At 61.8% G+C, this 115,343-nt stretch carries 114 protein-coding genes and 4 tRNA genes (2 of these 118 cut by a window edge); 46 read left to right on the top strand and 72 right to left on the bottom strand.

Annotated features, from left to right (window positions below; genetic code table 11):
- The 3 genes in view from ABX74_RS10480 to ABX74_RS10470 are tightly spaced (at most 41 nt apart) and all read left to right on the top strand, a layout consistent with a single transcriptional unit that may run on beyond the window.
- A protein-coding gene (locus tag ABX74_RS10480; protein WP_047888792.1) for an adenylyltransferase/cytidyltransferase family protein crosses the window boundary here: on the top strand, nt 1-191 show its 3' end. It extends 253 nt beyond the left edge of the window; the window shows 191 of its 444 coding nt (coding positions 254-444); its start codon lies beyond the left edge, outside the window; the stop codon is at nt 189-191.
- A gap of 41 nt (nt 192-232) precedes the next feature.
- Complete coding sequence (locus ABX74_RS29690) at nt 233-820, top strand: hypothetical protein (protein ID WP_144419570.1); 588 nt, start codon at nt 233-235, stop codon at nt 818-820.
- 11 nt (nt 821-831) lie between these two features.
- On the top strand, nt 832-2,307 hold the full coding sequence (locus ABX74_RS10470) for a glycerophosphodiester phosphodiesterase (protein WP_047888791.1): 1,476 nt from the start codon (nt 832-834) through the stop codon (nt 2,305-2,307).
- A 68-nt stretch (nt 2,308-2,375) separates the two neighbouring features.
- On the opposite strand, the gene ABX74_RS10465 is transcribed toward ABX74_RS10470, so the two are convergent.
- Together ABX74_RS10465 and ABX74_RS10460 are read right to left on the bottom strand one after the other, a co-directional pair.
- A complete protein-coding gene (locus ABX74_RS10465; RefSeq protein ID WP_053062010.1) occupies nt 2,376-5,660 on the bottom strand; it encodes a LamG-like jellyroll fold domain-containing protein in 3,285 nt (1,094 codons plus the stop codon).
- 94 nt (nt 5,661-5,754) lie between these two features.
- Nucleotides 5,755-6,771, bottom strand: a complete 1,017-nt coding sequence (locus tag ABX74_RS10460) for a hypothetical protein (RefSeq protein ID WP_144419569.1) — start codon at nt 6,769-6,771, stop codon at nt 5,755-5,757.
- Between the two features lie 21 nt (nt 6,772-6,792).
- Here ABX74_RS10460 and ABX74_RS10455 point away from each other — a divergent pair, with 21 nt between their 5' ends.
- Together ABX74_RS10455 and ABX74_RS10450 are read left to right on the top strand one after the other, a co-directional pair.
- Nucleotides 6,793-7,716, top strand: coding sequence for a glycosyltransferase family 2 protein (locus ABX74_RS10455; protein ID WP_047888789.1), 924 nt, complete (start codon nt 6,793-6,795; stop codon nt 7,714-7,716).
- A gap of 6 nt (nt 7,717-7,722) precedes the next feature.
- Nucleotides 7,723-9,903 carry an oligosaccharide flippase family protein gene (locus ABX74_RS10450; protein WP_053062009.1) on the top strand — a complete coding sequence of 727 codons (2,181 nt, stop codon included), beginning with the start codon at nt 7,723-7,725 and terminating at the stop codon, nt 9,901-9,903.
- Here the strand turns inward: ABX74_RS10450 and ABX74_RS10445 are convergent.
- On the bottom strand, nt 9,892-11,151 hold the full coding sequence (locus ABX74_RS10445) for an O-antigen ligase family protein (protein WP_144419568.1): 1,260 nt from the start codon (nt 11,149-11,151) through the stop codon (nt 9,892-9,894). The two genes, ABX74_RS10450 and ABX74_RS10445, sit on opposite strands and share 12 nt — an antisense overlap.
- 72 nt (nt 11,152-11,223) lie before the next feature.
- Between ABX74_RS10445 and ABX74_RS10440 the strand changes: the two genes are divergently transcribed.
- Nucleotides 11,224-12,282 carry a glycosyltransferase gene (locus tag ABX74_RS10440; protein WP_047888787.1) on the top strand — a complete coding sequence of 353 codons (1,059 nt, stop codon included), beginning with the start codon at nt 11,224-11,226 and terminating at the stop codon, nt 12,280-12,282.
- On the opposite strand, the gene ABX74_RS10435 is transcribed toward ABX74_RS10440, so the two are convergent.
- On the bottom strand, nt 12,264-13,607 hold the full coding sequence (locus ABX74_RS10435) for a hypothetical protein (RefSeq protein WP_047888786.1): 1,344 nt from the start codon (nt 13,605-13,607) through the stop codon (nt 12,264-12,266). The genes ABX74_RS10440 and ABX74_RS10435 overlap by 19 nt on opposite strands.
- Nucleotides 13,608-13,756: 149 nt before the next feature.
- On the opposite strand from ABX74_RS10435, the gene ABX74_RS10430 reads away from it, so the two are divergent.
- The 3 genes from ABX74_RS10430 to ABX74_RS10420 all read left to right on the top strand — a co-directional run bounded on the left by ABX74_RS10430 (nt 13,757) and on the right by ABX74_RS10420 (nt 17,081).
- Complete coding sequence (locus ABX74_RS10430) at nt 13,757-14,923, top strand: glycosyltransferase family 4 protein (protein ID WP_082148484.1); 1,167 nt, start codon at nt 13,757-13,759, stop codon at nt 14,921-14,923.
- A complete protein-coding gene (locus tag ABX74_RS10425; RefSeq protein ID WP_047888785.1) occupies nt 14,920-15,678 on the top strand; it encodes a CDP-alcohol phosphatidyltransferase family protein in 759 nt (252 codons plus the stop codon). Before ABX74_RS10430 ends, ABX74_RS10425 begins: the two co-directional genes overlap by 4 nt.
- A 230-nt stretch (nt 15,679-15,908) precedes the next feature.
- On the top strand, nt 15,909-17,081 hold the full coding sequence (locus tag ABX74_RS10420) for a DUF1972 domain-containing protein (protein ID WP_047888784.1): 1,173 nt from the start codon (nt 15,909-15,911) through the stop codon (nt 17,079-17,081).
- Between the two features lie 45 nt (nt 17,082-17,126).
- On the opposite strand, the gene ABX74_RS10415 is transcribed toward ABX74_RS10420, so the two are convergent.
- The 4 genes from ABX74_RS10415 to ABX74_RS10400 form a co-directional block, all read right to left on the bottom strand.
- The gene (locus ABX74_RS10415; protein ID WP_047888783.1) at nt 17,127-19,058 is read right to left on the bottom strand and encodes an ABC transporter ATP-binding protein; all 1,932 of its coding nucleotides are present in this window, start codon (nt 19,056-19,058) and stop codon (nt 17,127-17,129) included.
- Entirely contained in the window at nt 19,055-20,788 is a 1,734-nt protein-coding gene (locus tag ABX74_RS10410) for an ABC transporter ATP-binding protein (RefSeq protein ID WP_021332868.1), read from the bottom strand. Before ABX74_RS10410 ends, ABX74_RS10415 begins: the two co-directional genes overlap by 4 nt.
- Nucleotides 20,789-20,902: 114 nt before the next feature.
- Nucleotides 20,903-23,257 (bottom strand): MMPL family transporter, encoded by a 2,355-nt coding sequence (locus tag ABX74_RS10405; RefSeq protein WP_019746493.1) that lies wholly within the window; start codon nt 23,255-23,257, stop codon nt 20,903-20,905.
- A 71-nt stretch (nt 23,258-23,328) separates the two neighbouring features.
- Entirely contained in the window at nt 23,329-23,958 is a 630-nt protein-coding gene (locus ABX74_RS10400) for a TetR/AcrR family transcriptional regulator (RefSeq protein WP_047888782.1), read from the bottom strand.
- A gap of 250 nt (nt 23,959-24,208) precedes the next feature.
- On the opposite strand from ABX74_RS10400, the gene ABX74_RS10395 reads away from it, so the two are divergent.
- Nucleotides 24,209-25,318 carry a GGDEF domain-containing protein gene (locus ABX74_RS10395; RefSeq protein WP_019746491.1) on the top strand — a complete coding sequence of 370 codons (1,110 nt, stop codon included), beginning with the start codon at nt 24,209-24,211 and terminating at the stop codon, nt 25,316-25,318.
- Between the two features lie 12 nt (nt 25,319-25,330).
- On the opposite strand, the gene ABX74_RS10390 is transcribed toward ABX74_RS10395, so the two are convergent.
- Entirely contained in the window at nt 25,331-25,786 is a 456-nt protein-coding gene (locus ABX74_RS10390) for an RrF2 family transcriptional regulator (RefSeq protein ID WP_003943908.1), read from the bottom strand.
- Nucleotides 25,787-25,914: 128 nt separating this feature from the next.
- Between ABX74_RS10390 and ABX74_RS10385 the strand changes: the two genes are divergently transcribed.
- Nucleotides 25,915-26,856 (top strand): sterol desaturase family protein, encoded by a 942-nt coding sequence (locus ABX74_RS10385; RefSeq protein ID WP_020905867.1) that lies wholly within the window; start codon nt 25,915-25,917, stop codon nt 26,854-26,856.
- On the opposite strand, the gene ABX74_RS10380 is transcribed toward ABX74_RS10385, so the two are convergent.
- From ABX74_RS10380 to ABX74_RS10370, 3 genes are all read right to left on the bottom strand, one after another.
- Nucleotides 26,822-27,160, bottom strand: coding sequence for a DUF202 domain-containing protein (locus tag ABX74_RS10380; RefSeq protein WP_041814532.1), 339 nt, complete (start codon nt 27,158-27,160; stop codon nt 26,822-26,824). The genes ABX74_RS10385 and ABX74_RS10380 overlap by 35 nt on opposite strands.
- Nucleotides 27,161-27,511, bottom strand: a complete 351-nt coding sequence (locus ABX74_RS10375) for a YidH family protein (protein ID WP_029537421.1) — start codon at nt 27,509-27,511, stop codon at nt 27,161-27,163.
- Nucleotides 27,512-27,634: 123 nt separating this feature from the next.
- Nucleotides 27,635-28,318, bottom strand: a complete 684-nt coding sequence (locus ABX74_RS10370; protein ID WP_047888781.1) for a YceI family protein — start codon at nt 28,316-28,318, stop codon at nt 27,635-27,637.
- A gap of 243 nt (nt 28,319-28,561) precedes the next feature.
- Between ABX74_RS10370 and ABX74_RS30370 the strand changes: the two genes are divergently transcribed.
- Complete coding sequence (locus ABX74_RS30370) at nt 28,562-28,735, top strand: hypothetical protein (protein WP_003943953.1); 174 nt, start codon at nt 28,562-28,564, stop codon at nt 28,733-28,735.
- A gap of 226 nt (nt 28,736-28,961) precedes the next feature.
- Here the strand turns inward: ABX74_RS30370 and ABX74_RS10360 are convergent.
- From ABX74_RS10360 to ABX74_RS10345, 4 genes are all read right to left on the bottom strand, one after another.
- Nucleotides 28,962-29,052 (bottom strand) — tRNA-Ser (locus ABX74_RS10360).
- A 56-nt stretch (nt 29,053-29,108) separates the two neighbouring features.
- Nucleotides 29,109-29,300 (bottom strand): CsbD family protein, encoded by a 192-nt coding sequence (locus ABX74_RS10355; protein WP_003943869.1) that lies wholly within the window; start codon nt 29,298-29,300, stop codon nt 29,109-29,111.
- Nucleotides 29,301-29,439: 139 nt separating this feature from the next.
- Nucleotides 29,440-29,901, bottom strand: coding sequence for a nucleoside deaminase (locus ABX74_RS10350; protein WP_047271540.1), 462 nt, complete (start codon nt 29,899-29,901; stop codon nt 29,440-29,442).
- The gene (locus ABX74_RS10345; RefSeq protein WP_047888780.1) at nt 29,902-30,441 is read right to left on the bottom strand and encodes a tRNA adenosine deaminase-associated protein; all 540 of its coding nucleotides are present in this window, start codon (nt 30,439-30,441) and stop codon (nt 29,902-29,904) included.
- A gap of 48 nt (nt 30,442-30,489) precedes the next feature.
- Here ABX74_RS10345 and ABX74_RS10340 point away from each other — a divergent pair, with 48 nt between their 5' ends.
- Complete coding sequence (locus ABX74_RS10340; protein ID WP_047888779.1) at nt 30,490-31,464, top strand: prephenate dehydrogenase; 975 nt, start codon at nt 30,490-30,492, stop codon at nt 31,462-31,464.
- An 11-nt stretch (nt 31,465-31,475) separates the two neighbouring features.
- Here ABX74_RS10340 and ABX74_RS10335 read toward each other — a convergent pair whose 3' ends face one another.
- Nucleotides 31,476-32,063 carry a putative glycolipid-binding domain-containing protein gene (locus ABX74_RS10335; RefSeq protein ID WP_019746484.1) on the bottom strand — a complete coding sequence of 196 codons (588 nt, stop codon included), beginning with the start codon at nt 32,061-32,063 and terminating at the stop codon, nt 31,476-31,478.
- 238 nt (nt 32,064-32,301) lie between these two features.
- Between ABX74_RS10335 and ABX74_RS10330 the strand changes: the two genes are divergently transcribed.
- The 5 genes from ABX74_RS10330 (at nt 32,302) to ABX74_RS10310 (ending at nt 36,758) form a co-directional block, all read left to right on the top strand.
- Complete coding sequence (locus ABX74_RS10330; RefSeq protein ID WP_174531793.1) at nt 32,302-33,447, top strand: DNA cytosine methyltransferase; 1,146 nt, start codon at nt 32,302-32,304, stop codon at nt 33,445-33,447.
- Nucleotides 33,444-34,319, top strand: a complete 876-nt coding sequence (locus ABX74_RS10325; RefSeq protein ID WP_019746482.1) for a hypothetical protein — start codon at nt 33,444-33,446, stop codon at nt 34,317-34,319. Before ABX74_RS10330 ends, ABX74_RS10325 begins: the two co-directional genes overlap by 4 nt.
- A gap of 10 nt (nt 34,320-34,329) precedes the next feature.
- On the top strand, nt 34,330-34,734 hold the full coding sequence (locus tag ABX74_RS10320; RefSeq protein WP_020905859.1) for a very short patch repair endonuclease: 405 nt from the start codon (nt 34,330-34,332) through the stop codon (nt 34,732-34,734).
- 10 nt (nt 34,735-34,744) lie between these two features.
- Nucleotides 34,745-35,434, top strand: a complete 690-nt coding sequence (locus ABX74_RS10315; protein ID WP_029254264.1) for a DUF998 domain-containing protein — start codon at nt 34,745-34,747, stop codon at nt 35,432-35,434.
- Between the two features lie 79 nt (nt 35,435-35,513).
- Nucleotides 35,514-36,758 carry an alpha/beta hydrolase family protein gene (locus ABX74_RS10310; RefSeq protein ID WP_047888778.1) on the top strand — a complete coding sequence of 415 codons (1,245 nt, stop codon included), beginning with the start codon at nt 35,514-35,516 and terminating at the stop codon, nt 36,756-36,758.
- Nucleotide 36,759: 1 nt separating this feature from the next.
- Here ABX74_RS10310 and ABX74_RS10305 read toward each other — a convergent pair whose 3' ends face one another.
- The 10 genes from ABX74_RS10305 to ABX74_RS10260 form a co-directional block, all read right to left on the bottom strand.
- A complete protein-coding gene (locus tag ABX74_RS10305) occupies nt 36,760-37,938 on the bottom strand; it encodes a cation:proton antiporter (RefSeq protein ID WP_019746478.1) in 1,179 nt (392 codons plus the stop codon).
- A 34-nt stretch (nt 37,939-37,972) separates the two neighbouring features.
- On the bottom strand, nt 37,973-38,602 hold the full coding sequence (locus ABX74_RS10300; RefSeq protein WP_047888777.1) for a pyridoxamine 5'-phosphate oxidase family protein: 630 nt from the start codon (nt 38,600-38,602) through the stop codon (nt 37,973-37,975).
- Nucleotides 38,599-39,414 carry an ABC transporter ATP-binding protein gene (locus tag ABX74_RS10295; RefSeq protein WP_047888776.1) on the bottom strand — a complete coding sequence of 272 codons (816 nt, stop codon included), beginning with the start codon at nt 39,412-39,414 and terminating at the stop codon, nt 38,599-38,601. The genes ABX74_RS10300 and ABX74_RS10295 overlap by 4 nt, the downstream gene beginning before the upstream one ends.
- Nucleotides 39,411-40,463: a FecCD family ABC transporter permease gene (locus ABX74_RS10290; protein ID WP_047888775.1), complete on the bottom strand. Its 1,053-nt coding sequence runs from the start codon at nt 40,461-40,463 to the stop codon at nt 39,411-39,413. Before ABX74_RS10290 ends, ABX74_RS10295 begins: the two co-directional genes overlap by 4 nt.
- A complete protein-coding gene (locus ABX74_RS10285; protein WP_020968171.1) occupies nt 40,460-41,503 on the bottom strand; it encodes a FecCD family ABC transporter permease in 1,044 nt (347 codons plus the stop codon). Before ABX74_RS10285 ends, ABX74_RS10290 begins: the two co-directional genes overlap by 4 nt.
- Complete coding sequence (locus ABX74_RS10280) at nt 41,500-42,534, bottom strand: iron-siderophore ABC transporter substrate-binding protein (RefSeq protein ID WP_029254259.1); 1,035 nt, start codon at nt 42,532-42,534, stop codon at nt 41,500-41,502. Before ABX74_RS10280 ends, ABX74_RS10285 begins: the two co-directional genes overlap by 4 nt.
- 156 nt (nt 42,535-42,690) lie before the next feature.
- Nucleotides 42,691-43,467 (bottom strand): helix-turn-helix domain-containing protein, encoded by a 777-nt coding sequence (locus ABX74_RS10275; protein ID WP_029537413.1) that lies wholly within the window; start codon nt 43,465-43,467, stop codon nt 42,691-42,693.
- A gap of 187 nt (nt 43,468-43,654) precedes the next feature.
- A tRNA-Arg gene (locus ABX74_RS10270) sits at nt 43,655-43,727 on the bottom strand.
- 82 nt (nt 43,728-43,809) lie between these two features.
- Nucleotides 43,810-43,901, bottom strand: a tRNA-Ser gene (locus ABX74_RS10265).
- A 96-nt stretch (nt 43,902-43,997) separates the two neighbouring features.
- Nucleotides 43,998-44,717, bottom strand: a complete 720-nt coding sequence (locus tag ABX74_RS10260) for a dienelactone hydrolase family protein (protein ID WP_046377765.1) — start codon at nt 44,715-44,717, stop codon at nt 43,998-44,000.
- Nucleotides 44,718-44,778: 61 nt separating this feature from the next.
- Between ABX74_RS10260 and hisC the strand changes: the two genes are divergently transcribed.
- From hisC to ABX74_RS10245, 3 genes are all read left to right on the top strand, one after another.
- The gene (gene hisC, locus ABX74_RS10255) at nt 44,779-45,855 is read left to right on the top strand and encodes a histidinol-phosphate transaminase (RefSeq protein WP_046377764.1); all 1,077 of its coding nucleotides are present in this window, start codon (nt 44,779-44,781) and stop codon (nt 45,853-45,855) included.
- Between the two features lie 100 nt (nt 45,856-45,955).
- On the top strand, nt 45,956-47,650 hold the full coding sequence (locus tag ABX74_RS10250; RefSeq protein ID WP_029254255.1) for a bifunctional metallophosphatase/5'-nucleotidase: 1,695 nt from the start codon (nt 45,956-45,958) through the stop codon (nt 47,648-47,650).
- Between the two features lie 37 nt (nt 47,651-47,687).
- Nucleotides 47,688-48,557 carry an MYG1 family protein gene (locus ABX74_RS10245; RefSeq protein WP_019746470.1) on the top strand — a complete coding sequence of 290 codons (870 nt, stop codon included), beginning with the start codon at nt 47,688-47,690 and terminating at the stop codon, nt 48,555-48,557.
- 20 nt (nt 48,558-48,577) lie between these two features.
- Here ABX74_RS10245 and ABX74_RS10240 read toward each other — a convergent pair whose 3' ends face one another.
- Entirely contained in the window at nt 48,578-49,588 is a 1,011-nt protein-coding gene (locus tag ABX74_RS10240) for an alpha/beta hydrolase (protein WP_047888774.1), read from the bottom strand.
- Nucleotides 49,589-49,987: 399 nt separating this feature from the next.
- On the opposite strand from ABX74_RS10240, the gene ABX74_RS10235 reads away from it, so the two are divergent.
- The 4 genes from ABX74_RS10235 to ABX74_RS10220 all read left to right on the top strand — a co-directional run bounded on the left by ABX74_RS10235 (nt 49,988) and on the right by ABX74_RS10220 (nt 53,101).
- A complete protein-coding gene (locus ABX74_RS10235) occupies nt 49,988-50,608 on the top strand; it encodes a LysE family translocator (protein WP_046377763.1) in 621 nt (206 codons plus the stop codon).
- 25 nt (nt 50,609-50,633) lie between these two features.
- Nucleotides 50,634-51,038, top strand: a complete 405-nt coding sequence (locus ABX74_RS10230) for a DUF4259 domain-containing protein (RefSeq protein WP_047888773.1) — start codon at nt 50,634-50,636, stop codon at nt 51,036-51,038.
- Nucleotides 51,039-51,198: 160 nt separating this feature from the next.
- Entirely contained in the window at nt 51,199-52,407 is a 1,209-nt protein-coding gene (locus ABX74_RS10225; protein ID WP_042950382.1) for an aspartate transaminase, read from the top strand.
- A gap of 25 nt (nt 52,408-52,432) precedes the next feature.
- Nucleotides 52,433-53,101, top strand: coding sequence for a 4-carboxy-4-hydroxy-2-oxoadipate aldolase/oxaloacetate decarboxylase (locus ABX74_RS10220; RefSeq protein WP_020905845.1), 669 nt, complete (start codon nt 52,433-52,435; stop codon nt 53,099-53,101).
- A 59-nt stretch (nt 53,102-53,160) separates the two neighbouring features.
- On the opposite strand, the gene ABX74_RS10215 is transcribed toward ABX74_RS10220, so the two are convergent.
- The 6 genes from ABX74_RS10215 to ABX74_RS10190 all read right to left on the bottom strand — a co-directional run bounded on the left by ABX74_RS10215 (nt 53,161) and on the right by ABX74_RS10190 (nt 58,972).
- A complete protein-coding gene (locus tag ABX74_RS10215) occupies nt 53,161-54,204 on the bottom strand; it encodes an L-idonate 5-dehydrogenase (RefSeq protein WP_047888772.1) in 1,044 nt (347 codons plus the stop codon).
- 11 nt (nt 54,205-54,215) lie between these two features.
- Complete coding sequence (locus tag ABX74_RS10210) at nt 54,216-54,971, bottom strand: SDR family oxidoreductase (RefSeq protein WP_042950374.1); 756 nt, start codon at nt 54,969-54,971, stop codon at nt 54,216-54,218.
- A gap of 96 nt (nt 54,972-55,067) precedes the next feature.
- The gene (locus ABX74_RS10205) at nt 55,068-56,402 is read right to left on the bottom strand and encodes an MFS transporter (protein ID WP_020905842.1); all 1,335 of its coding nucleotides are present in this window, start codon (nt 56,400-56,402) and stop codon (nt 55,068-55,070) included.
- Entirely contained in the window at nt 56,399-57,472 is a 1,074-nt protein-coding gene (locus tag ABX74_RS10200) for a biotin-dependent carboxyltransferase family protein (protein ID WP_047888771.1), read from the bottom strand. Before ABX74_RS10200 ends, ABX74_RS10205 begins: the two co-directional genes overlap by 4 nt.
- Nucleotides 57,465-58,172, bottom strand: coding sequence for a 5-oxoprolinase subunit B family protein (locus ABX74_RS10195; protein ID WP_223257878.1), 708 nt, complete (start codon nt 58,170-58,172; stop codon nt 57,465-57,467). Before ABX74_RS10195 ends, ABX74_RS10200 begins: the two co-directional genes overlap by 8 nt.
- Nucleotides 58,169-58,972 carry a LamB/YcsF family protein gene (locus ABX74_RS10190; protein WP_020905839.1) on the bottom strand — a complete coding sequence of 268 codons (804 nt, stop codon included), beginning with the start codon at nt 58,970-58,972 and terminating at the stop codon, nt 58,169-58,171. Before ABX74_RS10190 ends, ABX74_RS10195 begins: the two co-directional genes overlap by 4 nt.
- Before the next feature lie 191 nt (nt 58,973-59,163).
- On the opposite strand from ABX74_RS10190, the gene nac reads away from it, so the two are divergent.
- Nucleotides 59,164-60,087, top strand: a complete 924-nt coding sequence (nac, locus tag ABX74_RS10185) for a nitrogen assimilation transcriptional regulator NAC (protein ID WP_047888770.1) — start codon at nt 59,164-59,166, stop codon at nt 60,085-60,087.
- Here nac and ABX74_RS10180 read toward each other — a convergent pair.
- The 3 genes from ABX74_RS10180 to ABX74_RS10170 are packed head-to-tail and all read right to left on the bottom strand — an operon-like array spanning nt 60,081 to nt 62,353.
- A complete protein-coding gene (locus tag ABX74_RS10180) occupies nt 60,081-61,007 on the bottom strand; it encodes a D-isomer specific 2-hydroxyacid dehydrogenase family protein (protein ID WP_042950370.1) in 927 nt (308 codons plus the stop codon). The two genes, nac and ABX74_RS10180, sit on opposite strands and share 7 nt — an antisense overlap.
- A 45-nt stretch (nt 61,008-61,052) precedes the next feature.
- Nucleotides 61,053-61,835 (bottom strand): SDR family oxidoreductase, encoded by a 783-nt coding sequence (locus ABX74_RS10175; protein WP_020905836.1) that lies wholly within the window; start codon nt 61,833-61,835, stop codon nt 61,053-61,055.
- Nucleotides 61,832-62,353, bottom strand: a complete 522-nt coding sequence (locus tag ABX74_RS10170; RefSeq protein WP_020905835.1) for a gluconokinase — start codon at nt 62,351-62,353, stop codon at nt 61,832-61,834. The genes ABX74_RS10175 and ABX74_RS10170 overlap by 4 nt, the downstream gene beginning before the upstream one ends.
- Before the next feature lie 196 nt (nt 62,354-62,549).
- On the opposite strand from ABX74_RS10170, the gene ABX74_RS10165 reads away from it, so the two are divergent.
- A complete protein-coding gene (locus ABX74_RS10165) occupies nt 62,550-63,128 on the top strand; it encodes a hypothetical protein (RefSeq protein WP_024488167.1) in 579 nt (192 codons plus the stop codon).
- A gap of 11 nt (nt 63,129-63,139) precedes the next feature.
- On the opposite strand, the gene yut is transcribed toward ABX74_RS10165, so the two are convergent.
- The 20 genes from yut to ABX74_RS10065 all read right to left on the bottom strand — a co-directional run bounded on the left by yut (nt 63,140) and on the right by ABX74_RS10065 (nt 83,666).
- A complete protein-coding gene (gene yut / locus ABX74_RS10160) occupies nt 63,140-64,183 on the bottom strand; it encodes an urea transporter (protein ID WP_019746465.1) in 1,044 nt (347 codons plus the stop codon).
- A 34-nt stretch (nt 64,184-64,217) separates the two neighbouring features.
- Nucleotides 64,218-65,165: an urease accessory protein UreD gene (locus ABX74_RS10155; protein WP_047888769.1), complete on the bottom strand. Its 948-nt coding sequence runs from the start codon at nt 65,163-65,165 to the stop codon at nt 64,218-64,220.
- Nucleotides 65,162-65,803, bottom strand: coding sequence for an urease accessory protein UreG (ureG, locus tag ABX74_RS10150; protein WP_019746463.1), 642 nt, complete (start codon nt 65,801-65,803; stop codon nt 65,162-65,164). Before ureG ends, ABX74_RS10155 begins: the two co-directional genes overlap by 4 nt.
- Nucleotides 65,804-65,813: 10 nt before the next feature.
- Nucleotides 65,814-66,527 carry an urease accessory protein UreF gene (locus tag ABX74_RS10145; RefSeq protein WP_019746462.1) on the bottom strand — a complete coding sequence of 238 codons (714 nt, stop codon included), beginning with the start codon at nt 66,525-66,527 and terminating at the stop codon, nt 65,814-65,816.
- The gene (gene ureE, locus ABX74_RS10140) at nt 66,511-67,158 is read right to left on the bottom strand and encodes an urease accessory protein UreE (protein ID WP_019746461.1); all 648 of its coding nucleotides are present in this window, start codon (nt 67,156-67,158) and stop codon (nt 66,511-66,513) included. The genes ABX74_RS10145 and ureE overlap by 17 nt, the downstream gene beginning before the upstream one ends.
- Nucleotides 67,159-67,167: 9 nt before the next feature.
- On the bottom strand, nt 67,168-68,886 hold the full coding sequence (locus ABX74_RS10135; RefSeq protein ID WP_003943847.1) for an urease subunit alpha: 1,719 nt from the start codon (nt 68,884-68,886) through the stop codon (nt 67,168-67,170).
- A gap of 35 nt (nt 68,887-68,921) precedes the next feature.
- On the bottom strand, nt 68,922-69,359 hold the full coding sequence (locus ABX74_RS10130; protein WP_003943812.1) for an urease subunit beta: 438 nt from the start codon (nt 69,357-69,359) through the stop codon (nt 68,922-68,924).
- A 29-nt stretch (nt 69,360-69,388) separates the two neighbouring features.
- Entirely contained in the window at nt 69,389-69,691 is a 303-nt protein-coding gene (locus ABX74_RS10125; protein WP_003943837.1) for an urease subunit gamma, read from the bottom strand.
- A 51-nt stretch (nt 69,692-69,742) separates the two neighbouring features.
- Complete coding sequence (amt, locus tag ABX74_RS10120; protein WP_007731720.1) at nt 69,743-71,428, bottom strand: ammonium transporter; 1,686 nt, start codon at nt 71,426-71,428, stop codon at nt 69,743-69,745.
- A gap of 569 nt (nt 71,429-71,997) precedes the next feature.
- Nucleotides 71,998-72,993, bottom strand: a complete 996-nt coding sequence (locus ABX74_RS10115) for a squalene cyclase (protein WP_047888768.1) — start codon at nt 72,991-72,993, stop codon at nt 71,998-72,000.
- 92 nt (nt 72,994-73,085) lie between these two features.
- Complete coding sequence (locus ABX74_RS10110; RefSeq protein ID WP_223257877.1) at nt 73,086-73,589, bottom strand: hypothetical protein; 504 nt, start codon at nt 73,587-73,589, stop codon at nt 73,086-73,088.
- A gap of 279 nt (nt 73,590-73,868) precedes the next feature.
- A complete protein-coding gene (locus ABX74_RS30905) occupies nt 73,869-74,564 on the bottom strand; it encodes an Imm52 family immunity protein (RefSeq protein WP_326839284.1) in 696 nt (231 codons plus the stop codon).
- A 531-nt stretch (nt 74,565-75,095) separates the two neighbouring features.
- Nucleotides 75,096-75,869 carry a hypothetical protein gene (locus tag ABX74_RS10100; RefSeq protein WP_223257875.1) on the bottom strand — a complete coding sequence of 258 codons (774 nt, stop codon included), beginning with the start codon at nt 75,867-75,869 and terminating at the stop codon, nt 75,096-75,098.
- A 247-nt stretch (nt 75,870-76,116) separates the two neighbouring features.
- Nucleotides 76,117-76,812, bottom strand: a complete 696-nt coding sequence (locus ABX74_RS10095) for a hypothetical protein (protein WP_223257881.1) — start codon at nt 76,810-76,812, stop codon at nt 76,117-76,119.
- 42 nt (nt 76,813-76,854) lie between these two features.
- Nucleotides 76,855-77,571, bottom strand: a complete 717-nt coding sequence (locus ABX74_RS10090) for an Imm52 family immunity protein (RefSeq protein ID WP_223257874.1) — start codon at nt 77,569-77,571, stop codon at nt 76,855-76,857.
- Entirely contained in the window at nt 77,547-80,654 is a 3,108-nt protein-coding gene (locus tag ABX74_RS10085) for a hypothetical protein (RefSeq protein ID WP_047888766.1), read from the bottom strand. The genes ABX74_RS10090 and ABX74_RS10085 overlap by 25 nt, the downstream gene beginning before the upstream one ends.
- On the bottom strand, nt 80,651-80,989 hold the full coding sequence (locus tag ABX74_RS10080) for a hypothetical protein (RefSeq protein WP_019746453.1): 339 nt from the start codon (nt 80,987-80,989) through the stop codon (nt 80,651-80,653). Before ABX74_RS10080 ends, ABX74_RS10085 begins: the two co-directional genes overlap by 4 nt.
- Nucleotides 80,990-81,051: 62 nt before the next feature.
- Entirely contained in the window at nt 81,052-81,450 is a 399-nt protein-coding gene (locus ABX74_RS10075) for a hypothetical protein (RefSeq protein ID WP_047888804.1), read from the bottom strand.
- A gap of 90 nt (nt 81,451-81,540) precedes the next feature.
- Nucleotides 81,541-82,224 carry an MspA family porin gene (locus ABX74_RS10070; protein WP_047888803.1) on the bottom strand — a complete coding sequence of 228 codons (684 nt, stop codon included), beginning with the start codon at nt 82,222-82,224 and terminating at the stop codon, nt 81,541-81,543.
- A gap of 590 nt (nt 82,225-82,814) precedes the next feature.
- Entirely contained in the window at nt 82,815-83,666 is an 852-nt protein-coding gene (locus ABX74_RS10065; RefSeq protein ID WP_223257880.1) for a glycoside hydrolase family 43 protein, read from the bottom strand.
- A gap of 250 nt (nt 83,667-83,916) precedes the next feature.
- Between ABX74_RS10065 and ABX74_RS10060 the strand changes: the two genes are divergently transcribed.
- Both ABX74_RS10060 and ABX74_RS10055 read left to right on the top strand, forming a co-directional pair.
- Complete coding sequence (locus ABX74_RS10060) at nt 83,917-84,411, top strand: DUF1877 family protein (protein ID WP_020905815.1); 495 nt, start codon at nt 83,917-83,919, stop codon at nt 84,409-84,411.
- A 402-nt stretch (nt 84,412-84,813) separates the two neighbouring features.
- Nucleotides 84,814-85,194: a hypothetical protein gene (locus tag ABX74_RS10055; RefSeq protein ID WP_020968146.1), complete on the top strand. Its 381-nt coding sequence runs from the start codon at nt 84,814-84,816 to the stop codon at nt 85,192-85,194.
- Between the two features lie 435 nt (nt 85,195-85,629).
- On the opposite strand, the gene ABX74_RS10050 is transcribed toward ABX74_RS10055, so the two are convergent.
- The gene (locus ABX74_RS10050) at nt 85,630-85,902 is read right to left on the bottom strand and encodes a hypothetical protein (RefSeq protein WP_029254238.1); all 273 of its coding nucleotides are present in this window, start codon (nt 85,900-85,902) and stop codon (nt 85,630-85,632) included.
- Nucleotides 85,903-86,434: 532 nt separating this feature from the next.
- On the bottom strand, nt 86,435-86,836 hold the full coding sequence (locus ABX74_RS10045; RefSeq protein ID WP_020905813.1) for a hypothetical protein: 402 nt from the start codon (nt 86,834-86,836) through the stop codon (nt 86,435-86,437).
- A gap of 35 nt (nt 86,837-86,871) precedes the next feature.
- On the opposite strand from ABX74_RS10045, the gene ABX74_RS30365 reads away from it, so the two are divergent.
- On the top strand, nt 86,872-87,030 hold the full coding sequence (locus tag ABX74_RS30365) for a hypothetical protein (protein ID WP_189637326.1): 159 nt from the start codon (nt 86,872-86,874) through the stop codon (nt 87,028-87,030).
- A gap of 136 nt (nt 87,031-87,166) precedes the next feature.
- On the opposite strand, the gene ABX74_RS10040 is transcribed toward ABX74_RS30365, so the two are convergent.
- The 8 genes from ABX74_RS10040 to ABX74_RS10005 all read right to left on the bottom strand — a co-directional run bounded on the left by ABX74_RS10040 (nt 87,167) and on the right by ABX74_RS10005 (nt 94,073).
- Nucleotides 87,167-87,439, bottom strand: a complete 273-nt coding sequence (locus ABX74_RS10040; protein WP_020968145.1) for a hypothetical protein — start codon at nt 87,437-87,439, stop codon at nt 87,167-87,169.
- Nucleotides 87,440-87,444: 5 nt separating this feature from the next.
- Nucleotides 87,445-89,811 (bottom strand): hypothetical protein, encoded by a 2,367-nt coding sequence (locus ABX74_RS30590; protein ID WP_223257873.1) that lies wholly within the window; start codon nt 89,809-89,811, stop codon nt 87,445-87,447.
- The gene (locus ABX74_RS30585; RefSeq protein WP_020905810.1) at nt 89,808-90,017 is read right to left on the bottom strand and encodes a hypothetical protein; all 210 of its coding nucleotides are present in this window, start codon (nt 90,015-90,017) and stop codon (nt 89,808-89,810) included. Before ABX74_RS30585 ends, ABX74_RS30590 begins: the two co-directional genes overlap by 4 nt.
- Nucleotides 90,018-90,233: 216 nt before the next feature.
- Complete coding sequence (locus tag ABX74_RS10025; protein ID WP_020905809.1) at nt 90,234-90,629, bottom strand: hypothetical protein; 396 nt, start codon at nt 90,627-90,629, stop codon at nt 90,234-90,236.
- A gap of 129 nt (nt 90,630-90,758) precedes the next feature.
- Nucleotides 90,759-91,442, bottom strand: a complete 684-nt coding sequence (locus tag ABX74_RS10020; protein ID WP_047888765.1) for an MspA family porin — start codon at nt 91,440-91,442, stop codon at nt 90,759-90,761.
- A gap of 697 nt (nt 91,443-92,139) precedes the next feature.
- Nucleotides 92,140-92,229: transfer RNA gene (locus ABX74_RS10015), tRNA-Ser, on the bottom strand.
- 51 nt (nt 92,230-92,280) lie between these two features.
- Nucleotides 92,281-92,706, bottom strand: coding sequence for a MarR family winged helix-turn-helix transcriptional regulator (locus ABX74_RS10010; RefSeq protein ID WP_020968140.1), 426 nt, complete (start codon nt 92,704-92,706; stop codon nt 92,281-92,283).
- A gap of 128 nt (nt 92,707-92,834) precedes the next feature.
- A complete protein-coding gene (locus tag ABX74_RS10005; protein ID WP_047888801.1) occupies nt 92,835-94,073 on the bottom strand; it encodes a lactate 2-monooxygenase in 1,239 nt (412 codons plus the stop codon).
- Between ABX74_RS10005 and ABX74_RS10000 the strand changes: the two genes are divergently transcribed.
- Nucleotides 94,072-95,061 (top strand): NAD(P)H-quinone oxidoreductase, encoded by a 990-nt coding sequence (locus ABX74_RS10000; RefSeq protein WP_007731765.1) that lies wholly within the window; start codon nt 94,072-94,074, stop codon nt 95,059-95,061. The two genes, ABX74_RS10005 and ABX74_RS10000, sit on opposite strands and share 2 nt — an antisense overlap.
- Before the next feature lie 15 nt (nt 95,062-95,076).
- On the opposite strand, the gene ABX74_RS09995 is transcribed toward ABX74_RS10000, so the two are convergent.
- Nucleotides 95,077-96,279 (bottom strand): cysteine desulfurase-like protein, encoded by a 1,203-nt coding sequence (locus ABX74_RS09995; RefSeq protein WP_007731767.1) that lies wholly within the window; start codon nt 96,277-96,279, stop codon nt 95,077-95,079.
- A 132-nt stretch (nt 96,280-96,411) separates the two neighbouring features.
- Here ABX74_RS09995 and ABX74_RS09990 point away from each other — a divergent pair, with 132 nt between their 5' ends.
- The 6 genes from ABX74_RS09990 to ABX74_RS09965 all read left to right on the top strand — a co-directional run bounded on the left by ABX74_RS09990 (nt 96,412) and on the right by ABX74_RS09965 (nt 101,744).
- On the top strand, nt 96,412-96,981 hold the full coding sequence (locus ABX74_RS09990; RefSeq protein ID WP_007731772.1) for a bacterial proteasome activator family protein: 570 nt from the start codon (nt 96,412-96,414) through the stop codon (nt 96,979-96,981).
- Nucleotides 96,982-97,045: 64 nt separating this feature from the next.
- Nucleotides 97,046-97,918, top strand: a complete 873-nt coding sequence (locus ABX74_RS09985) for an ABC transporter permease (protein ID WP_020905804.1) — start codon at nt 97,046-97,048, stop codon at nt 97,916-97,918.
- A gap of 10 nt (nt 97,919-97,928) precedes the next feature.
- Nucleotides 97,929-98,735 carry an ABC transporter ATP-binding protein gene (locus ABX74_RS09980; protein WP_020905803.1) on the top strand — a complete coding sequence of 269 codons (807 nt, stop codon included), beginning with the start codon at nt 97,929-97,931 and terminating at the stop codon, nt 98,733-98,735.
- Nucleotides 98,732-99,628 (top strand): glycosyltransferase, encoded by an 897-nt coding sequence (locus tag ABX74_RS09975; RefSeq protein WP_020905802.1) that lies wholly within the window; start codon nt 98,732-98,734, stop codon nt 99,626-99,628. The genes ABX74_RS09980 and ABX74_RS09975 overlap by 4 nt, the downstream gene beginning before the upstream one ends.
- A gap of 155 nt (nt 99,629-99,783) precedes the next feature.
- On the top strand, nt 99,784-100,869 hold the full coding sequence (gene rsgA, locus ABX74_RS09970; protein ID WP_020905801.1) for a ribosome small subunit-dependent GTPase A: 1,086 nt from the start codon (nt 99,784-99,786) through the stop codon (nt 100,867-100,869).
- Nucleotides 100,870-100,916: 47 nt separating this feature from the next.
- Nucleotides 100,917-101,744 carry a TylF/MycF/NovP-related O-methyltransferase gene (locus ABX74_RS09965; RefSeq protein WP_047888764.1) on the top strand — a complete coding sequence of 276 codons (828 nt, stop codon included), beginning with the start codon at nt 100,917-100,919 and terminating at the stop codon, nt 101,742-101,744.
- 3 nt (nt 101,745-101,747) lie between these two features.
- Here the strand turns inward: ABX74_RS09965 and ABX74_RS09960 are convergent, their stop codons facing one another.
- Nucleotides 101,748-103,601, bottom strand: coding sequence for a glycosyltransferase (locus ABX74_RS09960; RefSeq protein ID WP_047888763.1), 1,854 nt, complete (start codon nt 103,599-103,601; stop codon nt 101,748-101,750).
- A 135-nt stretch (nt 103,602-103,736) separates the two neighbouring features.
- Here ABX74_RS09960 and ABX74_RS09955 point away from each other — a divergent pair, with 135 nt between their 5' ends.
- Nucleotides 103,737-105,956 (top strand): hypothetical protein, encoded by a 2,220-nt coding sequence (locus tag ABX74_RS09955; protein WP_047888800.1) that lies wholly within the window; start codon nt 103,737-103,739, stop codon nt 105,954-105,956.
- Here ABX74_RS09955 and ABX74_RS09950 read toward each other — a convergent pair.
- Complete coding sequence (locus ABX74_RS09950) at nt 105,911-106,591, bottom strand: class I SAM-dependent methyltransferase (RefSeq protein ID WP_082148483.1); 681 nt, start codon at nt 106,589-106,591, stop codon at nt 105,911-105,913. The two genes, ABX74_RS09955 and ABX74_RS09950, sit on opposite strands and share 46 nt — an antisense overlap.
- A gap of 108 nt (nt 106,592-106,699) precedes the next feature.
- Between ABX74_RS09950 and ABX74_RS09945 the strand changes: the two genes are divergently transcribed.
- Nucleotides 106,700-107,728 (top strand): glycosyltransferase, encoded by a 1,029-nt coding sequence (locus tag ABX74_RS09945; RefSeq protein ID WP_223257872.1) that lies wholly within the window; start codon nt 106,700-106,702, stop codon nt 107,726-107,728.
- A 2-nt stretch (nt 107,729-107,730) separates the two neighbouring features.
- On the top strand, nt 107,731-108,657 hold the full coding sequence (locus ABX74_RS09940) for an NAD-dependent epimerase/dehydratase family protein (protein ID WP_020905795.1): 927 nt from the start codon (nt 107,731-107,733) through the stop codon (nt 108,655-108,657).
- On the opposite strand, the gene rfbB is transcribed toward ABX74_RS09940, so the two are convergent.
- Nucleotides 108,654-109,661 (bottom strand): dTDP-glucose 4,6-dehydratase, encoded by a 1,008-nt coding sequence (gene rfbB / locus ABX74_RS09935; RefSeq protein ID WP_024488303.1) that lies wholly within the window; start codon nt 109,659-109,661, stop codon nt 108,654-108,656. The genes ABX74_RS09940 and rfbB overlap by 4 nt on opposite strands.
- A gap of 107 nt (nt 109,662-109,768) precedes the next feature.
- Between rfbB and rfbA the strand changes: the two genes are divergently transcribed.
- The 6 genes from rfbA (at nt 109,769) to ABX74_RS09905 (ending at nt 114,610) form a co-directional block, all read left to right on the top strand.
- A complete protein-coding gene (gene rfbA / locus ABX74_RS09930) occupies nt 109,769-110,644 on the top strand; it encodes a glucose-1-phosphate thymidylyltransferase RfbA (RefSeq protein WP_020905793.1) in 876 nt (291 codons plus the stop codon).
- Between the two features lies 1 nt (nt 110,645).
- Nucleotides 110,646-111,257 (top strand): dTDP-4-dehydrorhamnose 3,5-epimerase family protein, encoded by a 612-nt coding sequence (locus tag ABX74_RS09925; protein ID WP_223257871.1) that lies wholly within the window; start codon nt 110,646-110,648, stop codon nt 111,255-111,257.
- A complete protein-coding gene (locus tag ABX74_RS09920) occupies nt 111,257-111,727 on the top strand; it encodes a GtrA family protein (protein ID WP_047888762.1) in 471 nt (156 codons plus the stop codon). The genes ABX74_RS09925 and ABX74_RS09920 overlap by 1 nt, the downstream gene beginning before the upstream one ends.
- Complete coding sequence (locus ABX74_RS09915) at nt 111,724-112,554, top strand: glycosyltransferase family 2 protein (RefSeq protein ID WP_046377751.1); 831 nt, start codon at nt 111,724-111,726, stop codon at nt 112,552-112,554. The genes ABX74_RS09920 and ABX74_RS09915 overlap by 4 nt, the downstream gene beginning before the upstream one ends.
- Nucleotides 112,555-112,623: 69 nt before the next feature.
- Nucleotides 112,624-113,715, top strand: a complete 1,092-nt coding sequence (locus tag ABX74_RS09910) for a S1C family serine protease (protein ID WP_046379739.1) — start codon at nt 112,624-112,626, stop codon at nt 113,713-113,715.
- 34 nt (nt 113,716-113,749) lie between these two features.
- Nucleotides 113,750-114,610, top strand: a complete 861-nt coding sequence (locus ABX74_RS09905; protein WP_047888761.1) for a RimK family alpha-L-glutamate ligase — start codon at nt 113,750-113,752, stop codon at nt 114,608-114,610.
- Here ABX74_RS09905 and ABX74_RS09900 read toward each other — a convergent pair.
- Nucleotides 114,599-115,343: the 3' portion of an AMP-binding protein gene (locus ABX74_RS09900; RefSeq protein WP_052740904.1), read on the bottom strand. It continues 803 nt past the right edge of the window; 745 of the gene's 1,548 nt are visible here — the last part of the coding sequence; the start codon falls outside the window, past its right edge — the gene reads right to left on this strand; it ends in the stop codon at nt 114,599-114,601. The two genes, ABX74_RS09905 and ABX74_RS09900, sit on opposite strands and share 12 nt — an antisense overlap.

Raw genomic sequence — 115,343 nt, 5'->3', positions numbered from 1 at the left:
ACGTGGGATTCGATGCGATCTTCAAGGGGGATGACTGGCGAGGAACACCGAAAGGCCTTGCGCTGGAGCAGGAATTTGCCGCAGTCGGCGTCGAGGTGGTCTATTTCCCCTACACGCTCGACACCTCCAGCACCCTGCTGCGCGCAGCTCTGGAAAAGTCCGTCAAATCGCGACCAACCGGGACTCGGTAGCGCATGAATCACAGAAAACAGCACGAAGCAGGCAGCAATCGATGAGAACAGCACATGTGATTCACAAATCCGCCTCGGCGCCTCGGATGGTCGGAGTGTCAGCACTGCTGGTGATAGCTGCGCTGACGGGGTGTTCCAGCCCAGCTTCCGATACATCGAACGGTGACAGCGTCACGCCGCCAGGCGTCACCGTGGGCACGCCCCCGCCGCCGGGTATCACCGAAGACCGCGCCGAGAACATCTCCACGCTGCCACCAGTGCCGGTCGACCACCCGAGCCCACTGGCCAACGGTCTAGAGGTCACCGCGGTGACTACCGAACCGCTCGAACTCACGGCCAACGGTCCAGGTGAGATCGCGGGCAGCGGCTTGAGCGTGACGCTCGACTTCGCGAACAAGTCCACCACGGACATTTCGCTGGACAGTCTGACCGTCAACGCCTACTACGGCAACCGACTGCCGGCGGCACCCGGCGCGACCGACACAGCCACGCCGGTCAGCGGACTGCTTCCTCCTGGCGACCACCAACAGGGTGTCTACGTGTTCCAGGTACCGGAGGACGGGATCGACACCGCCGTATTCGAAGTGGGCCACAGCGATTCCCAGAACGTCATCGCCGTCGCTCGTTGACGGCGGCCGAGGTGGTCGCGCAAACCTCGCTGTCCAGGCGCAGCGTGTTCCGTGCTGCGACACTTCTCGGATTGGGCCTTGCGGGCGGATCGGCGACGAGTGCCTGCAGTAATTCCAGCATCTCGGCCCAATCGCCGGCTCACCAATTCCTCTCCCGCGGTAGGTATTTCATCGCGCAACGGGGGGCAAGCGACGAGGCACCCGAGCACACGCTCGCCGCATATTCGCGAATCGCCGACCGCGGCGCCGAGGCAATCAGCGTCGCCGTCCACCGCACCAGAGACGGAATCCTCGTCTGTCATGAGGACCCGACGTTGAGCCGAACAAGCGGTCAGAACATCGCAATTGCGGACGTCACTCACGACGAACTGAGCAATCATCCCGTCGATCTCACCCGCTGGGTAGGTCCGGACTGGGGGATGCACCCGATTCCCACATTCTCAGAGGTGCTCGAAAGACTCGGCAAGCGGGCTGTTCTGTTTGTCGAATCCAAGGACACGGAAGCCACCACCGACGTGATCGGCGCTGTCACCGCGAAACAGCTGGGCGGCACCACCGTCTTCACACAACCGTTCACTGCCAGAGAAGGCGAGTCCGCTGCGCGCAAAGCAGGGCTGACCATCTGCACCTATTTCAGCTCACATGCAACCGGTGCCGAAATCGACGAGGCCGCAGGCGGATCAGACGCAATCGGAATCTTCGCAGGCGTCCGCAGGGAGAACGAGCGGCAACAAACTTCGATCCAGGGCGCCGTGGCGACAGGCAAACCGGTAATCGCATGGTCGGTAAACCGCCGCTCCCAACTCCCCTACCTTGCTGAGGCTGGGGTCCGAGGGTTCATGTCCTCATCGTGGAGTTATGTGGCCGGGCCCTCCGAACCTAGTCCGCACGACACCTTTTCCACCGGGCGGATCGCACCAGGCGACCTGGCGGGTAACAATTCATCGTCTGCGGCACCTGAATGGGGGCCGAACGGTTCGATTCTGTTGGCAACCGGCGCATCACCCCAATCCATATCCATGGGATCGATGTGCCCGGTGCGCGCTGCCCCGTACGTCATCACCGTCGAAGCGCAGTTCGGCGCGGCGCCTCCGCTCGCCTCCGATCATCTGGCAGTCGTCATCGGACGCGACGACGATTCCGCCTATCGACTCGGCGCGGTCTCGCCCGGAACCACCCAAGGTCAGCTCGTCGTCCTGCGGTCCACCGGTGACCTGGAATTGCGCAGCATTCCGGAGGGCAACGCACTCTCCATTTTGCAGTCGTCCGTGGCCGGGAACAAACCAGTCGTCGGTCAATGGCTGACGCTACGGATCATCGTGAAACCAGATTCCGTTACTGCAGAGTGTGATTCAGGACAGGAGCCGGAGCCGACAACGGTCAGCGCGCCTCGCACAGCTTTCGGGGGTTACTTCACATTGGCACGCAACTATTCCGGTGCCAACGCCCAGGCGTCATTTCGCAACATCAGCGTCGCATATCGCTGACAAACTCCCCGAAGTACAACACCGCGCGCCTCCTGGCAGTACAGGGGCGCGCGGTGTTGTATGCACGTCTACTCCGGTCGAGCGACCTCGAAGTTGTCGAACCGGGCCACTACCGGCTCGGTGGACGATCCCGAAATGTACACCGCCAACCCCGTCGAACCCAGAGCTTGCAGTTCCGGAGTGGAATCGGTGACGGATCTGGTCCACTGCACCGGCTCTGGCATTTCCTCGTCCCACACCTTTACCTGCAGGGTAGACGGTGACGCACCGAGAACCTGGGCACGGACCCGCAGATGCTTACCTGCCGTGTACGTCAGGCCGGGCAACGTCACGACCGAACCGAGTACCGTTTCGGTACCCGCCACCACTTTGGTCAACGACACCTGTACCGAACCGTCAGCGAGAATCCTTACCCGCGAACGGTAATCGCCGGAAGCCCCACTCCGCAGCACGGTCGACAGATACGCGCCGCCGCCGGTCGGCATCGCTTCGAGCCACATCGAATGCGACACGTCTACATCACCGGACGCTACCGCGGGCAACAACATAGTCGCCGAACGGCCAGCGGGTACTGTAACTTTGGCCGAACCCGACTCGACTGAAGCTTTGGCTCCACCACCGGTCACCGACCAGACGCCACCGACCTCTGCTTCGCCGAGACCCGAGACCGTTTCCCTGTCGAAATTGTCCTTGGCTACCTCGCCGTCAGCCGGAACAACCGCGTCCTTGACGGTAACCGGATGTGTTGCAGTGCTTTTCGCGCCGGAATTGTCCACGACGGTCAAGGTCACGGCGTACGTACCGGCGACAGCATAACTATGGTCGATCTTCGCGTCGGCACCTGTAATAGTGGCACCTGTCGCGTCGTCACCGAAGTTCCACTCGTACGAAACGATTGTCCCGTCCGGATCTGCCGAAGTGCTGCCGTCGAAGGCGACTGCCAGATCCGTCACGGTTTCCGTGAACGCCGCGACCGGCGGCTGATTCGCTACCACGCCCTGGCCACGTTGCCAATGCGCCTGCACTGCATCCGAACTCAATGCCGAGTTGTAGACCGCGACCTCGTCGAGCGCGCCTGAAAAGTTGGAACTGAGAGGTGCCGAGGGCCAACCTCCCAGACTGTCGCCGCCGACCCGCCAATATCCCGCGGTGCGGTACTCGGCTTGAACGGTGTCGGCACGTTCTGCCACCTGCTCACCGTCGACATACAGGCGCATCCCGGTCGATCCCAGTACACCGACGACGTGATGCCACTTGCCGTCGTTGTATGACCGTGGACTAGCCACCGTCCGGAATCCGTTCGCGTTCGCACCGAGTAACAGCTGACCCGAATTGCTCATGTACACATGACGATCGCTGGAGGCGCTGTTGTTGGTGTTCACGCTGCCGAAACCGATGATCTTCCCTCCCCAACGGGTGGTCGTGTTGAACCACGCCTCGGCGCTGAACGACTGAGGCCCGAACTGTGCGGACCCACCCGTCTTCGATCCGGCCGTGAACGACGTGGAAGGGTTCGGATCACCGACGATCGCACCACCGACATTGCGCTGGGCTGATTTGAGAGTCAGATCGGCATCACCGGCCCAATCCGACGCGAGAGTCCCCGATGCCTCCCCCAGACGCCAGTAATGGACGGCGCCGTCGCGGGCAACCAACTCCTGGTACGCACTTGGCGGCGACGCGATTCCGGCCGGCACTGTGGCTGTCGCCGTCGGCCCGACCATGGTGTTGCCGAATGCGTCCGTGACCCGAACCCGGTACGTCTGGGTCGATCCCGGCGGCGCCGAGGTATCCGTGGCACCCATCCGGCCCCGGTTCCACCACTGCGCATCGTTGGCGGTCGTAGCCGCCACCGTCGCAGTCGAAAGTTGGGCACCTCGAAGCAATTCGTAGGTCAAGTGACTGTTGTCGCGGTCCCAAGCCGCCGTCCACGTCGCGCGGACCGCACCAGGACCGACTCCGGTCATCGCAGGCAACAACTCGTTGTAACCGTTCGGCGCTTCCTTGTTCGGCGCCTGATCCTTGATCGCGAACCGAACAAGCCCCTCCTGCGGCACACCGTTGACCTTCGGAAACTCGCCACCGAGGACGATGTAGCGATCGTTTCCGGCGATCGACCAACCCGCCTGCTTCTGGCCCGTGAACGTTCCGGGAGCCAATGTCGGCAACCAGTGCAACAACTCCGGTGCCGGTTTGCCGAGGAAGTTGCCACTCGAATTGATCGGGCCGGACGCATTCGTACGAAATGCCAACGACCACTGGTAACTCCACGGTTCGGTCTGCGGAAGGCCGCCGATTTGACTGCAGTCGTGTGGATGTCCGGCTACGTACATCACGTCGCCGATCGTGACGTTGGAATACGTGTCGCCTCGGCAGCCGCTGACCCAGCGTAGATTTCCGGTCGCGACATCGGAAGCGAAAACGCTCTCCAGGTTTCCCGACCCGTACGAATAGCCGGTCCCGTACACGGTGCCGGCATCGCTGCTGAGGCTGTAAATCGCGGAGTTGATACCGGAATTCCGCACAACTGTGTTGGTAGGAAACGAGATAGTGGCGCCAGATGTGGCATCGAGAGAGCCGACGCCGACGTTGTTCGCACCGTTGAGCGTCGTGAAGCGACCGCCGACCACTACCTTGTTGCTACCTGGTGGTGCCGTGATGGCCATTACCTCGGCGTTGGCCTTCGGCGCCCACGGCAAAGCTGCACCGGTTGCGACATTGAATGCCGCCAGCCGCTGACGCGCTTGTCCTCCAACGGTATTGAAGATTCCGCCGGCGTACAGCGTGTCGCCTTGGACTTCGAGAGCGCGCACACCCGCGTCAAGTGCCGCAGTGAAGATGTTGAGCACCGTGCCGTTATCCGCGTCAACAGCAGCGAGACGATACCGGTTGACACCACTGACATTGGTGAAATCCCCACCAACGAAGACGGTTTTGCCGTCAGCGGACGCTTCGAGGGCGCGCCCCTGACCGTTGAGTGCCGGAGCCCACGGCTTCAGTTCGCCGGTATCGAGGTCGTATGCCAGCGCGTTCGACCTCGGAACGAGATTGGTACCCGGAGCCGCACCAGCAGGCCTGGCGTTGGCGAATTTCCCCGTCACGTACACCGTGTTGCCTACGACGATCTGCGCCCAAACGACCCCGTCCACCTGAACGGTGGGTAATGCATCCGCGGACACCGTCCGCGGAATTGTGGGGACAGTCGGCGCGGTATCGGCAGTTGCTGTACCGATGCCCAGCGATCCCACCACCGCTAGAACTGTCCCCACCGAAACGAACGCGTTGACCAAACCGCGCCACTTCTTCCGGTGATCCTGATATCCGTCGGCGCGCATACCGGCGATGTCGATCATTCGTACTCCTGGTTGCAATAAGGAACGCACCCGGAATCTTCCCCCCCGTTATGCGCTGAGTTCACCGACGAACCCGCTGTCAGCAATCCACAGGCTACTTCGTTTTTCGGGGATTGCGAACCCGTACGAGAGCGCCGGTGGAAAGCCACACATTCCGCGGCCAGTCACCAACGGACGTTTTGGGCGCGAGGATCGCACAATCTCGGATTCCCGACGTCCCGAACCTGTTGTTCTTGATCGTCAGACCGATCGCGCCCTTCCCCTTTTCATCGACATTGATCGTGCATTGACCACCGGACAGAATGTTGTCGTTGATCTGGATGTTCACACCCCGCGCATAGTTCTGCGTGATCATCGCCGCGGCGTTGTACGCACCCTCCAAACGACTGTTGTGCACGGAGATATTGCTGCCACCCTCGATTTGCACATTGTCGTCGTGGGTTTGGTTGTCCCACTGCTTAGGCCAGGGCGAATAGTGCAAATTGTCGTGTAACCAGCTGTAACCGAAATCGACGTTGTCCCCGAAAATCACCACCGAGTCGACAACGCCCGAGATGTCGAGTCGCCTGGCGTAAAAGTTTCGACCCTTGATTCCGTCGACGTACGGTGACAGCGTCGACGGCCGCAGTGTCGTGTCCTCGATCCTGAAATTTCGATGGTCTCCGTAAGCCGCGATCAATGATTCATTGATTTGCCCCGGATTACGTCCGCGGATGATGGACCGGCGGATCGTCACATTACTGGCCTCGATCCGGACAAAACCACGGATATCCAGATTTTCGATCACCGTGCCCGGTGTCCGAATCGTCAGGTCCCCGTTGTGCACTCGTAGCGGTGTTCCTGCAGGTAATCCGAATGTCGTCGGCACCGCAGCCTCGACTTCCGCCGGCAAACCTATGTTCAAACCACCGGCCGCAAGCAGTGCGGCAAAAGCAAGACCCATTGCACGAAGGGACCGTTTAGGGCGAGCACTCCACAACATTGAAGAACTTCCATTCTCCCCCAGCGTTGCGCCATTGACGCGTTTCAGCAAACATGTAGCGCTATCATATTCCTGGTGATCAGCAGTGAACGTAACAATTCGACCATTGATTCTGTTTCCGGAAATCACGCGTCCAACCTATCGGCTGTTGTGGCCGTTTTGACATACCGACGCCCCGATGACCTGATGGAGTTGCTTCCCGAATTGCTGCACCATTGCCATCAAGCATCCGTCGGGTACGGTATTCGACCACCAACCGTGCTTGTCGTCGACAACGATCCGGCTGGTGGTGCGCGTGAGACCGCAAACCGGTTCGGCACCGGCGTCACCTACGTACACGAACCGACTCCCGGTATCGCTGCCGCCCGCAACCGCGCTCTCGCCGAATCAGTCGACGTCGATCTCCTCGTGTTCATCGACGACGACGAACGTCCCACATCCGACTGGCTGACAGCACTGCTCGAAACCCGCATACGCACCGGTGCCGGCGGAGTTGTCGGCCCGGTCGTGTCGGCATTTGCGGCACCACTCGACCCCTGGATCGCCGACGGCGGTTTCTTCGATCGCCGACGCCTACCCACCGGCACCGAAGTGCGTGTGGCCGCGACAAACAACCTGCTCCTCGATCTGCGTCTGGTCCGCTCGATTTCGTTGCAGTTCGACGAAAGATTCAGCGCAAGCGGCGGATCCGACAGCTTGTTCACGCGCCGATACACCGGAGCCGGTTTCACGCTGGTGTGGTGTGACGAGGCAGTGGTGACCGATGTCGTTCCAGCAGAACGGGCCACCCTCGACTGGGTAATACGTCGACGCTATCGAATCGGAAACTCTTGGGCTCGTACGGAACTGGCACTCATTTCGGGCAGTGCGCAGACCGTTCGGTTACGCGGAGCGCTGCTACTGGCCGGGGCGACCCGAGTGGCGGGCGGAACCGCTCGCGCGACGCTCGGCGTGTTGGGTCGCAGCCCCCGTAATCGCGCACACGGTATCCGAATCGCCGCTCGGGGCGCGGGAATCGTCGCGGGCGCCTTCGGCCGGACCTACCTCGAGTACCGCCGTCCGATCGGCGCCTGAGTACCAATGAACCTCGCGGACAAGGCCGCAAGGGGCGGCGGCGTCACGCTTGCGTTCCAGGCGGTGAAATTCATCGTTCAGACCGCGTCGTTGATCCTGTTGGCCCGGCTGCTGACGCCGGAAGACTTCGGTATCGTCGCGATGGTCGTCGCCATTACGGGCGCTGCAGATCTGATCCGCGACTTCGGCCTCTCACTCGCCGCCGTGCAGGCCAAGCAGTTGAGCGACGCTGAACGGACCAACCTGTTCTGGGCTAATACCGGCATCGGGTTCGTCTGTTGCGTGGTCGTCTCGGCCGCGGCGCCACTGATCGTATGGATCTACGACAAGCCCGAGCTCCTACCTATCGTCTTTGCCGTTGCCGGCGTATTCATCGTCAGCGGCGCGGCCACCCAGTTCCGCGCTGAACTCATGCGCAGTCTGCGCTTCACAGCACTGTCCACCACTGATGTTCTGGCAAATGCCATCGGAGTCGGCACAGCAGTGGTGCTTGCGCTTTCGGGCGCCGGATACTGGGCGATTGTCGCGCAGTTGATCATGGTTGCTGTTGCCACGCTGTTTCTCAGTGCCGTGATCTGTCGGTGGCGCCCGGGGCTTCCACGCCGAGGCGTATCGATCAAACGGTTCTTCCGTTTCGGTGGCGGGCTACTCGGCACCCAACTGCTCGGGTATGCCACCAAGAACATCGACAGCATTGCCATCGGCGCGATGTACGGGCCAACTACGCTCGGGTTGTACAACCGCGCATACCAACTGCTGATGACTCCGCTCAACCAGATCAACGCCCCACTCACCAACGTCGCACTCCCCATCCTGTCCAAAGTTCAGGACAACCCGGTGATCTACGGGCGGTACCTGGCCAGAGCACAATTGATCGGCGGGTACTTCACCGCTTCGGTTCTCGCGGTCAGCGCCGGCGTCGCAGAGCCGCTGATCACCGTCGCCTTCGGTGAACAGTGGCCTGCCGTTGCCCCGATCTTCGCGCTCCTTGCAATCGGTGGCGTATTCCGCTCGGTCGCCCAAATCTGTTACTGGGTCTATCTGTCTCATGGACTGACCGGCGCGCAGTTGCGCCTGTATCTGTTTCTCCGACCTGCGGTCATCGTGATCACGCTTGCCGGTCTCCCGTGGGGCGCCGTCGGAGTCGCGGCAGCATCGTCGATCGGCTTTCTCGTGGACTGGCTGGTCACCCTGTGGCACGTGCACCGCGTGGCCGGTGTCGACAGCATGATGTTGCTGCGGAACTCCTTGCGCGCGATCCTCCTGTTCGGCGCACCGGCCGGACTGCTCGCATTTGTCGGATCTCACCTGTTTGTCGCACCATCCGCGTCCTTGGCAGCCGGCATATTCTCCGCCCTGGTCGGAGCTACCCTCTCCGCAACGCTCTTTCCCACTGTCCGAAGCGATTTGACCACCATGCTCGACTTCGCGAGAAGAGCCGTTGGCCGTCCTCCTCGTCCTCCGAAGGAACCTGTCGACCGAAATTCACCGCTCGGCTCTGGCGGACGAGACGACCGCAGGCTCGTGTCCACAGATTCGGCGAGCACTATGACGCTGTGGAACTACCTGACTATCGTCAAGAACCGATGGCGCATTTTCATGACGGTATTGGTGATGACACTGGCTGTCGCCTTTTCCACGATAGCCTTGACGCCACACACCTACATCGCCAGATCTGAGGCAGCCCTGCAACTCGGCGTCGTCGGCACTCCGCGCCAGATAAGTGATCGCTATCCCCAAGCGCTGTCGCTCACCCGTTCCTTTGCCGCACTCGCCACGTCCACCGCCGTCCTCGAACCGGTGATCGGGCGCCTAGGGCTCGACACCTCCGCCGAATCCCTGGCCCGCGACATCGAAGTCACCATCCCGACCGATACCGTCACCATGCAATTCACAGTCCGGGCAAACACGGCCGACGGCTCGGCACAGATCGCCGACGCCGTCGCCGAGCAGCTGGCCGATCTCACCGGGCGGATGATTCAAATAGAACAGCCGGACATGCTGGGGCTCACCGTCACGCGGGCACCCGTACCTGAATTCGCGTCTACGCCGCGCCGCGGCTTGATCCTGCTGACCGGCGCCGCGACCGGGCTGATGCTCGCGGTGATCGCCGCCGTCTCGTGGGATTGGCAATTGAGTCGCCGACACACCGGCACTGACCGGCGGCGTGCACAACTAGGCGGTTGACTCCACCCGCGGCTTCGTGTGCCCACGCCGCGAACCATGCTCGGGGAGAGGGGCAAACACGGCGAACATCAACGGAAGTACGGTCACAGCAAGAAGAAATGCTCGGTCGACGAACCCGAACGAAACTTCCAATGTGGATGAAGCGAATAGAGCCACCAACAGCGTTGCCGGTTGGAAAATGCCACGCGCACTCCATTGCGATGCCGCCCATGCGATCGTCACGAACATCGCCGCCACGAGGAACAGGAAGATCAATCCGCCCGTTGCGAGTGTGTGTACGAACTGGTTGTGCCCGTGGAACGCAAAGCCGCCGAGGCTCCCGACGTGTTGCGGCAGAACTGAATACCAATTCGATCCGGAACCGAACCAGGGCGTGTTCCCCCAGGCATCGAGACTGTGACGCCAGATTGCACCGCGGTTGGTCAACGCATCGTCTGCCGGAGTGGACAGCGGCCACCAAATCATCACCGCCCCGGTCGCTCCCACCAGCCCCCAGGACATTGGTCTGCGCAGCACAGACGGTGTGACCGTCATCAGCACCCACATGCCGCATGCGAGGGCAGCCGCGGCCAACGACGATCGCGAGGACGTCCACACGATCGCAAACAGGACTACGGCGACGCCCGCCGCACGCACCACGCGACGTGGAATCAGCATCACTGACGGCAGACCGAGAACCAGGTACTGCCCGAGATTGTTACCGTCGGTGAAAATTCCGATCAAAATACCGAGCGGCAAAATCTCCTTCGTCGGTGCCACTGCGGTACCTGCACTCGAAATGAAAATTCCACTTTCCGGCAGGAAGACCCCCAACGCAATGCACATCACTGCCGTCAGGACAACGAGGTACCCGAGCACGGCGAGCTTCCTCAATTGTGGCCGCAGGATCCAGATCGCGACCACCAGTACCGGATAGAGCATTCCGCCGCGCGTCGGGACATGATCGATGTACAGATCTCTGACCACCACGTACACCCATGGGGCAAGCATTAGGACCAACGGCATGCGCCTATCGGTAGGCAACGCCGCTGTGCCACGGAGAATGACGTACGCACACAGTGCAAATACGAGCAGCAGTAGCAGCACTTCCAGCTTGACTGCCAACGGGTTCATCGGCAACGCGTCACCCACCGTCGCCCGCCGTTTCACCCCTATCAGCGACTGCACCAGCCGTGGCATCGTGTACATCGCCCACACGAGAACGATCAGCGTGACCGTGACGTCCGGCCGAAAATGCCTGGAGGTCACGAGCACTCCCGAATTTGTTTGCAGCGAACCACCAGTGCACCCAGGGATTCACTAGGTTTAGGATACGGTCGCATGACACCTCGAATCGGCAACGACGGCCAGTCCGGCGAAGACGCGTTGAGAGTCTTGCTGTCCACTCGCGGGCCATTCAAGACGACCAACCCATACGTCGTACAACTGGCCGACTCGATTCGAACTTGCGGCGCAAGTGTCCGGTATTTCAGTTGGCAAACAGCTCTTTTCGGCAGTTACGACATCTTGCACATCCATTGGCCCGAAGTAATGATCCGCCGTGACGGCGCCCTCGCGCGGGCGGCCGCCCAAGTCCGATTCATCCTGTTGATGCTGCGCCTGCGGCTCACCGGTACACCTATCGTCCGTACGGCACACAATGTTCGTGCACACGAAACCGGTAGCCGCACGGAGACCGCGCTCTTGCGGTGGTGCGATCGACAGACCCGAACCTGGATCGTGCTCAACGAATTGTCCACTGTACCAACAGGAACCGAACGGGTACTCATTCCTCACGGCGACTACGCCGACTGGTTTGCGGGATACCTGAAATCTGAACCCATTGCCGGCCGGGTCATTTCGTTCGGATTGATCCGACCATACAAAGGAACCGAGTCGCTGCTCGAGTCCTTCGCCCACGTCACCACTACCGGCGCAAGGCTGCGTATCGTCGGCAAGCCGAGCACCGACGAACTCCGTGCCGTCGTAGAATCTGCGGCGCGCAAAAGCAGCCGAATCACTGCTGCCCTCGACTATGTCGAGGACAGCACCTTGGCGCTGGAAATCACAGCAGCGCAATTGGTTGTCCTCCCGTATCAAAACATGCACAACTCGGGCGCACTGCTGCTCGCGCTTTCACTCGAACGCCCCGTGCTCGTTCCGGATACCGAAATAACCCGGGCACTGGCCGACGAGGTCGGGCCCGGCTGGATCCACCTCTATCAGGGCCCCCTCACCACGGCGACACTTGATACCGCGCTCGCCGCCCCGTCGCCTGCCGAATCCCCTGACCTGTCCGCCAGGAAATGGCCGCAACTCGGCCGCGCGCATATCCGCGCCTACCGAGACGCCGGCCGAAGAACTCATCCGCCGTACGGCGATCAACGTCTACCGTCCTGAAGTCGTTTCCTACTCCGCATCAGAACTCGCGCAAGTCCCGAGCGCCGTTGTACAAGAACAACGCCGGCGAGAATTCCTCCCGCCGATGACAGCCTGTCGACCGCCGCAGCGAGGTCACGACGCGTGGTCTGCCCACGCCGCGCCACCAAAACCGTGACCTCGGCAGCGGCGGCCAATGTTGCACCGTCCGCTACGGGTATTGCTGCACCACCAACCGCAAGGAGCATCTTGTAGCGCATCGACTCGACCTTGAGAAAGGGTTTCAGTCGCGTACTCACCAACAACTCCGCGGCATTTCCCTCAGCTCTGCCTGCGGCGACAAAATCCAACCCGGACCTCACCTGGAGCGTCTGACCGAAGTCTGCTGACCCCACCAGGATCTCCGCGAGGCCAGGAGCCGATTCGGCGCCGAGCATGCCCGCTACGGAGGCCGATCGTAAATCGCCGTCGACCAACAGAATTCGATCCCGTGCCCGAGCCATGACCAACGCGAGGTCGACGGCGACTGCCCGCGCGTCGTCGCTCGCAGTCACCGGAACTACGGCGACTGACTTCACGCCCCCTCGTTTCCCACACGCCGCTGCGATGTTGGTGTGCAGCACCAAGGTCCCGGCAGCACTCTCCGATCCACGAGGGTCGACGGGTGCCACCGACCGTTTACCGTCGAATGTGATGGCTGCAAGTACCGGAGTCGACGACACGTTTTCAACGTCGGACACCGACCGAACAGGTCTGGTCACCGATTCCCAGATTCCCACGATCGCCACTGCCACAAGCAAACCGCCCAGCGCGCCGAGCAATTCGAATATCGCCCGATTTACGGTCGACTGCTTCTCTGAGGCAACCGCGGGAGATACCGACGACATTCTCATTGCGGGGTTGTCCTCTTCACCGCGGGGCGAGAGTGTGCGGACCGCTTCGTCAAGGCGTCGGATCACCGCATTGGCCGTCATCGCCGCGCGCAGACTGGACGTGTCTGTGACTGTCACGTTCATCACCGTGGTATTCGACGGCACGTCCACCTGGATCCGGCCGGCAAGGTTCCGGGCCGTTGTCTGGAGGTCAAGTTCCTCGATCACCGGATCGAGAACGATCGGTGACTTCACGATCTGAGCGAACGAAGGCATGACGCTCTGCGCGAACGAGCTTCCCGCCGTGTAGTCGCTCGCCGTCTTGGCACGGTCGACAGCAAAATAGACGACTGCAGTCGAGCGGTGATCAACCGTGATCGTTCCCGAGTAGACCGCACCACCGATCGCCCCGAGCAATACACCCGCAATCAGCAGCAGCCATCTCGCACGAGCGAGATTCCATACGCTTTCCACTCATTCTTCTCTTTCTTCCGAGTTTCGGAGACCAAGTGGACATTGCCTCACGATGAAGACTAGCCTTTCCGCAACTATATGGTTACATCCGCTTTCGCGGCAGATGGCACCGACGGTCGACTCTGAGTTGGACATTCCGGGGGGAATACTTGGCTTACATCGGGGCGCCAGCCCACCGCGCGCTCGTAGCTCATCCGGGTGCCGAACTGTACGGCTCGGACCGAATAGTGCTGGAATCGGTAACTGCCCTGACAACTACGGGCTGGGACGTGACCGTGATGCTGGGGTCCCCTGGACCGTTGGCAGCACGTGTGGAGGAAGCCGGCGCCGACGCCGTGATCATGCCGATACCAGTTCTGCGCAAGTCGAAGATGTCGCCGACCGGCCTGCTCTCGCTTGCTGTGGAGGCAGCCCGCTCGACGCCGTCCATCGTGCGGACGCTGCGACGCTTCTCGCCCGACGTCGTGTACGTCAGCACTGTGACCATCCCCTGGCTGGCCGTGGTCGCGAAGCTCCTCGGCTACCCAGTGATCTTCCATGTGCACGAAGCTGAAGACACTGCATCCAAGCCGATCCGAATGGGGCTGAGCGCCCAACTGTTGTTGTCGCAGCGGGTCATCGCGAACAGCAATGCCTGCCGTGAACTGATCCTGAGTGACATCCCGACGCTGGGGCGCCGGATTCGCGTGATCTACAACGGCGTCGCCGGCCCGAGTACCGAGCCGACTGCCCCCAGGCTGAGCCTGACCGGGCCGATTCGACTCGTTTTGGTCGGGCGCATCGCCCCACGCAAGGGCACAGACGTTGCGGTCGAAGCACTCGCAATCCTCGTTCGACGCGGGGTGGATGTGACACTCGATCTGGTCGGAGGCGTCTTTGCCGGCTACGAGTGGTTCGAAGACGATCTCAGCCGTATCGCTGCTGCCTCGGATGTCAGCGACCGCATCCGATACCTCGGCGTGGTCGAACAGGTATGGGAAACAATGGATTCCGCAGATATTGCCCTGGTGCCGTCGAGAGCCGAACCGTTCGGCAATGTTGCGGTCGAAGCCCAGCTTTTTGCAAGACCTGTGTTGGCCTCTGCAGTTCAGGGCCTCACCGAGATCATCGAAGACGGCAGAAATGGTCGCCTTGTCGAGCCAGGAAACGCTGTTGCGTTGGCGGACGCAATCCAATCGACGATCGAGAGTTGGGGCAGCACGCGCGAGCAGGCAATCGGTGCGCGCACCGAAGCCTTGACCAGATTCTCGCCGGAACGGTACCGCGCCGACATCGCCGAGGCCTTTACTGCGACAATCAGGAGCAATCGAAAATGACCGTCCACCAAAATAGTTCACTACCGGAGGAGTCGTTCACCGATACCGTGCGACGACTGGCAGGAGCGCAGAAGCCACCCGCCAAGGGGTCGCCCGCATATTCCCGGTTCGTCAACAGAAAGATCGGACGCGTCATCGCAGCAGCCGCGTACCAAGTCGGCCTGACACCTAACAAAGTGACGTTCATCAGCGCCGGTTTCAGTGCCGCCACTATCGCGGCTATCGCACTGGCACAGCCACATTGGTGGGTCGGCATCCTCATCGCCATTGGACTGCTGGTCGGTTACGCATTCGATTCGGCAGACGGTCAACTCGCACGCCTGCGCGGGGGCGGCACGCCTGCTGGTGAGTGGCTCGATCATGTGGTCGACAGCATCAAGACCACCGCACTGCATCTCGCGGTGTTGATCGGTTGGTATCGCCACTACGACGTCACAGATGTCAGATTGTTGTTGATTCCCATCGGTTTCACACTGGTGGCATCCGTCTTTTTCTTTGTCCAGATCCTGACCGACCAGTTGCGACGCGCACACCCGGATCGCGCACCTGCACCGGCAGATACCAGCACCAGTGCCACCCTCCGATCAATTCTGGTCATCCCCACCGACTACGGCGTCCTGTGCGGCATCTTCGTTCTCTTCGCCTGGCAGTCGATCTTCGCCATTTCGTACGCCTTACTCCTGATCGGCACGGCCCTGTTTCTGTGCGCCGCGCTGCCCAAGTGGTACCGGGAGATTCGGAATTTTCGAGATTAGACAGACTATTCGCTTATGAATAACCATTTGTCTCAATTCTTGTGAATAGTACTATTTAACTGCACTAAAATATTTGCTGAAGGTTGTCTGTTACTTGGATAAGGTTTCGATTTTTGATAGCCTTTTCCAAATCTCGGGATCCTCGGACTATTCAGCGCACGACATGACACGTGCATCGGACGCCGCATCCGACAATTCCCGAGCACAAACAAACAAGGGGGGGTTCGCTCATGCGAATCGCAATGATCGGGACACGGGGAGTGCCCGCACGCTACGGCGGATTCGAAACGGCTGTCGAGGAGATCGGCTCACGACTTGTCGAAGGTGGCCACGAAGTAGTGGTCTACTGCCGCGGCAAAAACAGATCACCGAGCTACCGCGGGATGGAAAGGGTACCGCTACCCGCTTTGAAACACCCCATCCTGGAGACCTTGAGCCACACAGCACTATCAGTCGGGCATCTCCTTCGTCACCGGTGCGATGCGGCGATCGTTTTCAACGCTGCCAATGCACCACTGCTACCCGCAATCCGCGCAGCTCGCATCCCGGTAGCCGTGCACGTCGACGGGTTGGAATGGAAGCGCGGAAAGTGGGGCCCTGTCGGCCGCCGGTACTACCTGGTAAATGAGCGTGTATCCGTCTGGCTTGCTGACGAATTGATCTCCGATGCCGAGGGAATTGCGGACTATTATCGCGAGCGATATGACACCCCGAGCATGTTCCTGCCTTACGGAGCACCAATCCGTGACTCCACCGATCTGAGTCGTCTGTCGGAGCTCGATCTGACCGAGCACGGCTACCATCTGGTCGTTGCCCGCCTCGAGCCCGAGAATCAAGTGGACAGGATCATCGAGGGTTATCTACAAAGCGACGCACAGTTGCCCTTGATCGTTGTCGGCTCCGTTCCGTACGAAAGTGAACACGAGAAACGAGTCAACGAGCTCGCCGCGTCGGATTCCCGCATACGCCAACTGGGCGGCGTCTGGGATCAGGACCTCCTCGACACGCTGTACGCGGGAGCTGCAAGTTACCTACACGGGCACACGGTCGGCGGCACCAATCCGTCACTACTGCGAGCAATGGGGGCCGGTGCGAATGTCATCGCCTGGGACGTCAACTTCAACCGTGAAGTGCTGGGAGACAACGGAGTCTTCTTCAACGGACTGACCCAACTCAGCGCAGCACTCGAGGAAACTGAATCCGATCCGACCGCCGCCGCAGAACGCGGTCTCCGGGCACGCGCACATGCGGCTGCCACATACAGGTGGGACGAAGTAACCAAGGGTTACGAACAGCTCTGCGAAGAGATGCGCGCTGGAACCCGAAGCCGCAAGCTACGCAAACAGGCCCACGGATCCCAACAGTCCCTTCGCTCCACCGCCCGAGTACCACAAACTCGGTAAGTCTCTCTCCACCTGAAGGTCAATCTCAGGGACTGGAACGAGGAACTAGATCTCCGCGCCCACGAATTGGCTGTTGTACAGACGGAAGTACGCGCCGCGGGATTCGAGCAGGGCGTCATGGCTCCCCTGCTCCACGATCCGGCCTTCCTCCATCACCACGATCAGGTTCGCATCACGAATTGTCGAAAGACGGTGCGCGATGACAAAACTGGTGCGGTCACTGCGCAAAACCGCGGTGGCGCTCTGGACCAGTAGTTCGGTGCGTGTGTCCACCGAACTGGTCGCCTCGTCGAGGATCAGAATAGACGGCTGCGAGATGAAGGCGCGGGCGATGGTGATGAGCTGCTTCTCGCCGGCACTGACGTTGCTGCCTTCCTCGTCGATGACCGTGTCGTAACCCTCAGGCAGAGAGTGCACGAACTTGTCGACGTAACTCATCTCGGCCGCGCGACGAATCTCCTCGTCGGTGGCACCGGGCTTGCCGTACGCGATGTTCTCGCGGATGGTTCCACCGAACAGCCACGCGTCCTGCAGAACCATACCGATGCGTGAACGTAGATCGTCTCGCGTCATGTCGGCGATATCGATACCGTCCAAAGTGATTCGGCCCGAATTGAGTTCGTAGAACCGCAGGATGAGGTTGACGAGGGTGGTCTTGCCTGCCCCGGTGGGGCCGACGATCGCAACCATCTGGCCGGGCTCGGCGGTCAGGGACAAGTCCTCGATCAGCGGCTGTTCCGGCTTGTAACTGAAGGTGACGTTCTCGAACTTGACGCGGCCCTTGTCAACCGTGGGCGACTTCGCGCCCTTCGGGTCCTCCGACTGCTCGTCTTGGTCGAGCAGCGCAAAAACACGCTCGGCCGAAGCGACACCGGACTGCAGCAGATTTGTCATCGACGCGATCTGCGTGAGCGGCTGGGTGAACTGACGCGAGTACTGGATGAACGCCTGCACGTCGCCGAGCGTCATCGTTCCGGATGCGACGCGCATACCACCCACCACTGCGATGGCAACGTAATTGAGGTTGCCGAGGAACATCACGGCCGGCATGACCAGACCGGAGATGAACTGCGCCTTGAAGCTCGACTCGTACAGATCCTCGTTCTGCTTGCGGAAGCGCTCCTCGACCTCGTGCTGGCGGCCGAACACCTTGACCAACTCGTGACCGCTGAATGCTTCCTCGACCTGTGCATTGATTCCGCCGGTGCTCTTCCACTGCGCGACGAAGTGCTTCTGCGAACGTTTCGTGATGAACGCCGTGACCATGATCGACAGCGGAACAGTTGCCACTGCAATCAGGGCGAGCAACGGTGAGATCCACAGCATCATCACCAGAATGCCCAGGACGGTCATCACCGACATGACCAACTGGCTGAGCGTCTGCTGCAAGCTCTGCGCGACATTGTCGATGTCATTGGTCACGCGCGAGAGTACGTCACCGCGGGCATGGGTATCGAAGTACCGCAAGGGAAGTCGATGAATCTTCTGTTCGACGTCCTCACGCAGCCGGCGAACGGTCCGTTGCACAACGATGTTGAGCAGATACGCCTGCAGCCAACTGAACAGCGACGCGCAGACGAACAGCAGCAGCACGATCATCAAGACCTTGCCGACCGCGTCGAAATCGATTCCGGTTCCGGGCACAACGGCCATGCCGGACACCATGTCGGCGAGTTGACCCTGCCCCGAAGCGCGCAATCCTTCGACAGCCTGTTCCTTTGTCGTCCCCGGCTGGAGTTGCTTACTGACGATGCCGTCGAAGATCAGATTGGTGGCGTTTCCCAGGATCTTCGGCGCGATCGAGGAAAGTACGACGCTTGCCGTCACCAAAGCGAAGATCAGGATGACGATCGGCTTGTCCGGGCTCAAGCGACCGAGGAGACGCTTGAGCGAAGGGCCGAAGTTCATGGCCTTCTTGGTGGGATCGCCGCCGCCGGGCGGGCCGATGGGAGGCGAGGAAGTCGGTCGATTACTCATGATGCGTCCTGTACGGCTAGCTGAGAGGCGACGATTTCGCCGTAGGTGGGACAACTGACCACGAGTTCGTCGTGCGTGCCGATCCCCACGATGGCGCCGTCGTCGAGCACGATGATCTGATCGGCCTCGACGATAGTGGAGATACGCTGCGCGACAACGACTATGCAGGCGTCTTGCGTGACCGGCCGGAGCGCCGCACGCAGCCGTGCATCAGTAGTGAGGTCGAGTGCCGAGAAGGAATCGTCGAACAGATAGATCTGTGGCTTACGCACCAACGCTCTGGCGATGGCGAGTCTCTGACGCTGACCGCCCGATACCGTCGTACCGCCTTGTGCCACCGGTGTGTCCAGGCCTTCTGGCATGGCGCGGACGAAGTCGGCAGCTTGGGCGATCTCGAGGCACTCCCACAGCCATTCGTCGGTAGCTTCGGGGTTTCCGTAGCGGAGATTGGTGGCGACAGTGCCGGAGAACAGATACGGCTTCTGCGGGACCAGACCGATCACCGAGCAGAGCAGCTCAGTGTCGATGTCGCGGACGTCGACGCCGCCCACCGATACCGATCCGGAGGTGGAGTCGATCAAACGTGGAATCAGGTTGAGCAGAGTGGTCTTTCCCGATCCGGTGCCGCCGATGATCGCCGTCGTCTTGCCGGGTTCGGCGCGGAAGGTGATGTCGCGCAACACTGGCTCCTCGGCTCCGGGGAACTGGAACTGAGCTCCACGAAGTTCGACGACGCCCGGGTCCTTCAACTCCAGGACAGGATTCTCGGGCGGAATCACCGAGGAATCGGTGTCGAGTACCTCGGAGATACGTTCGGCGCACACCGACGCACGCGGCAGCATCACCGCCATGAAGGTGGCCATCATGACTGCCATCAGGATCTGCATGATGTAACTGAGCATCGCGGTGAGCGAGCCGATCTGCATCGAGCCCTCGTTGATCTGATGGCCACCGAACCAGATGACCGCGACGCTGGTGACATTGCTGATCAGCATCACGAGCGGGAACATCAGTGCCATGAGGCGGCCGACGCCGAGTGCAGTCTCCGTCAGTTCGCGGTTGGCGTCGCCGAAACGCTCTACCTCGTACGGTTCCCGTACAAACGCTCGGACGACGCGGATGCCCGTGATCTGTTCGCGAAGAACACGGTTGACGGCGTCGAGGCGGCCCTGCATGACCCGGAATCCGGGGACCATCCGGGCAATCAGGAAACCCATCGAGACTACGAGGAGCGGGACGCTGATCCCGAGGATCCAGGAAAGATTCAGGTCCTGGCGCAGAGCCATGATGATGCCGCCGATACACATGATCGGCGCCATGACGAGGATGGTGCAACTCATCACGACCATCATCTGCACTTGCTGGACGTCGTTGGTGTTGCGGGTGATCAGCGAAGGCGCACCGAAGTGCCCGACCTCCCTGGCCGAGAACGTCCCGACCTGATGCAACACCGACGCTCGGAGATCGCGCCCGACACCCATGGCGACTCGCGCTCCGAAGAAGACGGCACCCACCGAGCACAGGATCTGCGTCAGCGTGACCATCAGCATCATCCCGCCGGTGGAGAGGATGTAGCCGGTGTCGCCTTTGGTCACGCCGTTGTCGATGATGTCGGCGTTGAGACTCGGAAGGTAAAGGGCCGCCATAGTCGAAATAAACTGCAGGACGACAACGCCCGTGAGTTCACCCCGGTACGGCGTCAGATAAGTGCGCAGCAGCCTGATCAGCATAGTGAGCGAAGGTTACCAATCCTGGCCGACATGTGCCGCTGGATATTTCGATACGCAAAAACAGCTGTGCGCCTTTATTAACCGCGGGGGGTTAATAAAGGCGCACAGCAGAGATCAAGCAGATGCGGACTGCAGTTCCGCTTCCTTCTCGTCACGGAGGGCCTTGCTGAGCTTCTCACCCTCGATGTCGACGTTCGGCAGAATCTTGTCCAGCCACTTCGGCAGCCACCACGCCTTGTCGCCGAGCAGTGCCATGACGGACGGGATGATCACCATGCGCACGATGAAGGCGTCGAAGAACACCGCCGCGGCGAGCGCGAATCCGATCGACTTGATGAACGAGTTCGGTTCTGCGATGAAGGCACCGAACACGGAGATCATGATGACCGCGGCCGCACTGACCACGCGGGCACCGTGGTTGAAGCCGATTGTCACGGCCTCCTTCGCGCTCGCACCGTGGACGTACTCCTCACGCATACGCGTCACGAGGAACACCTGGTAGTCCATCGCCAACCCGAACACCACGCCGATCAGGAAGATCGGCATGAAACTCACGAGCGGTTGCGGGTTCGAGATGATGCCCAACCAACCGTGCTGGAAGATCGCCACCGTCGCACCGAATGTCGCGAGCACGCTGAGCAGGAAGCCGAGCGTCGCGGTCAGCGGAACCAGGATCGAACGGAACACCAAGAGCAACAGAATGAATGCAAGGCCGACCACTACGGCAAGGTAGGGCACCAATGCATCCTTCAGCGTGTCCGAGACGTCGCCTTCGAGTGCGGTCTGACCGGTGATGCCGTAGCTGACGCCGATCGAATCATTGAGTCCCGCTTCTGCTCCGCGGAGGCTGCCCACCAGATCCATCGTGGCCGGATCGGTCGGTCCGCTCTTCGGAGTGATCAGTACCTGCGCGGTGTTGCCGGCCTCGTTGACTCCGACGACCTGTGCGTTCTGGACGTCACCGAAGCTCGAGATGGTCGAGACGACCTCCGCAAAGGCCTCCCCGGCGGGGACGCTGGCATCCTTGGCGTCGACAACGGCGATCAGCGGTCCGTTGCGGCCGTCGCCGAAGCCCTCGTCGATCAGGTCGTACGCCTGACGCGCACTGGTCGCCGGGTCACCGGTGGCCTCCGACGGCAATGCCAGGCTCAATCCCGTTGCGGGCAGAGCCAATGCGCCCAGAAGAACTACTCCACCGATCAGCGGCACGAGTGGACGACGAACGACGGCGGTGATGAAGCGCAGAGCCAGCTTCGGCTTGCCTGAATCATCGTTTTCGGACTCCTCCGCACGCTTGCTGAGGAAGGGAATCTTGCCGGCAAAAGCCTTGCGCCCGAACATACCCAGGATTGCGGGCAGCAAGGTCAATGCGATCAGGACCGCGATCAGCACCGTGAAGGCCGCTGCCGCACCCATGTCCGAGAGGAACGGGATACCGACGACACGCAAGGCAACGAGCGCGATGATGACTGTCAAACCGGCGAATACCACTGCGGAACCGGCGGTTCCGACGGCGCGACCTGCTGCTTCGGCACGGTTGTCGGTGAGGGTGAGCTCATGCCTGAACCTGGACATGATGAACAGCGAGTAGTCGATCGCCACGGCCAGACCGATCATGATCGCCAGCGTCGGAGTCATCGAACTGAGATCCATGAATCCGGTGGCAACCGTGATTCCAAGGCTGCCGATAGCGATACCGATGATCGCGGTGAGGAGCGGAAGCCCCGCGGCCACAAGCGAACCGAACGTGATGGCCAGAACGACAGCGGCAACGGCGATACCGATCAGCTCGGTGACACCACCGGGCATCTCCGCTTCCTGAGCAGCAGAACCACTGACCTGGACGTTGAGCCCCTCGGCCCGACCGACATCGGCTGCGGAGTTGATCGAATCACGCAACGCCTGATCGAGATCGGCGAAGTCACCGCTGAACGGAACCTCGACGTACCCGACCGTGCCGTCGGCACTGAGCGGCGACAACGCGCGCGCGTCGTCCACGGCCTGCGTCTCGGAAGTTCCAGCCGCAGCAGCCTTTTCCTTGAACATCGCAACCATGGAGTCGTTGCCGGTAACCGGATTGACCAACGCCTTCGCGGCCTGTTCCGGAGTGGCAGTCGCCGGGTCCACCTTGGCGGAGTCGGCGACCTTGTCGATGCCACGAATACTCGCGAGCATGTCGTCCATGGCCTTGACGTTCGCCGGATCGGCCAGCGTCGTGCCCGCCGGAGCTTGCACTACGTATCGCGCGCTCAGCGAATCCATCGGGTTGGGCGCGTCGGGAAAACGCTCCGCCATCAGGTCTTGCGCCTGCTGTGCCGGGGTTCCCGGAATGGAGAACGAATCCTTGGTGGGGCCGGACAGAGTGGCTGCCCCGACGCCCATCAGGACCAGGATTATCAGCCAAACGCTGAGGACCGCGCCTTTTCGCCGGTAGGCGAACTTGCCGATCCGATAAAGATAGGTGGCCACGACGGGCTCCTTGCTGTTTCGGTGCGTGTACGTGGACAGGTATTACGTATGGGGCTCAGAGACGGGACATCTCAGGGACGCGACACCTCAGGGACGGGCGTCGGCGCGGGCAATCCGGCACGAATCTGCCGAAAAGCGTCGTGAACCAACTCTTCCGGACTGGAAGCCTCCGACTTTCCGCCAGTCCAGACGTCGATCACCGATTTAGCGGCTCCTCCCACCGCTCCGAGGAGGAGCGTCGGGTACAGGTCCTTCTCGGCGTCGGTACCGGTGCGTTCCGCCAATGCCTGAACGACTGCACGGTTGATCCGCTGATGCATGTCTGCGGCATCCCGGTAGAGCGCGGGACTCGAATCCGACAGCAGCCAGATACTTGCCTTCTCACTCCCACTCGGACCTGAGTCGTTCACGATTTCGACCACAAGTTCTTCGAGGACGTCGAGAATTGGTTCGTCCGCGGGCCGCGACGCAAGCGCCTCGATCCACAGGTTCACCGATTCCTCGAAACTGGCGAGCACTGCCTCCTCCTTGCTGGAGAAGTAGTTGTGGAACGTCCTCGTCGACACTCCGGCCTCGGAGGCGATCGCGTCAGCGGTGACGCATTCGATCCCCAGCGCACGAGCGAGCCGTGCTGCCGCGCCACTGAGTGCGGCACGGGTTGCTGCCTTCTTGCGGTCGCGAAGGCCTTGTTCGATGATCACTCCAACACGGTACCCAACTTGCAGAGCTCTGCAACTTTGCAGAGCTCTGCAATATTGTGCGATCGAACACACAACGCGGAAACTCGAGGCGTACCTCACACTCACGCACGGCAAATGCCTGAACAGCACGACAGAGAGAGTTGTGAGCAGCTCCACGGCGTGACGCCCACTGCCAAGCTGACGCGTGAATCAACATGGCCTGACATACTTTGCGGTGAATTAACCGCAATGTGCTCGGCGAAGGAATCTGATGGACCCGCTCCTGCATACCTGGCCGGTTTCGTCCACGGTAATGCTGTGGGGATCGAAGTCCGGACGAGGCTCCGTACTACGTCTCGTCCGTCTCACCATCGGATTCTGCTCACTCAATTTCTCGATCGTGGCGTTCCTGTTTCTCCTCAGCGGAGAGGGACCGGACGGACCGTTTGCGCGCAGTTGGCTCGTCGGCATTGCGACCGTCAACCTGATCCCCACGATTCTCTGGTTTGTCGGCCGAATCAGAGGTTCACGCATGCTCAAGCTCTACGGTCTGTGGGCGGATCTCGGAACTGCCTCGATTCTCATCACCTTCACCAGCCATAACGCCGCCCTTTTCGGCGCGGCACTCTTTGTCGCCACCGGCGCCTACTTCACCTATTTTCTCGACCGCCGCTGGCTGGCATTCCACCTCGCCTTTGCCACGACGTTTGTCATCGCCCTGACCGTGCTCGGCCTGACGAACGGCGACTACTCGGCAACCAGCGTGATTGCACGCACCGACGTCGTACTGTGTGCCGTGATCTTCATTCCGGCCACCATTCAATTCACCTGGCGGCAATTACTCTCGCGCGCAACGGGATCCAAGGTGGATGCACTCACCGGACTGCTGAACCGGCGAGGGCTGTGGGACATGTCGGAGCGCATCTGGTCGGTCGCGTCGGCAAATCGTGCCGACATTGCTGTTGCCGTCGTCGACATCGACAAGTTCAAGGCTGTGAACGACACCTTCGGTCACGAAGTCGGTGACGCCGTCATCATCCGGACCGGAACGCGCCTGCAGGAGCATGTGAACGGTTTCGGCTACGCCGCGCGCACCGGCGGCGAGGAGTTCACCGTTGTGATGATCGGCACCCCGTACGGACTTCGCAAAAGAATCGCGACACTGCCCAAAGCCGTCGTGAACGCTTCCGACGACCCCTTGGCCACGGTCAGCGTCGGAGCAGCGACGCTACCTTTCATCCCGCATCAGGAAGAGTTCGACTACAACGAGTTCTCCCGAGCAATCGTTGCGGCCGATCATCTGATGTACGACGCAAAATCCGCGGGAGGCAACACTGCGAACACTGCTCCTATGACTGTTCCACGTCGACGGGCACACTGAAACCGGGCTGTATCAGCGCCGATTCCACGCCTCGGGATCTGCCGTCAGTTCGTGAATGAACTCGGGCAACTCTCCACCTGCAACATCGGTGAGTGTGACATTTTCGAGCACAGCACGGAGGTTGACGCGCACTGCAATCCACACCTCCTTGAGGGGCGTCGCCGGCCCCCCGTAGTCGACGTCTTCCGGTCGCTGACCCCGAATCGAAGCAAGCGGTCCTTCGACGGCTCGTATGACGTCTGCAATCGTGATCTCGTCCGCGGACCGAGCGAGCCAGTATCCCCCGTCCGGGCCTCGACGGCTGTTGACCAAGCCGCCGCGCCGCAGGTCCGAGAGCACCGCTTCCAGGAACTTGTGGGGTATGACCTGGGATTTGGCGAGAAACTCGGCCTTGGCCGGGTCAGGACCAACTGCCGCGAGCTCGACCAGAGTCCGCACGGCGTAGTCCACCTTCGCGGTGATATGCACCGGCAATTCCTACCATCGTTCTATGAATAGTCGCAACAAACCTGCGAGTTCTTCGCCGCAAAGGGTTCCGTGACGTTACATTTTGATGCATGATGTAACGATCGAAGCTAGAGAACAGGACAAATCGCGTGTGGGAAACCCTTCTCGAATCATGGAAGTCACTTCTCGAACCGCTCCATGATCCAGTCACGCTCGCAATCCCCGCGTTTGTCATCTTCCTGGCAATCGAATGGTTCGCGGCCCGCGCTCTCGAGGATCATCCCGACGACGCCGACGGACGCGCACGACCCGCGGAAGGCGGCTACCGAAGCGTCGACGCCAGAACCAGCGTTCTGCTCGGACTCGTGTCGATCGCAACGAGCACCTTCTGGAAAGTGCTGGCGCTGATCGGCTATTCCGCAATATGGGTGTACCTCGCTCCGTGGCACCTCTCGCCGACGGCCTGGTACACCTGGGTGATCCTGCTGCTCGGAATCGACGTCCTCTATTACGCGTATCACCGCATCGCGCACCGAGTTCGGGTCATCTGGGCCACACACCAGGCTCACCATTCGAGTGAGTACTTCAACTTCAGCACCGCACTGCGGCAGAAGTGGAACAACAGCGGTGAGATCATCATGTGGTTGCCGTTGCCGTTCCTCGGGATTCCGCCGTGGATGGTGTTCGTCGGCTTCTCCGTCAGCCTCGTCTACCAGTTCTTCGTCCACACCGAACGTGTCGGAAAACTTTGGCGGCCCATCGAATTCATCTTCAACACGCCGTCACACCATCGCGTCCACCACGGCTCCGACGCCGAGTACCTCGACCGCAACTACGCCGGAATCCTCATCATCTGGGACCGGATGTTCGGAACATTCGCAGCCGAAACCCACCGGCCCACCTACGGACTCACGACGCCGGTCGGAACGTACAACATCTGGAAGCTCCAAACACGCGAATACGCTGCCATCGCTCGCGACTGGAAAGCGTCGAAGTCGTGGCGCCAGCGCGCAGGCTACGTGTTCGGCCCACCCGGCTGGGCACCGAAAGCCGAGGTCACGTCAGCAGAATCCACAGCCCCGTCGCACTGAGCAGGAGCAGGGCGACCGCGAGAGCAGCACCCATACCCAAAGCAGGCGTTGCCTTTTCGGCTGAGAACTGGGCCAACCGCCTGGGCCGCGACCGACGTTCGTAGACCGTCACCGCGACGACAAGCACGGCAGCGAGGGACGGGCCGATCAGTGCTACCGAACCGAACGGCGGCAACCATCTCAAACAGGCGGCAGACAAGCCGAGGATCGACAGACTCGTCCGTACGAACGAGAGCGATGTGCGCTCGGACTGCAAGCCCTTGTCCGGAGGCTTGACACCTTCCGACGGTTCCAGCGCGGTCAATCAGTTCACGACCTCGACCACCAAGACGGTCGCGCAGATCACCAGCACGATGCCGACCACCGGCGCCATCAGCGGTACCGGCAACGAGCGCTCAGCACGCAGTGCTCGCTCGGCGCTGATCCAGTGAACAAAAGAAGTGATGGCGATCAGAGCGCCGCCGACGAGTAACAACGCGGCCAAGCCGGCACGAACCGTCGGGTTGAGAATGTCGCCGCCGAACGCTTCGAGTCCGACGCCCGACGCGACAAAGGCCGTCGCCGTGCGGATCCAGGCCAGATACGTCCGCTCATTGGCGAGAGTGAACCGTGGATCGGGGTCTTCGCCCGTTCGGAACGGTCTCCACCGGGGCATCACCTGTTCATTCCGTCCGGGCAGAAATCGCGCACTGCCTTCGGAACGGACAACGAGAAAAAAAGGTCATGTCCTTAATCTTCCCTGCCCGCCCCGAAGCAGCGCGAATCGGGTGGACGTAATTCAGCTCGCGGCGAGTGAGACGAGGAAGTCCACCGAGCCACTGCCGTCGACGGTGACAAAACCGAGGGACGGGGGTTCAACTCCGAAATCGGTCCAGGTAACTGGAATCGAGCCCGATGCAATCAGCGAATCACCCGAATGCAGCACGGTCATGTCGACCGACACCGGCTTGGACTGACCTTTGAGAGTCAAGGTGCCAGACACCGTGACCGTCGCAGTTGTGCCATCTGTCGGTACAGCACCCAAGTCCACCGGCGAGTCGATCGTGAACGTCGCCGTCGGATACGTGCTGGTATCCATCACATTGCCCGTGAACTGGCCGTCGCGCCGATCCGAGTCGGTCTTGATGCTTGCCACCTGCACCGTCACTTCGCCTGACGTGAGCTTTTCACCCTCGACAACCGCGTTTCCGCTCACCTCGCCGGTGGTTCCGACGACGGTCACACTCGATCCGTTGAGAATCTCGTGCACGGTGTATCCCGCTGCCGTCTGGTTGTCCCCCTGCCCGGCGACGACGGTCCACTGCCCGTCGATCGATCCGGACGCCGCTTCTGCACCCTGAGTAGATACCACGGCCGCCGGCGCATCGTCTTCAGCGATGAATTTCCCGTACGCCCACGGCCCCACAAGCAGGGCGAGTACGACCACAACTACTGCTCCGCCGATCCACCAGATCTTTTTCATGGGTTCGACGATAGTTGCAGCTTCAACGATTGTCAGGACTTACGACCTGGGAGAACCCTGTGAAAGCGCTCCACGAACACCGAAAGCGGGCACACCCGCAGCCATTAGTAATCATTTGGTAAAGTGGTTTTGCATTCCGGCCCCCAGCCTGGAGTGCCTGGGCCGTGCGCATCGAATCATGCATCGATCCCGATGCGCACGGTCTGCCCGAAACACGAATCACACCGATCGGGGGAGCTCGCAATGGCGGACCTGACGCTCCTGACCGACGACGAGTTACGCGAGCGTCGGATCGCCCTCAGTCGATCCCTCACTACCGCAGCAGATTTGATCCCCACCCCGCCACCCTCGTTCTTCGAGAAGCTGAAGCAGGACATCGATGCCGCCGCTGCAGAGTGGATCGCTCGCCGCTCCTGAACTTCGTCAACCTGTGAATGTCCACCGGAGGACGGCCCCTCCCCCATAAGACTTAGTGCGGCTTCCGATCTCCTCCAAAGTCCATCGCTGCCCTCGTCCGAATGGCGGACTGGCCGGTCGTCCGATGGTCCAGTCGGAGCGTGTCCGTCCTGACGGTCGGCAGCGCTCGCACGCCAGGTTTATCACACAAAAAAGCTCCCCACCTGTGTGAACAGGTGGGGAGCTTTGGCGGTGGCGGAGGGATTTGAACCCTCGGACGGGGGTTACCCGTCACACGCTTTCGAGGCGTGCTCCTTAGGCCGCTCGGACACGCCACCGTTGGTGACTTTACCGGATGGAGTGCCCGTGGCCGAAATCGCCAGGTGGAGCGGTATTACGTGAGCTTGTCCTTGATGCTGGATGCGGCGTCCTTGACCTTCTCGCCGGCGTCCTTGACGGCCGATTTCACCTGGTCGCCTTTACCTTCGTTTTCGAGGTCCCGGTCACCGGTAGCGCTGCCAGCAGCTTCCTTGGCCTTGCCCCCGAGGTCTTCGGCCTTGTTCTGAGCCTTGTCTGCGATTCCCATGAGTACTCCTCTGTGAACGCGAACGAATCACCTTCCGGCGATTCGCCGATACCCTGACGGCATCTGATCTCCACCATGCCCGTGATTACCGGTTCCGGCTACCCGAGTGTGCGATCACTCTCGATGGGGAATACCGATTTCAGGCCCGCTGCTCGCGGAAGAAATCTTCCAAAAGCCCAGCGCATTCGTCCTCGAGGACCCCGCCGCGCACCTGCGGCCGATAGGTCAATCTTTTATCTCGAACTACGTCCCATAATGATCCGACGGCTCCGGTTTTCGGCTCCCACGCCCCGAAAACGACCCGAGAAACCCGGGCGAGGACCAGAGCGCCCGCACACATCGTGCATGGCTCAAGGGTGACGGCCAGCGTCGCACCTTCCAGGCGCCAGCCGTCGCCGTAGATTTTTGCGGCAGCACGCAACGCGAGGATTTCGGCGTGCGCGGTCGGATCGGACGACGCTTCCCTTGCATTGGAGGCCCGAGCAACTTCGACGCCGTCTGCGTCGAACACCACTGCCCCGACCGGGACGTCTGCGTCGGAGGCGGAACGTGCGGCCACGATGGCCGCACGGATCATGCGCTGATCGTCAGCGAGAGTCATCTAGCGCGGGAGCTTGTCGAGCGCTACGCCGAACTCGGATGCGAACCCGAGTCGCTGCGCGATCATCCCCAACTGCTCGTCCGGATAAAGATCGGTCTCGGCCGCGATGACGGCGAGCACGGGTTCCGGCAGGCCCAGATCGGCCAGCACGGACAGATCGCCCTCTTCCCAGGGTTCGACGTCGTCGAGGTCGTCCGGATCGATGTCGGGGATCTCGATGTGCAAGGCGTCGAGGACGTCAGCTGCGATGTCGTAGTCGATGGCGGCGGTCGCGTCGGAAATCAGCAACTGCGTGCCGGACGGCGCCGGACGCAACACGATGAAGAACTCGTCGTCGACGTCGAGAAGACCGAAGACGGCACCCGAACTTCGCAGCTCACGCAGCTGCGTTTCGGCGGCCGAGAGCGAGGTCAACGCGTCGGGCGTCAATGCCTTGACCGTCCAACGCCCCTCTTCACGGACCACCGCGACACCGAAGCCTTCAAGCTCCTCCGACTGGTTCGAAGAGGCGCTCTTGTTACCCGCGCGCTGTGCACCCATGGCGCAACGGTAGCCCGCCTGGTGCCAGTGAGTGAAGTCCGAGCATCGATGTGCCAACCTGAACTCGTGTCTGCGATCGATTCCGCCCCACCAGTCTGCGTTCTCGGCCTCGGATTGATCGGCGGTTCGCTACTTCGCGCCGCCGTCCGATCCGGTCGTCAGGCGTGGGGTTACAACCGTTCCAGCGAGTCCGCCGACGCGGCCCGAGCCGACGGTTTCGACGCCGACACCGATCTGGTTTCAGTACTGCAGAGAGCGAACGAGAGCGGTGCGATCATTGTGATCGCCGTGCCGATGCCTGCCGTCGACGCCACCTTGGAGGCAATCGCCGCGCATGCGCCGAACAATCCGATCACGGACGTCGTCAGCGTCAAGGGCGAAGTGAAGGCCGCGGTCGAACGAGCGGGCTTGAGCGCCAAGTTCGTGGGCGGTCATCCGATGGCGGGGACGTCAGCTTCGGGTTGGGCGGTCGGGGATGCCGATCTGTTCGTCGACGCGGTGTGGGTCGTTGCCACCGACAACGGCGTCGACGCAGACGTGTGGTCGCAGGTCGCCGACCTTGCACTCGACTGCGGCTCGGTGGTCGTGCCGGCCGAATCTCTCGAGCACGATCGAGCTGTTGCACGTATCTCGCACCTGCCCCACCTACTGGCGGAAACACTCGCGATCACCGGAGCTGCCGGCGGCGAACTGGCCCTTGGGCTGGCTGCCGGGTCATTTCGCGACGGCACCCGCGTAGCCGGGAGCGCTCCTGGCCTGGTGCGGGCGATGTGCGAGGGCAACCGCGACGCCCTGCTGGTCGCACTGGATGAAGTGCTCGACCTTTTGCAGGGTGCACGTACCGATCTGCTCGACAACGGCTCGACGGCACGATTGGTCGACTCGGGGTTCGCTGCGCGCGGCGCTTACGAGTCGCACGAGCGTTGGGACATCGAAGACGTTCAGGTCGGCGAACCCGACTGGATCGAGCGGATGCGGGACGCCGGTCGACGCGGCGGCGTCATCCGGCGATCCGAAACCTAGAGGTACGAAACCTAGATTCGAGTTGCCAGACCCGGGTAGTCGAGGACAAAGCCTTCGGTATCGACGGCCAGCGTCGAGCTGGACACCGGGGACAGCACACTGATTCCGTCGGTGCCGCTGCTGTAGGTGATGGTCGCACCCTCGACGCGCAGGTCGAGAAGGTTGACGTAGACGACCGGGACCTCGGCGTCTTCGATGTCGTTCTGCAAGCCGACGCGGCGGATGGGCAGCGTGTTGAAGAACGGGCTGAGGATCACGTCGACATCAAGTGCGCCATCGAACGCAGAGCGCTGGTGACTGGCGCCGTTCTCGACCATCCAGGTGCCTTCTTCGTCCCGGCTGATCGACATCTGACGCTCACCGGCGGCCAGGGCGGTCCGCACCGACAGCCGGCGGGTGATGCCGGCCTCGTCGGTGACCAGGTCGTATGACGCACTGAATGCCGGGTGCTCACTGCAGGCTCCACCGATGATCCGGCCGGAAGCCTTGATGCGATTTCCGTTCAGCTGCACACGAACAGACTCCATACGAGGAGCGTTGTGGGCCTGCCAGGTCAATACCGCGGGCCAGGACGCGTCACCGGAAGGTTGGATGCTCACCCGACCACGGTAATGGACGAACGGGCGCGGAGCACCGCTGGTTCGGGTTATTGCTTCGATCAGGGACCTTTTAGGGACTTCGATCGGCCCCGAAGATCTCGATGTAAGCCGTTTCACAACGCTTCTTCCGCCAGGAGCACCCCGCAGACCGAATAGTTGGCAAACGGTGTCGGAGTTCTCGAGTACCGTGCTTCTAGGTCGGTTCGTGAGGAAGGGTGCTGTGACGTCGTCGCGGAGCATGGTGGGTTTGTTTGCCGGTATCGGCGGGCTCGAGTTGGGGCTCTCGGAACATGGGTGGAACACCGAACTGCTGTGTGAAATCGATCCGGGCGCCCAGGCAGTTCTCCGTTCGCGTTTCGCCGACGTGCCGTTGCACGGCGACGTCACCAAACTGCGTGCGCTGCCCAGCGACATCGAATTGGTGGCCGCCGGTTTCCCCTGCCAGGACCTCTCTCAGGCCGGCAAAACGGCGGGCATCACCGGCGCACGCTCAGGCCTGGTGGACGAGGTGTTCCGTCTGGTCAAGCGCAAGAAAGGCCCGCGCTGGCTGTTGATCGAGAACGTTCCGTTCATGCTGCAACTCGGCAAGGGTGCTGCCATGCGGCACATCACCGACGCTCTCGAAGACCTCGGATACACCTGGGCATACCGGGTGGTCGACGCCCGCGCCTTCGGACTCCCCCAGCGCCGCCAGCGCGTCATCATGCTTGCCTCGCGCACGGACGATCCTCGCGAAATCCTGTTCGGCCAGGACGCCGGCGAGCGCCTGGGAGGTGATCCCGCGGACTACCCCTGCGGCTTCTACTGGACCGAAGGCACTCGCGGACTCGGATGGGCCGTCAATGCGGTGCCGACGCTCAAGGGCGGCTCGTCCGTCGGCATCCCCAGTCAGCCGGCGGTCCGGTTGCCGTCCGGCGAGATAGTCACTCCCGGCCTCGTCGACGCCGAACGCCTGCAGGGTTTCGATCCCGACTGGACGCTTCCGTCCGTCGAGGTTCCCGGCCTACGCCACAGCCACCGATGGAAGCTCGTCGGCAATGCCGTGAGCGTGCGGATGGCATCGTGGGTCGGTGGCCGGCTGAACGATCCCATCGAATACGACGCCGCCGGCGAAACGCCACTCGAACCGGGCGACGCGTGGCCGAGTGCGGCGTGGGGCCGTAACCGCCAAGCCTTCCGCGTCCACACCTCGACCTGGCCGGTCCAGTACGACTACGAGGATCTGAGTGGCTTCCTCGAGGACACGCGGTTGCTGTCGGCGCGGGCCACAGCCGGCTTCCTCAAGCGCGCACGCATGGGCAATCTTCGGTTCATCCCCGGTTTCATCGAGGACGTCGAAAGCCATCTCGAGCGGATGGGCGGATACCCCGAGGCCGCGGCATGACGGAATCACTGTTCCCCGAACCTGAAACGCTATTCCCCGAACCGCTGTTTTCCGAGCCGGAACACGAACCACTGTGGAGTGCACTGCAACTCGCGGGCGACAAGCCTCCGGCCGACGCCGATCGCGGCGAGAAGAAGAACTACGCCCAACGACTGTCCAATCAACTGGCACAGACGGTGGCCGACGCTCTGCGTCCGCTGTATCCCAACATCACCCCGACAGCGTCCGGCGAAGGCCAGGAGGCAACCGTTGATGTCGCCAAGGGCCGAAAGCGCTTGGACGTCAAGGCACTCGACCCCACTCTCGGCCTGATCCTCTGCGTCTCCATCAAGACGTACAACTTCCAGGACTACAGTCCCCGCAGCGGAAAACTTGGACGGTGGACCAAGAACATCGTCCGCAACGACCACGAATTGCGTGGCGAGGCAATGGTTCTGCATCAGCGTCAGCCGTACAGCGTGTTGGTCGCCGTCATGTTCGAGCCGTACGCCACGTGCGACGACGGCGACCCGACCAAGACCAGCGACACCGGCAAATCCTCTTTTGCACACCACGTCACGACGCTCTCGAAGCGCTCGGGCCGGGGCAAGCGCGCAGTGGTCGGCGTTCCAGGAAAGGCCTGGGTGGATCTCGGCGCCGAGGACACCCGCTACGACCTCTTCGAGAAGGTCTACATCGGACTCTACGAACCCGACGGCGCGGTTCGGTTCTTCGACGTCGACGAACCGCCGCCGCGCAACGGCCGGCCCACCGAAGCTCAGACGCTCTCGTTCACCGACTTCGTGACCGTCGTGCACGGTGAAGTGGAGCGTCGCAACAGGTTTGCGCCCACCTGGTCCGATCCCGAAGACAGCGACGATTCCGACGGCTGAGGGAACCACGGTGCCTGCGACGGATCCTGCCACCAGCGCTCGGATGAGCGCTCAGCGTCGGCGCGACACCAAACCTGAAATTGCACTTCGACGCGAGCTTCATCGGCGCGGACTCCGGTACTTCGTGGACCGGGCGCCTGTCAAAGGTGTTCGCCGACGCGCTGATCTGGTGTTTCCGCGCCGCAAAGTCGCGGTGTTCGTGGACGGATGCTTCTGGCACAGCTGCCCGCAGCATGCGACGTTTCCCAAGAACAACGCGCAGTGGTGGACGGACAAGTTGGCCGCCAACGTGGTTCGAGACCGCGACACCGATGCACGTCTGACAGAGCAGGGTTGGACCGTCATCCGCATCTGGGAGCACGAAGATCCGCTGGTAGCAGCCGAACGCGTCCAGAAAGCCCTGCTCGGTCCGTAAGCTCGATTTCGTGAAGGAACGCAACGTTGCGCGGTGGGGTTTGGTGGCTGCGCTGGCTCTGGGCGGAATCGTCTACTCGTCGTGGATTCTCGAATTTTTCCTCGACACCGGCCTCGACCCGGTGACATCGTTCCTCAGCGAACTCGATGCCGAGAACCAGAAATACCGTGACGTCTTCGGCAATGCCGACGTCCTGTCCGCGATCTTGATGTTGATCTCCGGAGCGCTGGGTCTGCTGATCACGCCCAGGCGCAGGCTCTACGTCACGGGCTGGATTGCGCTTGCAGTGTTCGGCATCGCCACAATCGCCGACGCGTCGTTCCCTCTCGAATGCTCGGGCGAGGGCTGCCCGTCGAGCGCACCCGACGGCCTACTTCCGCAGCTCCACCATGTTCACGCATTGACGAGCAGCGTGGCGGTGTTCGCGATCTTCACCGCGATGATCGCATTCACCGTGGGAGCGTTCAGGTATCGCGAACACCGGTCGTTGCGTACGACCGGCCTGACCATTTTGATCCTGACTTCCCTTGCGACGGTGTGGATGTTGACGACCAACAGCATCGAAGTCTCCGGCGGCGGTAATCTCGGACTGGGTATCGCTCAACGCGCACAGGTGTTGGGGATGTCGTTGTGGTTGTGCACCCTGGCATTTGCGATGTCGAGGCCGCCATCCACCGGGCTCCCGGCGTCGCCACGCTGACAGGTTTTCCGGCAACCGATTCGGGCGATCCTGGAACTACAACTGAAAATGGCTGCCCCGAACTAGCGAAGGTGTGCCCATGTCTCTCGCGTCGTCGTTCTTCGCCCATCCACACCAGGCGTTCACTGCCGGTTTCTACCGCAACGAGTCCTTCGACTTCGAGCTAAGAGTCGTTCTCGGGCAAGCCACCTACGGCGCGGCAGATACCGGCGAAGTGCTCTCGGCCATCGCTCATGTCGGCGAGAAAGACCTCGAGGGCTGGTACGAGGCCTGGTTCGACCTCGGCACACGAGTATTCGGGCACGCCGATGAGGCGGCCGAGGCCGGGCATTCACGAAGCGCGTCCAACGCGTACCTGCGGGCGGCGTCGTACTTCGGTGTGGCGATCAACGCCGTAGACGGTCTCAGCGACGATTCGGTTCTGGTCCCCACTTTCAAACGTCACCGACAAGCGTGGGACCGCTTCGTCGACACCACCGCCCAGCCCGTCGAACGCGTCCGGATCCCTTACGAGGACACCTACTTGCCCGGGTACTTCTTCCGGCCGCCCGGCGACGTGCGACGGCCGACGTTGATCATGGTGAACGGTAGCGACGGCCCGATCAGCGGGCTGTGGGGCAGCGGCGGCGCCGGGGCCCTCGAGCGGGGCTACAACGTGTTGATGTTCGACGGTCCCGGTCAGCAGTCGATGCTCTTCGAGCGCAACATCCCGTTCCGTCACGACTGGGAATCCGTCATCACGCCCGTCGTCGACTATCTCGTGGACCGGCCGGACGTCGATGCGTCGAAGCTGGCGATCTACGGGATCAGTCAGGGCGGTTACTGGGTACCGCAGTCGTTGGCGTTCGAGCATCGGATCGCGGCAGCGATCGCCGATCCGGGGGTCGTGGACGTGGCCGCGTCGTGGCTCGCCCATATCCCCAAGAACATGCAGAAGCTGCTCGACGAGGGGAAGTCGGAGGCCTTCGACCGCGACATGGCGATAGGGCTGGGGATCAAATTCTCGAAGGACAGCGCCCGGATCTGGCGTTTCCGAGCGCGTCCGTACCTCGCCGACGGTTACTACAACACTCTCGCCGAGGTTCGGAAGTACCACCTCGAACACGTCGCCGGCTCGATCTCCACTCCCCTGCTCATCACCGATCCGGAAGGCGAGCAGTTCTGGCCCGGTCAATCCAAGCGGCTTGCCGCCCCGTCCGGCGGACCGACGACGGTGGTTCCCTTCACCGCTGCCGAGGGCGCGAACTTCCACTGCCAGCCCATGGCGAGGCGTCTGACGGATCAGCGAATGTTCGACTGGCTCGACGAGCAGTTGGATCTCTGAATCAGGACACTTTCTCCTTTTTCGTCAAGAGAGTGGCGAGCATCGGCAGCAGTAGAACGGTGATCGCACCGGCCGCGACAAGAATCGACGCGTTGTCCGAGGACATCTGATGCGCGTCGACGGCAGCGCCCGTGACCGCCACGATCATGGGCAGACCGGTAGCCCCGTACAACGCGACTTGCGCACTTTCGCGCGTGGTGAAGGGCGGCTCGACCTTCTCGAACTTGGTCACGAAGAACACCGGCACACCGCGGACGACAACGATCAGGATCAAAAACGCAATCAGTATGCCGGGACTGGCGGCGACCGCCGAGACGTCGATTGCCATGCCTGAAGTGATGAAGAAGATCGGGATGAGGAACCCGAAGGCGATCCCGTCGAGCTTGATCTCGAGGCGCTCGTCGCCCTCTGGCATCAGTCGCCGCAGGATGAAGCCGGCGGCAAACGCGCCGAGAATGACGTCGAGTGAGAACACGGCCGACAGCACTCCGAGGCTGACCAACAACAGAACGGTGAGGCGGACCGTCGTCTGCGCCGTGGTGTCCGCTCCTGCCCGCACCAGCCGATGTGTCCACGAGCCTTCGTGAATCAGCTTGCCGGGCAGCACCGCCACGACGATGGCGATCAAGGCGAAGACGGCAAGAACGATCAGCGACAGGACGGCACCACGGGCACTCAGCAGCACCGCCATCGCGACGACCGGCCCGAGTTCGCCGACGGCCCCGTGATTGAGGACCGTCTTGCCCAAGCGTGTGTCGAGGAGTTTGTTGTCCTTGAGGATCGGCAACAGCGTGCCCAGTGCGGTCGACGTCATTGCGATGGCAACAGCGGCTTCCGCGGAGATCACGTTCCTCATGCCAAGCAGCGCGACCACCGTGAACGCCAACGCGAGGCAGAACAGCCACGTGTAGAGCGCTCGACGTCCGCCGCGCCCACTGAGTTCCTGTCGGTCGATCTCGTAGCCGGCGAGCAGGAACAGCATGCCGAGGCCGAGTTCGCGGAGGATTCCGATCGCTTCGCTGTCAGCGGCGATGTTGAGGGCGAACGGCCCGACCACGGCGCCCGCGACCAGTAGCAACACCACTTCGGGAACCAGTCGACGCGGGATCAACCCCGCGACTATCGGCGCGATGGCCGCGATCAGCGCAATCCAGAACAGCGACGAGGCAATTGAAGGCACGGATCATTATCGGACATAGGTGACGGATCTGCGCTCAGTACAGGTACTTGCGGTACGCCTCCTGCCGAGCCGGCTCCAGATCCTCGACAAGCAGGCTGTGCTGCTCGGCCATCATGTCGCGCAGACTCGGTACGTCATCGGATGCGGGCCACGTCGACGGATCCCACAGCTTCGCCCGCAGAATCGCTCTCGCGCAATGCAGATACGCCTCGTCGATCTTCACGATCACAGCAAGCTGTGCCGGCTTGCCGTTCATCGCCATCGAGTCCAACAGATCAGGATCGGTGGACAGAGTCGCCGTGCCGTTGACGCGCACGATCTCGTCGTGCCCGGGCGCGAGAAAGAGGATCCCCACGTGAGGATTTTCGATCATGTTCCGGTAGGAGTCAGCGCGCCGGTTGCCCGGACGATCCGGGAGCACGAGCGTCTTCTCGTCGGGAAACAGAACCTGACTGACCAAGTCTCCGCGCGGCGAGCAATCGCAATTTCCGGCCGCATCGGATGTCGCGAGCACAAAAAACCGTGCCTGCTCGATGAATTCACGGATCAACGGAGTCGTGTAGGCGGTCTGCTTCTCCATGATCGTCGGATGGGGCTGTCCGAGAATCGCATTGAGTTGTTCCACGGATTCGATCCGCCCGCCCGTGGCGTTCGACGCCGTCACGTCAACACGTCGTCGAGAACGTGGTGGCGCCCGAGCGGCAACACCAACGGCTTACCCGAGATGGGGTCGGGGATGATTCGGCTCTCGAGACCGAAAACGGTGCGGACGTTGTCGCTCGTGAGCACCTCGGCAGGATCACCCGCCGCGTAGACCCGACGATCGGCCATGGCGACGAGGAAGTCGGCGTAGCGGGCGGCGAGATTGAGATCGTGCAGAACCATGACAATCGTTGTATCCCGAGTCCGGTTCAGGTCGGTGAGCAGGTCCAAGACCTCAACCTGGTGGCTCACGTCCAAGAAGGTGGTCGGCTCGTCGAGAAGAAGCAGATCGGTTTGTTGGGCGAGCGCCATCGCAATCCACACACGTTGGCGCTGACCACCGGAAAGTTCGTCCACCGATCGTTCGGCCAATTCGGTTGTGTCCGTTGCCGCAAGCGCCTCGGCGACGGCTGCGTCATCCTCTCGACTCCACCTCGACAGCACCCGCTGATGTGGATGTCGGCCTCGGCCGACGAGATCGGCGACAACTATCCCTTCCGGTGCGATCGGTGACTGCGGCAGCAGACCGAGCGTGCGAGCGAGCTTCTTCGCGGGTAGGCGATGAACATCCTTGCCGTCCAACAGAACATGACCGCTTCGGGGACTGAGTAGCCGCGACATCGACCGCAGCAGCGTCGATTTGCCGCACGCGTTGGCGCCCACGATGGTCGTGATCTTTCCCGGCGGCACCGCGAGGTCGAGCGATTCGACGACGGTCCGTCCTCCGTAACCGAGTTCGAGGTTTTCGACAGTCAGAGTATGGGATTCGGTCACAGCGAACCTCCCGTTCGGTTGGAGCGAATGATGAGGTAGACGAGATACGGCGCTCCCAGCGCGCCAGTCACCACGCCAACGGGGTAGCGGGTGCCGAAGGCGTACTGTCCGCAGAAATCGGCAACTAGCACCAGCAGCGCTCCGACCAGCGCCGACGGAATCAAAAGTGATGTTCCCGGACCGACGATGCGGGCGGCGATGGGCCCTGACAGAAATGCGACGAAGGCGATGGGCCCCGCAGCGGCAGTGGCAAAGGCGATGAGTCCGACGGCCGCAATGATCGTCAGAATGCGCGTTCGTTCCACTCTGACGCCGAGCGCTTGTGCTGCGTCGTCACCGAGCTGGATGGTCGAAAGGTTGCGCGATTGGCTCAGCAGCACAGGTCCGAGGACAACCAGCGCCAGGAGTACGGGAACCGTCGAACCCCAGTTGGCACCGTTGAGGCTGCCGGTGAGCCAACGCATCGTCTCCTGCAGATCCCACGCGGCGGCGGTACTGAGCAGGTAGGCGGTGACGCTGTCGAGCATCGCGGCGATGCCGATACCGATCAGGATCAGCCGAGTGCCTGCTACACCGTCTCGGAAGGACAGAACGTAGATCAAGACTGCGACGCCCAGACCGACAGCGATGGCGAAGATCGAGACCTGCGAGCCGCCGAGCGAAAGCGAGATGATCGCGAAAGCCGCTGCAGCGCTTGCGCCGGAGCTGATCCCGATGATGTCGGGGCTCGCGAGCGGGTTGCGCAGCATCGTCTGGAACGTGATGCCACCCAAGCCGAAACAGATTCCGGCGACCACAGCTAGGACAGCGCGAGGCAGCCGGAGGCGGCCGACGGTGAACGAGGCACCAGGCACGTTCTCCCCCAGCACGACGCGAAGCACATCTGACGGCGGGTAGAAGGTTTTTCCCACCATCAGAGTGACCGCGAAGGAGGCGACGACGAGGACCGTCAGCACGGCAATCACGATGCGGCGGCGTCTACCTCGTCGGATACGGCTTGCTCCGACTGCGTCGACCTCGACTTCGGGAGTAACGAATGTAGTGGTCACAGCTCACGTATTTTCTGACGGCGGACGATGTAAATGAAGAAGGGCGCTCCGACGAGCGCGGTGATGATGCCGACGTCGATTTCGCTCGGCCGGGCGACAATTCGTCCGAGAATGTCGGCGGCGACGAGAAGGCCGGCACCTGTCAGCGCAGAAAACGGTAGTAGCCAACGGTTGTCGATACCGATCAGCAACCGGCACAGATGCGGGACAACCAAACCGACGAAGCCGATCGGTCCGGCAATGGCAGTGGCTGCACCGCAGAGCAACACTGCACCGAGCGCTGCCACTGCACGAACCACCGCGACGCGTTCGCCGAGACCTGACGCAACCTCGTCGCCGAGCGCAAGAGAGTTGAGACTGCGCGCTGACAGCAGACAGATCACGAAGCCGACAATGAGGAAAGGCAGACCCTGCCGGATCACCTCGAAACTCGCGCCACCGACGCCGCCGATCTGCCACGAACGAATGTTGCCCGCAATATCGTTTCGCGGCAGCATGATCGCAGTGATGAACGAAGCAAACGCAGCCGATGTTGCGGCCCCGGCAAGAGCCAACTTGAGTGGCGTGGCTCCACCTCGCCCGAGTGACCCGACTACGTAGACGAACAATGCCGCCCCGGCTGCACCGAGTACGGCCACCCAGATCATGCTGGTCTGGGTCCACAATCCGAACCACGCCATTCCGATCACCACGGCGAGCGAAGCGCCCATGTTGACGCCCAGGATTCCGGGATCCGCCAAAGGGTTTCGGGTAATCCCCTGCATCACCGCGCCGGCAAGACCGAGCGCAGCACCCACGACGATCGCGAGCACCGTCCGCGGAATGCGCTTGGCAATCGCACCCTGACCGATATTGTCGGTGGAACCGCCAAGTGCGGCAACGATGTCGGACCAATCGACCTCACGAGAGCCGATGACGATCGAGGCGCACATGAGCACCGCGAGGACCACGAGAAGGGCGATCAGCCACAGCGAATTGCCGAACGTCGGGCGCCGCGTATCGCTGGCGCCCGACGTCGAATCCTGCGAGGTTACAGTCACTCCGACTTTCCAGCAGCCCCGGCGAGCAGATCGACATAGTCGCCGAGTACCCACGAAATGGCGAGCGGAGTCGGGTTGGCCGCCGTTCCCATCGGGCCGGTTCCGTTGAGGAACACGATCGAATTGTTGGCGACGGCAGGCATCTGCGAGAGCAGCGGGTCAGCCTTGAGTGCGTCGACAAGTGCCTGGTCACCGTACGTGACGATCAGTTCGACGTCGTCGAAGACGTCCACACGCTCGGCACTGACCTTCTTCGAGAACTCACCACCCGTCGAGGCGTCGGCAACGCTCTTCGGCGTCGAAAGTCCGAGGTCCTCGAAGAACGCGGCACGTGTGTCGTTCGCAGTGTAGAAGCTGACCTGACTCAGGTCGGCAGTGTCGACGTGCGTCAGGAACATTGTTGCTTTGCCGGCAAGCTGCGGATGTGAGGCAACCTCGTCGGCGATCTCCTTCTCGATGGTGGAGATCAGTTCCTGCCCTTCGGATTCCATGCCGAGGCCCATGCTGTTGAACTTGATGACGTCACGCCACGACGTCGCCCACGGCCCCTCGGGATACGCCACAACCGGAGCGATCTCACTGAGAGTGTCGTAGTCCTCCTGCGTCAATCCGGAGTACGCGGCAAGAATGACGTCAGGGTTCGTATCGGAGACGGCTTCGAAGTCGATGCCGTCGGTCTCGTCGAAGAGCACCGGCGGCTTCGCGCCGAGGTCGTCGAGCTTTTCCTCGACCCACGGCAGCATTCCGTTGCCGTTGTCGTCGCCGAACGTCGCCGCTGCCATTCCGACGGGAACCACGCCGAGAGCAAGGGGCACTTCGTGATTGGCCCAGGCAACGGTGGCAACTCGCTCCGGCTTGGCGTCGATCGTCGTAGTTCCGAAAGCGTGCTCGATCGTGACAGGGAAGGAGCTGGATCCGCTTCCGGCGCTGCCGCCGTCGGCGGTCTCCGAGGAGCCGGAACTGCAAGCTGTCATGCCGAGGGCGACTGCGACCGCTGCTGCGGCCACCGCCAAGAAGCGTTTTGAACGCATGAAAACAGAACTCTCTCGAGAAGGGGTACGGCCCTCAACCCGGCTCAATCAGGCACTTAGGTGAGGTTTGCCTAAACCGTATACGGGAGGGCAATGTGGCGCAATCGCGTGTTTGGGACACCCGGTGTAGCGATCGAGACAAGGTGTGATGGCCGATCAGCTAGCCCGGAACATCCCTGGTGTGGCCCCGGTGGTGCGCCGGAATGCCGCACCGAACGCACTGGTCGAGTGGTAGCCCACGCGCTCGGCAACCTCTTGCAGATCCAAGCCGTGTGCAAGAAGCGTCACCGCCCGTTGGGCGCGCACCGCTGACACCCACTGCCCGAAACTCATCCCGGTCTCCGACCGAAATACCCGGGTGATGGTTCGCGGGCTGACGCCGAGGAGCCTTGCCCAGTCGGACAGCGTTCGCATGTCACTCGGATCGTCACCGATCGCGTCGACGATGGGTTGCAGAAGCGCCGAGTCCGGCACCAGAACCAGCAACTCGTTGGGTGACGGCGCCAGTACGTCGATCACCATCTGCTCTGTGAGCGAGCGCGAAGAGGTTCCGAGTGAATCGTCTGCCAGTCGCTCGAGGAGGTTCCGCAGCAGCGGAGTCACCTCGATCGCCACCGGCACGTCGGACAGAGACGGAACCGATGCGATGTCGAGCTGAGCGGCCCGATACCAGGTTCCGGCGGGCGCGATCGCCGAGTGCAGGACGCCGGCGGGCATCCACAGACCGACGGTCGGGGTGATCGTCCACGTGCGCGATCCCACCGTGGCGCTCGACGCTCCTCGCTCGTTCCACAACAATTCGTGGGTCGGGTGCGAGTGCGCCTCCCACCGGGTCTCGCGGGAGACAAGCTCGTCCATGCCCGCGATGACAAAGGGCACCTCGACCGCCCCGGCCGAGTAGACCGGGAGCGTCCGACTGTCGACGGTCTCCAACGGGTTCTCCTCGGTTCGCGCGGCTGCTCCGGAGAAAGCATAGGTCGCGGGGATCGGTTGTTGGTTCCTACGATCGCGAGGGTCACCGACCGAAATTCGCCGAGGTGACGTCACACACATTCAAAAATCGCGAATGCACCACAACAAAAAGAAGGTCACAGACCGGAGTCTGTGACCTTCTTTCTTGTGCGCCCGAAGGGATTCGAACCCCTAACCTCTTGATCCGTAGTCAAGTGCTCTATCCGTTGAGCTACGGGCGCATGTTCTGTTGTCTTGCTGATCTTGCGTGTCTTGCCGTCGTACTTTCTATCATTTCTAACCCGCCGGTCAAAATCACCGGCTTGGCGGAGGCGAGAGGATTTGAACCTCCGGTCCCTCGTAAAAGGGACAACTCATTAGCAGTGAGTCCCATTCGGCCGCTCTGGCACGCCTCCCTGGGGGTTCCGATCCTTTCGGACCGCCGGATCGAAAGATTACACACCCTTCGCCACCAAAGGCAAAACGCGTGGTCAGCACCCTGATTTGTCGGCTTACCGCAGGTGGCTGTCGAACCAGTCGAAGATCCGGGTCTGAGCTTCGACGATCGAGGCCGAGCCAGGGTCGTCGAGGTCGGCGTCCTCGGACAGCTGTGGCGGCTCGTCCGCCCGGTGAGCCAGTCCGGCGTAGCTGACCACCAGTGTCGCGACGTCGGCCTTGGCGGTCGCTTCCCGGAGCAGAGTCACGTGCTCACGCGGCGTGCTGGGATCGTCCTCGCCGTACAGCGCCAACCACGGCGCCTGCAGGGAAGTGGCCGCGTCGACGAGCGCCTGAGCATCTACCGACAAGGCTTCGACGATTCCCCGGGCGGCGACGCTCACCGCGGCGCCGACGGGACGACTGGTGGCCACGAGCATCGCGGCGGTCCCGGCGTCGTCGAATCCGAGCACCCCGATGGTGTCCGCGAGAACTTCGCGTCCGACGAGCCAATCGAGGGTCGCGTCGAAGTCGGCGAAGAGGTTGTCACCGAACACCTCGCCCTGCATGTGTTCGGGTTCGCGGTGGAACAGGTGCGGTGCGACGCTGACCCATCCTTCGCCGGCGAGCGAACACATCAGATTCAGCAGAGCCGGGCTGAACTGGCGGGCTTCATGCAGGACGACGATCCCGCCCCGCGTCGGGCCGTCCGGCTCCACCACCGTCAGCGGAACAGCCGTGGCGACCTCCCCTTCGGCGCCGCGCAGATACGCGGTGGCCCGGAAGATTTCCGACATCTTCTAACTCTGACACGCAGACGGCCGCTACGCACCAAATCGGTGCGCGCATAATCGACTCGTGACCGCACACATTCGCCCTGACCTCGCCTCCATCCCCGCCTACGTTCCCGGACGCAATTTTCCGGGTGCGATCAAGCTGGCGAGCAACGAAACGACCGTAGGGCCGTTGCCCGGTGTGCGTGACGCCGTCGCCGACGCGGTCGCCAATGCCAACCGCTACCCGGACAATGCCGCGGTCGCACTCATCGAGGCGCTGGCCAGCTTCCTGAAAGTCGAGCCGGCCAACGTCGCCGCTGGTTGTGGCTCCGTGACGCTGTGCCAAGAACTCGTGCAGATCACCTGCGATCAGGGTGACGAGGTCATCTACGCGTGGCGGTCGTTCGAGGCGTACCCCGTGGTCACCCAGGTCGGCCATGCCGTCTCCGTCAAGGTTCCGCTGACCGAGGACTTCGGCCACGACCTCGACGCGATGCTGGCCGCGATCACGGATCGCACGCGGTTGATCTTCGTGTGCAACCCCAACAACCCGACCGGCAATGCGTTGTCGAAGGCAGAGCTCGAGAGCTTCCTCGACGCGGTCCCGGCGCACGTCGTCGTCGCACTCGACGAGGCGTACTTCGAATACTCACGCTCGGACGCCGACGGCATCGAACTGTTCCGCAGCCGCCCCAACGTGGTTGTTCTGCGCACCTTCTCGAAGGCGTACGGCCTCGCGGGAATCCGCGTGGGTTACGCGGTCGCGGATCCGGAGATCATCGTGGCCCTCGGCAAGGTGCACACCCCGTTCACCGTGAGCGCTGTCGCGCAGGCCGCCGCAATCGCTTCCCTGGCTGCAGCAGACGAACTGCTTGCCCGCACCGAAGGCGTCATCGCCGAGCGGAGGCGAGTGCGCAGTGCACTGATCGAAGCCGGGTACACCGTCCCCGAGTCGTCGGCGAACTTCGTCTATCTCCCCCTCGGAGAGCTCTCCCCCGGTTTCGCCGAGGCGAGTACCGAGGCGGGCATTCTGATCCGTCAGTACGGCGTCGAGGGCGTCCGGATGACCATCGGCGATCCACACGAGAACGACGCGTTCCTCGCTTTCGCGAACACCGACGTCGCGAAGCAGGCTGCGGGCATCGGCGTCACCGCGTGACACTCGATACATAACTGTTACGCCGAGGACTGGAATTCGTTTCGGCGGACGGGCACACTCAGGGAGGTTCGAGGCCGGTCCGAGTGAGGGAGCACGACGCATGACGCGACGCATGACACGAACGTGTGCCGTGCTCGCAACGACCCTTCTCGCCACCACCGCGACCTCCCTGAGTGCCGTCGCCACCGCCGAGTCCCAGGACACGGTGTCGGTACGTCTGCTGGCGTTCAACGATCTGCACGGCAGCCTCCGCCCGCCGGAAGGTGTTCGCAGCGAGATCAGGCAGGCCGACGGCTCGCTCACCCCCGCAGGTGGCGCGGCGTATCTCGCGGCATACGTGACGCAACTTCGCAGCCAAGCCACCAACTCGCTGCTGTATTCGGTCGGTGACAACTGGGGATCGTCGGCATTGGAATCGGCGATGTTCAACGACGAACCGACGGTCGAACTGCTGAATCGGATGAAGATCGACGCTTCCGCGATCGGCAACCACGAACTGGACAAAGGGCTCGCCGAGTTCCGTCGTATGCAGTCCGGCGGTTGCTCCGCCGTCGACGCGTGCACGTTCAGTCCGTCCTTCGGCGGCGCCAACTTCCCTCTGATGGCCGCAAACATGACGTACACCAACGGCACTCCGGCCACGCTGCCCTTCACCGTGAACATGGTCGACGGCATTCCGCTCGGAGTCATCGCGATTTCCCCCGCCAACACGTCGCAGATCGTCACACCGGGCGGGATCGCCGATCTGCAGTTCGGCGACGAGGTCGAAGCGATCAACCGCACCGCCGATGTCCTCGACTTCTTCGGCGTCAAAGCCATCACCGTTCTCCTGCACCGTGGGGACGAACCGGCCGTCGAAGGTGGGCCCAACGACTGCAACGTCGAGTCCGGCCCGGCCCGCGACATCGCTCTTCGTGCCTCACCGAAGGTGGACGTCATCTTCACCGCCGACAGCCACCAGCAGTACAACTGCGAATTCCCTGATCCCGCAGGCAATCCCAGAGTCGTCATGCAGGGCGCTTCGCACGGCCGGATCGTGTCCGTCGCCGACGTCACCATCGACCGCAACACCCGCGAGGTCGTTCGCGATCAGACATCCGCTTTCAATCAGATAGTGACACACGATATTTCGCCGGATCCCGATATTCAGGCTCTCGCCGACCGGGCCTGGTCGGAGGCGTCGGAAAGCGCTCAGCGACCGGTGGGGACCATCACCGCCGATCTGACACGGGATCGCGTCCCCAGCGGTGAATCGACACTCGGCAACCTGGTCGCCGACGCTCAACTCGCGGCCGGATCGACACGAGGCGCTCAACTCGCGTTGACGAACCCGGGCGGTATGCGCGAGGACTTGGACTTCGGCACTTCCGGCCAGGTCACCTACCGCCAGGCCTACGGTGTTCAACCGTTCGGCAACAGCCTCGAAGTGCTCTCCGTCACAGGAGCGGTGTTGAAGGACGCTCTCGAACAGCAATTCCAGATCGACCTCGACGGCACCGCTACCGAGCGCATCCTCTCCCCGTCCGCGGGCTTCACCTACGCCATGGACCGGCGAGCAGCGCCGGGCTCGCGAATCTCGGAAATGCGCTTGAACGGGCAGGACATCGCCCCCGACGGCGTCTACAGCGTCGTGGTGAACAAGTTCCTCGCCGAGGGCGGGGACGGTTTCACCGCACTGAAGAACTCCACCCAGATGACCGGCGCGGGCAACGACCTCGACGCCTTGACTGCCCTGTTCGCAGCCGGGTCCCCGGTCTCGCCGCCTGCCACCGATCGCATCCGCACCGTCGGCTGAATAGGCATCCCCCCGCTCGATTGCCTAGTCTCGACGGGTGATCATCGCGACCCATAACGGCAAGTTCCATGCAGACGACGTCTTCGGCGTATCGCTGCTCAAGCAGCTGTACCCCGACGCCACCGTCGTTCGCAGCCGTGACGAGTCCGTCCTCGACAGTGCGGACATCGTGCTCGACGTCGGCGGTCGCTACAACCCGGCCGAGGGTCGCTTCGACCATCACCAGCGCGATGCCGGCGAGCGCAGCAACGGCATCCTGTACTCCGCTTTCGGTCTGCTCTGGCAGGAATACGGCCTGCAGTTCTGCGAAGGCGACGCCTCCGTTTTCCGCCGAATCGACAGTCGTCTGGTCGAGGGCATCGACGCCGTCGACAACGGCCAGGAGATCTACACCCTCAACGACTACGGCACCAAGCCTTTTGATCTGTCGTCGGTGCTGGACCTGTTCAATCCGATCTCGTCCACCGACGAAGAGTTCGACACCCAGTTCGAGCTGGCCGTGGTTCTCGCAACGCAGGTCTTGATTCGCCTGCGCGCCAAGTACGCCGGCGACGCTGCGGCCGAGCGCGAGTTCACCGAGACCTACGAGAAAGCAACGGATCCGCGCTTCGTCGTGTTGGAACGCTTCGTTCCCCACGGCCGCGCCGCGTCGGCCCAGCCGGAGCTCCTGTTCACCATCTTCCCGAACACCAACGGCGGCTGGTCGATTCAGACGGTCAAGCCTGCTGACTCCAAGTTCGGTTCACGAAAGCTGTTGCCGGAGCCGTGGCGCGGCCTGAACGGCTCGGACCTTGCCGCCGAGACGGGCGTCGACAGTTCGGTCTTCTGCCACAAGGCGGGGTTCATCGCGGCTGCGCAGACCCGTGACGGCGCCCTCCAGTTGCTCGAACTGGCACTGGCCGAGTAGTTCTCAGCTCACAGCCCAGTTCACATTCCCAGGGCGGTCTTCACTGTCGGCCAGGAATCGTGAAGCGCGTCTTGCCAGTACGGCCATGAATGGGTGCCGACGTTTCGATACGCGAACACTGCGGGAATCGACAACTCCCCCAACCTCGCCTCGAACAGTTGCGTGCACGTGTTTGCCAGTGCCTCGAGCGGTCCGCCTTCGATGGCCGTCTGCAGGCCGCCCGGGGTGAAGATGTTGTCGTATTCTCCGGGTGCGCCCGTGCCCGAGGAAACGTAGATCGTCTTTCCTCGCAGCGTTTCAGCATTGGTGGACGGGTCGTGCTTTTGCCAGTCGGGGTCCGACGCCGGGCCCCACATGTTGGTGGCGTCGCCTGCCTTACTGGCCACGGTGAGCCGCACGGAATCCTGCGAAGACGACTCGGAGTTGTCGAGACAGCCACTGTACGAGGCTAATCCGGTGTAGAGCTTCGGGTGATGTGTGATGAGGTTGGCCGCGCCGAGCGCACCCATGGACACGCCACCGACCACATTCGTCCCATTTCCGGAGAACACAGAATCGATCAACGTCGGAAGCTCTTCAGCGAGAAACGATTCCCACTTGTTCACACCGAGGTTCGGATCGTCGTTCTTCCAATTGGTGTAGAAACTGCCGGTACCACCAACGGGGAGAACGACGTTGACGTTCTTGTCGGCGAAAAACGCTTCGATGTCGGTCTTCTGGGTCCAGGTGCTTTCGGAGTATCCGGATTCCGAACCGGCACTGACGCCGTCGAGTAGGTAGAAGGACGGGCGCGAACCGGCACTCGACGCTGGATGCAGAACCTGCACTTGCACCTCGCGCCGCATAGCCGGCGAATCGACGAACACGGCGCTACGAGTGGGCGACAATTGCTCGATGCGATTGATGTGAGCCCCGGTCTGACCTGTCAGATCTCCTGGTGGATTTTCGGGCGCCGGTTCGGCATACGCCACTCCGCCCACAACAAGCGCGAGCACGACCAACACAATCCCGACAAACCCAAATCTCCGCATCCGTCAAGCGCCCCCTGAGCATCGCACGACTATCGCTAACCCTCGATTGGACAGGACAAACGTCCCGAGGTCAACCCACTGGTTGGGATTTATTACTCGCGGGTATCCGATGGAGTTGGACAGTTTTCCACCGATGCACACACAGGTGTGGATAACTTCATTCACATCCACTTCCCAGTTGTGCATAACCTGTGGACTAAAGAATGAATTACACCGAAGTCATTCCTTCTACCTGCATCTTTTCGTTTCCCCACAGTGTGCATAACTTTGACGAACATGCCGGGCACGACAGCGGTTTCCGGGCGTGTCCATGCAGTTCACTCCACCGCGCCACTCTTTGTTCACAGGGACGACACCACCGACCGAGAACGCTCCCCACCCCGGCTTCATACTTGGTGCATGCTGACCGCTCTCCTCGCCGCCACAGCTGTGCTCGCCCTACTGACCCTGGTCCCGGGGCCCGACATGGCCGTCGTGACACAGGCTGCTCTCGGCGCCGGCAGATCCGCCGGATTCCGGGTAGCGGCCGGCATCGTCTCGGGCCTTCTGGTGTGGGGCCTGCTGACCGTCCTCGGACTGTCGGCGATCCTGGCCGCGTCGGCGGAGGCGTACACCGTCGTCAAGCTCGCCGGTGCTGCATATCTGATCTATCTCGGTGTGCGAACACTGTGGGAGAGCCGGACGTCGCGGATGCAACACAATGCCGACGCTCCACGGTCGCAGAAGGCCGGAACGTGGAAGACGGGCTTCACCACCAACCTGCTCAACCCCAAGATCGCCGTCTTCTACACCGGACTGCTGCCGCAGCTGGTTCCGGCCGGGTGGCCGACGGGACCATCGCTTGCGCTGCTGGTGCTCATCCACGCAGCGATCACCATCGTGTGGCTCAGTGGCTACGTGGTCCTTCTCTCGCGAGCGCGTAGCACCTTCGAGAAGCCCCGAGTGCGACAGGCACTCGAGCGCATAACCGGAACAGTTCTTCTAGGATTCGGAGCGAAGATCGCGCTCGAAGCGCGCTGACACGGCAATCGGAAAAGAGTAGACAGTGGGCGCGTGGGGATCGGGACCGTTCGATAACGACGGTGCAGGGGATTTGATCGCGTCCATCGGACACGGTGACTTCACCTTCGAATCGGTGGAGTGGGCATTCGAGGACGACTACCTTGAGGTGGACGGCGGCCAAATCGCCGTCGCCTTGCTCGAATTGGTGTTGATCGTGCGCGCCCATCGCAAACGCGACCCCGCCGCCCAGGACCTCGATCTCGATTCCTTCACCTCGGCCCTGACCAGCGAACGGCTCACCTGGCTGATCGAGATGGTGGAGCGCACCATCTCCTCGACCGATTCGGAACTGTTCGAACTGTGGGACGAGCAGGGACCGGAAGAGCTTGCCTCGTGGCGCGTTCCCGTCGTGGACGGTCTCGAGGATCTGCGCGTTCTGTCGGTCTGATTCCGTCACCGCTCCATCACGTTTACTTATCGGGCCACAACGGTTCGGTCTTGGTCAGATGCCCTGGTAGGACCCTATGGTCGAACGGATCACCGAGTGAGAATTGTGGCTCGTCGACGACGGGAATCCACGCTCACCCCGGACCCAGGAGCAGACCATCATGGCGACATTCGTTCCGGCTGCGCGCGTCGACAGAATCAGGGAGTCGCCGAGTGTGGCTGCCGCACAACGAGTGCGTGCGCTGAAGGCGCAGGGGCGCGAAATACTCGACCTGACTGTCGGTGAGCCTGATTTCGACACCCCGGACAACATCAAGTCGGCGGCGATCACGGCGATCAACACCGGTCAAACCAAGTACACCGCAGTCAACGGCATTCCCGCACTGCGCGATGCGATCACAGCGCGCGCGGCTTCGCGAACCGGAATCCAGTACGCGGACAACCAGATCACCGTCGGCGGCGGCGCGAAGCAGGTCATCTTCCTTGCTCTGATGGCGACAGTCGAAGCCGGTGTCGAGGTCATCGTTCCCGCTCCCTACTGGGTGTCCTACCCGGATATGGTTCTCGCTCACGACGGAACTCCGGTGATCGTCCAGTGCAAGGAGTCCGACAACTTCCTCCTGACCGCCGAAGCGCTCGCCGCGACGATCACCCCGAATACCAAGTGGGTCATTCTCAATGCCCCGGGCAACCCCACCGGATCGGTGTACACCCGCGAGCAGTTGCAGGCCATCGCCGAGGTGATCGAGGCCAATCCTCACGTAAATGTGTTGGTCGACGAGATCTACGACGAGATCAACTTCGGCGACGCCCCGATCGAGAGTCTGCTGCAGGTCGCCCCACACCTTCGTGATCAGGTACTGGTCACGAACGGAGTTTCCAAGTCTCATGCCATGACCGGGTGGCGACTCGGATACGGGCTCGGAAATTCCGGATTGATCGGCGCCATCAATAAACTGCAGGGCCAAAGTTCTTCCTGCCCGTCCTCGATCAGCCAGGCCGCAGCAGTAGAAGCCCTCACCGGCGACCAGAGTTTCCTCACCGAATCCGTACGGAGTTACCGACTTCGACGCGATCTGTCGGCTCGCCTCCTCGGCGCCGTCCCCGGGCTCGAACCCATCGTGCCGCAGGGTGCGTTCTACCTGTTCGTCAACTGCGCCGGCTTGATCGGCAAGCAGACACCGGTCGGCACCGTGATCGAGTCCGACCAGGATCTGGTCCTCTATCTCCTCGACGAGGCGTCAGTTGCCACTATTCAGGGTTCGGCCTACGGCGCTTCGCCCTACTTCCGCATCTCCTTCGCCACATCCGAGGCGATCCTCGAAAAAGCCGCGGCACAGATCGCCGCCGCAGTCGAACGCCTTTCCTGATCTTTTATACCTTCTGGAGTACAAGATGATTCACGTCAAGACCAAGATCGACCGCGCGGACAAGGACCTGATTGCCGAACTGGGAACATTCTCCGCAGCCACGATTCACGAGGCACAGGGACGTAAGGGCTCGCTGCATCCGGCGATCAAGCCGATCGACCGCGACATGAAGTTCTGCGGCTCCGCTTTCACAGTCAAGTGCCATCCCCGCGACAACCTCATGCTGCAGGTTGCGATCAGCTACGCACAGCCGGGTGACGTCCTGATCGTCTCTTCAGGTGATCAAGCCGCCGGCCAGTTCGGCGATGTTCTGGCCAATGCCTGTGTCGCGCGCGGCATTGCGGCACTGGTCACCGACGGCGGAGTGCGAGATACCCGGGAGATCCGCGAACTCGGATTCCCCGTCTTCTCCAAGCACGTGTACATCGAGGGAACCGTCAAAGAATCTCTCGGCCCGATCAACCATCCCCTGGTCTTCGGAGAACAGGTCATTTATCCCGGTGACGTCGTCAAGGGTGACTGCGATGGCGTCGTCGTTATCCGACGCGAGGAGGTTGCCGAGGCAATCGAACTCTCGCGTGCCCGTGACGAAGCCGAAGCCGGGTACATCGAGCGTTACAAGCGAGGCGAGACCCCACTCGAGGTGAGCAATCTGACTGCCCTGCTGGAAGCCAAGGGCCTGGTGGTCGAATAACCTGCTGTGCGCCTTTATTAACCACCCGCGGTTAATAAAGGCGCACAGGGTCGAAGGCCTCAGAACCGCAACAGCACCTTCCCCGACACCGAAGCATCCTTGGCCACTGCGAAGGCTTCCAAAGCTTCCTCGACTGGATATTCGTGTGTGAGAACAGCATCGACAGCAAGCGAACCGTCGGCGAGGGCGAGAAGCACCTCGTCGATTTCGTCGTTGAAGCGGAATGAGCCCACCAACTCCAACTCTCGCGTGATCGCCAGCGAGATGTGTACCGGTTGAGGGCCGGACGGAAGAAGCCCGAGCATGACCACCCGTCCACCGCGCGTCGCCCCGCGGATAGCGGATTCGAGCCCGCGATGATTGCCCGTGCACTCGATGACCACGTCGGCATCGGATGCGGCGACGGCCTCGGCGTCGGTGGCCTTCAGAACCCGATCCGCACCGAGCGTCGACGCGATCTGCAGCGGAACATCGTGCATGTCGACCGCAGTGATCGACTGCGCGCCTGCTCGTTTGAGCACGGCCACGACCAGTGCGCCGATGGGTCCGCAGCCGACGACCAGCGCTTTCTTTCCGCGCACGTCTCCTGCTCGCGAAACAGCGTGCCAGGCAACGCTTGCCGGTTCGGCTACCGACGCGGTCCGCAGGTCCAACCCCTCGGGCAGTTCCCGGAGCATGCGCGTCGGGAGCACTGCGTATTTCACGAAGGCGCCCTCGGTGTGCGGGTACTGCGCTGCACTTCCCAGGTATGTGCAGCAGGGTGAGAGGTTGGGCCGATCGCTCGGGAACCGAGGAGCGGTCCCACCGGGCGTTGCGGGGTGTACGGCCACGGAAGTTCCGACTGCCGGCCCAGTTCCGTCGGCCGCGGCCGTCACGACCGTGCCGACCACCTCGTGACCGAGCAGCATCGGCGCCTTCAGAATCGACTCCCCCGCCGCGCCGTGCGTCCAGTAGTGCAGATCTGATCCACACACACCGCCGTAGGCGATCTCGATCACTGCCTGCTCGGCGGTCGGCGCAGTCAACGCAACATGCTCGACCCGCAGGTCACCTGCCGCATGGGCCATCACTCCGAGCGTCGTTTCCGGAAGTACAAAACTCATGATGCGCTCTCTCAGTCGTTGCGACGGATGAAGTCGAGGCCACCGGGCACCTGGAAGGTGGGGAGCACCTCGATGAGACCCAGATTGACGTGACCAGGGGCGTCGATCGCGAACTCGATGGTATCCGCGATGTCCTTGGTGGTAATGGATTCGTAGCCTTCGTAGAAGGTCTCCCACGCTTCCTTCATGGCTTCGGGCGTGCCGCCGAGGTTGCGACCGAAGATCTCGGTCTCGACCCGGCCGGGGCAGATCTCGGTCACTCGAATCCGCTTGCCGATGCAGTCGTTTCGCAGCTGGCGCGAAATCTGGTGCACCGCAGCCTTGGTCGCGTGGTAGGCAGTGTGGCCGTAGAAGTTGTACAGGCCGGCGATCGAGCTGATGTTGACGACGTGACCGAGATCGCGCTGCACCATTCCCGGCAACAGAATGCGACACAGGTGCAGCACCGCACGAAGATTCACGTCTACCATCGCGTCGACCGATGCTTCTTCGGCGTCGAGAATATTTCCGGTTGCGGACACCCCCGCGTTGTTGACGAGGATGTCGATCTCCAGTCCGCCGACAGCTTCTGCGAGCGCGGCGGTGTCGGTGATGTCCACGGGCAGAGGGATCATTCCGGTGCGATCGGCAACCTCACCGAGCTTGTCGGCATTGCGGGCGACGCCGTAGACCGTCAGTCCGCGCTTGGTGAACATCTCGGTGACGGCGGCACCCATTCCGGTGTTGGCGCCGGTGACGAGTGCTGTGCGGTAATCGGAGAAAGGCATTTGTGTGCTCCTACAGGAAGAAATTGGTATGACCCGGCGGCCGCCGCGGACTGCAGGCGACCACCGGGCCGGATCAGGAGTGACTCACGCGAGAAGTCACAGAGTGTCGCGAAGCGGGACGTGGGCGCGATCGGTGATGGTGCTGACCGCGATCAGCGTGCCGATTGCGGTGATGACCGCGTAGAAGGCCGGAACGTAGATACCGAATTCGGGAATCAACCAGGTCATCAACAACGGTGCGGTACCACCGAAGAGTGCGGACGAGATGTTGTAGCCCAAACCGTAGGCGGAGTAGCGAACCCGCGTGGGAAACAGTTCGACGATCAGGATGTGGATGACGGCTGTGTGCCCGGCGAAAATCACTGCCATGAGGCATGCACCGAGAACGGCGAGGCCGACGTTGCCGGTCACGATCATGGCGTAGCAGGGGATCGCTCCGATCGCCATTGCAGCAGCAGCACCGGCGATGACCTTCTTGCGACCGATCCGGTCGGAGAGAGCACCCATGAACGGAATCGCGAAGCAGATCGCGACCAGGCTGGAGGCAGTGACGAGAAGCGCCGTCCCGGTGGAGAATCCGATCTGATCGCCTTTGAGGAACGTGGGCATGTACGAGAACAGAACGTAGTAGCCGGAACCGTTCATCAGGGGGATGAACAGGGCGAGGATCATGGCGCGGCGGTGCTCGGGAGTGGAGAATGCTTCCTTGAGCGGATTGCGCGACAAACCGCCGGATTCCTTGAGCCGCTCGAAGTTCGGGGTATCGGAGATCGCGCGGCGGATATACCAGCCGATGATTCCCATCGGAATGGCCATGAGGAACGGGATGCGCCACGCCCACGATGCGAGTCCGCCGCCGTTGATCGCTTCGGCATTGAGCCACGGCGACATGGCAAACGCGATCATCGTTCCGGTCAGCAGGGCCAGGAACGACGCGATCTGCGCGTAGCTCGTGATCAAGCCGCGCTTGCCTTCCGGGGCGTGTTCGGCGAGGAACGTCATGGCGCCGGCCGCTTCACCACCGACGGAGAATCCCTGCACGATCCGCAGGAAGATCAGCAGTGCCGGTGCCGCGATACCGATGGCCGCGTAGGTGGGCAGCAAGCCGATACCGGCGGTCGCCACGCTGATCAGCATGATGACGAACACCAACATCTTCTGTCGACCGATCCGGTCGCCGAGGATGCCGCAGACCACCGCGCCGAGGGGCCGAACGAAGAACGAGACCGCGTAGCCGGCGAACACCAGCATCAGCGCGTCGCTCGACTTCGACACGTCGAAGAACACGATGGCCAGTGCCGTCGCCATGAACGCGAAGACACCGTTGTCGTAGAGCTCGACGAAGATGCCGACGCAGCCCGCTGCGACGACTTTCCGGACCTTGCGCGGGTCGGCTACCTGGCCGTCTACCGCTTCGATGGTGTTGGTCATGCTGTCTCCAAAATAGACGCGCGGCGCGGAGCGCTCGCGGGGCGTGTGGTGCCGACGTGGCTCGGTACTCGGGCTTCCGAGGTGTGAAGAGGTATTCGGAGGGTGGTGAATACGTTCTGCACACGCCGCCTCAGCAAGGCGATGCGGTGCTGCTGTTCGCGGTGCTCTGCAACCGCCGTTGCGACGCTGCAGTTCCGGAATCGGACGCGGTGCCCGGGTCGGGCCTGTCCCAGCTGTGAGAGCGAAACGGTGGTGATGACGGCCAGCACCGGATAGCCGGCGGTGACGCCTCTACCTCGATGCAGGACCAGAAGCTCGTTGCCTGCGGGCACTTCGACGGCGCCGATGGGGACGCCGCGAGAGAGGACCTCGCCGGTGCTGGTGCGCTGTGGGAGCGGCTGCTGATCGGTAGGTGCCAGCCGCAGCCCGATGTGATTACTCTGATCGCCCACGACGAATTCGGTGCCGAACAGCGCGGCTCCGCTCTCACCGAAGTCTTCGATGTCGGGGCCGTCGGTCACGTCGAGCGTCCACACGTTGCCGAAGGACGGTCGGTCGGGCAGCAACCGGAACAGCGGTAGCCGGAAGACCGGGTGGTCGATCGGCGGGCAGTCGGTGTCGACGACCAGCGTCTCCCCCGCGGTCAAGTGACGGCCGAATCCGAGGACCTGGTCGGGAGCGCAGCTGCCCAGGAGGTAGTCGGCCGCCAGCTCTCCGTGGACGGCGACGTAGACGCGCAATCCGTCGTGGATTCCCGTGACGGCAAGCCGCTGACCGGCTCGCCAGACGATCGGTTCCCACTGCGGTTGCCGATGTCCGTCCACGGTCACCGTTGCGGGTGCACCCGTGACGGCGATCAGCAGATCCGTGGACGCCGACGCTGAAAAGTCGAGGGCCGTCAGCTCCAGCAGCGGGGCCTCGCGCCTACTACCCACCAACGCGTTGGCGATCTCCGCGCTGATCTGGTCGGCTGCGCCGCCCGTCGCCTGACCGAATTGCGACGCCGATCCACGCCCCAAATCCTGGACGGAGCTGATTCCGGGAGTCTGGACGGTGACGGTCTCAGCCATGGGGATCACCCCCTACGGGCAGGAGCGAGCGACCGTCGAATTCATCCCATCGATCGGCGTCGATCGCACGGAAGACGAACAGATCGCCCGGGCGGTAGGCAGAAATCTGCTCCGACGCCGGATCGACCAAGATGAGCGGGGTCCGGCCGATCACTGCCCAACCACCGGGCGCAGGCCTGGCCGAAACGACTGCCTGACGTCCGGCCACCGCAACGGAACCGGCCGCGACGTGCGGTCGCGGGCTCGATCGACGCGGGATGGGAAGGCCGAACGCCGGGCCGTCGAGCATCGGGGCGCCGCCGGGTGAGCCGTAGCAACGCATGACCAACGGGGCTGCGGAGTGAAGGCGCACCACTTCGGCTTCGGTGACGCCGAGGAACCGCGCTGTCTCACCCAGGTCCGGGCCGTGTTCGCCCCCGTAGACGACGGGGATCTCGAACGTCCGAGGTTCACCTTCCAGCGGTCGGGGGATAGTCGTTGCTTCGCGAACCAGGCCGCGGACGGCGTCGTGGTCGGTGAGGAGGTTGTCGAACTCGACCAGAAGGGCGTCGTACGTCGGGATGACGCTGACGATGCCGTCGGCACCGAGATCGAATCGTGCGGCGATCGATCGGACAGTGTTCCAGTTCTGCTCGGCGGTCCCGCCGCTGACATTGACGCGAACGGCGGCGTCACCACAGTCGGCGACGTAGGTCTTCACGCGGAACACCCGACATCACGGGCCCGCCGTGACGCCACGACCTGGGCCAGCGGCGCAATGGTGACACCGGCGGCCTCGAGCGCGGCGCGAATCGCTTTCGCATTCGCGACGGCACCGGGGTTGTCACCGTGCACGAGGACCGTGTCGGCGACAACCGGGATCAACGTGCCGTCCACAGCTTCGACGACTTCCTCGACCACCATCCGAACGGTCCGTTCGACCAGAACGTCGACATCGTGAATCACTGCTCCCGGCTCGCTGCGGGCCACGAGAGTTCCGTCGGAGTTGTATGCGCGATCCGCGATTCCGACGATGCCGACGCACAATCCGCGGGCAGTCGCCTCGTCGGCCAACGCCCCGTCCTGGGCGAGCACGATCAACGACGGATCGAAGGCCGTGACCGCATCGACGACGGCGCGGGCGTAATCCTGGCGTACGGCAACAAGATTCCCGAGCTTGCCGTGGGGAGCGATGTGCGACAACGACGTTCCGTTCGCGACTGCAAAGGCATGAAGGGCGCCGAGTTGGAACAGCACGTCGGTTCGGACCTCGTTCTCGCTGAGATCCATCGCGCGACGGCCGAATCCGGCGAGGTCCGGAAAACTCGGATGCGCGCCGATTCCGATACCGCGGGATACGCACCCCCGAACGGTCGCGTCCATGGTTCGTGGATCGCCTGCATGGAATCCACAAGCGATGTTGGCCGAAGTCAGCGTGTCGAGCAGAGCATCGTCGGCGCCCATGGTCCACGTGCCGAATCCTTCGCCGAGATCGGCGACAAGATCGATGCTGGTTGCCATTTCGGTCCTTCCGGTTCGTTTACTTGTTCGTACGGGCGCCGTTGCCCGTGGTTGGTCCGACTGTCGAAGTTCTGTGTGTCGACTTCGGTGTTTCTGGGACGCTACTCAGGAACACCAAAGGGTTGTTAATACCGTTTCGCGTTGGGGTGATCGGAATTCGATATGTCCGTTGAGCTGGTAGTTTGCACAGCATGGACACGAGAAGGCTCTACTCGTTCGTACGAATTGTCGATGCCGGCAGCATCACCCGAGCCGCCGACATCCTGCACATCGCACAACCCGCCCTGAGCCAACAGATGACATCGCTGGAAACGCAGTTCGGTCAGCAACTCCTGATCCGCAGCAAACAGGGTGTCGAACCGACCGATGCGGGGCATGCACTCTATCGGCATGCTCAGGTGATTCTGCGTCAGGTGGAGAGTGCTCAGGCCGAGGTGTCCGTGGTCGGACGGGCGCTGGCGGGTGGCGTCTCCGTCGGCCTCGCCCCGTACAGCACCGCGACGGCAATTGCGTTGCCGCTCTTGGCCCGTGTGCGCGAGCAGCATCCGAATATCTTGTTGCACATCAACGAGAACTTCGGTGGTGTGCTCAGCGAAGCGATGATGACCGGTCGCATGGATCTGGCGTTGTTGTACGACGCCGGCCCGATCAAGGGTGTGACATTCGAGCGCTTGCTCACCGAGGAGTTGGTGGTGGTCGCGCCGTTCGGTACCGGACTGGCAGGCGAATCGGGATCCGACATCTCCCTGTCCGAGATCGCCGAACTGCCGCTATTGCTTCCGGGTCGGATGCACACCATCCGCAAGGTGGTGGAGCAGGCTTTCGACCGCGCAGAGCAGCAACCGAACGTCGTGGCCGAAGTGGAATCGGTGATGACTCTGTCCGAGGCCGTACGCACCGGATTGGGTGCGACGGTCCTGCCGTGGTCGGTGGCCCGCAGGGTCATGGACGTCGAAGCCCTCGAGCTACGACGCATCGAGCCGGGCATCGAAGTGCATGTCTCCCTTGGCACCCCGGCCAATCAGCCCCTCTCCAAACCGGCCGAGGCGGTGCGCGATGTTCTGCGCACCGTCGTGGCCGACTATGTGAAGGGAACCAACGCGAGCGGTCAGTAGCCCGCCGACGGATCGATCACAGCGGTGAGGTCGTCACCTGCGGCGAACCGGGCCACGTTGGTTGCAACGTGATCTGCCAGGACGCGGGTGAGCGTCGTAGCCGGGTTGGCGACGTGTGGAGTGATGATCGCGTTGGGCAGCTTCCACAACCGATGCCCGTCCGGCAACGGCTCGGGATCGGTGACGTCCAGTGCCGCCCCGCCGATCGAACCGGCTTCGAGGGCGTCGACCAATGCGTCCGTGTCGACGAGGGTGCCACGCGCGATGTTCACGATCCAGCTCGACTCCGACATCTGGTCCAGTTCGGCCTTGCCGACCAGATGCCGCGTCGCGGATGTCGACGGTGCTGCAATCACGAAGTGATCAGCCTTGGACCAGATTTCGCCGGTGCGATCGGCTGAGAGCGTTTCGGAAGCGCCTTCGACGGGGGTCCCGGAGCGGGTGATCGCGATGACCTTGACTTTGGACGCGGCGAGGTACGGGATCAACGCACGGCCGATTCCGCCGCAACCGATGATCGCCACTGTCGAGCCCTGCAAAGTGCCCACCCGCGGGTCGAACTCTTCCTTGCGCCACGACTGCGCTGCCAATTGTTCGGGGAGAGAGCGAACTCCGGCGAGGAGAAGCATCATCGTATGTTCGGCAACATTGCCCGCGTACGCTCCGGCAGCAGACGTCCAGACCCGCTTGTCGTCGATCACCCCGGCGTCGAACCAGGGCTCGATCCCGGCGAACGGCAACTGCACCCAGCGAACCGAATCGGGTAGCGCCGACGGGAACGTCTCCGGCCCCTGTACCCACACGACGCCCTCGGCTTCTGCCAGTGGAACGAGAACTCCACCGGCTCGGCGTATTCCGTCGGCGACGTGAGGATCCTCGACGGGACCGAGGTGGATGCGAGGGGCGCTGGCGTCTGTCATGTGGGTGCTTTCTGTTCGAGTAGCGGACGATCTAACAGCGGACAATCAGACGACGGCCGTCATTCCGCCGTCGACGTAGAGGATCTGACCGTTGACGAAATCCGAAGCCGGGGATGCCAAGAACAGTAGCGACCCGATCAGCTCCTCGGTACGGCCCCAGCGTCCGGCGGGTGTCCGCTTGGCGAGCCACGCGGTGAACTCCGGATCGTTGACCAGCGCAGAGGTCAGTTCGGTGTCGAAGTATCCCGGTGCGATCGCGTTGATCTGCAAACCGAAGGGTGCCCAGTCGGCGCACATTCCGCGAGTGAGCATTTTGAGCCCGCCCTTACTGGCCGCGTACGGTGCGATTCCCGCTCGGCCGAGCTCGCTCTGCACCGAGCAGATATTGACGATCTTCCCGTGTCCGCGCTCGACCATGGCTCGGGCGAATTCACGTCCGACGTAGAACGCACTGGTCAGGTTGGTGTCCATGACACGCCGGAAGTCGTCGTCGCCGAACTCGAGAAGCGGGGCACGGTGCTGCACGCCGGTGTTGTTGACAACGATCTCGACCGGGCCGACCTCCGCCTCGATGCGTGTCGCCGCATCCCGGACGGCAGCCGAATCGGTGACGTCGAAAGCGAATGCGTGCACCGTTGCACCGGTCGCGTCGGCGATGCGTCGACGCTCGGCTTCGAGCACGTCGACATTTCGGCTGTTGAGCACCACTACCGCACCCGCCTCGGCGAGACCAGTAGCGAGGGCCGAGCCGATGCCTCGGCTCGAACCCGTCACCAGCGCGACCTTCCCGGAAATGTCGAACGGGCCGGGGCTTGCGGTGCTACTCACGCTGTGACGCTCCTCTGAGATGTATGGATGTAGTCGACTGCCTCGCCCACCAGTGTGCTCGGTTTGGATACGACATTCAGCGTGATGCCGCGCTCGTCGTCCGTAAGCGGTTCGAGAGCCTCGAACTGGGAGATGAGCAGACTCTCCGGCATGAAGTGCCCGGCGCGGGAACGCATACGTGCGGAGATAGTCTCGAATTCACCGTCCAGGTGGACGAACTGCACGTCAAGACCGTCCGGGCGCAACCGGTCCCGATAGTCCTTCCGCAGAGCCGAACAGGCAACGACGCCTGTTCGTCCCGCATCGGCACGCCCGGACAACCAGGCCGCGATCGCGTCGAGCCACGGCACGCGATCTTCGTCGGTCAACGGTGTCCCCGAACGCATCTTGGCGACATTGGACTCGGGATGGAGATCGTCACCGTCGACGAAGTCTGCTCCGAGAGACGTGGCGAGACCTACTGCCACGGTGCTCTTTCCAGCACCGGCCACACCCATCACAACTACCTGCACGGTCATGCTTCGACCATGCCCGACTACCGGAGGCCAGACAATACTCGAGCGATACCGGTTCGCGAGGGTGCCATAGCGGAACGATCTATTGGTTAAGTTCTAAGTCGAATGGGACTGCCCGACGGTGTCGGTGGTAGACGGTAATTTCACGACGGCATGGCCAGATACGTGAACGAATCAAACCGGCGGGGGCAATCGAACAATGAACAGCAATCAGTTCTCTCTCCTACTGCTGACTACGGTGATCGGCGCCCTTGTGGGCGCATACAACATCCACGTCACGAAGCGAACAGAAACGCAGAAAGAAAATCTCGCGTGGGAGATCGCGATAAAGCAAGAAAAGAACGCCTCCAGAGATTTCCTGAAGTCCAAAAGACAAGAATCTTACGGGATCTACTGGGCGGCTCGATCGAATTGGATTGCAGCATATTCGGCTTACTCCTGGATCGGACAGGTGTGTCGTGCCAATCCCGCACCTCAAAATAGCCAGCTATTCTACGCCAACCAAGGTATCCTGAACGACGCTACAAACCAACTTCGAAGCTCCAGCCTTAAAGCCATGATCGTCGGATCAGGGGCCATCGCACGCTATCTCGAGAACGAACTCGACATAGTAAACGGAGTTGTCATTGCCCTTTCTTCGGCTGCCCAGCCAGGTAGCGATGTGACCGTGGTGGACGAGATGTACGGATCTAGCTTTTCCCGACTTGGCGAGATGACTCTTCACTCAGACGATTTCGTTACCTTAGCCAGACGCGACCTCGATGCGACTGAAGTCTGACCAAACCATGCTCAGCCGTTCGCCTTCGCGATCGAATCCTTGCCCTCGGCCGCTCCGCCCTCGATGGTGTCGTGCTGGATGGGAACGAATTTCTTCTTCGGCAGCAGGAACAGCCATGTAGCGAAGACGAACGGGCCCGTCCCGGCGGGCAGGCCAATCGGGGCGAAGGCCGATACCAGCGTGCCGTGGATGACAACAGTCACCAGCACGCCGAAGACGGTGTAGACGAACACACGCCACGACGGGTTGTAGAACACCGACCCCAGAGCGATTGCCGTCAGCACCGAACTGAGCCCGTAAAGACCGTTGCCGACGTCTACGGTGTTGGCACCCAGCGCCAGCACCGCACCCATCGCTATCGCGGAACCGATGAGCGCGAACAACGCCGCCCAGCGTGACGCGACCAGCAGCGCGATCACGAAGATGATGCCGGTGACGGTGTTGTTGATCAGAAAGATCTGGGAGACGTTGCGGAACAGCGTGTCCCACAGGAAGCTGAACGTGATGTCGGCATGAACCGACGCGTCCCCGATGTGTTGCGGAAACTGGCCCGCGCTGAGGTCCGACGTTTCGATCCGCAAGAACTGGAATGCCGCGAGGAGAAAGAACCAGTTGACGAGGTTGAACGGAAATGTCAGTGCCGGTACGCCCCACGTCTTGAAGACATTGGCAACCGCCAGGAACGCGATGGTCGACGCAGCAGCTCCCACCACGAGGTAGATCCACAGCATCACGCCACCGGCAAGGAATGTCGGAAAGGCAGCTCCCACAAGAATTCCGTTGTACCCGTACAGGCCGATACGCATCGAATCGTCGTCAGAATGCAGCATCATGCCGGTGACGGTGGATACCACCAGACCCACCACGGCACCGATCGCGACGGTGATCGTGTCCGCGGCTATCGCGCCCCAGAAGATGCCGACCAGAAACAGCAGCCCGGTCAGCGCATTGCCCTGAAACATCACTTGCCCGGAGCCTTTGAGATTCGTGTCGATGAATCTGAGCACGACGTTCTTGTCCGCGACGTCGTCCCACGGCTTGGTGATGGTGGTCATCGCACGTCCCTCGATCCTTCTCCGGCGATCCGCGTCATCCCCAGAGCGGGACGGGCGGAATGGTGGTGTCCAGAACTGCCTTTCGCACCAGAGCCCAGAAATCACGAACCTTTGCCTTGACGGGTTCGCTCTCCGGACCGAGGACTTTGAAGATGAGACCGGCGTCGTTCGGTAGCCGACTCGCTCCGGAAACGACCTTGCCGTCACGGCCCGGAACTACCTCTTCGAGAATCGCGTCGGCATGCTCTTTCGGTGTCAACAAGATGACATTGCCGAACACGTCGTGATCACCCATGATTCCGCCGTATCGCACGGGAAAACGTGCCGGTTCGATCACCAGCTTCTCGGTGAAGAGGTTCTCCCCGTCCGGACGCTCCGCCTTGATCATTGTGGAGTACAGGTCGTAGACGAACATCTCTCCGCCGTCGTGGTACTTACGACCTGGCATGACGATCTCCGAGAACAACAGCGTTGCAGTCGGATCCACCGTGATGTCGGTGCGCGCGTAGTACCTCGCGTTGCGGTGCGGAATCGTCACCCCCGGCATCAGTTCGAGATACGAATTCTCCGCGAGCACCACTTTCTGGAGTTGCGACGCGTGATTGGCATCCATCCGGTGGACCTTCGTGGCCGACTGAGTGGTCACGTGCGCGAGGGAACCCGGCTCCATCTCGATGGTGAGGAACAGTCGATCGCCTTGCAACACACTGCCGGACGTGGAAATCATGTAGACGCACGGCATGGTCGGCAACGCTTCGTCCCAGTACAGCGCCTGCTGAACCAGCAGCGGTGTCTTGCGGTACATGTCCCGCAGAATCGTCTTGTCGCCACGGTCGACAAATCGCATCTCGAGAACGCCGGTCTTCCCGACCTTGCCGGCCGGGGCCTGCTTCGGTTGGTCCTGGTACTGGTCGAGTTCCGGGATGGTCGGGATCGGCCCCGGGAGCGCTCGCGATGCTCCCGGGACGGGCGGTGCGCTCAAGGTGCGCTCGCTCCCACTTCCTCTTCGTCGAAGAGGACTCCGTGCACGATGAGGTCCACCACGTCCTTGATGCCTTCCCCTGTCATGCAATTGGTGAAGACGAACGGCTTGTCTCCCCGCATTCCCTTGGAGTCGCGATCCATGACTCCGAGATCTGCGTTGACGTACGGTGCGAGATCGGTCTTGTTGATGACCAGGATGTCGGACTGCGAGATTCCCGGACCGTTCTTGCGCGGAATCTTGTCGCCTGCGGCTACGTCGATGACGTAGATGAAGAAGTCGACCAAAGCAGGGCTGAACGTCAGTGTGAGGTTGTCGCCACCACTTTCGATGAAGACCACGTCGGTGTCCGGGAACGTCTTCTCCATGTCCTCGACGGCCGCGAGATTCATACTCGGGTCTTCGCGAACGGCGGTGTGTGGGCAGGCACCCGTCTCGACGCCGACAATGCGTTCCTCCACGAGAACACCTTTGAGAGCCTTACGCACGTGCTTGGCATCTTCGGTGGTGACCACGTCGTTGGTGATGATCAGAACGCTGGTGCCCCGCTTGATGAACTCCGGCGTGATCGCCTCGATGAGTGCGGTCTTACCCGAACCCACGGGTCCGCCGATTCCGATGCGCGTTGTCTTCTTCATCTTTCTCCTTCTAGTTCATGAACATTCGGACGTGCGCCTTGACGTGAACCGCAGCCAGAATGTCGATCATCGGGGCGAAATTGGACATGTCGTCGAGTCCGTAGTCACGCACTGCCGCGTACTCACGGCCGGCGCTCTGATTGACCTCGAACAGAATCTCCTGTGTCGCAAGGTGATCTACTCGGACGATGCGAAGGGCAGCGCCGAGCAACGTCATCGCGACACCGTACTGATTGACCGTGAAAGCGTCCTCCTCCGGAGAACCCATCTCCGCGAAAGCAATTCCGAGGCCGACGGGGTAGGTACCCGGCGTCTCCCCCGATGCGATCGCGGCCAACCACTTGTTGAACAGGGTCTCACCGGCCAAGCGCCCGCCGAGTTCGGCCAACTTCTTACCCATCCGGGTACTCATCGTGCGTGCTTCTTCGTTGAGCTTGCGTTCGATCACTGCATGATCGGCGGCGAGGATCGCCGAGAAGTCACCGGCTGTCGCGCCCCGGTGCGCTGCGAGTACGGCGATACCGTCGCACGTCGCCCCCTGATGCGCCGCCGAGAGTACGAACTCCCGCAGCGACGGACCGTCGGTGACAATTCCCTGCGCCACGGCCGATTCCAAACCGTTGGAGAACGAGAAGGAACCGACCGGGAACATGGAATCGGAAAACTGCATCATCCGCATCGCGCGGTTGATGCTGAGCCCGGATCCCTCAGACGAGAGGGTCATGGGTATGCCCCTCGCCCTCACGAGCGGCCGCACCGAACAAACGGCGTGCCTCGTGTGGAGCGATGTAGGGAATGACCTCGGCACCCGGGATGAAGGTGTACTCGATGCCCTCGAAAGCATGTGTCCGCATCACCGAGCCCATGACCGCCTTGTCGACCGTCAACGGAACGTAGACCTTCATTCCCTTCACCACGGCAGGCCAGTGCTGGTTGCCCACGGCATGTCCCAACTCCAGGCACGTCTGAATCATCTTCTCGGGCGTGACGTCGACCAGTGCGCTCAGGTCGATCTCCAACACGTCCTTGAGGTTGATCCTGGCCACGACGACGGTGTTCGCCGGCTCGTCCCACAGCAGAATGTCGCCGTCCTGCAACTGAATACCCCGATCGAGCGAGACGGCCAATTCACGGCCACCGATCGTGGTGCGTCGTAGCCGACTCTTCTGCGCTTCCCACTGATCGAGCGACAAGACGTCGACTACCGCATTGTCGAGTCGACCGACCCACTCCTCGTCGGTCTCCTTCCCGAGCAGCGCGTCGATTCGCGTCGGCTTTCCGCTCGGCGCGGTCATCTCGCCGTGCGTGTGTGGCGTCGCATCGGCGCCGTGCGTGTGTGTGATTGTTCCCGACACAGGAGACCCCTAACTGAAGAAGTAAAGTTGGTTCAAGCGAATGGATTCGGCAGGTTCGACGTATGCGTGGACGCCGTCCGCAGTCACCGCGAAGGTCTCCGGGTCCACCTTGATTTCCGGAGTGGCCGAGTTGCGAACCAGATCACGCTTGGTGACTGTTCTGGTTCCCTCGACAGCAACAACCTGACGTTCGAGTCCGAGTCGATCCTTGATGCCGTCGTCGAGCGCCGCTCGCGAGACGAACGAGACCGAACTCTGCGGCAACGCCTTGCCGAATCCACCGAACATCGGCCGGTAGATCACCGGTTGTGGTGTCGGGAGCGACGCATTCGGATCTCCCATGGCGTGCCAGCTGATCAGACCGTTCTTGATGATCGTCTTCGGCTTCGCACCGAAGAATGCGGGCTCCCAGAGAACAAGATCCGCCATCTTCCCGACACCGATCGACCCGACCACATGCGAAAGACCGAACGTCAACGCGGGATTGATCGTGACCTTCGCGACGTAACGCAACACGCGGAAGTTGTCGTGCGTCGGCGAATCCTCGGGCAGCTTCCCGCGGGACCGCTTCATGCAGTCCGCTGTTTGGATCGCGCGTAGCCAGTTTTCTCCGACGCGGCCCATCGCCTGTGAGTCACTCGAGAACATCGAGATGACGCCCATGTCCTGCAGTACGTTCTCGGCACCGATCGTCTCGGCGCGAACGCGGGACTCGGCAAAAGAAACATCCGAGGGCACTTTGGGATTGAGGTTGTGACAGACCATGATCATGTCGAAGAGTTCGGCCTGAGTGTTGATGCCGTACGGCAACGTCGGGTTGGTCGACGCCGGAAGTACGTTGTCCTCTCCCGTCACCCGCAGAATGTCGGGTGCGTGTCCGCCACCCGCGCCCTCGCTGTGATAGGTGTGAATCGTGCGTCCTTCGAAGGCCGCGATGGTGTCCTCGACGTAGCCGGCCTCGTTGAGCGTATCCGTGTGAATGGCGACCTGAACATCCATTTCGTCTGCCACCCGCAGAGACTCACGAATCGTGGCCGGGGTTGCGCCCCAGTCCTCGTGGACCTTCAGACCGGCCGCACCGGCCTTGATCTGTTCGACCAGGGACTGATGCCCGGACGAGTTGCCCTTGCCCAGCATGCAGACGTTGACCGGCAAACCCTCGTTGGCCTTGAGCATCATCTCCATGTTCCAGATGCCGGAAGTGATGGTGGTGCCGTTGGTTCCGTCGGTCGGGCCGATGCCGCCACCGATCAGCGTGGTCACTCCCCCACTGAGCGCGTGATACGCCTGCTGCGGTGACACGAGGTGCACGTGTGGATCGATGCCGGCAGCAGTGAGAATCATCTGCTCACCGGAGATCGCGTCGGTCGCCGGACCGGTCGTCAGCCCCGGAGTGACGCCTTCCATCGTGCTGGAGTTTCCCGCCTTGCCCCAGCCGACGATCTTCCCGTCCTTGATTCCCACGTCTGCCTTGACGACGCCGATGGTTGCATCGACGATGACCACGTTGGTGATCACGAGGTCGAGGGCACCGTCGATGCTGCACGACTCCGGATCCTGGCCCATGCCGTCGCGCAGCGTCTTGCCGCCGCCGTAGATCGACTCGTCTCCGATGGTTCGAAGATCTTCCTCGACCTCGATGTACAGGTCGGTATTGCCCAGTCTGATCTGGTCACCCGTGGTGACCCCGAACAGACCTGAATACTCTTGTCTCGAAATGCTTGTCATGGGTGTTGCTCTCCTTCGTCCGCCGTGAACGAGAATCAGTCGGTTTGAGGTTCGGACAGGAAGCCGAGTTCTTCGGCACGCTGGACGGCTCCGGGGAGCCTCGGCCGGTAGGCAGCGTGGGTCGGCGCCCAACCGTCGACAAGTCCGTTGAAGCCTTGAACCCGTTGCTTGCCGCCGAACGGCACCAACGTCACTTCCTTCTCGTCGCCCGGCTCGAATCTGACCGCAGTGCCCGCGGGAATATCGAGGCGCCAGCCGAAGGACTGTTCACGATCGAACGACAACGCGCGATTGACTTCCATGAAGTGATAGTGCGAACCCACCTGGATGGGACGGTCACCGGTATTTCGGACCCGCAGCTTCAAACGCGGACGACCCTCGTTCAGTTCGATCGGCTCGTCCCGCAACACATATCCGCCGACCGGCACTTTCTTCTCGCCGCCGGAATCCTTCTTCGTTGATTTGCTTGCCATCTTGGAGTGCTCCTGACATCTCGGTCGGGCTACTGGATCGGAGAGTGCACGGTGACGAGCCGGCTACCGTCGAGGAACACCGCCTCGACCTGCACACGCGGAATCATCTCCGCGACACCTTCCATCACGTCGTCGACCGTCAAGGCGTGCGATGCGTCGGCCATGACCTCCTCGAGTGTCTTGCCCTCCCGAGCTCCCTCCAGAGCGGCTGCAGTGATGACTGCGACGGACTCCGGATGATTGAGTTTGAGCCCCTTTGCCTTTCGCCTCAGTGCGACATCCGCCAACATGAGAATTGTCAGCTTGTCGAGTTCTCGCGGTGTCAGATGCATTCCGAACGCTCCTTGTCGATCATGCGGTAACTCCCTGTCGTCGAATACATGTCAGCTCCCCTGTTCCGTCGCTTCGGTGAGAGGTTCGGCCGCCTGCTGGACGAAACCGCTCCTCCTGCCGCCCGAGTACTCGTTGATCGCGTCCAGAACCGCCTGGGCATGTTCCGAGGCGACCAGCACCTCGACACGCAACCGCTCCGTGAACACGACGTCGTTGCGTTGCCCGCGAAACTTGAGAGAGGCCGAGTCGCTCGCGGAGACATGCGCTTCCGATACGACTATCGATTCCGCTCCGGCAGCCAGCAGCGCCTCCCGAAGCTTCTCGGACTCGATGGTCTGCAATACCGCCGTGATGAGTTCGTGCTTCGGGGCGCCGAGGTTCGGAACAAGTTTTGCCCCCTCGACCAGGACCCCCGAGTCGAACCCGCTGGTCTGCGGCGCACCACCGGCGTCGACGAATGCGGCGTTGTAGCGGTACGCGTCCATGCCTTGCTGACGACGGTCGATGTCCACCTGGTCTTTCGGAGCCAGCTTGAGACCGATGGTCTTCTCGATGCCCGTGGCGATCAGCCAGGTCACCACGAACGAGAAAGCGATGACGACGATCAACGCCAACGCCTGCTCGCCGAGTAGTCCTGCGCCGCCGCCGAAGAAGAGTCCGTCGCGGCCGATCGAATTGATCGCCTTTTCGCCGAACAAACCGAGAAGGAGTGAACCGAGGATGCCGCCGATGAAGTGGACCGCGATGACGTCGAGCGCGTCGTCGAACTTGAAGATCGACTTGAGCGCGAGCGCGAAGTGGCAGACCAGTCCGGCAAGCGCGCCGATCGCCAACGCGGAGAAGGTGCTGACGAAGCCGGCGCAGGGGGTGACGGTCGCGAGACCGGCTACCGCGCCGGTGATTCCACCGATCGCCGTGGCCTTGCCCTCGGTATACCTTTCGATGACGAGCCAGACGACCATGCCGCCCGCTGCGGCGATGTGAGTGTTCATCAAGGCTTGTGCCGCAACACCATCGGCGGCCAATCCGTCGCCTGCGTTGAATCCGAACCAGCCGAACCACAGGATGCCTGCGCCGATCAACGCCAGAGGCACCGAGTGCGGGACTGCCTCGGCGTTGGGCCATCCCGGACGTTTGCCGACCACCAGCAAGATTGCCAGGGCGGCGGCGCCGGCGGATGCGTGGACGACAATTCCGCCGGCCCAGTCCTGAGCTCCGCGGAGCGCCAACCAGCCTTCGGGATTGAAGAGCCAGTGCGCAATCGGGGGGTAGACGATGATCGACCACAGCACGAGCAGAACGGCCCAGCCCAAGGGCTTGAGCCGGTTTGCGGTCGCACCGGTGATCAGCGCGGGCGTGATGATCGCGAACATCATCTGATAGACCACGAACGCCAGAGTCGGTACCGCGACTGCACCTTCGATCAGGTGGAAGCCCGGGGCGGCGGCAGTGTGTATGTCCTGCAAGCCGAACAATTTGAGGTCACCGAGGAAGCCGGAACCCCAGTCTCCACTGAACGCGAAGCTGTATCCGAACACGACCCAGGTAATCGAGACGAGTCCGAGTGGGACGAGGTTCTGCTGCAACATGACGAGCGCACTGCTACCACGCACCAGACCGGCGTAGAAGAAGGCGAGTCCGGGAACCATGAAGAGAACCAGGCCAGCGGAGATCAGCACCCACGCCGTGTCCCCACTGTCTATCACTGCTTCGGCTAACACCATTTCCATCGACATCGACGACCTCCGAGCATTATTCGGACCTGAACAAAGTCATTGGTTAGAGCAGCAATTCGCGATGTTCCAATTCACTGCGACAGTTACGCTACGCCCCATAGTTGCACCTTCTCAGCAAAATCGGGGGAACATCCGGTTTTCACGTTTAGTAGAGCATTGTTCTGGGAAAAGATGGGACTTTGCCTAAACATTGCGGACGCTCCACAACCTACAATTGCGGGACCAATTCTCACCGAAAGTGGTTTAAGTCTTGCAAAATGGGGAACGTAGCCGCAGGTGAGCGACACTTTCGAAGCAGAAATGCCGTTTCCAGCTCGGGACTTAGCTCCCTAACCAAGACAGCCGCGAGCGCCCTGTTTGATTACCAACGTCGGTGACCCGCCTATCCAATCGGGTAGGTAATTTCACCGAACATCTTCTCACCTGTTCAGATGACTAACCTTCACTGCACTGAGGGCAATCCTGTCGTTAATATGTTCTTCATCCGTACTGGATATTTCGACCGGAAAGTCGAAGATCACCTTTCGATAACCTTTGAAGGTGAAAAAACTCTCGCTGTAACTCTTTTGTTATGCAGAACCTAGAAGGGAGGATTGATCCCACCAGGCGAGCACTCGGATGCCGGACACAGTCAGCCACTTCGACGGCTCTCCCGCCTTTGTGTCGACCTCGAACCACACCCGCCCCGGTTGGCGACCGGCCTGGAGCCACGTCCCATCCGAGGCTCGAGCGACCCGGATCATCTCGATCGCGTCCGCCATTCGCGGATCAGGCTCATTTCCATACGACAACGACGCTTCGCGGAAGTAGTCGGCTGCGTTGAGCACGTTGTAACGCCACCGGAACGGGTACGCAAACCGGCCGACCCAGGGCCCCACCGGTTCGCAGGTCGAGAGTCGCCGGAACAGACCGCGCTGCAACAAGTACTCCTCACCGGATCGCCGAGCCGCGCGCGTCTCATCCGTTCCCCCGGTCGCGATCTCGTACGCGAGAAGCCCTTTGAGTGAATTGAGCGTCGAATGAAACGACGATCGCGTCGAACCTTCGGTCCACTCGCAGTTCCACCCACCATCCGGAAGTTGATGCCGCACAAACCAATTAGCGAGTTCATCAACGCAAACATCGAGCCACACACCGTTTGCCACCGTCCAGGCGTTGATGCAGCAATCGACCTCACCGTCCCAGTACGGCCGGCCCTCGTACTCCCAGCGACAGTTTTCCGCGAGCAGTTCTGCGGTTCGACGCTCCCGCAGAACACCGGCGTCGAGGCCCCACTCACGCAAGGAGTTGAGCGTCCAGGTTGTTGCCGTCCAGGGTTGCGAACTTTGTTCTGCTGCTTCGGGTCCCGCGAAGTCGAATTCTGCCGGGAAGAACGCCCCACCCGCCCATTGGCCGTCTCGGTCCTGCAATGAAAGCAGGCGTGCACCAAATCCTTTGGTAGCGATCGACGCGCGCGTCGCCGCCCACACAGTGGGCGCTTCGTTCAACAGATCGCGCTCCACCTGCCACCGAATCGCTGGATCCGAGTCGAGGAGCCACGCGAGCAAGTCGGTTCGGGGTGCCATCTGGCAATACTATCGAAAGGCGAAGCAGGCCATCCGGTTAACGCATTTCTCGACGTCTGATGCAATGGTGAACTCCGGACCCATTGCGTGGCCTACACCGGGTAATCCAACGCCGCCCGCACCGCCACGATGTCGGCGGCAGCGACCTCCATTGGCTTGTCCCCCAACCGAATCAACGTGCCAGTGGACAACTCCTCTACCACCGCAGATTGGGGCAGCGCGCTGCGATCGAACCTAACTCCGGAATGGAAGTATGTTTCCCATCCCACCTCGACCTCACCTTTCGACCGATTCTGAAGATCTATGTAGTCGCCGATGCTCCACCGAGCTCGATCCGGTTTCCAATGCTTGACGATAACTTTCATGATCGCGTCTCCGATGTCAGGGCCGAGCAGCTGCCGGGTGCTATCGGTGAGCTGCGTCTCCGTCGGCAACGACACCCGGACACTGTTGGGGGCGCTGGTTTCTAAGCCGCCGACCCTGGAGATGATCCGCCGCGCGGTCCCGTCCTCGGGCGACAAACCGATGCTGTACCCCGGTCCGGGGGTGTCCGAGTATCCCACCTCCTTCGAGCGGGAATGCTCGAAGATTTTCACCAACCCGTCCACACTGAGATCCGCGGGGCCTTTGTCCAGTTTTTTTGGTGTACACCCACGGCAACGCCAACTCCGGGTCGATCGTTTCCAGGTCGTCGAGGAAAGCGCGCATCGTCTGCGCCACCTCCTGACTCGACTGCACCCGCGTGCCCCAATATCCGGCTACCGTCGGCCATCGCCCGAAAAAGCTCATCGCCCCGTCCTTTCCAACCACTGCGTAATAGTCTCCGTCCGACTACGTGTCGCGACATGAGCAAGGGTCGGCGGTCACGCGGCGTCTTAGACCGGGTAACCCAGTGCTTCCCGCACCGCCAGGATGTCGTCGAAGTTGACGTCTAACGGTTTCTCGCCCAACCGAATCAGCGTTCCGTTGGGGAGTTCCTCCAGTACGGCGACGACGGGCAGTTTGCTGTGATCGAGATCGATCCCGGACTGGATGTATGTCTCCCACCCGACTTCGATTTCGCTGACCTCATTTCCCTGCGCATTGCGGTACTCCCGCGTCCCCCACCGCGCAGACTCCGGCGACCAATGCTCGATGATCGCTTTCATGATCGCGTCCCCGACGCGTGCAGTCAGCAACTGCGACGCCTCCCCGATTGCTTGTTTCTCCGGGGGGAGGGTGACGTTGACGAGATTCGGAACCCTCGGAACATTCCGGCCGAGAGAGAATTGGATTCTCAAGAACTGATATCTGTCCGGGTGCAACAAACTCACGATGTAGCCAAGGTCGAAGGCAGCAACGGATTGCCCTTCGATATCCTTCGCTGCCCGGAAGATTTTCGCTAGGACTTCCACGCTTAGATCGGTCGACTCGAAGGCAGTCTCGGGCGAAAACACCCAAGCTTCTCCAAGTGCTCGATCAATGTTCCTCAGACTATGAAGAAACGAGAACACCTCCGCTGCAATGCCTTCTACCGGTTGCGTCCGAGGGCCCCAATACCCGATCACTGTCGCGCCACGATCCGAATTCATCGACCTTTCCTTTCCAGCCACTCTGCGATCGTCATAGTCGTTCTCGGCAAATCATTGTCATTGAACAGTTGTGGTCCGGGTTGCTGCGGAGCGCCGGGGGCATCCGGATTCACCGGCACCTGACCGACATCAGGCAGAGTCGGCACACTTGGTTCCTCGGTGCGACCTGGCGAGGGAGCCTCCAGGGTGGAGTTCTCGGGTCTCGGGTTCGACCCCGGATCGCCAATCCCACCGGGCGAGAGTGATTCCCACTCGCCACGATCGGGATCGCCGGGAAAGTGGGTTGCGAGGGTTCCGGAATCGCGGGATCCGGGCGTGCAGGTTCATTCACGGACGGAACAGAGGGTTGATCATGCTCGGCAGGTGGAACTGTGCCGTCCATGGCGGGTATGCCGCGCGGTGGCACTCCACCCGGAGCGTCGATCAGCTGGTGCGTAGCCGGATCGGGATCGTGGCGCAGTACTTGCGGGCAGGCTGGTCGGTCCGCGCCATCCTACCTGCAGGCAGCCCCGAGTGCGCCCAACGTAGGGCTCACAGCCGTCTGAAACCTTTGGGTAGAGGAATCTCCGGTCGTTCGGTCGGCAGTCCTGCTGCTGCGCGGATGCTTCGGATGTCCTCGACGGTTAACGGCGTGGACAGATTCTTCTGGATGACGATTGTGCCGTCCTGGTAGGGAAATGCCTCCACGCTGGGCGGGAGCTGCGTTTCCTTGATCGGCAACTCAGGACCGAAGTAGGTGCAACTGCCCACGATCGCGTCACCCGGTACGTTGAACTGAGGCGATGATTCGGTTCGGCGGTAGAGCACGGTGACACGCGAGTCCCAGATATCGGCTAGCCCCTGAACGAGCTTCAATGCCAGCGAAATCAGTGATTCGTCGGCAAAGGCACATGCGAATGCGCCGGACCCTGAGGTGCCCCCGAAACTAACAACGACTTTGACGTCTCCAGCGGGTGAATACAGGGTCATATGTCGTCCCAATGAGAGGGGATACATACCGCCGGTGGCATCAGGGGATCGTCTGCGCTCGATCAATGCGGCTTCGATCGATTTTTCCGTCGGAGGTACAAGGATCTGACGGATATTCGACGCCAAGGCTTGCTCGAGTCCGGCACCGTCGGGGAGGGCATCGCCTACTGTTTGGTACAAGTCGACGTCGAAGACAGGATCGATGTCGCGAAGCAATCGTAGCGAACGTGCAACGAGCGCGGCCGTGACGGCCTCGCTTTCAGGCGCACCCTTTCGTGGAATGACCTTCACTGTCAAGCCCACCGTAGGATTGCGGCGCAGTGATGACGTAGGCACTTTCACTCCCCTCCAAATACGATGATGTTGATGTTCTCCATCCCGATGACCTCGTCGAACGCATCCTCCATTATCTGAGCAGCTTGTTCTTAAGAACACCATCACCTGCGGACGTGAGCTTGGCCGTAACTTCTGGTGTCACAGCCGGCGCGAGCCTTTCGGTAGGCGAACCTCCGGTCGTTCGGTCAGCAGGCCGACTGCTGCACGGATGCTTCGGATATCGTCGGCAACCAACGGGGCGCGTGGATCACGCTGGATGACGATCGCTCCTTCTCTTGTACGGAAAAGCTTCGACAGTGGGTGGGATCTGCGTTTCGTTGATCGGCATCTCAGGGCCGAAGTAGGTGCAACTGCCCACCGTTGCGTCGCCGGGCACGTTGTACTGAGGTGTGAGCTCCGCATCCCGGTAGAGCACGGCCGTGGGAGCGTCCCAGATATCGGCCATACCCTGGACGAGTTTCAATGACAGTGAGATCAGAGATTCATCGGCGAAGCCCCCTGGGTACGGCCAGATGAAGGTGCAAAGTAAGGAACCTGCTCCTGCCGTACTCCCGAATCCGATGAGAATTTCGATGTTTCCGTTGTCGGTGAACAACCTGAGTTGATGCCCGAATGAGAGTGGGTAAATCCCGCCTGCGGCATCAGGAGACTTTCTGCTCTCGATCATTGCGGCCTCGAGGAGGCCTTCTGCCTGAGGCGTGAGGATCCGCCCACCATTCAATGCCAGAGCCTGCTCGACCGTAACGCCGTCGGGAAGGTCATTCCTCACGGAGCGATACATGTCGACGTCAAAGACTGGGTCAAGCTTTCGAAGGAACTGCAGTGACCGCGCTGCCAGCACTGCGGTGACCGATTCGGCTTCCGGCGGCCCCTTCCGCGCCATGACTTTCACGGTCAACCCGGACGCCGGATCGCGACGTAAAGATGAAGCAGACAACGTCACTCCTGCTCGAAGACGATCGACCAATCGGAACAGTCTCTGGCGCTACACCGGGTAACCCAACGCCGCCCGCACCGCCACGATGTCGGCGGCATCGACCTCCATTGGCTTGTCCCCCAACCGAATCAACGTGCCAGTGGGCAGCTCCTCTACCGCCGCAGATTGGGGCAGCGCGCTGCGATCGAACGTAACTCCGGAATGGAAGTACGTTTCCCATCCCACCTGGATCTGACCTCTAACTCGCGGTTGCAGATCGAGGTAGTCGCCGATGCTCCACCGAGCCCGATCCGGTTCCCAATGCTTGACGATCACTTTCATGATCGCGTCCCCGACATCCGGTTCGAGCAACCGTCGCAATTCGGGGGGAACATCCTTCTCCGTCGGCAACGACACCCGGACACTGTTGGGGGCACTGGTTTCCAGCCCGCCGACCCTGGCGATGATCCGCCGCGCGGTCCCGTCTTCGGGTGACAAGTCGACGTCGTAGCCCGGTCCCGGGGTGTCCGAATACCCCATCTCCTTCGAGCGGGAATGCTCGAAGATTCGCACCAACCCGTCCACGCTGAGATCTGCTGGCACTTTGTCGAACTCGGCAGTCGAGACCCACGGCAACGCCAACCCCGGGTCGATCGCTTCCAGATCGTCGAGGAAGGCCCGCATCGTCTGCGCCACCTCCTGACTCGACTGCACCCGCGTGCCCCAATACCCGCCCACTGTCGGCCGCCGCCCGAAAAAGCTCATCGCCCCGTCCTTTCCAACCATTGCGCAATAGTTTCCACCGTGACACCGACGACGTTCTCGTCGTCGAAGCCTCTCAAGGCGAGTTCAGCATATTGTTCGTTGAGCATCACCCACACGAGCTCAGCGTCCATCCCGGCTTGTGCGAGGGCATCGAGCTGCGCCTGAGCGGTCTTGGGCCAATCTTTTTGCCAAACACGGCCCCGGAAGTCCGTTACGTAAGGTTCACCGTTCCGGTCGAAGATGAAGTCGTAGATGTGTTTCGCATCGACGATGACGTTCATGTCCGGGAACCAACCGTCGAACTTGAGCTCACCGTTCTTCCCGGCATCGAATGGCAAGATGAACGCGAACTGCCCGTCCACCAGCGTGACGAGTTCCTGAAATACCCGAGAAGGCCTCAACCTCCGAGCGGCGTCGTACCGGAGACCTTCGCCTGCATCACCCCATACCCCGACATCGGTGCCATCCCGATCACCGATGATCCGGGACTGCAACGTACGCAGATCCAACGGGCCGACTCCTTCGACCTCCACGATGTCCGGCGGTGTTTCGCCGGGTGCGAGTTGCGGTGGTTTTTCTCGTGCGAACGGCATCCACCACAACGGATCCTGTTCAACCCCTGGTCCCTCCGGGCTGTCAGGCTGTGTGGGAGGCATCGTGACCGCGGGTCGCTGCGTCGGATCCTCGATGACGCCAGGGCTGGGAATGGTGCTCGGATCGGTGGCGAAGGGGTCGAATTCCGGTAGTCCGGGTTGCTGCGGAGCGCCGGGAGCGTCCGGATTCACCGGCACCTGCCCGACATCGGGCAGAGTCGGCGCACTCGGTTCCTCGACCTGACCTGGCGAGGGAACATTCGGGGTAGAAATTCCTGGTGTCAGGTTCGGCCCTGGATCACCGATCTCCCCCGGCGTGGATGGTTCCCACTGGCCGCGGTCGGGATCGCCGGGCGAAGTGGGTTGCGAGGGTTCCGGAATCGTGGGATCCGGGCGTGCAGGTTCATTCACGGAAGGGATCGTGGGGTGGTCATGTTCGGCAGGTGGAACTGTGCCGTCGATGACGGGTATGCCGCGCGGTGGCAGTGTGCCCGGCCGGGGAATGTTTTGAGCAGGGGTCGATGGTGAAGTAACCGGGGGCCGGGTGGGTGTTGTCCGGTTCGAGACGATCAGGTCTTCAGCCCGGATCGCGCCGACGGCCAGACGGGCCCCGCGCAGCGGTGGGACGACGAAGCTCATGATCTCGTCGGTGTAGGGCTGATCGAAAGCGACACCGGGGTCCAGATGCTGCGCGTCGCCTATCCGAACTGGTTCGCCGGTGCTCCAATCGTACAAGGACAGTTCCGAGTTGGAATGGTCGAAAACCTGGTAGGGGCGTCCCTGCTCGTCGTAGGTGACCTGCAGGTCGTGCTCTTCTCCCTGCGCGTCGGTGTACGTCCAGCTCCACACGTTCGGCACCTTCGAAGGTGTGCCGGACCAGTTGGTTCCGTTTTCGTCCGTGAACGAGACGTCGCTGACAGCGGGTTCGGTGGTGTAGTCCTGCCCGCCGATGTTCGAAGTGATCGGCTCCTGGGTTTGATCGGCGAGTATCGCGTCGCCGACAGGGTTTCCGGTTCCTGTTTCGGTGATCGGCGGTTCGGAGACCTCGGAGTTAGGGTCACCGGACATGAGCTGGCCGAGGTCTGAATCTGCCGGGTCCGCAGGTTCGGTGGTGTAGTCCCGCCCGCCGATGTTCGAAGTTATCGGCTCCTGGGTTTGATCGGCGAGTATCGCGTCGCCGACAGGGTTTCCGGTTCCTGTTTCGGTGATCGGCGGTTCGGAGGCCTCGGAGTTAGGGTCACCGAGCATGAGCTGCTCGAGGCCTGAATCTGCCGGCTCCGGGGGGTTGGCGGCGAGGACGTTTTGTGCGTCCCTGCGTGCTTGTTCGCCCTCCGGGGTCATCGGGCCGATGAAGTTCGCCTGCGCTTCGAGCGCAGCACGTTCTTCCGGTGTCAGCTCCGGGTCGGCGAGGATCGGGTAGAGCAGGTTCTCGATACCGGCGGTGTCGACGACCTGAACGAGTTGCCCGTCCCGGATCTCGTAATGCGTCGGAACAGGAGTGCCGTTGGCGTCGTACGCCCACGGGGCATCGATTGTCGAGACCGGATTCCCGTCGGCGTCGAAGACGGTGACCGTGCCATCGGGGTTGACACTCATGTGACCGCCGGGCGGCACCGTCACCGGAATCACGGATTCGTGCGACGACGTTTCGTCGTGGATCAGGAAGAAGAACCGGCTTCCGCCGGTGATCGGATCGAACACCCGCAACGAGGACTGCCCGCCAGGTGCGTACGCAGTCAACGGCGACGCGACAGTCCCGACCGCCTGGGAGAGTACTGATTCGGGCGTGCGGGGGCTGAAAGGTCCCGGCCGCCCGCGCACTCCGATACCCGCAGCGGTGAACGCCGCGGCCCCGACGAGGACCAGTTCGAGATACCTGTCACGGCCCGAGTCCTCCCCGGTTGTGGAAACATCTGCTGCCGGATCCGGAACCGTTTGGGCCGGTGCGATATTCGAATCCGAATCCGAATCCGCGGGGATCGGTCCTGGACCGCGATCGGTGGTGGTTCCCTCACCCGGGGTGGGTGTGGGTGAGGGAACCGCTGATGCCGATGCATTGGGGAATGCACCGACACCAGTTTCCGAGGCCGGGGACTCGGAAGTAATGGGCGGAACCTCGATCGTCGGCACAGGGACGATGGGGGTGCCGTTGTAGGTGGGAAAGTTCGTCGGAGCATTGGCCCCGACATTTGGGCCACCGCCTGGAGCCTGCGCACCGGGGAGCCCGACAGTGGTCGTCGGCGCAGCTGTCGACGTCGTGGACGGCGCACTCAGGCACGGGTTGATGATCTCTGGCGGGATGGGCGCACCAGGTGGCAGCGACGCAATGAGATTCAGGTAGATCTGATGATCACGTGCCCGCACCGCCGCGCAGTCTTCTTCCGGCGTCGCGTTCGCCGGAGCGGCGGAGAGTGCGATTCCCGCACCGATCACTCCGGCCGCTCCGGTCAACAGCGCCCCGGCGGCAAGCACTCCCGCGAGAGTCCGGCGAAGTCGTCTACCGGACTTCACCGGTGCGCACCACGATTGTCACTCTTCTTCGTTCGGAGTAGCGCGATGAGTTTGTCTGCGCCCCACCAGAACAACCGTCCGGAGATCGACATCCACAAGAAGAATGCCAGGTAAACCAGGATCGTCCCGTAGTCGTTCGCCCAGCCGGCGAGCTTCCCGATCACCGCGAATGCCGCGATCAGCAACCCCAGTCCGACTGCGGTGGCGATCACAGCCTTGGAAAGTGGACTGAGTTCGCTGTCCGGATCCCAGTCATCAACGTCTGCAACGTCTTTGCTGTCGACGGCAGCGGGTTCCGTTTGCACACTGCGACGTTCGGCGTTGTTGACGGTCATGGCTGGAACTCCAAACAGGAAGGGAGAGCGGGGACAACGAGTCGCCGGTACTGGGCGCGGTATCAGTTCCAGTACTGGTAGGCCAGGGTGACGTACCCGGCGTTGGCCGGGTTGTTCGGATCAGCCAGGTAGACATCGACGTAGCCACCAGCATGGGCAGCGGCTTCGCCTATCACTACGCGGTCGGGGGCGCTGAGCTTGCCACCGGGGCCGACGGTGAGCGCCGAGCCCGGTGCGAGCTCAATCCACCGCTGCGAGCCTGGAACGATGTCGGAGATGGCGTCCGGGATCGGGCTCGCCGCCAACGCCGCGGTTTCCGCATTCGAGAGCGACAGACCGATCCGACCCTGCTCAGGTTCGACGATCGGAGTTGCAGCAGATGCCACGCCTGCGCCGAGAACACCGAACAGGGCGATACCCGCGGTGAGGGTTCCGGCAGTGGCCAAGGTACGAATCTTCATGATTTCTCCTTTGTGGGCGTGATGAGTAACCACCCCTGGACTGGGCGGATCGGGAATAGTCGCCAGCAGCGCTGACGACGGCTGCGCGGGTCAGAGCCAGGTCGGATCGGAGTACACGAACAACGTGTTGTCCGACGTCGCCGTCGACACCGAGAGTTGTGCATACGAGCGGATCGTCACCGGCCCCATGCACGCATCAACCTTCACGTGCACGTTCTCCGCGGTGATCGATGCCTTCGACGACTCGAGATCCTTCTTCCCCAACGGAATCGTCGTGATCGTGCCCGGCGCAATCGTCGACTGAATACTCGGATTCACCGACGCATTCACACCCACGTTCGCCGACGGGACACCCGAAATACTCACACCGACAGACGGGCCGAGCGAAAAACCAAGCCCCATGCCAAGTCCGGAGGAAACATCGATCTGGCAGCCGATCTGCAATCCCTGCTCGACATAACCGGTCTTCACCGCCGAATCGCCCGCACCACCGATCGTGCCGGTCACCTTCGCCGACACGAACCCCTCACGGGTGAACGCCGTCGTCGCCAGATTCGGCACCGGGTTCGACGACAGTTTCGTGGCGGCGAGATCCAACGACCAGCCGTCATCGGTGACCGTGCTCGCGAATTTGTCCGCCAACGCCGTTGGCGTTGCCGATGCGCTCCCTGCGAAGACCACACCAGACGACAGCGCGGCAACCGCACACGCCGCGAGCCCTACCGCGGCCCTCGATCGACGATGGGATACGCCGTTTTGCGATTCGATCGACATGAACTGCTCCTCCACGTGACACAGCAACCAGAGCGGTAGCCGACAACTAACTGAATTAGTTACCGGACGGTACCAATCGTCCTGTTTGCCCGCCAGCGCGCCATCTCCCCCATCTTGGATTTAGGGTGAACTTTCGGTAACAGATATATATCGACAGCCTTATCAGCTGCGAAAAGGACCTAGGTCCCACTATGAGCAAGGTCACGGTTTAAAGGTAAGAAGATCCCTCGGAAACGGTGCGGCAAACCGGACTGAACCCACATTTCGCGGTCCTCAGTGCAGCTGAAGGCCGAAATTGCGGGAATCGAGGCAGTGCGCGTACTTGAATATGCAACTACCGGACATTACTCGGCAATCGATCGCAATCAAGGCACCCGAGCGGGGGCCTAGGAGCGCAACTCTGCACGGTTTACGCGGAGATGTTCACTTCCTGGTCGGTGTGTACTCGCAAGACCCACTTACGTCGCACCGTTAGCTTGTCAATCACTGATACGCGCAGACGACGCGCACAAGTAGTACGTAAGTACGAGAAAAGGCTCTGACCAAGACCGGAGTCCTTGATCAGAGCCTTACCAACTCGGGGTCGAAAGTTATGCCGGTTCTCTCATGATGCCGAGATGCCGTGCAGTCCCGGACACCCCAGGAACCTCTTGCACAGGCGACCAGGTGTTCAGCCCGTCCGTGCTGTCGGAGTAGAGATACTTACCTTCGGTATAGGCGTCAAGATAGATCCGCCAGTCGCCGCTCGGCAACTGAACCACGGCCGGACCTTCGACAAGCGAACCCCAATTCCCTGGCGGGACAAACGAATAAGGTCCCGTCACCGAAGGAGCGACCGCATGCTCGACGACCTTCTTCGTCTCGTTTTTGGTGAACGCATGATAGGTCGATCCGACTTTGACCACGGTGGTGTCGATGTGGTCCGCACCGATCCCGGCGAGCGGAACAGGCGGGCTCCACAACCGGAGCGACGGTTCCAACGCCGTCATCAGATACGGCACAAATCCTCCACCGGTCGACATCGACAGGATGACGTTGACGCGATCGCCGTCCACAAACCATTCAGGCGCCCAGGCCTTGGTGACGAATGGTGACAGCGACGGTCCGTCGCTGAATCCGGCCGAACCCGAGAAGCCCGGGGGGCTCGCAGAACCGGTGCCATCTCCCGTGCCAGGCATCAAGGCGCAGCAAAACGGAACCGGATAGTTCCCCAGCGGCGTCCAGTTGATGCGGTCGCTGCTGCGTGCGAACCCGATGTTCGCCCCACCACCCGTCGTGTAGGTGAGGTAGTACAACCCGTCCGTGTTCCGGAAGATGCTCGGATCACGCACGAGCCCAGACGGCGGCCTGTACGCCGACTGCTGGACGAGCTGAAAGCCGGTGCCGTCAGCCGACTCGTAGACATCCATGTCGCGGTCGCTGGCATTGCTGAACGCCACCATTGTGTATTTCCAGTCAGGCGGCGGCGCGGCGCTGCTGGCAGGGGCTGCGACCAGCAACCCCGCGACGACGAGGATCACCAGCGATACAACAGAAAGGCCGGTCCGTTTTGTCGGAATCACCGATGAAGTATGTATGACAGCAGGCCCACCATGGGTAACTTCGGTCGGAGGCAGAGCAGGATCGTTACCTAAGGCGATTCGTCTTGTAGTGACGGCGGGACGGCGGCAGGTCGGCCGTTAGCATCACGCCATGGAACTTGGGGTACATTTCGCGCTGTCAGACAGCGTGGCAGCGGAACTTCTGGACGCGCGCGGCGACGACGACAAACTCGGCGCTCTGGTCGAGGACATCGAGGAGACGGGCCGATCCGAGTTCTCGTGCGACACGGACAAGGCGTGGGATCCGATCCTGTGCGCCCTCTCCAGCACGGGGTACGAGCGCGTGTCCGAGAACTGGCCGGCCTACGGCGTGATCCTGGGGGACGAAGACCTCAACACCGACACCGACGACCAACTCGTCACCTACCTGGCACCCGATCGGGTCGCCGAAGTCTCCTCGTACCTGGCGGAAATCACCGAATCCGAGTTCGGCGTGCGCTACGACGCAATGCCACTCGACGACCGCAACCCGGAGTACGGCTCCGACGAGCGCGGGTACGCCTGGGGCTGGCTTCAGGAAGTGGCGGACTTTTTCCAGCGCGCGGCCCGAGAGCGTCGCCACGTGGTATTCACCGTGCGGTTCTGACAGTCGAGAGCCCACTGCCGAAGCAGCGCGCCCTCGAAGAATGAAAGACCGCTTGACAGTGGCGCTCAACTGCGGAGGACCCTCTGCGCGGGTTCTTGCTCTGACAATTCCTGTGCCGCAGCGTTTCTGGGTGACCGAGTGCGTGTCCTTCTCGCAGCCAGACTTACCAGTAACGGAACCGTAACGACAGTCCGCGCGCTTCTCTGGCATTCACGATCTTGACCAGCAGTTTCACTGAAACAGTTTATTCTTCAACGGATTTCCAGTAGTGAGCTGCATCTCAAACCAACCCAATGGATTGCTCATTGTTTGCGACATGTCGTTGACTGTTACCGGAAGAATCAGACAAAGTGGCCCGTGGAGGCGCCAACTCGAGTGGGCCACCGACGAGGGAGAAGCCGAATGACGCACCTACGCAGGATGATTACCGCGGCCGCATTGATACCTGCCGGTATCGCAGCCATCGCACTCAGCGGCGCGGGCGCAGCATCAGCTGTTACTCCGATCGCCGACAACGGGCGCATCGGCGTGCAGCTGAACCAGGGTGAGACGGCATTGTTCGGCCAGCTCAATGCCGGCGCTGCGATCGAAAGCATCACTAACTCCACCCAGATCGGCGTGCGCCTCGCACCAGGATCGCGCTTCGAGAGCGGCCCCAACGTCGTCTGGGGACGTCTCGACCAGTTCGCCAACGAAGCAGCCTCCCGTGGTGGAGAAATTTCTCTCGGCGTACTCAACCCGGCGAGGGGTTCACAGCAGTTCTTCTTCATTCAGAACTGGTAATACCCTCCGCCGTCGAATTGATGCTTCGCTCTTCCTGTGGCGGGGCGGAGCATTTTTCGTTTCCCGTGGCCACGTTCGTCGCCGAGTGTTGAACAGGCGACGCTATCCCGGGCGACTTTTGTGAGGACTGTAAACGGGCACCGATTCGAGCGAGAAATTCCTTGTGCCGCTGCGTAATAACGCATCCACAACCGACCCCTGAGGCGAACGAATGAGCTGGACTCGAAAAGAGATAGCGATCATCGTGACCGCCACCGCGGTGAAACGGGTGCTGCCGTCATGGTGCGAAATGGTGTGACGCTGTTCCCAGCAGGATCCGGTCCCACAGGGTTCAGCGTGTGCATGGTGAATGGCAAGCAAAACAGCAGCGCGGGACCATCGCTGAGGTGGTCAAGACCGTCTTTGATTAATCGTCCCCGGACCGAACAAAAAGGACTACGGAAGCAATTCCAAGAATTCTTGGATAAATTCTCGAACTGCCGTCTCATTTTTGGATGCCTTCGCGGGATCGTCCCACCGCACCGCATTTACTATTTCAATCTGAAACCACGCACCCCTCAATTCCTCGAAATCGGGCGCATTTTCGGATTCACGTGCGTCCACATAACTCTCAAATATATCGACGAGCGTTTGTAAGGACATTTTACCTTCCCTGTAATCACGACTAACTTGCTCGCCTTCAGTGCGATATTTTCCGTTTCCCGTCATATCAACTTCACTTTCCTCTTAGCCGACCAAATGAGGTCGTCACAACTGTACCGACCTCGTTAACGACGACTGATAGGTTATTTGCCGAATCATAGAATACGATCGTTGCGTCGCTGCTAGGGGTGGCCACCCCATTTCGAATTGCCTGTTCGACAAGGGAGGGGAGGTTGCCGCGCCGCTGCATTCGATCAAACGCATGCCCAGTGTATTCGCGACCGTTGACCACTCCCGGAGGATTGGTTCCTGGCTTTACGTCCAATTCGCGGCGGATGCTCGAAAAAATGGGATGAGCTGCAGAGACTAGGGGAAGAGGACTACCGCTCGCGATGGCGTTGACAGCTACTGAATTGGGCTGCGCGAAGAGCAGTTTCGAGCCATCGATCATCCTGGTTGCTGTACAGCTTGCGCAAACCGGGCGCGTGTACGCCGCCATGTGGAAAGTACTGTTTCCCATGGCATCTCACTACAAGCTGTTCGGGTACGCGCGAGGGTGGTATTGAGGACATCACGTCAAAGCGCTCTACGCGCCGGCTCAGGTGTTGACCTGATTTCCGTCAGAATCGGTATCTCGTGCTTGGCGGTCAGTGTCTTTGTAGTGCAGTTTGTCGTACCTGTTTACCGGAGGTGCATCCTTCTGCTCGCGGTAGAGCGCCCGTGTCAGCCAAGCACCGAAAACATCGTTGAATCCGGTGGGATGCCTTCGCGTGAGGAAGGGGGTCCACCACCACGCCACGAACACAGCAGCGAAACCGCACAAAAGGACAGGTCCGAGAATCGACCGCTGAGGAGCGGTGAGCCAACCGAAAACGATGGTCAGGATCGACGAACTCCAGTAGATCGTTCTCGCATGACTGCGGTACATCACGTAGGGCGTGGATGCGATCAACGCCACAGCCCCTGTGGTGATCGCACAAATTGCATAAAAGGTGGTCATGGTGCCGATTCCGCTTGAGGAACGGTGTGTTGTCGGTGCACAGGACTCTTCTGCTGGACGCTGCTGTACAGGTAGTCGGTTTTACCTGGAATCATCAGGATGTGGTTGTGTTCCTCTGGGATGCGGTAGGCGAGGTAGTCGCGATCGGCGATCAGGGCAAATGGATGGCCACCCTCGAAGGCGAAGACGTCTGAACCGTCAGCCTGCGAATCCTAATCTGCTCCCACATCACAATAAGCAACTGCTGGCCAGTGTCACTTGACATGACACTGGTCGCGCAAGTGAGTCAAAGCCTGCCTTGATTGGTCGCCCCTGGACCGAGAAAAGAGACTACGGAAGCAAGTCCAAGAATTCTTGAATAACTTCTCGCACCTCCGACTCATTTTTGCTCGAATTCGAAGGATCATCCTGGTTAATTGCATTCATTATTTCAATTTGACCCCAGGCCCCCCTCAGGGTTTCGGAATCTGATGCACGCTCCGATTCGCGTTCTCTGACGTACCTCTCGAATATTTCAACTAGCGCATGCAAGGATATTTTTCCGTCACAATAATCGCGATTAACCTGCTCAGCTTCCAGGCGGTAAATTGATTGATCCGTCATGTTTTTCACTTTCCCGATAAATTGCCAAATGAGGTGGTCACAACTCTGCCCGTTTCATTGATGATAACTGATAGGTTGTTTATCGAATCATAGATCACGGTCGCGTTTCCTCTGCTCGGGGTCGCCACCCCTTCACGAATGGCCTGTTCAACCAGGGATGGGAGTATGCCGCGCTCTTGCATTCGGTCGAACGCATGCCCCGTATATTCACGACCGTTGACTATTCCAGGACGATTGGTTCCGGGCTTTACATTTATTTCGCGATCTCCGCGCCCACCCACAGGCGTCGAGGCCGGTCTGTCTCCGACGGGAATAGTCGGATCGCTAGGGGCTCTATTCCCGGCCTCACCGGCGGTGGCGGCTGCCCTGCGACCTGCGGCTTCGGCGTCTGCGGCGGTTCCGCCGCGCCGCAGAACAGCCTCCACCGCTTCTTGCACGGCAGCTCCGCCGACTCTGCCTCCTGTGCCTACGATCGGAATGAGGGAGACGATATTTGCTGCTGCGGCAGCGATCTCAGCCGGAGAATGCTCGGGTGAAGGTTGTGCTCGTTGGCCGCGATTGAAGCCGAACGGATCGACGGCGGCATCGTGCACGGGGACTACGAGGAAGTTTCGCCACGCATCTCCGAGCGTTCCGACGCTATCGACTGTTGTGTCGACGGCACTTTCCCCGACACCCCACGCGGTGTCCCATACTTTTTGCGGGAACGATCGGTCGTCGGGCGCGTTCGGATCTGGCGGGATCGGCACATTGCCGGTGAACCCGGCAGGCACGTCCCCGTGCGCTTCGGCAAGCTGGTTCGCAGCTTGTTGACGTGGACTGACAGTGGGTTTGGGGCCCGGACTGGTTGTGGTGCGTGGCGACTGATTTGGTTGCGCGGGTTTCGAAGGTGCAACCGGAGGGACTTCGCCGTGTGCTTGGGCGAGTTGGTTCGTTGCTTGTTCCTGAGAGGTCGGCGCGGGCTTCGGTCCAGGTTTGGTGGTGGTGCGCGGTGACTGATTGGGAGATGCAGGTTTCGTGACCGGAGCGGAGCCTTGGGTGGTGATCCCGGCGCACTTACCAGCGGTGGTGCCGCTGTTCGTGGCTCCGGAAGTGTTGCCCGAGTTCGTGTTTCCACTGTTCTGCGGTTTCTGCGGACTTGTGCGCGAGGTCATCGAATTCGGCTTGGGTGCGGCGGTGTTCGTATTTTTCTGGACTTGTTTCGAAGCGACAGAGGTGGGTGCTTTCGCCTTCTTTTCCGGCGGATCAGCCAAAATCGGGTACGCGGTCGCTTCGTCGGCGTACACCGTCTGAATCAGGCGGCCGTCGCGAACTTCGTAGTCGGTGGGAACAGGATTGCCGTTGGCGTCGTACGCCCACGGAGCTGCGACGACCGAGATCGGGTTTCCGTCCGCGTCGAAGACGGTGACTGAGCCGTCCGGATTAACGCTCATATGCCCGCCGGGCGGGACGTCGACGGGGATTTCCGCTTCGTGTGAGGACGTCGCGTCGTGGATGAGGAAGAACGTACGACGTCCTCCGCCGGGTTCGGTGACTGTGATCTTCGACTGGCCACCCTTGACGTACTGCATCAGCGGTGAGGCGAGGGTACCGACTGTCTGGGAGAGGATCGATTCCGGCGTACGCCCACCCAACGGTATGCGTGGGCCGAACGGTGAACGACGCCCACGTACTCCGATCCCGCCGGCTGTGAATGCGGCGGCACCGACCAACACGAGTTCGAGGTACCGGTCACGGCCGTCGCCTTTGTCGAGCCCCGAGGGGGTGACCGTGGGATTTGATTCCGATTGCCCGGGAGCACTATTCGGCGTTCCAGAGGGAACAGGTCCGGGACCACGATCGGGGACCGCTGTGGGTGCGGTCGATCCAGCGGGTTGGGGTGTGGTCGGGGCAGGTCCGCTGGTGGTCGTCGGAACCGGGACTCCTGCAGGGTTCTCGATACCAGATGGTGTCGGCGTATTCGGCTGTCCAGGCAGCGCGGCGCCGGGGACGGGGACGATGGGGGTGCCGTTGTAAGCGGGGAAGTTCGTCGGCGCGTTCGCGCCGACGTTCGGGCCACCGCCCGGAGCCTGTGCACCCGGTAGTCCGACGGTGGTTGTCGGGGCCGCCGTCGGAGTCGTGGTGGGTGCGCTCAGGCACGGGTTGATGTACTCGGGCGGGACGGGGGCACCGGGTGGCAGTGACGCGATCAGGTTCAGGTAGATCTGATGATCACGTGCCCGCACCGCCGCGCAATCCTCCGCCGGTCCCGCAGTCGCAGGTCCAGCGGTCAGCGCGATTCCCGCACCGATCACCCCCGCCACCCCGGTCAACAGTGCTCCGGCGGCGAGTGCTCCCGCGATGGACCTGCGCAGCTTCAGCACGGACTTCACCGGCGATCGCCCGTGTTCGACTTCTTCCGCGCCTCGGCGATGAGCTTGTCTGCGCCCCACCAGAACACCCGGCCCGCGATCGACATCCACAGAAAGAACGCCAGATATACGAGAATCGTCCCGTAGTCAGCCGCCCAGCCCCCGAGCCGTCCGATCGCCGCGAACGCCGCAATCAACAATGCGAGACCGAAGACGGTGGCGATCACGGCCTTCGAGGTTTCGCTCAGCTAGCTGTCGGGGTCCCAGTCGTCGGTATCCGCACTGCGGGCGCCGCGAGCAGTGGCCGGCGGCTCAGTCATCGGGCGGGACCGAGCGTGTTCAGCGTTGCGGATGGTCATGACAGAAACTCCAAACGGCGGATAGGTGAAGTGAAACAACGAGTTCGGCGGCAGCAGTCAGGGTCTGGGTTTACCGGCCCTAGTTCAGTTCCAGTGCTGGTAGGTCTGCACGATGTAGCCCCCGGTGACGGGATTGTTCGGGTCGGACACGTAGATGTTGACGTAGCCACCCGGATGCGCAGCAGCTTCGGCGATCACGACCCGATCGGGGGCGCTGGCCCTGCCGTCGACGTTCGTGATGACCGAACCCGGTGCCCGACCAACCCACCGCTGCGAGCCGAGAACAATGTTCGCGATTGCATCGGGGATCGGGCCCGCCGCCAGTGCTGCGGTTTCCGCATTCGAGAGCGAAAGCCCAATCCGACCATGATCCGGCTGCACGATCGGGGTGGCAGCCGATGCCACGCCCCCGCCGAGAACACCGATTACGGCGATGCCTGCGGTGAGCACTCCGGCTGTGGCCAAGGTACGAATCTTCATGAACTTCTCCTGTGATGGTGATTGATGGGCAGACCCATGCCTAGGGCCTCGCCTGATGAGTGCGCGCGGACACGGCGACTTGCACGGATCGGATTTCGACGGCAGCCCTGACGGTGCCCCGTCAGGCGTCTAGAGCCAGGTCGGATCGGAGTACACGAACAACGTGTTGTCCGACGTCGCCGTCGACACCGAGAGTTGTGCATACGAGCGGATCGTCACCGGCCCCATGCACGCATCAACCTTCACGTGCACGTTCTCTGCCGTGATCGACGCCTTCGACGACTCGAGATCCTTCTTCCCCAACGGAATCGTCGTGATCGTGCCCGGCGCAATCGTCGACTGAATACTCGGATTCACCGACGCATTCACACCCACGTTCGCCGACGGGACACCCGAAATACTCACACCGACAGACGGGCCGAGCGAAAAACCAAGCCCCATGCCAAGTCCGGAGGAAACATCGATCTGGCAGCCGATCTGCAATCCCTGCTCGACATAACCGGTCTTCACCGCCGAATCGCCCGCACCACCGATCGTGCCGGTCACCTTCGCCGACACGAACCCCTCACGGGTGAACGCCGTCGTCGCCAGATTCGGCACCGGGTTCGACGACAGTTTCGTGGCGGCGAGATCCAACGACCAGCCGTCATCGGTGACCGTGCTCGCGAATTTGTCCGCCAACGCCGTCGGCGTTGCCGATGCGCTCCCTGCGAAGACCACACCAGACGACAGCGCGGCAACCGCACACGCCGCGAGCCCTACCGCGGCCCTCGATCGACGGCGAGATGTTCGTGCTTTCAATTCGGTTGCCATGAGTAACTCCTACGTCGCGGACCAGCAACCAATTCGGTAGCTGAACACTAACTAGATGCAAGTTACCGGACAGTACCAAGCGTTCCGTTTTATCAACAGGCTCCCGCGACCAACTATCGGAGACTTGCGGTGAACTTCCGGTAACAGATACATATCGACAGGGCTCAGAGCAGGGAATGGGACTTAGGTCCCAATGTGGCGAACGACACCAAACTTGGACCATCCGCCCAGTGGTGACAGTCGAGCAAACGTGCAAACAAGGCACGATCCGGAGCATTTCAGCAGATTGCATGCAACGCGGTCTCTGGCGATATGGCCACGCAAACTTATTGAACGGTCAACAGTTAATTGGTGGCGCGCAGCTCATTCGGACACCAAGCGCAAGGAGGCCGCGTAAACCACGAGCCCATCTAGCCAAGGAGGGAATCGAATTGACCACCAGCCGCACGATGCGATCACCTGGAACTCTCGTCGCCGAGCGCCGCAATGGCTGATCGTTCACCACAGCACAACGAGAACCGGCAGATTGCCGCAACATCGGACGTAGCACCGAAGTGGCGAAGCCAGTGCTTCACCCGGCGACCCCAGGGCGGCAAAGATTGCTACACATCCGACTCCTCGACGCTCCTGCGCTTCGTAGGGCACGAAAAAACCCAGCCCACGCTTTCGCGCGGGCTGGGTTTGAACAACGAACATTTGGCGGAAGCGGAGGGATTTGAACCCCCGGTGGGTTTAACGCCACGCTCGCTTTCAAGGCGAGTGCATTCGGCCGCTCTGCCACGCTTCCGTGGGCGATCCTATCGGGTGTTCCCACGGACCGCGAAAACGGCTCCAGAAGTCAGCGCTCGCCGATGGCTTTGTCGACCTTCTCGAAGACGTCTGCCAGCACGTCCAGTTCCTGGGGAGTCAGCAGATCGACCAGATTGTTCCGCACTCCGGCCACGTGAGTAGGCGCTGCCTCGGCGAGGCGACGCCTACCCTCTTCCGTGATCCGAGCGAGCACGCCGCGACCATCTTCGACGCAAGTGTCTCGCACGACGATGCCCTGAGATTCCATCCGCCTGATCTGGTGCGTCAGGCGGCTCCGCGAAGACAGCACGCCGTCTGCCAGGTCACTCATCCGCAACGACCCGTCAGCTGACTCCGAGAGCATGACCAGAATGCGGTAATCGGCCAACGACAGGTCGTGTGAATCCTGCAGTTCGCGGTTGAGAACCTCCATGAGGCGCTGATTACCGTCCATGTAGCCGCGCCATGCACGCATCTCGCATGGCGTCAGCCACGGTGTCTCACCGTGCGCCGCCTGCGAGGTCTCCTCGGTTGTCGCTTCAGCTGTCACAGGTTCCAAGTTTAGACCTGTGTCCGCCCGTCACAGTAAGACTCACCCTAAAGTCACGAATTGGACATCAGGATCGAACGGTCGATTTCGGCGACCGATGCCAGCCCCGCCAGCCCCATGGTGAGATCCAGGTCGGCCAGGAGACTGCGCAATGCATGACGCACTCCGTCCGCTCCGGCCAATCCCAACCCGTACACCCACGGCCGCCCGTACAGCACTGCGTCGGCACCCAAAGCCAGAGCCTTGATTACGTCTGCGCCACAACGAATTCCGGAGTCCATCAGGATGTCCACCTCATGCCCCACCGCATCAGCGACAGGACCGAGAGCGTCGAGCGCCGAAATCGACCCGTCGACCTGACGCCCACCATGGTTGCTCACCACAATGCCGTTGGCGCCGGCCGCGACGGCCTCACGTGCGTCGTCGGGATGGACAATTCCCTTCACCGCGATCGGAAGTGTCGTCCACTGGCGAAGTTTCGCGATATCCGCGATCCGCACCGCGTGATTGCCGAACAACGACACCCACGTGAGAACCGCGATCTGCAGGGCTTCTGCACTCTCCTCGGGAGGCGTCGCCAATTTGGCGCGGAACACCGGATCCGACAGATAGTTGGCAATACCCTTCGCCTGCAGGAACGGAAGGTGACCGAGCTCGAGATCCCTTGGACGCCAACCCATACCGGGAGTATCGGCAGTCAGGACGATAGCCTTCGCGCCCGCCGTCTCCGCCCGACGGACAAACGACTCGGCAAGCTCGTCGTCGGCCGGCCAGTACAGCTGGTACCACCAGTTATCGCCCGAGGCCGCCGCTACGTCTTCGATGGTCGAAGACGCCGCCGTCGAGAGAATCGATCCGATCCCCAACTCGGCAGTGACCGAACCGACCGCAACCTCGGCGTCGTCGTGGACCAAGCCGAGCACTCCCACCGGAGCCGTCAGAATCGGTGCGGCCAACCGCGTCCCCAACACCTCGACGCTCAGATCGCGCGCGTCGGGCGCCGCAGTCCCCCGCAACATCCGCGGCACGATCGCATGCTTGTCGAACGCCCGCAGATTCGACACCGCGGTCCGTTCGGTCGACGCGCTACCGGCGATGTACCCGAAAGCCTCTGGTGAGAGTTGCTCGCGCGCGGCATCTTCCAAGCCCGCCGCAGTCATCGGCAAAGCCGGCTTCGCGCCGCTCAGTCCCGTCAGATAGATCTCGTTCTGCATGTTCCCGAAGTAAGTCACGTCCGCGACGGTAGCGGCAAAACACCCGTCAGCGGGGAGATTCGCTAGCGTCGTATCCATGTACGCCATAACGATCGATCAGCCCGGCGGTCCCGAGGTCATGAAATGGGCGCAGCAGCCCGATCCTGAACTACCTCGCGGGCACGTACTCGTCGAGGTCGCCGCGACCGCAGTCAACCGCGCCGACCTGCTCCAACGTCAAGGCTTCTACCCGCCGCCGCCCGGCGCGAGTGACATTCTCGGCCTCGAATGCTCGGGTGTGATCACCGAACTCGGCGAAGACGTCACCGGTTGGTCCGTCGGCGACGAAGTCTGCGCATTGCTGGCCGGCGGTGGCTATGCCGAGAAGGTTGCGGTCCCGGCAACACAACTTCTCCCCGTTCCCGCGGGCGTCGATCTCCGTGTCGCAGCGTCTCTGCCGGAAGTTGCGTGCACGGTGTGGTCGAACGTCGTAATGCGCGGCGGCCTACGACGCGGACAGGTACTACTCGTCCATGGCGGTGGCGGCGGAATCGGCACCCACGCCATCCAGGTCGGCAAAGCCCTCGGCGCCCGCGTCGCAGTTACCGCGGGTTCGGAGGACAAATTGAACCGCTGCCGCGAATTGGGCGCGGATATTCTCATCAACTACCGCGACAGCGACTTCGTAGCATCACTCGCCGAAGCCACCGACAACCACGGCGCCGATGTGGTTCTGGACAACATGGGAGCGTCGTACCTCGGGCGCAACGTCGACGCACTCGCCATGGACGGCCACGTCGTGATCATCGGAATGCAGGGTGGCCGCAAGGGCGAAGTCGACATCGCCAAGCTGATGGGAAAGCGCGGAAACATCACGTCGACGGGCCTGCGCGGGCGTCCGCTCACCGGCCCCGGCGGTAAAGCGGACATCGTCGCCGACGTCCGTGCGAAGTTGTGGCCGTTGATCGCCGATGGATCGGTTCAACCGATCGTGTCGACCGAACTTCCGATCACCGAGGCGCCATTAGCCCATCAGTTGCTGGATTCGCCGGAAACCGTAGGCAAGGTCATCCTCACCGTGAAGTGAGCCGAGCGGGATCGATCAGCCCAGGGCGCCGAGTTCGGCGACCAGCTGATTGATCTCGTACCGCGTCGTGTACGGCGCAAGGCCGACGGTGACCGCGCCGCCTTCGTCGTTGACACCGAGGGCGTCGAGCAGCCTGGAACCACCATGCGTACCGCTGACCGTTGCGATGCGCTTGTCGGCCAGGTGCGCGGCGACCTTGTCTGCCGCCATCCCCTCGAGCGTGAAGCTGAGCGTAGGCACCCGCGTGGGTGCGCCGCCGATCACCATCACGTTGGGCAGGGCTGCGAGAGAACGCATGAGGTGATCGAACAGACCGTCCTGGTAGTCCTGCAGCGAGCTGATCGAGGTTTCGAGGCGCTCACGCCTAGTTCCCGTTGCCGATTCGTCCAAGCCCGCCAGGAAATCGATCGACGACGTGAGACCGGACAGCAGCGCGAACTGATGACCGCCCACCTCGAGTCGCTCGGCGCCACGCGCGTACGGGTTGAGCGACACGGCCGGAATTCGGTCGAGCAGTCCGGGATCGCGGAAGACGAGTGCGCCCACCTGTGGACCGCCCCACGACGGCGCGCTGACGGCAACGATGTCCGCCCCGAGATCAGCCATGTCCACATGCGCATATGGCGCTGCACCGACGGCGTCGACCACCATCAGTCCGCCGAATTCGTGCAGACGATCAGCTGCGGCGCGAACGTTCGGAGCCGAACCGACGACCGGTGATGCGGCTGTCAAGGCCACCAAGCGAGTCGTCGAGGTGATGAGATCGTTGAACTGCCAACTCGGGAGCTCACACGTTTCGATTTCGACCTCGGCCCATCGCACCTGAGCGCCGTAGCGACTGGCCACACGAAGCCAGGGCGCGACGTTCGCCTCTTCGTCGAGGCGCGAGAGCACGAGACCGGTTCCGAGTCCCAACCGCGAACTCAGCGACTCGGCGAGCCAAGCCAACAGTACCGCTCGGTCTGATCCGAGAACGACTCCCGCAGGATCTCCGCCGACCAGATCGGCGACCGCGGTGCGCGCACTCTCGAGAATGGCAGCACTACGACGGTTCGAGACGTGGCGACCGGAGGAAGAAGATGCAGAGGCACGGAACGCGGTGGAGACCGTCCGCGAGACGGCGTCCGGGATCTGCATTCCGGCCTGCGGATCGAGGTGGATCCAGCCGTCACCGAGTGAGGGAATCAACCCCCGTACGCGGGCAACGTCGTAAGCCATGCTCGACACTCTAGGTGCAGACGCCCGCTTAGTCGAAGGCAGTCACCCAATTACCCGTCAGTACAGTTATTCGATAGCTAACTTTTTGGGGGTTACGCGGCGTTTGTCGCCCACACACGACAAGATGGAAGCATGACGAACCCCGACAAAGAGCAGGTACTCGTTATCGGACCCGACGGTCGACCCGTCGCGATGCCGGTGGCCGAGGCAGAGGCCGCCACCTCCGGCACCACCGAAGGCGCGGAATCCGAAGCCGAGTCCGTCGCCGAGATGGTCGAGCAGCCGGCCAAGGTCATGCGAATCGGCACGATGATCAAACAACTCTTGGAAGAAGTGCGCGCCGCACCGCTCGACGACGCCAGCCGCAAGCGCCTCAAGGACATCCACACCTCGTCCATCCGAGAACTGGAACAAGGCCTGGCACCCGAACTCCGTGAAGAACTCGAGCGACTGAGCCTCCCGTTCACCGACGACTCCATTCCCTCCGACGCCGAACTGCGAATCGCGCAGGCCCAACTCGTCGGCTGGCTCGAAGGACTGTTCCACGGAATTCAAACCGCACTGTTCGCCCAGCAGATGGCAGCGCGCGCTCAGCTCGAACAAATGCGTCAAGGCGCACTGCCTCCCGGCATGAGCATCGGGGCTCCGCATTCGCCTGCACATCCGGACCAACAGAGCCCAGGAACCGGCCAGTATCTGTAACCCGGACCACCACTAGGTCCGAGGGAAATCCGGCGCCGACGCCAGGCCGGTAGGCTCGACCTCCGTGTCAGCATCCGCAATCGAATCCGAGACGCCGGACGCACCTGCGCCCGTGTCCGACTCCCAGACGTTCCGTCGTGCGTTCAAAGACCTTCGCGACGGTCTGAATCAGCGTGAGTTGTGGCTCAGCCTCGGCTGGCAGGACATCAAACAGCGCTACCGCCGGTCGGTGATCGGTCCGTTCTGGATCACGATCGCCACCGGCGTCCAGGCCACCGCCATCGGCATTCTGTACGCGGCCCTGTTGGACATGCCACTCCAGGAGTTCCTGCCGTATGTGACGGTGGGCCTGATCGTCTGGAACCTCATCAATGCCTCGATCATCGAAGGCTCCGAAGTCTTTGTCGCCAACGAAGGCCTGATCAAACAGCTGCCATCAGCCTTGAGCGTGCACATCTATCGACTGGTGTGGCGGCAGATGTTGTTCTTCGCACACAACCTGCTGATCTACGTGATCATGGTGATCGCGTTCGGGGTCTGGCGGAACCTGAGTTGGGCGTCGTTGGCTGCGATCCCGGCGTTGGGACTGATCGTGCTCAACGCACTGTGGGTCTCGATCGTGTTCGGAATCTTCGCCACTCGATACCGTGACATCGCACCGATTCTGTCTTCGCTGACGCTGCTGCTTTTCGTGCTGACACCGATCATGTGGACAACACAAAGCCTCGAGGCTCAGGGCGGCGCGGTCCGAGATCGTGCAAAGATCGCCGAACTCAATCCGCTGTTCCACTACCTGGACATCGTCCGCGCGCCGATGATCGGGCAGCCGCAAGAGCTTTACCACTGGTACATCGTCATCACGATCACGGTGGTCGGCTGGGCCGTCGCATTGCTGGCGCTTCGCAAATACCGGGCCCGCGTGCCCTACTGGGTTTAGGGACATCGCAATGACCGAACATGTGAACATCTCAACGCACAACGCCTGCGTCGACTTCCCGATCTTCGACGCGAAGTCCCGGTCGATGAAGAAGGCATTCCTCGGTAAAGCGGGTGGCGCCATCGGCCGCAACAGTTCCGACGTTGTGGTCGTGGAAGCCCTGAAAGACATCACGATGACGCTCAAAGAGGGCGACCGTGTAGGGCTGGTCGGCCACAACGGCGCCGGAAAGTCCACCCTGCTGCGCTTGCTCTCCGGGATCTACGAACCCACCCGGGGATCCGCCACCATTCGCGGACGCGTCGCACCTGTTTTCGACCTCGGAGTCGGCATGGATCCCGAGATCTCCGGCTACGAGAACATCATCATCCGCGGCCTGTTCCTCGGTCAGACCCGCAAGCAGATGCTCGCGAAGATGGATGAAATCGCCGACTTCACCGAACTCGGCGACTATCTCGACATGCCATTGCGCACGTACTCCACCGGCATGCGCGTGCGCATCGCTATGGGCGTGGTCACCAGTATCGATCCCGAGATCCTGCTACTCGACGAAGGCATCGGTGCCGTCGACGCCGAATTCATGAAGAAGGCCAGAGTTCGGCTGCAAAAGCTGGTGGAACGCTCCGGCATCCTGGTATTCGCCAGCCACTCCAACGAATTCCTCGCTCAGCTGTGCAACAGCGCGATGTGGATCGACCACGGCCAGATCCGCATGCAGGGTGACATCGAGGATGTCGTGCGCGCCTACGAAGGCGACGACGCCGCCGAACACGTGCGCCACGTCATCAAGGAGATGGAACGGGAGAACACCCTGTGAGCGCACCCGAGAAGATCATCGGGGTTGTCGTCACGCACAAGCGTCGTGAACTGCTGGCCGAATCCTTGAAGGTCCTCAGCACCCAGTCGCGGTCGCTCGATCACCTGGTTGTCGTCGACAACGCCGACGAAGCCGATGTGAAAGACCTCGTCGACAACGCTCCACTGCCGACGAGTTACATCGGTTCTCAGCACAACCTCGGCGGTGCCGGAGGATTTGCTCTGGGCATTCTCTACGCACTTTCGCTCGGCGCCGACCGCGTCTGGCTCGCCGACGACGACGGGCGTCCGGAGGGCCCCGAGGTCCTGGAAACCCTGCTCGACTGTGCAATTCGGAACGACCTGGCCGAGGTCTCCCCCGTCGTCTGCGACATCGACAACCCAGACCGCCTCGCGTTCCCCTTGCGCCGCGGCACGTCGTGGCGCCGGTTGCGTTCCGAACTCGGCGACGAGGATCTCCTGCCAGGCATCGCGTCCCTCTTCAACGGTGCACTGTTCACCGCCGATGCGATCGATGCTGTCGGAGTTCCGGATCTACGCCTGTTCGTCCGCGGCGACGAGGTCGAGGTACATCGTCGCCTCGTGCGCTCCGGCCTGAAGTTCGGCACCTGCCTGCAAACTGCTTACGTCCACCCCAACGGCGCGGACGAGTTCAAGCCGATTCTCGGCGGACGTATGCACACGCAGTACCCCGACAACGACACGAAGCGCTACTTCACTTACCGCAACCGTGGATACATCCTCGCCCAACCGGGAATGCGGAAACTGCTTCCGCAGGAATGGGTTCGGTTCGGCTGGTACTTCCTGATCACCCGCCGCGATCCGGCAGGACTACGCGAGTGGATGCGACTGCGCAAACTCGGCCGGGAAGAAAAGTTCGAACGCCCGAGTTAAATCAGTTGCACAGTCGCGTCTGCGGCTGAGACGATTCTGATCCGACGCATGGTGCGTCCTGAGAATTACGAGGAGTGAGTATTGATGACTGTCGTGTTCCGCAGTTTCAGCGCCGTCAACGTTCACACTTCTTCGTACTCGAGGACACAATCACCATGCCGGAAAACAGCACGCCCCTGACCGAATACGGTTGGAACGCAACACTCTCGAACACATTCACTACCCTGGCCCCACCGGACTCCGCACCCGGGCGCGTTCTTCGCGTCGACCGCGGCCGGTGCGACGTGGCCGTCGCCGAAGGCACAGTTCGCGCACTCAGCGGCAGCGATCCACGCGGTGCCAGCCAACTGTGCACGGGCGACTGGGTGACCGTCGCCGAGGTACTGAACTCACGCGAACCCGAGATGCACACGGTCACTTCAATACTCCCCCGATCAAGCAGCATCGTTCGATCCTCGGCGTCCGGAAAATCGGAAGGCCAGATTCTGGCTGCGAACGTCGACACCGTCGTCATCGCCACGGCGTCGGACGGCGACGTCGATCTCGGGCGCATCGAGCGACTACTCGCACTCGCCTGGGAAAGTGGCGCAACACCTGTCGTCGCACTCACCAAATCGGATGCAGCTCAATATATCTCCGACACTCTAGCTGAGGTCTCTGCCATTGCGCCCGGCGCAACAGTGCTGGCCGTCAGTGCCGAGACCAACGAAGGAATGGATGTACTCGATGCAGTTCTGGACGGCACCGTGGCGATACTCGGTCCATCCGGCGCCGGTAAGTCGACGCTCGCGAACGCACTCCTCGCGGACACCACAGGCGCCGATCGACTCGAGACCGGCCGCGTTCGAACCGGCGACGGAAAGGGACGCCACACCACAGTCACGAGAGAACTGATCCCCTTCTCCGGCGCCCGGACGTTGATCGACACACCCGGCCTGCGAGGGGTTGGCATGTGGAATGCGGCGGAGGGAATCGACAAGACGTTCCCCGAGATCGAGGAACTGATTGCAGAGTGCCGGTTCTCGGATTGCGCACACAACTCCGAGCCGGGATGCGCAGTCCTGACCGCACTCGGGCGCGGCGATCTGGACGAGCGGAGACTTGCGAGCTACCGGAAACTACAGCGAGAGAACGCGTGGAACGCCGCCCGAAGCAATGCTCGGCTGCAGGCAGAGAGGACGCGGGAGATCAAGGTGATCTCCCGCCATCTCAAGAGTCACTACCGTGGTCGGGACCGGTAGCGAAGAAAGCCTGGCAGCATGGGGGGTGATCCCGACGAGAGGTTGTCATGTTCGAGCGGTTCCGTTCCAGCGCCAGGACCAAGCTTCAGCGTGCGGTATCCGAGGTGGTCGAGACCGCCGACCGTCGCAACGCCGATCGCACGCAGCAGATCCTCGACGCGCTGGCACTCTCACGTGACGAACTGGCCGAGGCCCGCGTTGACATCGCGGGCCTCCGGTCCAGGATCGACGAGCTGGAATTTCGCCAGCGTCGGGATCTGGCCTACGCCGTGGACCTCGAAGCGACGGCATCGACCGCCGAGTTCATCCTCGAACACCTTCGAGTCACCGACACATTCGGCCACCCACACGACACGCTGCGCCACGCATTGGGCTTGATCGAAATACCCGGCATGGCACTCGAATTCGGCGTCGCCAGCGGAACCACACTCAGGATCGTCGCGGAGGCTTTCACCGAACGTGAGGGGACCGTCGCAGGTTTCGACGTGTTCTCCGGCCTTCCGGAGACCTGGCGCACCGGGTTCCCGGTCGGCGAGTTCGCACAGGAATCCATCCCCGAAGTGCCTGGAGCGCAACTTGTTCCGGGCCTATTCGAGAACACCTTGCCCTCGTTCCTGAACGACGAATCCGGCCCCGTTGCGTTCCTGCACCTCGACGCCGACCTCTACTCGTCCACCAAGACCGTGCTCGATCTCCTCGGCGACCGACTGGTCCCCGGGTCGATCGTCGTCTTCGACGAGTTCTTCAACTATCCCGGATGGCAGCAGCACGAATACCGGGCGTGGACGGAGTTCGTCACACGCACCGGCATCTCGTTCGAATACCTCGGGTACACCGTCGACAACGAGCAGGTCATCGTCGAGATCACCAGCTGAGAATCACTTCTCGTACAGACGTGCCCAGTTCTCTCGACTCGTGAGTTCCGGCATCGCAGCACGGTACTTCGCCGACACGGCAGGTGCTTCCTTCTGGAATCGACGCAGTAGCTTCACCGTTCGGATCAAGAGAGCACGCGCCGTAGCCTTGTCTCGCTGCCGGATACGTACCCCCGACTGCGAAGCATCGGTGACGACTACATGGTCGAACTGCGAGATGTGCCACCAGTGCGCATCCTCGCGCGGAATATTGACCAAACCGCCACGGGTGCGCCCCAGCCACTGATTCAACCCACGTTTGGCCAGAATCACTCGCATCAGGCTCGGTTCACCACCGGCACGCTCGGTGTGGAGTTCGTTCGAGGCGATCGGGGCGGTAGCCGCATCGTGTTTGATCGTCTCGGCATACTGCGCTCGGCCGGCACGGATGCTTGCCATGGCCTCGATGCCGCCGTCCCGCAACGCTTCCGGACCGTCGAGATAATCCTCGATGCCCTTCAACGTCGTGAAGGCAAGGCCGTATTGCATTCCGACGAGGAATTCGGAAATCTGGCGGAAGAACTGACGTGAAAGTCCCTTGGTGTCGAGATCGCTGTGCAAAGACCCGACGACGAGGGAGTTACGCGTACTGAAGTAGCGGGCCCAGTCGTCGAAGTCCTTCCAATAGAAATCGGCATGCCACACAGCGGCGTTGGGCAACGTGACGGTGACAAACCCTGCTTTCCGGGCCCTGATTCCGTACTCGACGTCATCCCACTGAAAGAAGATCGGAACGGGTAACCCGATGGCTTCGACAACTTCGGCGGGGATCAGGCACGTCCACCAGGCGTTGTATCCCGCATCGACTCGACGCTCTTGACGCTTCTTGAGCATGCTCGTGTTGATGAGAGCCTTGGGCACTCGTTGCCCGTGATGGAGAGTCTTCAGATCTACGTCTTCGGCACCGACATTGAGGAAATCGGGATTGAGCAGATACATCATCTGCGCACCCACCAATGTCGGTTCCACCGTCATATTCGCAAAAGCGTTGAGGCGCAACACTGTTTCTGGTTCACAGAGAATATCGTCGTCCATCAGGATGACGTCGGCGAGATCTGCCCCCTCGGATGTAGCCTCGAAAAGCCCACGTGAAAAACCGCCCGCTCCGCCGAGATTCGGCTGCTGCAGATATTTCAGCTTCTCACCGAGCTTGTCTGCCGCCTCGACGAAGCGCGCCCGATCTTTCACCAGGTCGTTACCCTGATCGACGACGTACACGGAGCTGACGAGGTCACGCACAGTGGCATCGGAAGCCAGTGCAGCAACAGTCTCGGCACAATCGTCGGCCCGATTGAAGGTGCAGATCGCCACCGAGACCGGGCGAACCGTCTCCGGAGCGGCCACGGTCCATTCCAAGTGGTCGATCGTCATCGGAGCGTCGACAGAATCCACCTCGAGCCAGAGGGCGCCGCCGTCGACGAACTTGTCCAACGATGTGGTCAACGTGACCTCCGAGGACCCCGATCCGTCGCGGGTCTCGAGAATACGGCGATGCCCGGCGATATCCGAAGCAACCATCCGGACGCGGAACCGACCCTCGCTCTCGATCCGCAGCGAAGCCTCGACCTCAGTGACAGTCGTCCACCGCTGCCAGTAGCTGGCAGCGAAACGCCCGAAATAGGTGTTGGTGCTGATACGTGCGCCCTTGTCCAGAGCGACTCGGTGCCGGGTCCGCTCACCGGAGCCCTTCCGGAACTCGACGTACAGGTCGTCGTTGACTATCGGCGACATTCCGACGAACACGCCGCGCTGGACCACCAAACGGCGAGCCATGACCTGCCCGTTCTCCGGCACCCCCACCTTTACCTGCTCGGGCATATGACTCCTACGTGAATCTTGAAAAAGCTGTACCTGTCACTCGCAGGGTATCCGAGGTGGAATTACCCCCGAAACTCGAAAACACAGCCTCGGCTACTGTCTCTGGTGCATCCACCCGTGCGACCTGGAGATCCCTTGACACTCGAACTACCCGCTCCCACCCGTCGGGAACGCTGGAGCTGGGGCGCTGTGATCCCAGCAGTCGTGTGCCTCGCATTCTTCGCGATCGTCACGGTGGACCCTCGCTACTTCTATGTCGACGACACCGAATCCGGTGCGGTCGGCAACTGGGTTCAGCTGGGCCATCTGATGCGAGAGGGACAATTCCCCTCGCTGGTTCTGGATCAGTGGATGGCTGGAAACTATCCGGTCGAGGGTCAGGGTGGGCTGTGGAACCCGGTCCAGATCTTCATCAACTACATCGCACCGTCCGTCGACAATCTCGCTTTGCTGGCCACGCTGGTGAAGTTGGCATTCGCGATCATCCTCGGATGGGGCGTCTATCGAGTCTGCCTCGAATACGGCGCGCGCCCCTACTGGGCGGCCGTCGCCGGAAGCGCAGTGCCCTTTGCCGGGTTCACCCTGTACTTCGAGTACCCGTCGTGGGTTACGTCGGTGATCGGAATGGCCTGGGTGGTGCAGGCGTGGGCCAGCGGAATTCGCTATGCCCGCGGCCGGTCGGGGCCGATACCCGTCTTCGTCTTCCTCTATCTCGCGATCAGCGTCGGATACGTCCATGCGGCATTGATGGCCGGAGTGACCGTCGGGGCACTGATGGTGGGCGAATACGTCCGCAGTCCGCAGTGGCGGACAACAGTGAAGCTCGGACTGGTCGGCGTCTCGGCCGCAGCCTGCGGCGCGATCACCTTTCTTCCCGGTCTGCTCTCCTCGGCCGTCACATGGCGCACCGGCGAAGAAGGTACGTTCAACGACAATTTCCTGACGGCACCGTGGTCGGAAACACTGACGGCGAGTATTCCGTCGTCCGTCTCGAGCATCGAGTCCTGGACGGGCGAAACCACCTACGCACCGATCACCTACATCGCCTGGTTCGCGATACCGGCACTGGCATTCATCGGCTGGCGGAAAGCACAGGGTTCGCTGCGAGAGTTGGTGACCCCGCTGCTGCTGTTGGCCTTCATTCTGCTGTTCACCGCGGGCCCCAGCGACATCGGCCAGATTCGGTGGCCGGCACGACTACTTCCCTTCGTCGCGGTGTTCTCCCTGGTACTACTCGGTGTGCTGCTGAGCCGATTCGGGACTTTGGACAAACTGCGATCACGCGTCATCGCTGCATCGTTGATCGTGTTCGTCTTGATGATTCGCGCCAGTTCTTCGGGTCCGCAGTACTTCATCCGGCATCTCACCTGGGCTGTCGTGATCATCGCCGTCGGAGCACTCGCCATCTACCTCGGTCGTAGATACGGCGCCCCGGCGATCGCAGGTCTACTGATTCTCACCATCGCTCCGGTGACTCTGTATCAAGTGATCGCGTATCCCCAGGCGCTGAACAAGTGGTACCTGCCGACCAGCCAATCCGAAGCCAAGGCGAACTTTCCGGATTTCCCGGGCACGACCCTTCAGCTCGGCAATCGCGCGCTGATCCGAATCGACGCCGAAACAACAGAACTCCCGTGGACTTCGCAGGTGTACGGAAACTACGCCAAGGTGCTCGATCTCGACTACGTCAACGCGTACACCCCGGTCGGCCACGCGGACTTCGCTTCGCTGCTGTGTATGGGATTCGACGGGTCGACGTGCGACGACGCCTACCGAAACGTGTTCAGGCCGGATGAATACACCGGTCGAACCAGCGCAGACCTGATGCTGCTCGACCGCGTCGTCCTTCAACTGAAGCAGTACCCGGGCGCTGACAACGAACCCGCCCCACCCGGGTGGCACTGGGCAGAAGTGCCCGAGGTCGCCCAGGACCAGATCTACATCCTCGAACGCGACGCCGGCCCGATCTCCGGTCAACCGGGCCGTGTGTCGGCAACTGTCAATGCCGACGCACAGTCCGAGTACATGAGCGTCAAGAACGAGCGTGTGCGAGTCAGTTCACCGGGCGGTGGCAGCGTGGTATTCGCACGGTTGGCATGGCCGGGCTACACCGCGACCCTCGACGGCGAACCCATCCCGACCAAGGGCCTTGGCGGAACGTACCTCTACGTCGATCTGCCGCCTGGCACCGACAACGCGGAACTGGTGATCAACTTCCGTTCCCCAGGACAGAGGATCGGCTATGTCGGTATGGGCTTCGGGCTCGTTATCCTTGCCGGCCTCTCCGTGATCTACTACCGCGACAGGCGTCAGAGCCGGGACGGGACCTCCGCGATCACCACAGACTCGTTGTAGATGAACGGCTTTCCCATCCACCGCGGAAACGGGAACGACAGCGAGCGCCTGACTACAAGACCGTTGTCCGCACAGATCTTTTCGAGGTCGACGCCGTCGAGGAAGACGGTATGCGTGGGATCGCTGGCGAAGCCACGTTCCTGAGGGCAGATCAGCATGACGGTCGCACCCGGTTCCAGGAATGGAAGGTACTCGGCGACGATGCCGGAAGCTTCTCCCGCCGGCAGGTGCTCGAGGAGATGCGCCATCAGCATTCCGTCGAAGGTTCGCTGATCGCTTTCGGAGTGAAATTCCGCAGAAGAGTACGCCTCGAACCCGAGCGATCGACAGAACTCCACCGAATGTTCGTTGTGGTCCACCCCGACACTGCCAGGGGGAAGATTTCGCAGATTTCGGCCGATCCCGCAGCCGACGTCGAGCACCTTCCGGCCGCCGAGGAAACGTCGGATATTCCACTGATACGGCGCTTGCACGTTCAGAACGCGCTTCCATTTGGCGCCTTGAAGCTCACGCAACCGAGCCGTGTACTCGGTGTCGGTGGTATCACCGCTACCCGTATCGGCTCTCCCAGGAAGGCCTGTGTTCTCGCGATTGTTCTCGCGTCGATCGTTGGTGTGATCTTCGAACTCGGTCACTGGAGACTCACTTTCGTCGAGTGATCCGGATCATAACTTCACGATTCTCCGACATGTACGCCCCCACGCCGAGAAGCCGACCCTCGGCGACGTATACACTCCCCGCCTGTGAAGACCGATGGCACACCCGAGTCGGTGCAACCGCACCGAATTTCCGTCGTCGTGCCGGTTTACCAGGGCGAACACACTCTCAATGCACTCATCGACGAGATACTTCCCCTGACGAAAACCCAGACCACTCCCGGCGGGCGGCCGTTGGTCGTCGAAGAAGTCCTTCTCGTCTTCGACCACGGTCCGGACGGATCAGCTGCGGTCATCCGTGAACTCGCGAGACAACATGACTTCATCCGACCCATCTGGCTCTCGCGCAACTTCGGCCAACATCCGGCAACACTGGCGGGAATGGCGTCGAGTGGTGGCGAATGGGTTGTCACCATGGATGAAGACGGCCAGCACGACCCGGCCGACATCGGTGGACTCCTCGACACTGCACTGGATCAACAGGCCACCCTCGTCTACGCGCAGCCCGTGAACGCGGCACCCCACGGTGCGCTACGCAACGCGGCGTCGAAGTCGTCGAAATGGTTGACCACCAAAATTCTCTCGTCCGAGAACTCCGTGAAGTATCAGAGCTTCCGACTGGTCCTCGGAGAGGTCGGACGGTCGGTCGCCGCATACGCCGGATCCGAGGCTTACCTCGACGTGGCTCTGGGCTGGATCGCGGGAGAGGTCACCACCAGCCCGGTTCAACTGCGTGAGGAACGCGGACGCGCATCCGGATATCACCTCAGAAGCTTGCTGTCGCATTTCTGGCGAATGGTTCTCTCCAGCGGCACCAAGGGCCTGCGAATGGTCAGCTTGATCGGCTTCCTGTTCGCTGTCGGCGGTCTCGTCATCGTCCTCTACGTGTTGGCGTCGTACGTGTTCTTCGACGCCGGCGTCGAGGTACGAGGATGGGCGTCGACGATGATCGTGATGCTGTTCGGTTTCGGGGCAGTGCTCTTCTCGTTGGGTGTGATCGCCGAATACATCGGTGTCGCAGTCAAGACGGCAATGGGAAAGCCGCCGTACCTCATCGTCAGCGACCCCGCGTCAGGCCCGTTGGGGCGCCGGAACGCCACCGAGCCACCCGCGTAACAATGAATGTCCCCACGTGGGTAGTCGGCAGCGGCGGCCTCCTCGGCAGCTCCGTGGCCCGCGAACTCGAGCGCCGTGGGGCCGACATCCGCACCAGCCGCGTCCCGTGGGGCGAACCCGCTCTGGCCAGAGAAATCCTGTTCGCCGATGCCAGGAAACTGGTTACTGACGCCGCCGGCGGCCCGTGGCGAATGGCGTGGTGCGCCGGTGCAGGTGTGAACGGTACGAGCAGTGACGAATTCGCTCGCGAGAACCAACTCATGAAGGACGTTCTCGACGAGCTGGGGACGGCGGACGCAGGCGTCGGGACCGTCTTCCACGCTTCGTCTGCCGGCGGCGTCTACGCCGGAGCTCCCGGAGCACCGCACACCGAAACAAGCGCGACCAATCCACTGGCCGACTACGGGCGAGCAAAGCTCGATGCCGAATCGATTGTTCGCGAATTCGGCTCCAGAAGCGGAACCCGGACTGTCATAGGAAGATTCGCAAATCTCTACGGCCCGGGTCAGAATCTGGCGAAACCCCAAGGCCTGATTTCGCACCTCTGCCGAGGCTATCTGCTGTCGATGCCCATTTCGATCTACGTTCCCATGGACACGCTTCGGGACTACGTCTACGTCTCCGACGCGGCCGAAATGGTGGTCGACAGCTTCACCCGAGCGGAAGCGTCGCAGGAACCGACGGTCACCAAGATCTACGCGTCCGGACGCAGCGTCACCATCGGGGCGATCCTCGGCGCGTGCCACACCGTCTTCAGAAAACGCCCCAACGTTGTGCTCGCCAGTTCTCCACTCGCTTCGGCGCAAGCCCGAGACCTACGGCTGCGATCGATCGTGTGGACTGATCTGGACCAGCGCACACATCGCCCGTTGCCTGCCGGGATAGCGTCGACCCTCGACTCCATCCGCCGCAATCTGGCTGCACGCTAGGAAGTGGTCTTCTCGCCGGCTGCCACGTATGCCTGCTCGGTCGCGTCCTTCTGCGGACGCCACCACTGTTCGTTGTCGCGGTACCAGTCGATCGTCGCTTCCAGACCACTGCGGAAGTCCTCGTAGCGCGGGGACCAGCCAAGTTCTTTCCGGAGCAGACTCGAGTCGATCGCGTACCTCACGTCGTGCCCCGGGCGGTCGGTGACAAAATCGAACTCGTCGGCGCCACGGCCCAATATCTGCAGAATCGACTCCATGACAGTTCGGTTGTTCACCTCACCGTCAGCGCCGATCAAGTAGGTCTGACCGATCCGGCCACCGTCGATGATCGCCCAGACCGCGCTGTTGTGATCGTCGACATGGATCCAGTCACGGACGTTCAAACCGTCGCCGTACAACTTGGGACGCAATCCGGCGAGAACATTGGTGATCTGCCGCGGGATGAACTTCTCGACATGTTGATAAGGGCCGTAATTGTTCGAGCAGTTCGACAGGGTGGCCCGGACGCCGAACGAACGGGTCCACGCGCGCACCAACATGTCGCTCGATGCCTTCGTCGACGAGTAGGGGCTCGACGGGTTGTACGCGGTCGACTCCGTGAAACGGTCCGGATCGCCCAGTTCGAGGTCTCCGTACACCTCGTCGGTGGAAATGTGGTGATACCTGACGTCGTGCTTGCGCACAGCCTGCAGGAGCGTGAAGGTTCCCACGATGTTGGTCTGCACGAACGGCCACGGATCAGCGAGCGAATTGTCGTTGTGGGACTCGGCAGCAAAATGAACGACGACGTCGGCAGCGCCCACCAGTTCGTCGACGAGAACTGCGTCGGTGATGTCGCCGTGAACAAACGTGATGCGGTCGGCTATCGAATCGAGCGAAGACTTGTTGCCCGCGTAGGTCAGCGCATCGAGCACCGTGACCTCGGCGTCGGGGCGCTCTGCCACCGTCTGATGGACGAAATTGGCGCCGATGAAGCCTGCACCGCCAGTCACGAGAACTCTCACGTTTGCGCCTCCACGATCACCGAATCGAACCGATCTATCTACCGGCCACGCACGATACCGTGCGCCCGAGATTTGTTTCTCCAGCGAACACTGGAACACTTCGAGGCATGCGCGGAATCATTCTGGCGGGCGGCACGGGGTCGAGGTTGCACCCCATCACGCTCGGCGTGAGCAAACAGCTGGTCCCCGTCTACGACAAACCGATGATCTATTACCCACTCAGCACCCTGATGCTGGCCGGGATTCGCGACATCATGATCATCACCACAGAAGACGACGCACCGCAGTTCCAGCGGTTGCTCGGCGACGGCTCGCAGTTCGGCGTCGACCTGACCTACCAGATCCAGCACGAGCCGAATGGTCTCGCACAAGCATTCGTACTCGGAGCCGGCCACATCGGTTCGGAATCCGCGGCCCTCGTCCTCGGCGACAACATCTTCTACGGCCCAGGTCTGGGCAGTAAGCTCACGCGTTTCGAGAACATCGACGGTGGCGCCGTATTCGCGTACTGGGTTTCGGACCCCACGGCTTACGGAGTCATCGAGTTCGACCGCGAAGGCAAAGCCGTCTCGCTCGAGGAGAAGCCGGCGAACCCGCGCTCCAACTATTCGGTGCCTGGCCTTTATTTCTACGACAACGACGTTGTCGCCATCGCCAAGGACCTCGAACCATCGGCACGCGGCGAGTACGAGATCACCGACGTCAACCGTGCGTACCTCGAAGCTGGTCGCCTCCAGGTCGAAGTACTTCCTCGCGGCACCGCGTGGCTCGACACCGGAACTTTCGATTCGCTTCTCGACGCATCGAACTACGTGCGCACGATCGAGGAGCGTCAGGGACTCAAGATCGGCGCGCCCGAAGAAGTTGCGTGGCGGCACGGATTCATCACCGACGACGAGCTACGCATTCGTGCTGAGAAGCTCCTCAAATCCGGATACGGAAAATACCTTCTCGAACTTCTCGACCGCGGCAAGGACTGGTGACATGGCAGATACTCACGTGATGAGCCAGTATCGCGAACTGAAAGTGCCAGGGGCCTGGGAATTCACACCCAAGCAGTTCGGCGACGACCGCGGAGTCTTCCTCGAGTGGTTCCGTGAACCCGGATTCTCCGAGATCACCGGCCGCACCCTCGACCTTCAGCAAGCCAATTGCTCGGTCTCGGCTGCCGGCGTCCTACGAGGCATCCATTTTGCCGACGTCCCTCCCGGACAGGCCAAGTACGTCACGTGTGTCAAAGGCGCGATACTCGACATCGCCGTCGACCTCCGCGTGGGATCGCCGACCTTCGGCCAGTGGGATTCGGTCCTTCTCGACGACGTCGACCGCAGAGCGATCTTTCTGTCCGAAGGGCTCGGGCACGCCTTCCTGTCCCTCGAGGACAACTCGACAGTGGTTTACCTGTGCTCGACGGGATACGCCCCCGAACGTGAGCACGAAGTTCACCCCCTCGATCCCGACATAGCGATCGACTGGCCCACCGTGGGTCGCAGCGGTGAGCCCCTGAACATCACGCTCTCCGCGAAGGACACAGCGGCACCGTCGCTTCAAGATGCCGTGTCGGCAGGGCTGCTGCCCACGTTCGGCGAAGGCTGATGGCTTCACCGGATTCGACTGCAACACCCCCCGCCGGAATGACCGGCAGGCCGGGTCCGTTGATGCGCGTCGTCAAGAATCAGGCCCTTGCCTTTCTGCTCGTCGGTGGCGTCAACACGGCGCTCGGAACCGCCTGGTTCATTGCCTGGCAGATCGCGCTCGGCGATGAATTCGGCTACCACTTCGCGATCGTTGCCGGGTACGTCTGCAACCTGCTGTGCGCTTTTGCGATGTACCGCTACCTGGTCTTCGAAGTTCGCGGTCACTTCCTCCGTGACTTCTGGCGATTCGTCGTCGTCAATTTCGGAGCCTTCGTGATCAACCTCGCGCTGATGACCGTCGCGGTCTCGGTCCTGCACTTTCCTCCCATCCCGTCACAACTCGTCATCACTGCGGTAACCGCAACAGCAAGCTTCTTCGGTTACCGCGATTTCTCGTTCAGTCGAAACAAGAGAACAGGCAACTCATGACTCCGCGTGTTTCCGTCGTCGTCCCGGCTTACAACAATGCCGACTACATTGCCGAGACGATCGACTCGATCCTGAATCAGACCTACCAGGACTTCGAACTGATCATCTCGGATCATTCGTCGACCGACGACACCGTCAAGGTCCTGGCGCGATACGCCGACGATCCGCGGATCGAGATCCTGTCGACCGAGGCCGGCGGCGGAGCGAAGCGAAACTGGGACCGGGTCAGCGAAGCCGCGAACGGAGAGCTCCTGAAACTGGTGTGCGGTGACGACACCATCTACCCCGAGTGCTTGGCGGAACAGGTCGCGGCTTTCGACGAGCACCCCTCGGTGGTACTCGTGGCCTCGCAACGCAAACTGGTCGATGCAAACGGAAAGACCATCCTCTCCGCGCGCGGACTTGCAGGGCTGAAGGGACTGGTCACCGGGCGCGACGCGGCCCGAAAGACGGTAACGGCGGGAGCGAACATCTTCGGCGAGCCCGGATGTGTACTCATGAAGCGATCCGCCTTGAAGGCCATCGGATGGTGGGACGACACCAACCCGTACGTCATCGACGAAGCCACGTACACCGCCGTCGCACTCCAAGGCGACGTCTATGCGATCGCCAAGCCCCTCGCGTCCTTCCGCGTCAACGCCGGACAGTGGAGTGTGCGTCTGGCCAAGGATCAGGCACGCCAGGCAGCGGCATTCCACAAAGATCTCCGGGAATCGGATCCGACTCTCGTCTCCGCAATGGACGTCCGAATCGGCGACGCACGCGCACTCGCCACCTCCTTCATGCGTCGCGGCGTCTACATGCTGTTGCGCCATCGCATGTCTTGATCGTTGCCGGTTGGGTAATCTTCACCTTTCACACTCGATGGGATGACGACCGGCGGGACGGACGGCTGGATGACCAAACGTGCGGGCAGACGCGGTCTGTGGACGGCCGCCGTTCTCGCAGCCGGACTCGGCGCCCTCGCACTGGTCGCACCGCCTCTGACGCCTGGCACGATCGAGTCCGCCCCCGTCACCGTCATCACGACCACCCCACCGGCGCCGGTTGTTCCGCTCACCCCGGAGGAGCTCTCGGCCCAGGTGGTCCCCACCATCGTCACCATCACCGCGCCGGCCGGATTCACCACCACCGCCGGAACCGGGATCGTGCTCTCCCCTGACGGAGTTGTGCTCACGAATCACCACGTCATCAGCGGAGCCTCGGACGTCACTGCCGTCAGCATGTCCAACGGACTGATCTACGACGCCGAGATCCTCGGGTACGACAGCGTCAGCGACCTTGCCGTCCTTCGACTCGCGGGCGCCACGGATCTGCCGGTGGCTGTGGTCGGCAAATCAGCAGAAGCCACTCGTGGGGATGCCGTCACCGCAATCGGAAATGCGGAAGGCGGCGGAGTGCCCGTCCCAGCTCCCGGCGTCATCACCAACCTCGGTGTCACCGTCAACACCCGCAACGTGTCCGACGGATCGCGAAACCAGTTGAAGGGCCTCATCGAGGTCGACGCGGACATCCGGCCTGGCGATTCCGGTGGCCCCCTGGTCAACGCCGTTGGCGAGCTGATCGGCGTCAGCAGTGCGGGCAACGCCGTCACCGACCGCACCGAAACCTCGCCGGCGCCTCAGTCCTACGCGATACCGATCGACACCGCGCTACCGATCGTCGAGCAGGTACTCGGTGGCCGCTCCTCCGAAACCGTGCGTGTGGGACCGACACCCGTGCTCGGTGTCGCAGTCAAGGATCACGCGGAGATGCCGGCCGGCGCGGAAGTTGTTGCCGTGAGCTTCGATTCGCCAGCCGAGCGGGTGGGGCTGACCAAAGGTGCGGTCATCACCGAGTTCGGTGGCAGCCGGATCGCGTCGTCCGCTGATCTCAACGCGGCGATGAGCTCGCGCCGCCCCGGCGACACCGTCGCAGTGACGTGGGTGGACGCAACGGGGCAACCCGGGACCGGTTCCCTGGTCCTCGACGAGGGGCCACCTCGCTAGTCGTACAAGGCGCCAGCCGTGAAAGCATCGTGGCATGACCACGGTTCTCCTGCTCACCTGTGACGGCGCCGCCCGCGAGGCGGATGTCGAAAGCAAACTCGTCATGGAAGCTCTCACCTCCTACGGCATCGCGTCGACGATGGCGCCGTGGTCGAGCCGGTCCCTCCTCGATATCGACGCCGACCTGGTTCTGATCCGGTCGACCTGGGACTACACCCAGCGCCTCGACGAATTTCTTGCCGTTCTCGATCAGCTGACCGCCCCGATCGCCAACCCGCTCCCGATCGTCGAGTGGAACGCCCACAAGGGATACCTCACCGAACTTGCCGCGGCCGGCGTACCTATCGTTCCAACCGCTGTGATCGCTGCCGGAAAGCGCGAAACACTCACCCTCCCTTCGTTCGAGGGTGCCGAGGTCATCGTCAAGCCTGCAGTGTCCGCCGGCGCTGTCGGAGTGGGAAAGTTTGCCGCCGGGTCCGAACAGGCCCACGCTCACCTCAGCTCAATCCTCGAGAGTGGCAACGACGCGTTGGTCCAGCCCTTCATCTCGGACGTCGTCGACGGCGAGCGCTCGATCATCCACCTCGGCGGACGCTACTCCCATGCCGTCCGGAAGATCCCAGCCACCAACGACTTCCGTGTGCAGGAGTTCCACGGCGGAACCAACTACCTCCACGAGCCTTCCGCCGCCGAACTCGCGGTGGCCGACGCGGCACTGGCCGCGACCCCATGCGGCCCCGGCGAATTGCTTTACGCGCGTGTGGACGTCGTGGGTCCGGTGGATCAACCACTGCTCATGGAAGTGGAACTGATCGAGCCCGAACTCTTTCTGCCATTCGCCCCTGGATCTGCCGACGCCCTCGCACGGGCAGTTGTCGCGTCTCTAGGTCTGTGAAGCGCCTCGGAGTGCCTTCTTGTCGACCTTCCCCAAAGCAGTGAGCGGCAACGCTTCCACAATTGAAATCTCCTTGGGCGCCCAGATCGGGCCCTTGTGTGATCTCACGTGTGCGACGAGCTGCTCGGGCGTGACCGACCATCCCGTCTTCAGTACGACTGCCGCGGTAACCGCTTCTCCCCATTGAGGATCGGGGACACCGAATACTGCACAGGCGGCCACTGCGGGATGATGTCCGAGTGAGTCCTCGACTTCGCGCGGGTAGACGTTGAATCCACCACTGATGATCGTGTCCTTGATGCGGTCGACGATCGAGATGAGCCCAGTTTCGTCGATCCGAGCAACGTCGCCGGTGTGCAACCACCCATTCGCGAGCGCTGCAGCGGTTTGTTCAGGTTTGTTCCAATAGCCGTCCATCACGAGCGGACCTCGCACACAAAGCTCGCCGGGTACGCCCGTCGCGGTCTCGTTTCCCTGCTCGTCGAACAACACCACTTCGACACCTGGCATCGCGCGCCCACAACTCCCCAGAACTGCGGGATCGTCCGTGTGCTCACGTGTATCGAGCACCGTCAACGCATTCGGGGCTTCGGCCTGACCGTAGTGCTGGCTCAGGATCGGCCCGAACACCGCCCCTGCCTGCGCGAGCCTGGTGGGGTCGATGGGTGCAGCACCGTAAAGCATCCAGTTCAGCCCGGACAGATTCGCATCCGACAGGCGTGGATGGTCGAGC

The organism is Rhodococcus sp. ARP2, assembly GCF_001029585.1.
In the GTDB taxonomy this organism is placed as follows: domain Bacteria; phylum Actinomycetota; class Actinomycetes; order Mycobacteriales; family Mycobacteriaceae; genus Rhodococcus_F; species Rhodococcus_F erythropolis.
The sequence above is the reverse complement of the archived record's forward strand: the minus strand, read 5'-3'. Positions and strand labels throughout refer to the sequence as shown.

Excerpts from the sequence above, each read along its gene's own strand:
- ABX74_RS29690 (WP_144419570.1), top strand. The coding sequence starts at position 233 with ATGAGAACAGCACATGTGATTCACAAATCCGCCTCGGCGCCTCGGATG.
- ABX74_RS10465 (WP_053062010.1), bottom strand. The coding sequence starts at position 5,660 with ATGATCGACATCGCCGGTATGCGCGCCGACGGATATCAGGATCACCGG.
- ABX74_RS10450 (WP_053062009.1), top strand. The coding sequence starts at position 7,723 with ATGAACCTCGCGGACAAGGCCGCAAGGGGCGGCGGCGTCACGCTTGCG.
- ABX74_RS10440 (WP_047888787.1), top strand. The coding sequence starts at position 11,224 with ATGACACCTCGAATCGGCAACGACGGCCAGTCCGGCGAAGACGCGTTG.
- ABX74_RS10425 (WP_047888785.1), top strand. The coding sequence starts at position 14,920 with ATGACCGTCCACCAAAATAGTTCACTACCGGAGGAGTCGTTCACCGAT.
- ABX74_RS10420 (WP_047888784.1), top strand. The coding sequence starts at position 15,909 with ATGCGAATCGCAATGATCGGGACACGGGGAGTGCCCGCACGCTACGGC.
- ABX74_RS10415 (WP_047888783.1), bottom strand. The coding sequence starts at position 19,058 with ATGAGTAATCGACCGACTTCCTCGCCTCCCATCGGCCCGCCCGGCGGC.
- ABX74_RS10410 (WP_021332868.1), bottom strand. The coding sequence starts at position 20,788 with ATGCTGATCAGGCTGCTGCGCACTTATCTGACGCCGTACCGGGGTGAA.
- ABX74_RS10395 (WP_019746491.1), top strand. The coding sequence starts at position 24,209 with ATGGACCCGCTCCTGCATACCTGGCCGGTTTCGTCCACGGTAATGCTG.
- ABX74_RS10375 (WP_029537421.1), bottom strand. The coding sequence starts at position 27,511 with ATGCCCCGGTGGAGACCGTTCCGAACGGGCGAAGACCCCGATCCACGG.
- ABX74_RS10370 (WP_047888781.1), bottom strand. The coding sequence starts at position 28,318 with ATGAAAAAGATCTGGTGGATCGGCGGAGCAGTAGTTGTGGTCGTACTC.
- ABX74_RS30370 (WP_003943953.1), top strand. The coding sequence starts at position 28,562 with ATGGCGGACCTGACGCTCCTGACCGACGACGAGTTACGCGAGCGTCGG.
- ABX74_RS10355 (WP_003943869.1), bottom strand. The coding sequence starts at position 29,300 with ATGGGAATCGCAGACAAGGCTCAGAACAAGGCCGAAGACCTCGGGGGC.
- ABX74_RS10350 (WP_047271540.1), bottom strand. The coding sequence starts at position 29,901 with ATGACTCTCGCTGACGATCAGCGCATGATCCGTGCGGCCATCGTGGCC.
- ABX74_RS10345 (WP_047888780.1), bottom strand. The coding sequence starts at position 30,441 with ATGGGTGCACAGCGCGCGGGTAACAAGAGCGCCTCTTCGAACCAGTCG.
- ABX74_RS10340 (WP_047888779.1), top strand. The coding sequence starts at position 30,490 with ATGTGCCAACCTGAACTCGTGTCTGCGATCGATTCCGCCCCACCAGTC.
- ABX74_RS10330 (WP_174531793.1), top strand. The coding sequence starts at position 32,302 with ATGGTGGGTTTGTTTGCCGGTATCGGCGGGCTCGAGTTGGGGCTCTCG.
- ABX74_RS10325 (WP_019746482.1), top strand. The coding sequence starts at position 33,444 with ATGACGGAATCACTGTTCCCCGAACCTGAAACGCTATTCCCCGAACCG.
- ABX74_RS10310 (WP_047888778.1), top strand. The coding sequence starts at position 35,514 with ATGTCTCTCGCGTCGTCGTTCTTCGCCCATCCACACCAGGCGTTCACT.
- ABX74_RS10280 (WP_029254259.1), bottom strand. The coding sequence starts at position 42,534 with ATGCGTTCAAAACGCTTCTTGGCGGTGGCCGCAGCAGCGGTCGCAGTC.
- ABX74_RS10260 (WP_046377765.1), bottom strand. The coding sequence starts at position 44,717 with ATGTCGGAAATCTTCCGGGCCACCGCGTATCTGCGCGGCGCCGAAGGG.
- ABX74_RS10250 (WP_029254255.1), top strand. The coding sequence starts at position 45,956 with ATGACGCGACGCATGACACGAACGTGTGCCGTGCTCGCAACGACCCTT.
- ABX74_RS10240 (WP_047888774.1), bottom strand. The coding sequence starts at position 49,588 with ATGCGGAGATTTGGGTTTGTCGGGATTGTGTTGGTCGTGCTCGCGCTT.
- ABX74_RS10235 (WP_046377763.1), top strand. The coding sequence starts at position 49,988 with ATGCTGACCGCTCTCCTCGCCGCCACAGCTGTGCTCGCCCTACTGACC.
- ABX74_RS10225 (WP_042950382.1), top strand. The coding sequence starts at position 51,199 with ATGGCGACATTCGTTCCGGCTGCGCGCGTCGACAGAATCAGGGAGTCG.
- ABX74_RS10220 (WP_020905845.1), top strand. The coding sequence starts at position 52,433 with ATGATTCACGTCAAGACCAAGATCGACCGCGCGGACAAGGACCTGATT.
- ABX74_RS10215 (WP_047888772.1), bottom strand. The coding sequence starts at position 54,204 with ATGAGTTTTGTACTTCCGGAAACGACGCTCGGAGTGATGGCCCATGCG.
- ABX74_RS10210 (WP_042950374.1), bottom strand. The coding sequence starts at position 54,971 with ATGCCTTTCTCCGATTACCGCACAGCACTCGTCACCGGCGCCAACACC.
- ABX74_RS10205 (WP_020905842.1), bottom strand. The coding sequence starts at position 56,402 with ATGACCAACACCATCGAAGCGGTAGACGGCCAGGTAGCCGACCCGCGC.
- ABX74_RS10200 (WP_047888771.1), bottom strand. The coding sequence starts at position 57,472 with ATGGCTGAGACCGTCACCGTCCAGACTCCCGGAATCAGCTCCGTCCAG.
- ABX74_RS10190 (WP_020905839.1), bottom strand. The coding sequence starts at position 58,972 with ATGGCAACCAGCATCGATCTTGTCGCCGATCTCGGCGAAGGATTCGGC.
- nac (WP_047888770.1), top strand. The coding sequence starts at position 59,164 with ATGGACACGAGAAGGCTCTACTCGTTCGTACGAATTGTCGATGCCGGC.
- ABX74_RS10180 (WP_042950370.1), bottom strand. The coding sequence starts at position 61,007 with ATGACAGACGCCAGCGCCCCTCGCATCCACCTCGGTCCCGTCGAGGAT.
- ABX74_RS10170 (WP_020905835.1), bottom strand. The coding sequence starts at position 62,353 with ATGACCGTGCAGGTAGTTGTGATGGGTGTGGCCGGTGCTGGAAAGAGC.
- ABX74_RS10165 (WP_024488167.1), top strand. The coding sequence starts at position 62,550 with ATGAACAGCAATCAGTTCTCTCTCCTACTGCTGACTACGGTGATCGGC.
- yut (WP_019746465.1), bottom strand. The coding sequence starts at position 64,183 with ATGACCACCATCACCAAGCCGTGGGACGACGTCGCGGACAAGAACGTC.
- ureG (WP_019746463.1), bottom strand. The coding sequence starts at position 65,803 with ATGAAGAAGACAACGCGCATCGGAATCGGCGGACCCGTGGGTTCGGGT.
- ABX74_RS10145 (WP_019746462.1), bottom strand. The coding sequence starts at position 66,527 with ATGACCCTCTCGTCTGAGGGATCCGGGCTCAGCATCAACCGCGCGATG.
- ABX74_RS10135 (WP_003943847.1), bottom strand. The coding sequence starts at position 68,886 with ATGACAAGCATTTCGAGACAAGAGTATTCAGGTCTGTTCGGGGTCACC.
- ABX74_RS10130 (WP_003943812.1), bottom strand. The coding sequence starts at position 69,359 with ATGGCAAGCAAATCAACGAAGAAGGATTCCGGCGGCGAGAAGAAAGTG.
- ABX74_RS10125 (WP_003943837.1), bottom strand. The coding sequence starts at position 69,691 with ATGCATCTGACACCGCGAGAACTCGACAAGCTGACAATTCTCATGTTG.
- amt (WP_007731720.1), bottom strand. The coding sequence starts at position 71,428 with ATGTCGATGGAAATGGTGTTAGCCGAAGCAGTGATAGACAGTGGGGAC.
- ABX74_RS10115 (WP_047888768.1), bottom strand. The coding sequence starts at position 72,993 with ATGGCACCCCGAACCGACTTGCTCGCGTGGCTCCTCGACTCGGATCCA.
- ABX74_RS30905 (WP_326839284.1), bottom strand. The coding sequence starts at position 74,564 with ATGAATTCGGATCGTGGCGCGACAGTGATCGGGTATTGGGGCCCTCGG.
- ABX74_RS10090 (WP_223257874.1), bottom strand. The coding sequence starts at position 77,571 with ATGGTTGGAAAGGACGGGGCGATGAGCTTTTTCGGGCGGCGGCCGACA.
- ABX74_RS10080 (WP_019746453.1), bottom strand. The coding sequence starts at position 80,989 with ATGACCGTCAACAACGCCGAACGTCGCAGTGTGCAAACGGAACCCGCT.
- ABX74_RS10075 (WP_047888804.1), bottom strand. The coding sequence starts at position 81,450 with ATGAAGATTCGTACCTTGGCCACTGCCGGAACCCTCACCGCGGGTATC.
- ABX74_RS10070 (WP_047888803.1), bottom strand. The coding sequence starts at position 82,224 with ATGTCGATCGAATCGCAAAACGGCGTATCCCATCGTCGATCGAGGGCC.
- ABX74_RS10065 (WP_223257880.1), bottom strand. The coding sequence starts at position 83,666 with ATGGTGGCGTTCAGCAATGCCAGCGACCGCGACATGGATGTCTACGAG.
- ABX74_RS10060 (WP_020905815.1), top strand. The coding sequence starts at position 83,917 with ATGGAACTTGGGGTACATTTCGCGCTGTCAGACAGCGTGGCAGCGGAA.
- ABX74_RS10055 (WP_020968146.1), top strand. The coding sequence starts at position 84,814 with ATGACGCACCTACGCAGGATGATTACCGCGGCCGCATTGATACCTGCC.
- ABX74_RS10050 (WP_029254238.1), bottom strand. The coding sequence starts at position 85,902 with ATGACGGGAAACGGAAAATATCGCACTGAAGGCGAGCAAGTTAGTCGT.
- ABX74_RS10045 (WP_020905813.1), bottom strand. The coding sequence starts at position 86,836 with ATGACCACCTTTTATGCAATTTGTGCGATCACCACAGGGGCTGTGGCG.
- ABX74_RS10040 (WP_020968145.1), bottom strand. The coding sequence starts at position 87,439 with ATGACGGATCAATCAATTTACCGCCTGGAAGCTGAGCAGGTTAATCGC.
- ABX74_RS10025 (WP_020905809.1), bottom strand. The coding sequence starts at position 90,629 with ATGAAGATTCGTACCTTGGCCACAGCCGGAGTGCTCACCGCAGGCATC.
- ABX74_RS10020 (WP_047888765.1), bottom strand. The coding sequence starts at position 91,442 with ATGGCAACCGAATTGAAAGCACGAACATCTCGCCGTCGATCGAGGGCC.
- ABX74_RS10010 (WP_020968140.1), bottom strand. The coding sequence starts at position 92,706 with ATGCGTGCATGGCGCGGCTACATGGACGGTAATCAGCGCCTCATGGAG.
- ABX74_RS10000 (WP_007731765.1), top strand. The coding sequence starts at position 94,072 with ATGTACGCCATAACGATCGATCAGCCCGGCGGTCCCGAGGTCATGAAA.
- ABX74_RS10005 (WP_047888801.1), bottom strand. The coding sequence starts at position 94,073 with ATGGATACGACGCTAGCGAATCTCCCCGCTGACGGGTGTTTTGCCGCT.
- ABX74_RS09995 (WP_007731767.1), bottom strand. The coding sequence starts at position 96,279 with ATGGCTTACGACGTTGCCCGCGTACGGGGGTTGATTCCCTCACTCGGT.
- ABX74_RS09990 (WP_007731772.1), top strand. The coding sequence starts at position 96,412 with ATGACGAACCCCGACAAAGAGCAGGTACTCGTTATCGGACCCGACGGT.
- ABX74_RS09980 (WP_020905803.1), top strand. The coding sequence starts at position 97,929 with ATGACCGAACATGTGAACATCTCAACGCACAACGCCTGCGTCGACTTC.
- rsgA (WP_020905801.1), top strand. The coding sequence starts at position 99,784 with ATGCCGGAAAACAGCACGCCCCTGACCGAATACGGTTGGAACGCAACA.
- ABX74_RS09965 (WP_047888764.1), top strand. The coding sequence starts at position 100,917 with ATGTTCGAGCGGTTCCGTTCCAGCGCCAGGACCAAGCTTCAGCGTGCG.
- ABX74_RS09960 (WP_047888763.1), bottom strand. The coding sequence starts at position 103,601 with ATGCCCGAGCAGGTAAAGGTGGGGGTGCCGGAGAACGGGCAGGTCATG.
- ABX74_RS09940 (WP_020905795.1), top strand. The coding sequence starts at position 107,731 with ATGAATGTCCCCACGTGGGTAGTCGGCAGCGGCGGCCTCCTCGGCAGC.
- rfbA (WP_020905793.1), top strand. The coding sequence starts at position 109,769 with ATGCGCGGAATCATTCTGGCGGGCGGCACGGGGTCGAGGTTGCACCCC.
- ABX74_RS09925 (WP_223257871.1), top strand. The coding sequence starts at position 110,646 with ATGGCAGATACTCACGTGATGAGCCAGTATCGCGAACTGAAAGTGCCA.
- ABX74_RS09920 (WP_047888762.1), top strand. The coding sequence starts at position 111,257 with ATGGCTTCACCGGATTCGACTGCAACACCCCCCGCCGGAATGACCGGC.
- ABX74_RS09915 (WP_046377751.1), top strand. The coding sequence starts at position 111,724 with ATGACTCCGCGTGTTTCCGTCGTCGTCCCGGCTTACAACAATGCCGAC.
- ABX74_RS09910 (WP_046379739.1), top strand. The coding sequence starts at position 112,624 with ATGACCAAACGTGCGGGCAGACGCGGTCTGTGGACGGCCGCCGTTCTC.
- ABX74_RS09905 (WP_047888761.1), top strand. The coding sequence starts at position 113,750 with ATGACCACGGTTCTCCTGCTCACCTGTGACGGCGCCGCCCGCGAGGCG.